Below are 112,592 nucleotides of genomic sequence, written 5' to 3'. Positions count from 1 at the left end.
GGCCGAACAGGTCGGCTATGCGTCCGCCGAGCAGCAGCAGGCTGCCGAAGGCCAGGGCGTAGGCCGTGACGACCCACTGCCGGTTGCCGTCGGAGAAGCCCAGGTCCTTCTGGGCGGAGGGCAGGGCGATGTTCACGATCGTCGCGTCGAGCACCACCATGAGCTGGGCCACGCCGATGACGGCGAGGATCAGCCAGCGATGGCGAGGGGATGCGGCAGCGGACGGCAGCCGGGACGCGCTGGCCGTGCTCGGTCCGTCGAGGGATGTCTGAGGCAAAACGAGGTCTCCAGGTCTCCGGACGAAGTGTCCAAGTAACGGGACGGTGCGGTGGGGGATGTGGACGGCTGCTTCGTCGGAGCTCGTCACGTGGTGCGGTCGGCGATCGGACGGCCGTCAGGCCGCCGGCGAACCTGAGCGTCGGACTCCCGAACGGTGCTGGAAGGCGACACCGAGGGGAAGTACCGCCGCGATCGGTTCTGTTGCGGGCTCCGGCTCCTCGGCGGCCTCTCGGCGCGCTTCCTGGGCCGATGCGGGGGAGAAGGTCTGCCAGCGCCGGGTCTCACGGTTCACCATGCTGATCAACGGCATGAGGTCCGTCACGGCCGGGACGTCGGGGATGCGCAGCCGATCTGCCGCGGAGTCCCCGAGGGCCTTTCGGAGTATGCAGTGGAGGAGAGCGCGCAGCTGCTCCTCGGACAGGGCGGCGCCCGGCGCCTGGGCCGTCGCGTGGGCCTGCGCGTCGATCACGGCAGCCACAGCGGTGCGTGAGGTGGCGTCGGGGCAGGGAGTCATGTCGTCCAGCAGCTGGTGCAGGCGGTGGGCGCCGGCGTGGTCGGTGACGTCCCTGTACAGGTTTCCGTCCAGCCCCAGGAGATGGGCCACGTACGCCCAGTACTGGTAGAGCCGCCGCTCCTCCTCTCCGGTGACGTCGATGCCGACGGCGGCCAGAGCCCGGTGGGCGAGGAGGGTGAAGCCGAGCCAGGTGCGTGCCATGTCGAGCTGGCCGATCGGCAGACCCGGGACGCCCATGCCCCAGTCCACGAGGGCCGTGGCCCGCAGACGGGCATGGCGCAGCCGGGCCTCCACGGTGGCCACGTACCCCGGCCCTCCGGGCAGCAGCCCACCCGGCCGGATGGCCTGCCGTGCCCACACTCCGGCGTCCGCGAGCTGATGCAGAGCGGTCTGGGTGGGCCTGCCGGTTCGCGTCAACAGTCGGGCGGCGGCAGGGGAGGCGTAGGTGTGGGCGAGCGCGGTGGTGACTGCGCACAGTCCGAACCACATGGGTGGGACGGACAGGCTCACGACATCGCCGCGGTGGAGCATCAGGGGGTCGACCCAGGAAGGGGGAGTTGCCACCTGCCTCAGCAGTGCGGCAACGGCTTGCGGGGGCTGCTCGCCAAGAGCTGCCGGCCCTTTCCTCAGACCGGCGTCGAGCGTCCGTCGTGCCGGGGTGCCGTGGAGGTCGAGTTCGGCGATGACGGCGTCGGCGAGCGGATCCCCGGCGGTGAGCAGCGCCGCGATGCGCTCCGCTTCGACGGCGGGCCGCCGGCCCGCCGCTTCCAGATCGCTCACTCGTGCGGAGGTGGTGTGAGGGGTGAGGTGCGCGGTCATGTGACTCTCATTTCCGAGAAAGCGCGACCGGGAGCGTCGGGCGGACGCGGCTTCCCGAGCGGGTCGGGAAGGTGGGGGAGTCCCGGGGAGCCCGGGGTGCACCCGGGGAGCCCTGGTGTACCGGGGAGTCCGGGGAAGTCCGCCACCGACGCTCTCTGACAGGTGTCAGATTAGCTGTAATCTGACACCTGTCAAGTAAGGTGTTCTCGTGGGAGGCTGTACGAACCGGCAAGGGTGGAGGCAGGGATGGAAGCACGAACCGAGTCCGTCAGGCGGCCGGGGCGTCCCGGCGCCGGCACTCCGGCTGTGCCGGGGGAGGAGAGCATCCTCCAGCGGGGCCTCGAGGCCTTCGCGGAGCTGGGCTACGACCGTGCCTCCGCACGGGAGCTGGCCCGCCGCCTGGGCGTCAGCCACAACTTCATCAACGACCGGTACGGGTCGAAGGCGGCCTTCTGGCGCGCGGTGATGGACCACGCGCTGGGCCCGCGACCGGAGGACCTGCCGGAGCGGGATCCCGCGGTCGACGACGCCGATCTGCTGCGGCAGACGATCGCCGGCTTCTATCGTGCCGCGGCGGACACTCCGTTGATCGGACGCATCCTCGTCGACGAGTCGTCCCGGGACACGGAACGGCTGGACTACCTGTACGAGCGGCACATCGTTCCGACGCTGCAACTCATGGCGCCCAGCATCGAGCGGCTCATCGCCTCCGGCCGTATGGCACCCGTCCCGATGGACGTGCTGTTCTTCGCCGTCGTCCCGCCCGTCGCGGGCATGATCGACGGCCCGCTGGCCCGGCGCCTGGGCAGGCCCGAACCCGCCTCACCGCGACAACTGGCGGACACGGCGGAGGCGCTGGCGACACTGGTGGTCAACGGGCTGCTTGCGACGGGCGGTCAGAAGGGGCGATGACGCGGGGCGCCGGGGTTCGTGCCCCGGAGCCGGGGATCGTGAAGTCGGGCTGCGCCCCGGAAAATGCGTGCCTCTGCTCGGGGCCTGCGGCCACCCGGCGCACCGGTCTCAGGGACCCGGCACCCGGGTGGTGCGCGCATGTCCCAAACAGGCAATCCGCCACGTCTCCCACGGGAAAGACGTGGACTCGGCTCCGGAGGTTCACTGTCGGCCACCTCGACGAAAAGGAGCCGCAACATGCCCGAGGAAGCCAGCTCGGAATTCTGGAAGGGCCTCAAGCCGATCGCCGACTCGATGAAGCCCGATGCCCAGCCGGAGGTGTATCTGTCGCAGGTGGCCACCGACGACGAGCGGTACTACGCGCCGCTCAGCGAGACCGTCGGATCGCGCCCGCTGTGGATCAACGTCAAGGACAACTCCTGGGCCGACATCCTCTGCGCCAGGCAGGCCGGACTCGTCAACCGGCACTACCACCCGCACGAGGTCTTCGCGTACACGATCTCCGGCAAGTGGGGCTACCTGGAACGGCCCTGGACCGCCCAGGCCGGTGACTTCGTCTACGAGGCACCGGGCGAGGGACACACGCTGGTGGCCTACGAGAGCGATGAGCCGATGAAGGCGTTCTTCATCGTGAAGGGGCCGCTGATCTGGCTGGACGAGGACGGCGGAACGGTCGGCTACTTCGATGTCCACGATTACATCGAGCTGTGCCGGAACCACTACGACAAGGTCGGCATCGGTGCCGACTACGTCAACTCCCTCTTCCGGTGATCCCGGGTCCCCCCGCTCGAACGAGGTTCCGATGCCACGTATCCGTACCCGGGTCCGGCCCGGCGCAGAAGCCGACGCAGAAACACCCACCGTCCTCGACGGAGACGCACACCGCTATGAGAACCGGTTGTTGCTGATCCTCTTCCTCGCCTTCGGATTCGTCTTCTTCGACCGCCAGGCACTGCCCTTCCTCGCCCCGTACATCGGCAAGGACTTCCACCTCTCCAACACCGAACTCGGCACGCTGTCCGGCGTGTTGGCCCTCACCTGGGCCCTGTCCGGGCTGGTCGCAGGCCGTCTGTCGGACAAGCTCGGCCGACGCAAACCCCTTCTGATCGCCGCCGTGGTCCTCTTCTCCTGTTTCTCCGCCGCGGGCGGCCTGATGACCGGCTTCCTCGGACTGCTCTTCGCCCGAGCCCTGATGGGGGTTGCGGAGGGAGCCGTGCTGCCGCTGGCCCAGTCACTGATGGTGGAGGCCTCCCGGGAGAGCCGCCGCGGTCTCAACATGGGCCTGCTGCAAGGCTCTTCGGCAGGTCTGATGGGCGGGATACTCGCCCCGCTGGTGGTGGTGTGGATCGCCGAGGCCCACGGCTGGCGGACGGCCCTGCTCGTGACGATCGTGCCAGGGCTGCTCATCGCGGCCTGGATCGCCAGGGCGGTCAGGGAAGTGCCGCCCGGCGGCCGTGTCCAGGCCACCACCGAGGTCGTGTCCGACACGGCGGCGGGTACCAAGCCGTCGGTGCGGGAGGTTCTGAGGCATCGCAACATCGTCCTGTGCATGGCGGTGGCCTGCTGCTTCCTCACCTGGTTCATCGTCATCGTCACCTTCACCCCCTCCTACCTGCTGACCGTCAAAGGCTTCTCACCGAGCACCATGAGCGGAGTCATGACCTGCCTGGGCGTCGGATGGGTGCTCTGGGGTTTCCTCACCCCCGCCGTCTCCGACCGCATCGGCCGCAAGCCGACCATGATCGCCTTCTCGGCCACGGCGGCTTTGTGCCCGCTGGCGATGGTCTACGTAGACGATCCGGTACTGCTGGGCCTGGCCGTCGTACTCACCTACACCGGGCTCGGCTGCTTCACCCTGTTCATGGCCACCATCCCCGCCGAGACGGTGCCCCGCGGCGCGCTGGCCACCGCCCTCGGACTGGTCATGGGAGTCGGCGAACTCGCCGGGGGCTTCCTCGCCCCGGTGATCGCCGGACGCGCGTCCGACGCCTGGGGGTTGCAGACGGCCATGTTCATGTCCGCCGGCGGCGCCGTCGTGGTCGCCCTGCTGTCCCTGGGCCTGCGGGAGACCGCGCCCCGGGTGCTGCGTCGGCGGGCCGAGCGGACCGCAGCCGCCCTCGGACCGGGTCCCGTGGTTGCGGGAGCGGCCGAATGAGCGCCGGCCCGCCGCAGCGTGGGCGCGCCTCCGGTACGCAGCGTATGCGCGCCGCTGTCTGGTACGGAGCCAAGGACGTCCGCACGGAGGAGGTGGACGTCCCCGCCCCCGGACCCGGCGAGGTGCTCATCGAGGTCGCGTACTGCGGTATCTGCGGCAGCGACCTGCACGAGTACGCCGACGGGCCGCACGCCATCCCCGTCGTCGAGCCGCATCCGGCCTCCGGTGCCACCGCTCCGCTCGTCCTCGGCCACGAGTTCTGCGGCACGGTGGTGGCGCTTGGGCCGTCGGTGACCGGTCTGAGGAGCGGTGACCGGGTGGCCGTGGAACCGAACTACCGGTGTGGGCGGTGCCCGCGGTGCCTGGCGGGTGAGTACAACATCTGCCGGCACTTCGGATTCGCGGGGCTGATGGGGAACGGCGGTATGGCCGAGTACGCCGCCGTCCCCGCTTACATGGCGCACCGCCTGCCGGAGAACGTGTCCCTCGAACAGGCCGCGCTCTTCGAACCGGCGTCGGTCGCCCTGCACGCGCTGCGGCGCGCCGGGACCACACCCGAGACCGTGATGGTGGTGGGCCTCGGCCCGGTCGGCCTGCTCACCGTGCGGCTCGCCGCGGAACGCGGGGTGCGGCGCATCGTCGCCGTCGACGTCTCACCGGCTCGGCTGCACCGCGCGGCCGGACTGGGCGCGACCGATCTGGTCGACGCCCGCCTGGAGGAGGGGGTGGGGGACCGGATCCGTGCACTGACCGACGGCGAGGGCGTGGATGTCGCCTTCGAGGTGGCCGGGTCCGAGAGCACCCTGCGTACCTGTCTGGACGCGACGCGGCGGGGCGGGCGGGTCGTCCTGGTCGGACTGGCCGAGGAGGTGTCCCTGGACTCGTTCGCGCTCGTCAACAACGAGCAGTCGATCGTCGCCAGCGTCGGCTACCGCGACACCTATCCAGAACTCATCCGGCTCGTCGCGGAACGAGGGCTCGACCTGACCCCGCTCGTCACCTCGACGATCGCCCTCGACAACCTGGTCCCCGACGGCTTCGAGGCGCTGCTGGACGGCCCGGGAGAGCAGATCAAGATCCTCGTCGACCCTGCCGCGAGAGGAGGGACTGCGGCAGTCGGCGCCGCATGACGGCCCACGGGTGAGCCGCACGGCGGGCCCCCGACCGCCCGCGCGGGACCGGAACGGGCGGGTGACGGGTTGCGCGAGCTGATCCCCGCGCTCGCCACAGCGTCGAAGCCTGGTGCGTCCTCCGTGCGCTCCCCGTGACGCGGCACCGCACCGCCGGGTAGCCTCGCCCCGAGGCAGTACCAGGCACCTCGACGGCCCCGCAGGTCGGAGCACGAGGGTCAGCCCCGGCCGCGACAGTCCCCCTGCCCCCACGTGGCAGTGCGGCCCTGCACCACCGTGGGCTGGGAAGGAGATTCAGGTGAACGCGACGCCTATCGTCTCCCGCGTGTCCACGCAGTCGGTCGATCCGGCGGATCGCATCGACTTCTGGGAGGAACACAACCGACAGGCTCTCGTGGGTCTGACCTGTTCGACGTACTCGCGGCACGGCCTGGTGGCCACCGAGACGAACCTGGAGCTGGGAGACCTGCGGCTGGCCGAGATCGCCGGCAACGAGCACGTCATCGAACGCAGCCCACGGACCTGTCGGGCGCTGCCGAAGGACTCGATCTTCGTGACACTGCTGACGGCGGGCAGCGGGGTCTTCTTCCACGAGGACGGCTGCGTCAGTCTCCAGCCGGGCGACGTGATCCTGTACGACACGCGACGGCCCTATCTGTTCGGGTTCCCGTCTCCCATGCGCCAGTTGTTGGTGGACATCCCCCGTGAGGTGTTCGCCGCGCAGTGTGTCACCGACGAGGTGTCCGTGCCGATCCTGCTGGGCAGGGGGTCGGCCGCCGAAGGAGCCCAGGCTTCCGCGCTGGAGGCCGTGCTGGCCGAGTGCGTCACCGGGCAGCGCGGCGCGAACCCGGTGAGCACCCAGGCCACCGTGCTGGACCTCGTCCGTACGCTCGCGGCGGCACAGCTGGGCGGCTCCACGTCGCCCGCCCTCGTCTCCCAGCTGGCGGTGGCCAGGGACTACATGACCCGGCACCTCGACGACCCCGGGCTGAGCGCGGGGCGGGTGGCCGAGGCGATCGGCGTGTCCGCCCGGCACCTCAGCCGTATCTTCCAGCCGACGGGCGTGAGCCCCTCCCGGTACATCCTCGAACAGCGGCTCGACAGGGCCCGGCAGGTGCTCGCCGATCCGGGTTCCCGCCGGCTGACGATCGCCGAGGTCGCCCACCGGTGGGGTTTCGCCAGCCAAGCTCACTTCACCCGCGTCTTCCGGGACCGTTTCGGCTGCACCCCGGGGGAGACGCGTCCGTTCGTCCTCTAAAGCAGCAGCTCCGTGGGGGTGCCGCCAGATCAGGCCGCGGGCGAGCGGAGTGATCACGCGTCTCCTCCGACCGGCGAGGACCGTATCGGCTACGGTGTTGCTGTTATGGTGCTGGTCGAGTGGAGAAAGTGAGCGTTCCGTGGCAGAACATGGTCGTGCCAAAGCGGGCACCGCGACGGCTCGGCGTTCTCCGGGGCGGCCGCCCGTTCCGTTGGAGCGCATCGTCGCGACCGCGTTGCAGATCGTGGACGAGGAGGGCGCCGACGCCCTCTCGATGCGGACGCTGGCCCAGCGTCTGGGATCGGGTACGGCGACGCTGTACCGGCACTTCGACAACCGGGCGGCTCTGGTCGCCCATGTCGTGGACCGCATGTTCGGCTCTGTGACGTTCGACGGCGAAGAAGCGTCCTCGGCGGGCTGGCAGCAGGCACTGCGCACGGGTGCGCAGGCCATGTTCGACGCCCTGGCCCGGCACGGGAACGCGGCTCGCCTGCTGGTCGAGCAGGTTCCGCTGGGGCCGAACGCCATGGCACTGCGGGAACGTTGCGTGGCACTGCTGCTCGACAGCGGGTTTCCGCCGCGGACAGCCGCGCAGGCGTATGCGACGCTGGCCCGCTACGTTCTCGGGTTCGCCGTACAGGTCAACAGGCACGAGGGAACGGGCCGGGCCGAGGACGCACAGGCGGCGGCCGCCTTCCGGAGCGTGGATCCTGACCTGTTCCCGGCAACCCTCGCCGTGGCCCCCGAGATGCCGGTTCCGATCGAGGAGGAGTTCTCCTTCGGCCTCGAACTTCTCCTCAGCGGACTCGATCGCCTGCGCGAGGTCTGACCGACCTCAACGCGGGGGTCAGCAGCCGGTCGGGCGTCTGGCTGCCAGTCCGTCGATGATCGACTCCAGTCCGAACGACACGTACGGGCGAGGGGTGGCCGCGAGCGCGGCGCCGATGGCGAACGTCACGATGCTGTGGACGGCTTGTTCGGCATCCCGAGGGGTGAGGCCGGACGTCTCGCAGACCGCGCGCAGGTGTTCCTCGTAGCGGTCCCTGGCCGGACCGTCGAGCGCCTGGATCGTCATGGCGGTCAGGAGCCAGGGGTGCCTCAGCAGCATCGAGCGCAGGTTCTCGGCCATCTCCAGGACGGTCCGACGCCATGGCAGGTCCTGGATCCCGGGCAGCGCCGTCCGCCCCCAGACGGTGTCGGCGGCCAGCACGAGCAGATCCTGTCTGCTGCTGACGTGCCAGTAGAGCGCCGCCGCGGTGATCCCGAGGCGGTCGCCGAGTCTGCGCATCGTCAGGTTCTCGATGCCGCCCTCGTCCAGAAGGGCGAGGGCGGCATCGACGATCTGCTCCTGGTGCAGGGACCGGCGGGGTGTCTCCGCGGTGGTCGACATGGGGACGGCTCACATCACCTTCTGCTGTGGGGGCGTACTGCGGTGCTGTTGCCGGCTGTCAGGCGGAGGAGGCCGCCGGTCGGACATGGCGCAGCAGGCGTTCGCCGGACTCGAGGAGCCGGTGCTTGAGGTCGTCGAGGCCGGTGGTGAGCAGGGCGTGATCGCGTTTGCGCCAGGTGCCGGCGACCATGACGGCCTCGATGTTGGCGATGTCGGCGTGCAGAGCCGTGGCGACGGGGTCGTGTGCCGGCCACAGGTTGAGTGCCCGGGCGTCGACGGCGACCAGGTCGGCCTGCATGCCCGCCTCGATACGGCCCACCCGGTCGGCCAGGCCCAGCGCCTTGGCCCCTTCGACCGTGGCCCAGGCCAGAGCCTGCTTGGCGGTGATCGAGGCGGTGTCGGCGTGCACACCGGTGCTCCGGCGGTGCTGGGCGTGGTCCAGGGCGCGTTGATGGGCCAGGGCGATGCGGGCGGCGGTGAGGACCGTGCCGGGGACCGCGGTGTCGATGTCCGTCCCGAGGGAGGGGGCGGCGCCCTGACGCAGCAGGGCGCCGGTGATGGGGGTGCCGTGTCCCTGGCCCAGTTCGTTCTCCGGGGTGGTGGTGAAGGTGACACCCGCCTCGGTGAGCGTCTTGATCCAGTCGTCGGGCAGATCGATCCCGTGGGCGACGTTGGTCAGGGGACCGAAGAGCCCGGCGTCGCGCACGGCCTCCCAGCCGGGTGAGGGCTCTCCGCCGCTCTGGTGCATCGAGACGACGAGACCGCGTTCCGCACCGGCCCGGAAATCGGCGACGGCGGTGTCGGGCGAGGAGTACTGGGGCCCTTGCAGAGCCATGCCCAGGGTGAGGAGGGCGTGCTCGCGTACGGGACCGTCGAGCAACCGGTCGATCTCGGCGAGGGGGTGGGGGGTGTCCGGCGAGCGGTAGGGCGTCCCGTGCAGGAAGACGGCCCGGACACCGGCCCGGGCCAGGCCGTCGACGGCTGCGTCGGCATGCTCGGGAGACAGGACGTTGTGACACCAGTCGCCGACCGTGGTCGTCCCGCAGTTGAGCTGGTTCAGCGCGCCCACGAGATTGCTGATGTGCATGTCGGCGGGGGTGTAATGGCCGACGCACTCGCCGTGGAGGTGGGTGAGGTACTGCACCAGGGTCCAGTCGGCACCCGCGGAGCGCAGTGCCGTCTGCCAGGTGTGCAGATGGGCGTTGACCAGGCCGGGGATGACGATACGGCCGGAGAGGTCGACGACCTCGGCGTCGGATGCCTCGATGCTCTCGCCGACAGCGGCGATGCGGTCGCCGTCGACGAGGATGTCGAGGTGTTCGGCGTCGGGTCGTTCGGGCACCATCGTGATGACCCGCGCTCCGCGCAGCAGTACACGGTTGCGGCTCATGCGGTGGCTCCCCGGGAGGGGGTGCTGCGGCTCGGCTGAGTCATGGTGCGGCTCCTTGGCTACGGCGTCATTGCGCGTGCTGCGGACTGAGTGGTGGCTAGGGCGTCATGGCGGGTGCGGCGGATCGCGTGGTGGCTAGGGCGTCATGGTGCGTGCGGCGGATTGCGTGGTGGTGAGGAAGTCCGAAGTGGCGATGTGCCCGATGTAGCCGTCCGGGCGGATCAGCAGCAGCGTGTTGCCGGTCAGGCCGTACGACCGCCGCAGCGTGTCCTTGACGTCGGAGAAGGCGGAGCCGTCCGCGGCTGCCGGTCCCACGGCGAGCCGCTTCAGCTGGGCGCCCGTCGTGGGCCACTCGATGCGTTCGAGGTCATGGGCGGCGCGGGGGCCGTGGGCGAGAGCGGTGAAGTGCGGTCCCTGGAAGACGTCGTAGAGCCGGACTCCCGCTCCGTCGGCGCCGCGCAGTTCGGCGTCCGGGGCGCGGTCGCCCACGCGCAGGGTCTCGGTGCGCATCCCGTCGGCCGGGGCGAGCGGGCCGCCGTAGTAGGTCAGGGAGAGTTGCTGCTCGTCCTTGCCGCGCTTCATGCTCGACGGGTCGAGCTTGGCGATGCCGCCCCACTTCTCCGTGGACAGCCCCAGGACCCCGGCGGCGATCGGCTGGCGTTCGGCCTCGTAGGTGGTGAGCAGGGCCGGGTCGGCTCCGGCGAGGACCTGGCCGAGCTTCCAGCCGAGGTTGTAGCCGTCCTGCATGCCGGTGTTCAGGCCCTGGGCGCCGGCCGGGGTGTGGACGTGCGCGGCGTCACCGGCGAGGAAGACACGTCCTCGGCCGTAGCTCTCCGCCAGGCGGATGTTGGGCCGGAACACCGACGTCCAGTGGATGTCGTGCAGGTGGATGCGCCGGTCGCGGGTGTGGTCGTGGATCCGCCGGAGGATGCGGTCCTTCTCCGACGGCGGGTCCTCGTCCGGCGCGAGACGGATCATCCACTGGAACACGTCGCTGTCGGGCAGCGGGCAGGCGCCGATGAACCTGCCGCCCCGACCGGGCCACATGTGCCAGCGGTTCCGGGCCAGACCGGTCACCGAGGCGTCGACGATGAGCATCCGGTCGCTCTCGTGCGTCGTCCCGACGAACCCGATGCCGAGCTGTTTGCGCACCGCACTGGAGCCACCGTCCGCGCCCACGAGATAGCGGGCGACGATCTCCTCGACCCCGTCCGCGCCCACCACCTTGGCGATCACCGTGTCCTCGTCCTGCGTCAGCTCGGTCAGTTCCCTGCCGAACTCGACCTTGAGGCCGAGTTCGCCGAGCCGTGCGTGCAGGGCGCGGTCCGTGCGGAACTGAGGGATCAGCCAGGTGTTCGGGTAGGGGACCTCCGAGGTCGCTTCCTTGTGGGGAAACATCTTCCACGGCACGGCGAGCGGTCCCGCGTGGATGCCGAGCCTGGGGTAGGTGCTGCCGCCGGCCAGCACGTCCTTCAAGGCACCCAGGTCCTCCAGGACTTCGAGGCTGCGGGGCTGGACGCCCTTGGCGCGGGAGCCGTCGAAGGCGTGCGGAGACCTGTCGACGATCCGTACGACGAGTCCTCGCCGTACCAGGTCGATCGCCAGGGCGGAGCCCGAGGGGCCCGCGCCGACGATCAGGACGTCGATGACCTGCGAGCCACTCACGAGTCGAGCCTTTCGGTGCGTGCGGCCACGAACGGGACGATCTGATCTGCTACTTCACGGGGGCGTTCGAACGGGGCCATGTGACCGCACTCGGGAATCACGTGATGGTGCCGTGCCCTCAGCAGCGTGCGGGCCGTGTCGAAGTGCGCCAGGGGCGTGACCGCGTCCTCGTCGCCCCACAGCAGCAGCGTCGGGATGCCCAGAGCCCCTGTCTGCCGGAAGAGGTCGTCCCGGCCGGAGACCGGCAGGTGCTGGAGCGTGTCGAAGACCGCGTACAGCGAGCCCTCGAAGCGGAACGCGTCGAGGACCATCTCGGTGAGCTCCGCGCCCAGTTCGGGGTCGCGGACATTGTGTCCGAGGTGTCCCTGGAGTATCTGACGACCGCGCCGCCGGGCGACGAAGCCGGCCAGCAGGTCGTTGCGCAGCAGTCGGTGCGGGGACGTCAGCCGGGATTCCGCGAGACCGGCAGGTCCGACGATGGTGAGCGTGGACACCGCCGCGGGGTCCTGGGCGGCGTAGGTCATGGCGACCAGCGCGCCCATGGACGTGCCGACCAGGTGCAGGGGGCGCCCCGTCAGACCGAGCCGCTCGGTCAGCTCGGCCAGTTGACGCGCGAACAGTGTCTCGTCGTAGCGCGCCTGTACCCGGTCCGAGTAACCACGGCCGTACGCGCTGCACGTCAGGGTCCGCAGCCCGCGGGCGTTGAGTTCAGTGGCGAGGCTGTCCCAGTAGAACAGCGGGATGGTAAGTCCGCCCGCCATCACGACCAGGTCGCCGTCCTCGGGGCCCCGCAGCTCGTAGTGGGTGACACCGTCGGAAAGGTCGATGAAGCTGCCGGGCAGCTCCTGCCGGGCATCGGCGGTGAGTCGGCGGTCCTCGCCGGCCGCGACGAAGTACTTCATGGGAACGGGCCTCCGGGCCTCAGTGCGTGGGGGTGTCGGTGAGGGGGGCGAGGAACGTCGTGATCGCGTCGGCGAACCACTGGGGTTCCTCCTCCGGCAGCAGGTGACCGCCGTGGGGATGCACCAGCTCCTGCGCGCCGGTGATGTCGCGGGCGAAGTGCTGGCCGTCGATGCCCGCGCTGCGCAGCACCAGCGTGGGCGCGCCGATGTTCGGGATCCGCGCGCTGCGGTCGGGCTGGTCGGTGTTGCAGAAGTCGACGAAGGCCGAGCGGTTCCCGGGCCGGCTCATGAGCTCGTGGGCCCGGTTCACCATGGCCTCGTCCACGATCGTCGAACGGTGACCGACGTTCGCGCGCAGGTTGCGCTCGATGGCGCCGCGCGGCATCACCCGGCGCAGTACGGGCCGCACCAGCGGGTTGCGGGTCAGGCGCATGCCCGCGGGCATCTCCTTCTCCGGGTATCCGGTGGCGTTGACCAGCACCAGGCCGGTCAGCCGCTCGGGATGGTCCAGCGCGAGGTTCCAGGCGATGTTGCCGCCCAGCGAATTGCCGGCCACCGCGTAGTGCTCCACGCCCAGTGCCGACACGAAGGCCGCCACCGTCGTGGCGTACGTGGGAATCCGGTAGTCGCGGTCCTCGCGGGGGCCGGTGAGGCCGAACGCCGGCAGGTCGGGGCGGATCACGTCGAACGACTCGGACAGCAGGTCCGTCGCACGGTCGAAGTGCTGGAGCGATGAACCACTGCCGTGCAGCAGCACCAGCGCCGGACCCTGCCCGGCGCGTTTGTAGTGGATGCGCAGACCGTCCACCGAGACGAACCGGGAATCGGGCTGCGGCTCAGACCAGGAACTCATAATGGCTACACTGTTACCGATAAGTGGTCGTGTCAAGTGCAGACCCCGAGCGTCGCGGGCGAACGGCCTTGTCCGGGGCGGCGAGCCGAACCCGTTCCCCACGAGTCCGCCCCGCTCCTCGCCGCCCGTGCCGTCGCGGGAGTCAGTCGGCCGTCGGCGGTGTCTTCGGTGCCCGCAGCAGGGCGCCGATCGCCGCCGCGGCCACGATCACGCTCACGGCGATCAGGGAAGCGGACAGGCCGTCCATGAAGGCGCTCTTGACGCCGTCGGCGAGGGCCGCGCCCCGCGCGCCGAGATGGTCGGCGACGTGGAGACCGGCGGCCGCCGAATGGCGTACGGACTCGGCCGCGTCGGCGGGGAGCCGGTCGACGGAGTCGGGCAGGGAGGAGCGGTAGTGGCTTCCGTAGATCGAGCCCATGAGGGCGATGCCGATCGCCGAACCGACCTCGCGGGTGGTGTCGTTCATCGCGGAGGCGACGCCCTGCTGCCCCCGGCCGAGGGAGCCGGTGATGGCCGCCGTGCCGACGGCGCCGCTCAGGCCGATGCCGAAGCCCGCGAGCACCAGTCCGCCGAGGAAGGGCAGGTAGCCGGAGTCGACGCCGAGGAAGGAGATGACGTACAGGCCGATGGCGAGCAGGAACAGGCCGGCGGACATGACGGCCTTCATGCCGACCCGGTTCACCAGGTGCGGGGTGAGCTGGGAGGTGGGCAGCACCGCCAGCGCGACCGGGACCAGGGCGAGGGCGGCCTTCAACGGGCTGTAGTCCAGGATGAGTTGCAGGTACTGCAGGCCCACGAAGAAGAAGCCGAAGACGGCCATGAACTGCACCAGGACGGTGACGGCGCCCGCCCGGAAGCCCCGGATGCCGAACAGGGCGGGGTCGAGCAGGGGGTGCTCGGTGCGCAGGCCGAGGACGGCGTAGGCGGCGAAGGACACGACCGTGACGACGAAGGCGCCGATCACCACGGGGTCGGTCCAGCCCTGTTCGTTGCCCTCGATGATGGCGTAGACCAGGGTGCCGATGGCCACAGCGGTGGTGACCGCTCCGGCCACGTCCGGGCGGTGCGGATGGGCGTCCTTGGTGTTGGGGGCCAGCAGCGCGGCGGCCAGTCCGGCGGCCAGGGCGGTGGCGGCACTGGTGACGAAGATCGAGCGCCAGGAGAACTGCTCCAGCAGGGCTCCGGCGACGAGCATGCCGATGATCGCGCCCGCGGCCGCGAAGCCGGACCAGGTGGCCACGCCCTTGGCGCGCTGCTCGGGAGGGAAGGCCGCGGTGATCGTCGACAGCGTTCCCGGCATGATCATCGCGGCGCCGAGACCCATGACCGCGCGCCAGGCGATCAGCGTGCTCGTGGAGTCGGTGAAGGAGGCGGCCAGGGAGGCGGCGCCGAACACGACCGTGCCGACGACGAGTACGTCACGGCGGCCCAGGCGGTCGCCGATCGCGCCGAGCGGCAGCACGAAGGCGGCCAGGGCGACGGTGTACGCGTCGGCGATCCAGGTCAGTGCGCTGTTGGAGGCCGACAGGTCGATGGCCAGGTCGGGCAGGGCCAGGTTGAGGGCGGAGACGGACGCGACGACCAGGACGAGTGACAGGCACATCGAGACGAGCACGCCGCGGGTTCCGGCGCGTCCGGTGGCGACGGGTGCAGCATCGTCCTGGTGGGAGGTGGTGATCATGGGGCCTCGGTGAGTGCAGGGGGGTGACGAGGGACTACCGCGAGAGAATATTGACGGAAGTATCAAGTCTGACCCAATCATGGTCAACCTCGTCTTGTCGCGCACTGTCCGGAGGCGTCATCGGCGTCCTCCGGATGGGACTGGCCTGCGCCGGCCCACCCGAGGCGTCCGGCCCCGCGGCTCGCTCAGGTGACGATCCGGCAGGGCAGCTTGCTCAGCCCGTGCAGGGTGTTGTTCACGATGAACTCGGGCTTGCCGATCTCGAACCGGCGCACCCGTGCCAGGAGTGCTGTGAGCAGCGCGTGCGCCTCCAGCTTGGCCAGGTTCTGCCCGACGCAGGCGTGGATGCCGACGCCGAAGGTCAGGTGATCGGAAGGCTTCCGGGTGATGTCGAAGCGCTCCGGGTCGCCCCACTTGCGTTCGTCGCGGTTGGCGGAGGCGTACATGACGGCGACACGATCACCCGCCGGGACGGTGATGCCGTCGCACTCCCAGTCCCGGGTGGTCACCCTGCTGAAAACGGTGACGGGAGACGCGATGCGCAGGACCTCCAGATAGGCGTTGGGCACCAGCGACGGGTCGGCCCGCAGCGCGTCCCACTGGTCGGGGTGCTGGGCGAACAGCCGGACGGCGGCCGCCAGGGAGAGGATCGTGGTGTCCATGCCCGTGGCGAGGAACGCCATCATGAGGGTGATCGCGGCGGCCTCGTCGATCTCGCCCGCGTCGACCGCCTCCCAGACGCGGGCGCCGAGACCGCCCTCGACGAGCCGGTCCCTGGCGGCGGTGGTGGTGACGTAGTCCAGCAGGGCCTTCTGCTGTCGCATCGCGGCAGGTGTCCGCTCTCCCACGGGACCCAGGCCCTCGAAGGTGGAGGCGCCGAACTCGAGGAGCTGGTCGCGGCCTTCCTGGGGGAGACCGATGAGATCGGCGACGAACCGCGGGGTGAATGCCTCCGCGAGGTCGGACACCGCGTCGAACTCCGCACCGTTCGCCAGGCGTTCGACGATGTCCTCCGCGGCGACGGTCACCGAGGGGCCGAGGTCCCGCAGCGCCCGGGGCATCAGCATCCGGGACAGGATGACGCGCAGGGTGGTGTGGTGCGGGGGGTCGGAGGCCAGAACGCCGCCGGCCATCAGCTCGTTCATCCCGGCACCGAAGCCCACGCCGGACGCGGAGCTGAACGTCTCGTGGTCACGCAAGGCGGCACCGACCTGCTCGTAGCGGGGCAGTGCCCACGCGTCGTAGCGGTCGAGCCGGACCACCGGTCCCGCATCCCGAAGGCGCGCGTACACCGGATAGGGATCGACGAGTGTGTCGGTGGCGAAAAGGTCGACGTCGCTTGAGGGCAGGGTCGTTGAAGGCATCATCGGCTCCGAGGTCGACGGCTGCCGTGTCAGCCGGTGCGGCTGTCACGGTGTGCATCCGCTGTGAGCGCCGTGCCTTGTGCCGGGTCCGTGTCGTCTTCGGCCCGGGCGGTCCACCAGCCGGTCATCGCCCGGCCTCTGTCACAGAGTCGGCGGCACGAGAACGCGGGCCGCTGCACACGGCGCTCACTGTTCCCTCGATCATGCGCAGCGCCATGCGCCGGGGTCCAACACCGAATCGCGCACGCAGTCATCGACGGTTTCGATGCATGGTCGATCGTCATCTTCGATGGCTGTGTACCAGCATCAGTGTTGGACTCGGCCGACTGCCGAGCAGCATCATCAGCGAGGGACAGCACAACGCACAGACGGTCGGCGGGATCCGTGGACAGCGGCTTTCGCCTCGCTCCGCACGGAGTCCGGGTCCGGCCGTCACAAGACGGACGACGGGCATCGACCGCTGCTGCGGCCCGGCCCGCAATCCCGCGCCGTCCACGACAGGTCATCCGCAGCCGCCCTCGTGGACCGTGCCCGCGCAGCCACCTTCCTGACAATGGAGCCGCCCCATGGTCATCACCCGTGAACTGCTGATCGACGGCAAGGAGAGGGGTGCGCAGTCCGGACGCACCACGCCCGTCATCAATCCCGCCACCGGACAGAGGTACGCCACCGTGGCCGCGGCCGGCGTCGAGGACGTCAGCAGCGCGGTCGACGCCGCCCACGCCGCGTTCGAGGACTGGGCCACGTCGGACCCGGCCACCCGTCGGGCGATCTTCGTCAAGGCCGCCGACCTGATGGAGCAGCGGCGCGAGCGCGTCGTGGACCTGATGGGCGGTGAGGTGGGCGCGACCCGGTTGTGGGCCTCGTTCAACGTGACCTTGGCCGCCGCGATGCTCCGCGAGACGGCGGCCCTGGTCACCGCCCCGCGGGGCGAGGTGCTCGCCACCCGGCACGACGGTTCCCTCAGCCTGGCGGTGCGCGAACCCCTGGGCGTGGTCGCCGCGTTCTCCCCCTGGAACGCCCCCGTCGTGCTCGGGACCCGCGCCGTCGCCGCCGCTCTCGCCGCCGGCAACACGGTCGTGCTGAAACCGAGCGAAGTGGCTCCCATGTCCGCGGGCCTTCTCATCGGGGACCTGCTGCGTGAAGCCGGACTGCCCGACGGCGTCCTCAACGTCGTCACCAACGACCCTGCCGACGCACCGCAGATCACCGAAGCCCTCATCGCCCACGCGGCGGTGCGGGCGGTGAACTTCACCGGCTCGACGCAGGTCGGCCGGATCATCGGCTCCCATGCCGCGCGCCATCTCAAGCCCGCCCTGCTGGAACTGGGCGGCAAGAACGCGGTCATCGTCCTGGACGACGCCGACGTGGACCACGCGGTCGACGCCGCCGCCTTCGCGGCGTTCATGAACTCCGGGCAGATCTGCATGTCCGCCGACCGGATCCTCGTCCACGAGTCGCTCGCCGAGGAGTTCATCGCCAAGTTCACGGCCAAGGTCGCCGCGCTGCCGTTCGGTGATCCCGCAGACCCGGCCACGGTGATCGGCCCGCTGGTCAACACCGACCCCGAGCAGCGGTGCGGGCTCTTCGCGGCTCGCCGGGTCGCCGCGCTGGTCGAGGACGCGGTCGCCAAGGGCGCCACCGTCCTCGTCGGCGGCGAGGTCAAGGACGCCTCGCACCCGGCGACCGTCCTCAAAGCGGTCCCGGCCCACGCCGATCTGTACGGCGCGGAGACGTTCGGGCCGCTCTGCGTCGTCGACACGTTCGCCACCGACCACGAGGCCGTCACGATGGCCAACGACACCGACCAGGGGCTGACCGTCGGGATCATCACCGAGAACGGCACGCACGGCCTGCGCGTGGCCCGCGGGCTACGGACCGGCATGGTCCACATCAACGACCAGTCCGTCGCCGACGATCCCCAGGCGCCGTTCGGTGGCGTCGGCTCCTCCGGTTACGGCCGTTTCGGAGGCCGTTGGGGCATCGAGGCCTTCAGCAACACACGGTGGATCACGCTGGCCACCCAGCACGCCACCTACCCCTTCTGAAGCCCCGCCGCCGACACGAAGGCCCGTCTCCGGACCGAAGACCCCCCGCCGGCACGAAGACCGTCGTCGGCACGCTGACCAGACAGCGGACAGGAACCAGGAATGCTCTCCACCACCACACCCGTCTCCGACGTGGACATCTTCGACGACGAGGTGCTCAACAACCCGTACCCCGTCTACGAAGAGCTGCGCGAACTCGGGCCCGCCGTCCACCTGTCCCGCCACAACTGCTGGGTGCTGCCCCGGTACGCGCAGGTGCGCGCGGCGTCCGGCGACCACGAACGGTTCTCCTCGGTCGACAGCGTCGGCCTCGACCCGGCCCTGAACGAGCGGCGCCGCGGCGGGGTCCTCGCGTCGGACCCACCCGAACACGACGTGCTGCGCGGTGTCCTGTCGGAGAGCCTGGCACCGCGCGCCCTCGCCGGACTGCGGGCGGACATCGGACGCCGGGCCGAGGAGCTCGTCGCCCCGCTCGTGGAGCGAGGGACCTTCGACGTGGTCCGGGACCTGGCCCGGGTGTTCCCCGTGAGCGTCGTCGCCGACCTGATCGGAATGCCCCTGGCGGCACGGGAGCAGGTCCTGCGGTTCGCCGACGCCTTCTTCAACACCTTCGGCCCGCTCAACGAGCGCACCAGACGGTCCCTGCCGGTCGCCGAGACGCTGTTCGACGAACTCGCCGCCCTGATGAGCCGGGACAACCTCGAACCGGGCGGCTGGGGCGAGGCCGTCCACCGCGCCGCCGACCGGGGTGTGATCGGCGAGCATCAGGTCGTACCGCTGCTGCGGGCCTACCTCGTGGCGAGCATGGACACCACCATCAACGCGATCGGCAGCGGTCTGTGGCTGCTCGCGCAGAGACCCGAGGCATGGCGGGCGCTGCGGGAGGACCGCGGTCTCGTGCCCCCGGTGTTCGAGGAGATCCTGCGCTGTGAATCGCCCGTGCAGGTCTTCTTCCGCAGAACGACATGCCCCGTGAGGTACGAGGACGTGGTGATCCCGGAGCAGGCACAGGTAGGTCTGCTGTTCGGCTCGGCGAACCGGGATCCCCGCGAGTGGACCGATCCCGACCGCTTCCAGGTCGACCGCGCGCCGACGGGCCACGTCGGCTTCGGATACGGCGTCCACGGCTGCGCGGGCCAGGGCCTGGCCCGCATCGAGGCGCAGGCGGTCCTCTCCGCCCTGCTCGACCGCGTCGAGCGCATCGAACTCGCCGGCCCGCCGCGCCGGCACCTGAACAACGTGATCCGCGGGCTGGACAGCCTGCCGGTCACCGTGACCACCGGAAAGGTGTGACCGTGAGCATCGAACTCATTCCCGGCCGCTGCGAGGGACACGGTGTGTGCGAGGCCATCGCACCGGAGGTGTTCCAGGTCGACGACGACGGGATGGTGCACCTGCTCCCCGGCGGCGACCACGAGGACGCGACGGCCCTCGCGGCGGCGCGTTCCTGCCCGGTCGCGGCCCTGCGGGCCACGTCGTGAGGCGCGTCGTCGTCGTGGGCGGCTCGATCGCGGCGGTCACCGCCGCGAGCTGGCTGCGCGTACGGGGCTTCGACGGGACGATCACCCTCCTGAGCGCCGAGAAGGAACAGCCCTACACCCGCGTCCCCCTGTCCAAGACCGTGCTGTCGGGCGAGGCGACGGACGCGTCCACCGCGCTTCCGCCCCTTGACGACAGCGTTGTCGTGCGGCTCGGGACCCGGGCCGTCTCTCTGGACACCACGGCACGCCGGGTGAACGTCGACAACGGCGACCCGGTGCCCTACGACGGCCTCGTGATCGCCACCGGAGGGCGGGCCCGGCGGCTGAGCCCTCCGGGCATGTCGGGAGAACGGGTGCTGCGCACGCTCGCCGACTGCGTGGCCCTTCGCGAGGACCTGACCCGCGCCCGCACCGTTCTGGTCGTCGGAGCGGGGCTGCTGGGCATGGAGATCGCATCGACGTGCCGCACCCTCGGCCTGGAGGTCACGGTGGTCGACCGTGAACCGCCGCTGCGCCGGGTGCTCGGACCGGTGCTCGCCGAGGTGGTCACGGATGCCGCGCGTAAGCACGGAGTGTCGCTCCGGACGGTTCCCGGGGGCGTCCGCCTGGTCGGATCCCGCACGCTGGAGGGCGTCGACGCCGACGGCGAGCTGCTCACGGCCGACGTCGTCGTGTCGGCCGTCGGGGACGTACCCGCCGTCGACTGGCTCACCGGTTCCGGCCTGTGCCTCGACCGCGGTGTGGTCACCGACTCCCGCGGCCGCGTCGCGGACCACATCGTCGCGGCGGGGGACGCGGCGGTCGTACGGGGATCAGGTCGCCGGCCGCACTGGACCAACGCGGTGGAGCAGGCACGGGTCGCGGCGGACGCACTGCTCGGGGAGGACACGAGCGGGGCGTCGCTCCCCTCGTACTTCTGGACCAACCAGTTCGGCGTCGAGGTGAAAGTCGCCGGGGAACCGGCCGGACTCGGTGAACCGGATCAGGCCGAGGCCGCTGCCGGCTCGATGCTCCTGCGCTGGTCGGGCGGCGCGGCGGCGACCGTGAACCACACGATGCCGGTCAGGAAGCTCCGGCAGCTCGCCTCCGCCCCGTAACCGGCCCGCAGTGCAGGGCGGTTCGGGTCGGAGCCGTCGTGAAGAGCAGTGAACAGCAGTGAACACCAGGTCGGTATCGTCGGCGTGAGGCGCCCGCGATACCGACCTGGACGTGCTGGTCAGCCGGCCGGCTGCCGTATCGGCTCCGCGACGGCCACCGTCCGACGCCGGGCGGCGAGGCCGAGGGCGACCGTGGCGACGGCCGCGGAGAGGGCGAGCACGCCCATGGCGTTCGCCAGAGTGCCGACCGCCGATGTGAGGGCGAGGGCCACCAGCGGGCACAGGAACTGGCCGAGGAAGAAGGACCCCGTCCACAGCCCCGTGCCACGGCCGCGGTCGGCGAAGTCGAGCTTGGACATGGCGAGGGTGAGCAGGCTGGGCAGCATGATGCCGCCACCGAGGCAGGTGATGACGGCGCCGAGGGTGGCCAGTACGGGGTCGGGGGCGAGCCAGACCACGGTGAAGCCGAGGGTGCACAGGCCGAAGGCGGCGGGCAGCCAGGCCTGCGGGCTGCGGCCGGTCCTCGCGAAGGTGGCCGAACCGACCACGATCGCGGCACTGGTGACGGCGGTGGCCAGTCCGATCACGCCGGAGTTGCTCACGCCCATGTCGTCCAGGAGGAACGCCAACTCCACCTGGAGGGTGTAGAAGAGGACGGCGCCGAAGACGGTCAGCGCGCACGTGCCGGCCAGCGGACGCCAGGGGAAGGGCCGCTTGGCCATGGGTGCCGTGGCGGCGGGGGAGAGCTCCGCGGTGAGGCCGCCCGGTCGGGGCCGGGGCAGGAACGCGGCCATGGCGGGGGCGAGCAGCAGGCTCACGGCGTAGGCCCAGAACGGCATGCGCCAGCCCGCCGATCCGGCCGCCCCGCCCACGGCGAAGAAGACCGTCGCGGAGATCGCTGCGCACATCGTCTGCATCGCCAGGTAGCGGTCGCGTTGGCGGCCGGAGTAGTAGTCGCCGAGCAGTGTGGTGGAGCAGGTCATGATGGCGGCTTCGGTGACGCCGACCAGGGCGCGGCTGGCGACGATGGCGACGAGGGAGTCCAGCCACAGGGGAGCGGTGCCGAGGAGCGCGTACACCACGGTCGCGACGACGAGCAGACGCTTGCGGCCGAGCCGGTCCACGAGGACGCCGGCGAAGGGGGCGAGCAGCGCCAGCGACAGGGCGGGGACGGTCAGCGCCATGGGGACGAGCACGTCGGCGCCGGGAACGTCGTCGAAGTGGTCCTGCATCTGCGGCAGGACGGGCGCGATGAGCACGGCGCCCAGGATGGGCAGACAGGCACCCGCCATCAGCAGCGTGAGACGAAGCCGGTGTCCGGGGCCGGACACGATCTGCTCGGCAGGGGCGTCCGCGTCCGCCGTGGACGGCGGAGACGGGAGCGGGGGCACGGGTGCAGGCATGCGAGATCTCCACGGGGCGTGTCGGGAGGGAAGGGGATGGTCCGGCGGCCGTGCGGGCCGGGCCGCCGGACACCCGTGAACAGGCTCGCGACGGCGGTACCGATGACAGCCCGCTGTCATGGTGGGACGGCTCGCCGCGACGCCCGGCGCGGTCCCGACAGCGGCCAGGCCCTGCGGTCCGCACGTCGGGCTGACATGACTATCGGGCACCGAGGAGGGTCTGCCTAGCCCTCGTCCGATCGAGATCGGTCATGCGGATCATCAAGGCTCTGGATGCCAGGGGCGCGGAAACGAGCTGCGCCGCCGGCGGCCCGCTACCGCTCGCCGGACCCGGTCGGAGCCGGCTCCTCCTCCAACTCGGGTGCTCCCGGCCCGGGCAGGCGGGTGAGCGCGAGACGCAGGAACGCCTGCGCGGCGGGAGACGCCGGAGCGGGATCGCGGTGGACCAGGGCCAGGGGCTGGAGCGCCTGTGGATCGTCGAGCCGCAGCACGCAGTCGGCGTGATCGGCCGGGACGATCGCGTCCGCCGCCGGACGGGGTACGACGGTCACCCCGATGTCCTCGAACGCCAGCGAGACGAGGTCGCCCGCGCTGCGCAGCGCGCAGACACCTCGGCGACGGGCCCGCGCCCGGTCGAACGCGGCATCCACCTGCGCGCGCAGGCCCGTGTCGGGAACACACTCGAGGAAGCGCTCGTCGGCCAGCTCGGCCAGGCCGATGACGCCGGCCCCCCGCAGCCGGTGCCGACGGCCCACGACGGCCACCAGCGGCACCACGCTCAGCAGGTGGTAGGCGATGCCCGGGGGCAACTGGTGCTCGTGCACGGCGACGACGGCGACCTCCAGTTCACCGGTGAGGAGCTGGGAGGTGGCGCGCACGCCGTCGGAGTCGAAGAGCGTGACCTCGACCGCGGGATAGACCTCCTGGAACTCCCGCAGCAGACCGAGCTGGTCGATGTTCCCCGCCGTGAGCGTCACCGAACCGATCCGCAGCCGCCCCCGCACGGGCCCGTCGAGCGAGGAGATCTCGGCGTGCATCTCCTGGACCGCCCTCAGCACCCGTCGCGCGCAGGCGACGTAGACCTGCCCGGCCTGGGTCACGCGGACGCTGCGACTGGTCCGCTCGAAGAGCAGTGCCCCGACCTCCCGCTCCAGCTGGGTGATCTGGTGGCTGAGCCCGGACTGCCCGATGCGGCAGCGTGCGGCGGCCCGGGTGAAGTTGAGCTCGTCGGCGATGGCCACCGCGTACTCCATCTGCCGCAGATCCATCGCATTCTCCGATCATTTCGTGCGTGTTTCAGTGTTGGACGCCGCAGGTGGCGCGTGGTCATGATGGCCAACACGAGGGCGTGGAATCGCTTTCAGCGGATTTCCTGATGCGGTCACCCAGGGAATCGATCACATTCTTCGCTTGATCCGACCTTGCCACAGGGGAGAGAGCCATGGCCACTGCAACGACGCAGTCCGACGGAACACCGGGAAAGGAGCCCGTGAGCACCCAGCCGCCTCCGGACACCATGCAGTTCCCGGACACGCGGCACTTCCAGGGGTTCTTCGCCCCCTCGCGGATCGAGGCGGACGTCTACGATCTGGAGGTCGAGGGCCGTATACCCCCCGAGCTGAACGGCGCGTTCTACCGCGCCGCCGCGGACACCCAGTACCCGCCGCGGTTCGCGAACGACGTGTACATCAACGGCGACGGCATGATCCACATGGTGCGGTTCGACAACGGCCACGCGGATCTGAAGACGCGCTACGTCCGCACCCAGCGCTTCCAGCTCGAACGCCAGGCGCGCAAGGCCCTGTTCGGCGCCTACCGCAATCCCTACACGGACGACCCCTCCGTCGCCGGCATCGACGACAGCAACGCCAACACCGCGATCATCTGGCACGCGGGCAAGCTGCTCGCGCTCAAGGAGGCCGCCCTCCCCTACGAGCTGGACCCGTTCACGCTGGAGACGAAGGGCATCTACGACTTCTCCGGCCAGATCCCGGGCCGCACCTTCACCGTGCACCCCAAGCACGATCCGCGCACCGGCCAGCTGATGGCCTTCGCCTACAACGCGAGCGGGCTGCCGGACAAGCAGATCCACATCCACGAGATCGCCGCGGACGGCAAGGTCACCCGGACCCAGACCTTCGAGGTGCCGTACTCGTCGATGGTGCACGACTGGCTGGTCACCCGGGACCACCTGGTCTTCACGATCTCGCCCATGGTCGCCGACCCGGAGCAGCTGAGGACGGAGGAGCAGTATTTCGTCTGGGATCCGAACCGGGAGACCTACGTCGCGATCATTCCGCGCGAGGAGGGCGTGAGCGGCATCAAGTGGTTCCGCAGCGAGCGGCTTCTGGAGACCCACACCCTGAACGCCTGGACGGACGGCGACACCCTCGTCGGCGACCACTTCACCACCAAGTCCGGCTGGTTCTCCCAGTTCCCGAAGACGACCGCGGGCTACCTGCCCGAACAGCCGCCGTTCCTGCACCGCTGGACCTTCGACCTCACCCAGGGCGCCGCCCACTGGGACGACGCCACCGACACCTACCGCAGCGAGAAGCTCCTGTCCTCGCCCGGTGACATGCCCCGGGTCGACCCCCGTGTGCTGATGGAGAAGAACCGGCACTCCTGGGTCGGCGGCATGCATCCCGATGTGCCGATGGCCCCGATCGGCCCCATGGGTCCGCCGTTCAACTCCCTCATCCACCGCGACGACAGCACGGGTGCGACGGCCATCTGGACCGCCGGCGAGCACTCCGCGCCCGAGGAGCCGGTGTTCGTGCCGAAGTCCGCGGACGCGGCCGAGGGCGAGGGGTATCTGCTGGCCCTGGTCGGCCGCCGTGACCAGATGCGGCACGACCTGGTCGTCCTCGACGCCCTCGACATCGCCGCGGGACCGATCGCCACCGTGAAGATCCCGTTCCGCCTCCGGTACGGCTTCCACGGCACCTGGGTGCCCGCCGACGAACTGGGAAAGTGAGCACGGCATGCGACTCACCAGGTGCGGCCACGCCTGCGTCCGGCTGGAGCAGGACGGTGTGGTCGTGGTCGTCGACCCCGGCAGTTACTCCGACTCGCACGCCCTCGACGGCGCCCATGCCGTGCTCGTGACCCACGAGCACGTGGACCACTTCGCCGAGCCGCTCCTGCGCGCGGCGGCCGAAGCCGACCCGGGCCTGCGGATCTGGGCCAACCGGTCCGTGGCCGGCCGGCTCGCGGGTCTCGGGAGCGGCCGGGTCACCGTGGTCGGCGACGGGGACACCTTCGCCGTCGAAGGCGTCGGCGTCGAGGTGCACGGAGAACTGCACGCCGTGGTCCATCCCGACCTGCCGCAGGTCACCAACGTCGGCTTCCTCGTGGGCGACGGCGACGCCACCGTCTTCCACCCCGGCGACGCCTTCACCGTGCCCGCCCGTCCCGTGGACACCCTCCTGCTGCCCGTGCACGGCCCGTGGTCCAAGACGGGCGAAGTCATCGACTACGCCCGCGAGGTCAAGGCCCGCAGGGCCGTGTCGATCCACGACGGCGGTCTCAGCGAGAGCGGGAACGGGCTGGCGGACCACATGCTCCAGGACTGCCTCCAGGACATCGGGACCGACTACCGGCGCGTGGCTCCCGCGGCCGGATTCGAGCCGGTGTGATGGCCGCCCCGACACCGAGTCCACCGCTCGGCTGGCTGGGCCTCGAAGGGCGTGGCGCGCTCGTCATGGGAGCCGGCGGACTGGGCACCGCCTGCGTCCGGGGCCTCGCGGAGGCCGGGGTCCGGGTGATGGTCGTCGACGCTGACGAGGCCCGCCTCAAGGCCCTGCGCGACGATCCGGTCTGCGCGACCGCGGTCGTACGGACCCTCTCCATGGACCTGACCTCGTCCGAGGCGTGCGAGCGGGCGGTCGCCACGGCGGCCGACGAGTTCGGCGGCCTGGACGTGCTGGTGCACGCCGTGGGCACGAACGACCGGCGTCCCGTGGTCGACACACCCGACGAGGTGTGGGACCGCATCCTGACCCTGAACCTGTCCACCGCGTTCTGGACGGGACGCGCCGCGGGCCGGCTGATGCGCGAGTCCGGACACGGCAGCATGGTGTTCTTCTCCTCCGTCTCCTCCCTGCTCGCCCACCGCCATCACGGCCCGTACGCCGCCTCGAAGGGCGGACTGGACCAGCTGGTGAAGGTCATGGCGCGGGAATGGGCCTCGGACGGCGTCACGGTGAACGCCGTCGCCCCGGGCTACACGGAGACCGAACTGACCCGCGCCTACCTGGCCAAGCCCGGTATGCGGGAGGAGATGACCGCCCTGGTCCCCGCCGGACGCCTGGGGCAGCCGCAGGACGTGGTCGGAGCCGTGCTGTTCCTGGCCTCCGCGCGCGCCTCGTACATCACCGGGCAAGTGCTCTACGTCGACGGCGGCCGCACGCTCGTCTGAAGCCCTCTCGACCACCTGAAGGGAGTGCGGATGCCCGCACGCATCGCCGGCCGCCTGCCCGGAGAACTGGACGAGCAGCAGGCGGAGGTGTACCGCGCCATCACGGGCGGTCCCCGGGCCGCAGGACCACAGGCGTTCCCGCTGACCGACGAGAAGGGCCGACTGCACGGCCCCTTCAACGCCATGCTGCTCAGCCCGCCGGTCGGCATGGCCGTACAGGAGGTGGGGGCGGCGGTGCGTTACGCGTCGCTCCTGACCGACCGGGTCCGCGAGATGGCGATCCTGGTCGTCGCCGCCCACTGGAACAGCACCTTCGAGCGAGAGGCCCACGAGGCGGTCGGCCGCTCCTGCGGCCTCACCGACGCCGAGCTCAACGCACTGCGCGCAGGCGAACTGCCGGCCCTCTCGGACCATGCCGAGCGCGCCGCGATCCGCGCGGCGCTCGCGCTGACCCGAACCGGTGTCCTCGACGACCGGGAGTACTACCACGCCGTGGCCGAGTGGGGAGAACGCGGACTGTTCGAACTCACGGCGCTGGTCGGCTACTACGCCCTGCTCGCCCTCCAGTTGCGGGTCTTCGCGGGAGAAGCACCCGCAGACCCCTGCGCCCCACCCCAGACCGAAAGCGGTACATCATGAAGCTGGTCACGTTCGACGACGGACGCGTAGGAAGGCTCGAACTCGAAGAGCGGCTGGTGCTTCCCCTGGAAGCGGCCAGTACGCGGGAGTACTTCGAGCGTGACGGCCGGGTGCCGGAGACGGGGGAGCGCCTGGACCTGGACGACGTGACGCTGCGCGCGCCGATCGTGCCGAAGAAGTTCTTCCACACCTCCGGCAACTTCCGTGAGCACGAGGACGAGTCGAAGAACGTCGACTGGTCGCACCCCATGCACAAGGGCATCGTCTTCTTCCAGAACGTCGACGCGATCGTCGGCCCCGACGAACCGGTGATCCACCCGGAGCACCTGACGAGCGAACTCGACTACGAGCTGGAGATCGCCGTCGTCATCGGTAAGCCAGGCAAGTTCTTCGGCGTGGACGACGCACCCGACCACATCGCCGGGTACGTCGTCTTCAACGACATCACCGCGCGCGACATCCAGCGCCGCGAAATGGAGTCCGGCGTCTTCTCCTTCTGCAAGGCCATCGACACCTTCTGCCCCGTCGGCCCGTACATCGTGACCGCCGACGAGATCCCCGACGCGCAGAACCTCGACATGGAGCTGCGAGTCAACGGCGTGGTGCGGCAGAAGTCGAACACCAACCGCATGTCGGTGTCCATCCCGCACCTGGTCGCCTACCACTCCCCGCAGGGCTACAGCGCGGGCGACCTGATCACCACCGGCACCGTGCAGGGCGTGGCCGGCTTCAGCGGCGATCCCGACCTGTACCTCAAGCCCGGTGACGTCGTCGAGGCCGAGGTCGAACGCCTCGGAGTGCTGCGCAACCCCATCGTCAGCTGGCAGCAGGGCCACGGCACGCCCGTACCGAAGAAGGTGGACTGGTGAGACTCGGCGTCATCGACGGGCGGGCCGTCGTGGTCCGCGGCGACCGGGCCGCGGACGTCCGATGGGCCTCGAAGGGTCGGCTGCCCGTCGACCCGATGCTCCTGCTGGCGAACTGGGCCCGACTCCGCGAGTGGGCGGCCGGACTGCCCGACGGTGCCTACGACATCCCCGTCGACCCCACCGCGCTCGGCGCCCCGGTACCGCGCCCACGGCAGGTGTTCGCCATCGCCCTCAACTACCCGCCGCACGCGGCCGAAGCCGGCTTCACCCCGCCCGACGAACCCCTCGTGTTCACCAAGTTCCCGGCCTGCGTCACCGGCCCGCACACCACCGTCGCCCTCCCGCACGGCAAGGTGGACTGGGAGGTCGAACTCGTCGCCGTCATCGGGCAGGACACCTACCGGGTGAGCGAGGACCGGGCCTGGGAGGCGGTCGCCGGTCTGACCGTCGGCCAGGACCTCTCCGAACGTGTCACCCAACTCCGGGGAAAACCAGCGCAGTTCAGCCTCGGCAAGTCCTTCCCCGGCTTCGGTCCCACCGGCCCGGTCGTGGTCACCCCGGACGAGTTCGACGACCCCGACGACCTGGAGATCACCGGACTGCTCAACGGCGAGGCCGTCCAGCACGACCGCACCAAGTCCATGATCTTCCCGGTGCCGGAACTCGTCGCCCGCCTCTCGTCGGTCGTGCCGCTCTTCCCGGGCGACCTCATCTTCACCGGAACCCCGGCCGGAGTCGGCAACCGGATGAACCCGCCCCGCTACCTCACCGCGGACGACGAACTCGTCAGCCGCATCGAGGGCATCGGCGAGATCCGCCAGCGCTTCACGGCCGTACACCCCTGAGCCGTACACCCCTGAAGGGACCTCCCATGGCAGAACAGAGCATTCCCCGCCGCTTCGAAGGCCGCTCGGTCCTGGTCACCGGTGCCGGCACCGGCTACGGCGCCGAGATCGCCGTCCGCGCCGCACAGGAGGGCGCCCGGGTCGCCGTCCACTACCGCAGCTCCGCCGCCGGAGCCGAGAAGACGGCCGCCCGCATCAGGGAGGTCGGCGGCGAGGCCTTCACGGTGCGGGCCGACATCGCCGTCCACGCCGATGTCGTGCGCATGGCCGCGGAGGTGTTCGACCGTTTCGGCGGCCTGGACGTGCTGGTCAACAACGTCGGTGACGTGGCGGGCGACCAGATGTCCTGGCGGGACGTGACCGAGGAGTCCATCGACCACGTCCTCGCCGTGGACATCAAGGGAACGATGCTGTGCGTCCACGAGTTCGGCTCCCGGATGCTGCAGCAGGGCCACGGCGCGATCGTCAACATCGGCTCCACCGTGATCGTGCGCGGCAGCGCCCGCGCCCCGCAGTACGCCGCCGCGAAGTACGGCATCCTCGGCATCACCAAGTCCTACGCCCAGGCGTTCGCCCCCACCGTGCGGGTCAACACCTTCGCCCCCGGCTTCATCGAGACCGAGATGCTCCTCAGCCGCGCGGACTGGAAGGCCGGCCGCCGCGAGGACATGATCGCCAAGACCCCGATGGGCCGCATCCCGGGTCCCGCCGAACTCGCGGGCACCGCCCTCTTCCTCGCCACTGACGACGCCGCCCACATGACCGGCGCCTACCTCAACGCCGACGGCGGCTTCAACATGATCGGCGCCTGAACCGGCTGACGCGTACCCACCCGAGCACCACAAGGAGACGACCTCGTGCCACCTGACCGTGACCTTCTCATCGGCGGCAAGGAGACCCCGGCCGTCTCCGGGCGGACCACCGCCGACATCGGTCCCTGGACCGGTAAGCCCTACGCCAGGGTCGCCGCAGCCGGACCCGAGGACGTACGAGCCGCGGTGTCCGCGGCGGACGCCGCCTTGGCCGAGTGGGCGGCACTGGAGCCCTTCGCCCGGCGGACCGTCTTCCTGCGCGCGGCGGACCTCATGGAGGAACGCGCGGAGCAGGTCGTGGAGTTGATGGCCGGAGAGGTGGGCGGGACCCGCGGCTGGGCCCTGTTCAACGTCGAGGTGGCCGCCGGCATCCTGCGCGAGGCCGCCGCCGCGATCACCGCCCCGCGCGGGGACGTGCTCACCACCCGGGAGCCGGGCGGACTCAGCCTCGCCGTCCGGGAACCCCTCGGTGTCGTGGCGGCGTTCGCGCCGTGGAACGCGCCGGTCATCCTCGGCACCCGAGCGGTGGCGGCCCCGCTCGCGGTGGGCAACACCGTCGTGGTCAAGGCGAGCGAGGACGCCCCGATCGCCTGCGGCCTGTTCGTCGCCGACGTGCTGCGCGACGCGGGCCTGCCCGACGGCGTCCTCAACGTCATCACCAACGACAAGGCGGACGCGGCGGTCATCGCGCGGGAGCTGATCGCCGATTCGAGGGTGCGTGCCGTCAACTTCACCGGCTCCACCGGCGTCGGACGCATCATCGGCACCCTCGCCGCCGAGCACCTCAAGCCGGCCGTGCTCGAACTCGGCGGCAAGAACTCCGTGATCGTGCTGGAGGACGCCGACCTCGACCACGCCGTGAACGCCGCCGTGTTCGCCGCGTTCATGAACTCCGGCCAGATCTGCATGTGCGCCGACCGCATCCTGGTGCACACCTCACTGGTCGACGAGTTCACCCGGCGCTTCACCGCCAAGGTCGCGGGACTCCCGAGCGGCGACCCGAACCTGCCCGCCACGGTCGTCGGCCCGCTGGTCGACGAAGCCGCCGCCGGGCGGGTCGGCGCCCTGGTCGCCGACGCCGTCGGCAAGGGCGCCCGAGTCCTGGTCGGCGGCAGCGCGCCGGAGGGCGCCCTGCATCCGGCAACCGTTCTGACCGACCTGCCCGAGACCGCGGAACTCCACCACATCGAGGCCTTCGGACCCGTCGTCGCCATCAGGGCCTTCGCGGACGACGACGAGGCCGTGTCCCTGGCCAACGACACCGAACACGGCCTCAGTTGCGGCATCCTCACCGAGAACGGCACCCACGGCCTGAAGGTGGCACGCCGTGTCCGCACCGGCATCGTGCACGTGAACGACCAGTCGGTCGGGGACGAACCGCAGGCCCCCTTCGGCGGCTTCGCGGCCTCCGGCTACGGCCGCTTCGGCGGACGCTGGGGCATCGAGGCCTTCTCCAACACCCGCTGGATCACCCTCTCCACCGAGCACTCCCGCTACCCCTTCTGAACCCGCCGCGTACGGCACTCGACCGCAACCGTCCATCACCATCAGGGAGTTGCCATGGCAACGTTCCGCTTCGACACCCGAGTCGCCCAGGATCCCGACCGCGTCTGGGCCGTACTGACCGACGTCAGCCTGATTCCGCAGTGGTTCCCGGCCGTGCAGGAGGCGCACTTCGACGGGACGCACCGCCACCTGACCACATCCGACGGCACCCTGAAATCCCTCGTGGTCACCAAGGACGACGCCCTGCGCCGCTTCCAGTACCGGTTCGTGGAGGGCATGCCCCAGCCCATCGACTTCCACCTGGGCACCATCGACGTGCTTCCCGATGAGAGCGGCTCACGCGTGGTCTACAGCCAGGAGATCCTCCCGGAGGCCCTCGCGCCGATCGTCGAGCGAGCCGTGGGCGAAGGAATCGCGGGCATCGCGCGGTACTTCGCCGCACACGTGTGACGGGGCCGGTCGGTCAGTCTCAGGCGGGCTGCGCGGGGGTGGGCGCGGGGAGCGGGCGCCGGGCGACCTCGTGGGCGTCGTCCGGTGGGACACCCAGCATGCGCAGCACCATTTCGGCGAGGTTCACCGCGGCCTTGTCACCGTCCAGGTCGGGGCGGGCGAACCGCATTTCCACCAGCGACAGCAGGGTTCCGCCCAGTGCGGTGAGGGCGACCACCGGATCGACGGGGCTGAACCGGCCGGAGGCGAGGCCGGCCTCGATGTCGCGCACGGCCCGCCGGACCAGGCCGTTGTCCGAGTGGATGTGGCCGAGGCCGCGGCGCCGCAGCACCTGCATCAGCTCGGGGTGCGAGTCGGCCATGAGGGCGCTGAGCCGGAAGCCCCCCGCGACGAGTTCCGCGGGGTCCTCGATGCCCGCCAGGCGCTCGTCGAAGTTCTGGCCGAACTCCTCCATGGCGTCCACCACCGCCGCGTCGAACAGATCCGCCTTGGAGTCGAAGTGGTTGTAGAAGGAGCCGAAGCCCACGTCGGCGCGTTCCGCGATCGCCTGGATGCTGGCACTGGTGTCCCCGGTTTCGGCGAGTATCTGCCGGGCCGCGCGGACGAGAGCCCTGCGGGTCTCGGCGCGGCGCCGCTCGAAGCGGTTGGTGGACGGGGCTGACGTAGACATGCGCCGATTGTAACCGCCGGGCGATGGGGATCGCAGTCCTGATGATTGCATCAGTTCTGTCGTGAGCGCCGTCATCAGAAGGTGAGGGACTGTACACACTGCGTCACCTCGCGACAGGAGGTGCCTATGGCGTTCGGGTCGTCGGCGAACACGGCACGGGTGCGCCGATCATCTCCAGTCGGCGAATGCACGGCCCGCGGCGGCCATCGCGGACTTCAAGGTCTGCATCTGCTCGGGCGTCACCTTGCCCAGCGGGTTGAAGGCGTGGCCGTACCGGACGATCCTGCGCACCATCGCCTCGTGCATGCCGGCGCCGCCGAAGCCGACCTGCGCCTTGAGGCAAACCGTCCGTCACTGCACAGCGCTGTCGGCACGCAGTCGTCTGCGTGCCGGGTCGTCATAGCCCAGCTCCTCGAGAACGGCCTCCGTGTGCTCGCCGAGCGCCGGGACCGGGTCCATCCGTGCCGTACGTCCATGCAGGCCGATGGCCGGACGTACGGCAGTGAACGGGCCTATAGGGGACCGGACTTCGGTGAAGCGGTCGCGTGCCAGGAGCTGTGGATGGGTGCTGAGCTCCGCGACACCGCGCTGCCTGGCATGGGCGATCCGCCCTTCGGCCAGGCGCTGTTCGAGCTGCTCGCCGGTCAGACCCGAGAGGACTTCGGCGATGTGTTCCTCCAACGCGCGGCGGTTCGCGACCCGTTGGCTGCCGTTGTGGAACCGCTCGTCGGTCGCGAGTTCGGGACGATCGAGCACGGTCCGGCAGAAGGACACCCACTCGCGTTCGTTCTGCACCGCGAGGACGATCTCGGTGCCGTCACCGGCCGTGAACGTGCCGTACGGGGCGATGGCGGCATGGCTGGTCCCCGCGCGCACCGGGGGAGTGCCGCCGTACTCGGTGTAGTAGAAGGGGTATCCCATCCACTCCACCAGCGAGTCGAGGAGGTTGATCTCCACCGCGCTGCCGCGGCCGGTGCGCTCTCGTTCGTACAGCGCGGCGAGAATTCCCGAGAAGGCGTACATGCCCGCACTGATGTCGGCAGAGGGGATGCCGGTCTTGGCCGGCGCGTCCTCGCTACCGGTCACCGACAGCAGGCCCGCCTCGGCCTGGATGAGCAGGTCGTAGGCCTTCGCATCGCGGTACGGCCCACTGCTCCCGTATCCCGACACGGAACAGGTGATCAGCCGGGGGTGGCGGGCACGAAGTTCCTCGGCGCCGAGGCCGAGGCGCTCCGCCGCGCCGGGCGCGAAGTTCTGGATGAACACGTCGGCCCGGCCGATCAGGCGCTCCATCACCTCCGCGGCTTCGGGCTGCTTCAGGTCGAGGGTGATGCTCTCCTTCGACCGGTTGAGCCACACGAAGTGGCTCGACATGCCGCGGACCGTCTCGTCGTAACCGCGCGCGAAGTCCCCGGTGCCCGGCCTCTCCACCTTGATGACCCGGGCCCCGAGATCGGCGAGCTGGCGGGTCGCCAGCGGCGCGGCCACGGCCTGTTCGCAGGCGACCACGGTGATCCCGTCAAGGGGCAGCGCGTTCATCGGGCTCCGATCGCAGGGGGCTCGGAAGCGGACATGATAGGTGGGCAATGCATCATTCAGGACGTGATGCATTATCGCGCTCCGCCTGTCGGGAGGCTGGGGCGGGAGGTCGGGAGCAGGAGAGGCGCGTGCTCATGCCAATCCTCGAAGGCTGATTCTGTCCGTCAGATGCTCGGCGATCGCGGCGAACCCCAGGTGGATGTACGTCTCGGTCACCGCCGCCACGGCGTCGGTGTCGCCCGCCTCAAGTGCCGAGATGATGTCGAGGTGTCCCTGAGCGGTCGCGGCGCGAGACCCTCAGCGTGGCCCGCTGCGTGGCGTGACTCTCGGCGATTATGCGCATCAATCACGTAATGCCCTTCTCAATAACGCAATGCCCTTCACCCGCTCCAGATCGACGCCCGCCACGCGGACGCCACCGTGGGGTTCGGCCAAGACCAGGCCCTCGGCATCGAGCAGCCGCAGAGCCCCCCGCAAGGGGAGTGATGCTCGCCCCGAACCGCCGCGCGAGTCCGTTCCGCGCCATCCGCTCTCCGCGCGCCGGCTCACCGGCGAGGATCGGGCGGCGAAGCTCGTCGACGATGTGGTCCCGCTTGGTCGCCGATGGTTCTCGCGCCCACCGAGGAGCAGGTCCGCTGGGCACGGGCCGTCCTCGCGGCCGGTGCGGAGGGATCCGGCGTGGCGCATGGGGGTCAGATGATCGACCGTCCCGTCTCTCGTCCTGCCCAGGCACAGGCGCTCCTCGACCGAGCCGCGGCGCCCCTGCCGGAGCCGACGAACAGCCTCACGCGCCACCTTGAGGAACCGAGCGGAGGGACGGGCGGGACAGACTGGCCGAGCAGCCACGTCATCCTCGGAGATAGTGTGCGGACGTGACAAGAAGCGAGCGGCTCGCGGAGCAGTTGGACTGGTACTGGCACAAGAACCTGAGGCCGCGGCTGGACGGTCTCACCGACGAGGAGTACTTCTGGGAGCCGGTGCGCGACTGCTGGAGCATCCGCCCACGTGACACGTCGGCAGGAGCGAAGCCGTCAGGTCCGGGGGAGTGGACGATGGACTCCGAGTCCCCCGCCCCGGTGCCGGCGCCGGTGACCACGATTGCGTGGCGGCTCGCGCACATCACCGTCTCGTGCCTGGGCTATCGGGTCGGATGGTACTTCGGCGGCCAGGACGTCGACGCCCGGACCTTCACCTACGCGGGGACGGCCGACGAGGCGCTGAAACAGCTCGACGAGATGTACGGCAGCTGGAACGCCGGGGTCCGCGCTCTCTCGGACGCCGCCCTGGACGCTCCGCCCACGGCGGGTCCCGAACGGTTTCCCATGGAGAACAGGATCCTGCACGTCAACAGGGAGCTGATCCATCACGGCGCGGAGATCTCCCTGCTGCGCGACCTCTACCTCCGGAAGAACTGAAGCGTCACGTCACTCGGCCGCGTGCTGCTTCTGAGCAAGGGCCACGAGATCGGCGTGCCGGACGACTGAGCCTCCCGCACCCCATGTGCCGTCGGGCTGTTCGTGCACCAGTACCCAGACACGCGGCGCATCGGCCTCGGTCAGCCCGGCTGCGGACAGCACGATTCCGGTGGCCTCCGCCACGAGGCGGCTCCTGCCCTCCTCGGAGAGGACGAACTGAGGGACCGTCACGTCGACGAGGAAACGCGGGACGTCGTCCGCGGCGGTGGTCTGGGCCCCGTCCGGAAGTTCGACGAGGTAACTCCACAACTGGGCCCGGAAGAAGGCCGCGTCGGGCGCTCCCTCGCAACGCAGCAGCGCGTCGGCCAGCTCGCGCTGGACGGTCTTGCGGCCCTCCGGAGTGAGGGAACCCGCCGGGACCGTGAGCCGGATCATCGACATGACGCAATCTCCTTGTCCGCCGCAGGCTTTGGGCGTACGGCAAGATCTACTACGGCCATTGTGACCCGGGTGTTCGGCAGGGCACAGGACACGCGTGGATCGTCGGATGAGCAGCGGCGGCCGTGGTGACCGCCCGGTCGCGTGCCACGCACTGGCCCTTCGCCGTCCCGTCGCGGTTGAGCACGTCGCCCACGGCGTCGCAGTAGGCGCCGGGCCCCCGGGACTTCGCGTACGACCAGCTGGTTGAGCGGCTCGCGGAGCCGCATTTCACCAGGCTGTTCCTGATGCGCGTCTCCGAGCCGGGCCAGGTCCAGCTTGACGACTGGGAGTAGAGGCACCGGGCGTAGAGGCACCAGCCTTGGAACCGCTCGAGCGGGTAGGGCAGCCTTCTGGCTGGCAGGGTCACGGAAAATCAATAGGTGAGGCTGGTGCACCTCGGCTATAGATCTCCCATGACCTGGCAGCTCGCCCCCGAAGCGTTCGACACAGTGGACGCGACCAGCCTCCGCCGCGACTACTACGACGAAGTCGCCAGCCGATACTGGAAACGGCCCGCGACCGGCGAGGAGATCGACCAGGGCCTGGCCAACGACGGCGTGGAGTTGCTCAGACCGCCCACGGGCCAGTTCCTCGTGGGTCGCTACGACGGCGAGGCTGCTGCCTGCGGCGGACTGCTGATGCTGGACTCCGAGCGCGCCGAACTCACCCGCGTCTACCTGCGTCCCGCCTTCCGGGGCAAGAAGGGCGCCAGCCTCCTGCTGGAACTCCTGGAGAGCGAGGCCCGCCTGCTCGGCGCCGCGCGGATGGTCCTCAACACTCGGCTCGACCTGGTCGAAGCCCGCTCGCTGTACGTCCGCCACGGCTACCAGGAGATCCCGGCGTACTGCACGGGCCTGTACATCGACATCTGCTACGGCAAGGATCTCGTCCGTCGGGACTGACGAGGTCGCGCATCGGCGGGAACCGAACGGAACACATGCCCACGGCGTCTGAGGTACATGAAGGTGTCTCGCCAAACGGCCGCCCTGTTCCTGTGTGCCGGCTTGTTGCTCTCCGGGTGCTCGTCATCGTCGGGCGAGCGGGCCGACAGCACTGGCCCCACTCTGCCCGCCCGTACGGTCGCCGAGGGCAAGTGGCAGCAGGGGCCACCAAAGCCCAAGCTGCACAGGCCGTATCCGTACGACATCTACACCCATTGCGGCGTCAAGTGGCTGCGCTTCGGCGGCCGTTGGTGGGTGCTGGACACGGTGTTCCCCGGCACCGCGCAGGTCAAAGGGGAGCCGCCCTCGCAATACAGCCAGCGGCTGGCCGGCTACATGACTCTGATCGACGCGAACACCGCCGATTTCGACGCAGCGGGGATGCCGACGATGCAATTCGTCCTGACCGGGAAGACACCGCCGGCCTGTGCGTAAAGGCTGTCCGGCAATGATCAGTTGAGTCGAGACGGTCAGCATCGGGGAGGGCCGCCTCGCGCCGGTCTAGCCGGCCAGAGCGCGCCGGTGATCTCCGTGACGTTGCCGACGACGGCCTCCGCCCCGGACAACTTCCATGCCCTGCAGTCAACCAGCCTCGATTGACCCCGCGGCAGGTCGGCACCCGGTTGCGACGCCGTCCTTCGTGATCATTAGCGGGACAAGGAATCACGCACGAGTTCGGAGAACCGTGGGACCGGATCTCCGGGGGACCGACAACGACCCCGGAAACCCGCTGTTGTGGGGAATCCCGGCAACGTGAGAGAGACAGACCAGCAGACCGCCAAAGTTTCGCCCGGTCCGATATGCCCACCCCAGGCCCAGCCGGTTTCAGGACCATGCGATCTCCCCATGGCGGGAGACGAAGCGCCCGGTGCCCGCGCCGGGCCCCTCAGTGGCGAGGGCGACGATCGCGTCCGTGCCCTCCGTGACGGTTTGCGGGCCGCTGTGACCGTTGAGGTCGGTGGCGGTGTAGCCGGGGTCGACGGCGTTGACGCGGATTCCCTTGAGCCCCTTGGCGTACTGCGTGGTCAGCATCGTCAGCGCGGCCTTCGAGGAGGTGTACAGCGGCGCGACGACGTGCGACTCGGGCCGGTCGGGGTCGTGGGTGAGGGCGAGGGAGCCCATGCCGCTGCTGACGTTGACGATCACGGGGTCGTCCGAACGGCGCAGCAGCGGCAGGAACGCGCTGGTGGTGCGGACGACGCCGATGACGTTGACTTCGAGGACGGCGAAGGCGTCGGCCGCGGTGAGGCCACCCAGATCGCCGACGGGCCCGTGCACCCCGGCATTGTTGATCAGGACGTCGATCCTGCCCTCGTGCTCGGCGACGTTCGCGGCCGCGGCGGCCACGGACGCGTCGTCGGTCACGTCTATGGGGACGTGGCGTGCGCCGAGCGCGGCGGCGGTCTCCTCGCCCTGCTCCCGGTTGCGTGCCCCGACGAGCACGGTGTGCCCGCACTCGATCAGACGGCGGGCGGTCTCGCGGCCGAGCCCCTTGTTGGCTCCGGTGATGAAAGTGATCGTCATGGCTTGGATGCTGGCCCCGACGAGGGCGCCGGGCCAGGGACGCCTCGACGGTAGGACGACCAGTACCACCCTCGTCCCTGCACGCACGAGCCGGCGTGCACGAGGATGGAGATCATGTCGACGACACCCGGAAGCGGACTGGGCGCGATGATCCGCACGTGGCGCGACCGGCTGCCCCCGTCGGCCGCCGGACTGCCGGTGGCCCGCGGGCGCCGGGCGACCGGACTGCGGCGCGAGGAACTGGCCGACCTCGCCGGCGTATCGGTCGACTACATCGTGCGACTGGAACAGGGACGGGCCACGACACCCTCCGCGTCGGTGGTGGCCTCCCTCGCGCGCGCCCTGCAACTGTCCGCCGCCGAGCGGGACCACCTGTACCGACTGGCCCAGCTCGTGGCGCCGGCGGACGGGACGATCTCCGACCATCTCCCGCCCGGCGTCCAACGGGTGCTCACCCGTCTCGCGGACGTCGCCGTAGCCGTCTTCGCGGCGGACTGGCACCTGGTGTGGTGGAACCGTCCGTGGGCTGCCCTGCTGGGCGACCCGGCGGCCGCGCCGCCCCGGCTGCGCAACTTCGCCTGCGACAGGTTCCCGGTGGACGCCGACCACCCCCACCTCGCGCAGTGGCCGGTGGCCGAGGCGGACCGCGACGCCACCGATGCCGCCGTCGTCTCCGACCTGCGCCGCGCCACCGGCCGGTTCCCGCAGGACAGGCGCCTGGCCGCGCTGATCCGTGAACTGAACGCGGGCAACGAGCGGTTCGCCCAGCTGTGGGCCACGGGAGAGGTGGCCGCGCACCGCGAGGACCGCAAGACGATCGACCACCCGTCGGTGGGCCCGGTCATGGTCGACTGCGATGTCCTGACCGACGGCGACTCCGAACTCAAGATCGTCATCATGACCGCCGAGCCCGGCAGCGAGGACGAGACCAAGCTCCACCTCACCACCGTCACCGGCCCACCGACCACGACGCGCAACTGATCGGCCCGGCCCACCGACCACCACGCGCAACTGAGCGGCCCGGTGCGCCGATCGACCGACCTCACGGCGTGCGGACGTCGTCTTCCGTAACCGGCGTGCGGCGGGTCAGACGGCGTGCCAACCCGCGCCCCCACTCCTGGCTCGGTGCCTCGATCCAGCGATGGGTCAGCAGACACACCGGCAGCAGGACGACGAAGAAGGCCACCTCCAGTACGGGAGTGTCGTGACCGCGTCGCCCGACCGTACTGTCGATGACGGTCAGCAGGACCGGATGGACAAGGTAGACCGAGTAGCTGATGGTTCCCAGCCCGGTCAGGACGCGCGGCAGGCACCGGTTGCGTACGGCCATTCCGGCGCCGAAAGTGATCAAGGCCAGCATGAAGGCCGTGATCCAGCCGCGCCGCGTGAAGTGGTCGCCGTCGCCCCACCAGTACGCACTCCCTACAGCACAGACGCTCACGACGACAGCGGTACCGACCGCGAAGACCCGGCTGCACTGACCGGCCTCGGCCCGGTGGACGGTTGTCCCCAGGAACATCACGGCGAGAATCACCAGGCCCTCCCACAGCGGGACCGTGCCGTTGAACGCGACGAGCACGAGCGCCAGCATTCCGCCCAGCACGCCCCCGAAGACCCGGAGCACGGCGTTTTCGGCACCGGCACAGGAGAGAGCTGTCCCCATGGCGATCGCGGCGAACGCGATCACTGGGCCGGTGCCGAATTCGGCGGAGAGGGCGGAGGGACGCAGCGTGACCCCGGCCGCCACGCTGCCGGCGGCGAGCACGGCCAGGAGGACGGCGAAGGCTGCGGACCGCCGTTGGAGACGGACCGTGAAGAGGCCGACGACCAGGAGGTAGAAGGACATCTCGTAAGAGAGAGTCCACAGCACGAGCAGAACACTGGGCGTGCCCAACAGCTCCTGAAGCATGGTGAGATGAGCGATCACCACGGTGGCGGTGCTGTGTGACCCGAGGTCGCGAAGCTCCGCGATGCCGAGGGCGTGCAGGGCCAGCAGCGCGCTGACGACCGCCGCCCACAACGGGTACACGCGGAAGATCCGCCCGACCCAGAAGCTGCGGACGCACCCTCGCCGCTCCAGCGAGTGGGGGACGATGTAGCCGCTCACCAGGAAGAACACCAGGATGCCGTAGCGACTGGTGTTGAAGTGCGGCATCAGGTCCTGCCGGAAGTCCGGCATGAAGGTGTACGACGAGTGGTCGAACACCACGACGAGCGCGGCCAGGCCACGCAACGCGTCCAGCCAGCCCAGCCGAGGCGGGCCGGTCACCGAAAGGGCTCCAACTGCGCTTGTGGCAAAGGGCGATGACGGATTCGGTGCAGCGGCGCCGGGAGTTGCGGGTTCCATGCGTGGGCAGAGTCCTCTTCGATCGGACGGGCCCCGGTTCGGGGTCGCGCTGATCACCGACTTCACCGGCTGGGGCATTGTTCGGCAGTACCGTTCTGGCGGCCTAACAATGAACGGGGTGCAGAGGTGGCGGGACGTCGTGAGATGCCGGTGGATCCGGCGGCGGGACCGGTGCAGCGGTTCGCGTACGAGTTACGCGCGCTGAGGGCGCAGACGGGCGGGATCACCTACCGCTCACTGGCCCGGAAGGCGGGCTACTCGGTGACCACGCTCTCGCAGGCGGCGGCCGGGGAGCAGTTGCCGACCCTGCCGGTGGCGCTCGCCTATGCGGGGGCGTGCGGCGGGGATCCGGCCGAATGGGAGGCTCGGTGGAAGGCGGCGGTCGAGGAGGCCGCCGCCGACGACTCCCGCGGTGAGGAGGAAACTCCGGCGCCGTACCGGGGGTTGGCCCGGTTCGAGACCGGGGACAGCGACCTGTTCTTCGGCCGGGAGCAGCTCACCGCCGACCTGGTCGACCTCCTGCGGCGTCGGCGGTTCGCCGCCCTCTTCGGCCCCTCCGGCAGCGGCAAGTCCTCCCTGCTGCGGGCCGGCCTGATTCCCGTCCTCCGGAACGTCGAGAAGCCGGACCACCGCCCGGCCACGATCCGCATCCTGACGCCCGGCGAACACCCGGCCCGCAGCCACGCAGCCCTCCTCACACCCGTGGCCGTCCGCGACGGCGGCAAAGGCGGCGACGAAGCGGACACGTTCGTGATCGTCGACCAGTTCGAGGAGGTCTTCACGCTCTGCCACGACCCGGCCGAGCGCGCCCGCTTCATCGATCTGCTGCTGACCTCCCGGCAACCCGGCAGCCGCCTACGGGTGTTGCTGGCCGTGCGCGGCGACTTCTACGGCCGCTGCGCCGAGCACCGTGGCCTGGCCGACGCCTTGCGCGACGCCAACCTCCTGGCCGGAGCGATGAGCCAGGCCGAGCTACGGCAAGCGGTGGTGAAACCGGCCGCGACCGCAGGCCTGACGGTGGAACGCGCCCTGACCGCACGGCTGGTCGAGGAAGTCGCCGACGCTCCAGGCGGTTTGCCACTGCTGTCCCACGCCCTGCTGGAAACCTGGCGACGGCGCCGCGGCAAGACCCTGACCATGGCGGGATACGAGGCGGCAGGAGGCCTGGACGGCGCGATAGCCAAGACCGCCGAAGAGGTCTACGGCCGCTTCACCGCACAGCAGACGGCCGCCGCACGCCGGGTGTTGCTGCGCCTGGTCGCCCCCGGAGACGGCACCCCCGACACCCGCCGCCCCGTGCAGCGCGCGGACCTGCCCGGCCGCGGCGGTGACGGCATCGCCCCGGTGGTGGAGGCACTCGCCGCCGCACGCCTTCTCACCCTGGACGGCGACACGGTCGAGATGGCCCATGAAGCGCTGATCACCGCCTGGCCCCGGCTGCGCGGCTGGATCGAGGAGGACCGCGAACGGCTGCGGGCGCACCGCGCCCTGACCGAAGCAGCCCACACCTGGCAGGAACTGGGGCGTGAGGAAGGCGCACTGTCCCGGGGGAGCCGGCTCGCCGCAGCCCAGGAGTACTTCGGCGGCGCGGCACGTGCGGAACTGACCGACTTGGAACAGGCGTTCCTCGACGCCAGCCGGAACCAGGAGCACAGGGGCCGCCGCCGGTCCCGGCTCGTGCTCTCCACGGTGGTCGCCGCACTGTGCCTAGCCCTTGTCGCCGCCGGCCTCGCTGTGGGGCAGTGGCACAGTGCGGTCGACGCGCAGCATGTGGCCGAGTCCCGGCAACTGGCGGCCCAGTCGGGCGCGTTGCTGGGTTCGGATCCCGACCTCGCAGCGCTGCTCGCCGTCCGCGCCTACCGCACCAGCCCCACCCGCGAAGCAACTGCCGCCCTGTACGCTGCGGCGGCGTTACCGCTGCGCAAACGCCTTACCAGCGGAACCAGACCGGTGGATTCCCTCGCCCTCAGCCCGGACGGGCACACTCTCGCCACCCACAGCACAGACGACAAGGTACGGATCTGGGAGTTGCCCGCGGGCCCGCTCCGGCACACGTTCGCCGGACGCGGGGTCGGTGAGGTCCTGGCATTCAGCCCCGACGGGCGTACCCTCGCCGTCACGACCAATGAGGGTGGCGGCGTGGCCCTGTGGGATCCGGACACCGGCAGAGAATCAATATCCTTCGCCGTCCCTGACGGTTATGTACGCGCGCTGGCCTTCAGCCCCGACGGCCGTCGCGTGGCCTTTGCCTCCTTGTCGGTGCGCATCTGGGACCTGGCCACGGGCCGGATGCGGCAGCGATTCCCCGGCCGTCGCGACCCGCAGGCGGTCGTCTTCGGCCCCGGCGGACGTACGGTCGCCGCGGCGGACTTCGACGGACGGGTATGGGTGTGGGACACGGTTACCGGCCGTGTCCGCTCCCCCCACGGCGGCCGTGTCCGCTCCCCCCACGGCGGCAGGACCGAGCCCGTCACGGTGAGGTTCAGCCCGGATCGGCGGACCTACGCCGTGGTGCTCACCGACGGTTCTGTACAGCTACGCGAGACAACGACTGGACATCTCCGGCACACCTTCAAGAACGCACAGGCCGTCCGGGACGAGGCGGTCTTCTCCCCGGACGGGCGGACGCTGGCCGTCCCAGGCTCCGATGGCACAGTGCGCATCTGGGACACGGCCTCCGGAGCGGCGCGGACTCCTGTGCCTGCCGGTCATCGCGGAGGAGGAGCCACGAGATTGGCCCTCGGCGCGGACGGCCGGACTCTTGTCACCAGCAGCATTCGGGACGCCGACGTCCGCGTCCAGCGCCTGCCCGACGATCTGCCCCGATCCACGCTGAGTGGTCCGTCCGACGCGTATATCGCAGGCATGGCGTTCAGCCCTGACGGGCGCGTGGTGGCTACGGTGCGGCAAGGTCCAGCCGCCCGCGGCTCGGCACAGCTCTGGGATGCCAGGACCGGCGAGCCCTCGGCCGCTCTGCCGCTCGACAGTGACCCGGCACTGCGGGCAGAGAAGGTGTCCATTCCGATCAATAGACTTGGTGCCGTAGCTTTCAGCTCAAGTGGCAGCGCGCTGGCCGCCACCACGGGAAGAGACAGGGCCATCGGGGTTCGTGACCTCGCGACCGGCCGCCTTCGCCAGACACGTTCCCTGGGCATTTCCGACACGGCACTCTTCGGCCGCGACGGCACACGACTTGCCGTCGTCAGCAGGGACGGCACAGTGCGCATCTGGGACCTCGTAACTGGGGCCCTGCATACGGCTCGTACCGGTATCAGCGGGCCCGTCAGATCGGCGGCGTTCACCGCGGACGGGCGCACGCTCGCCGTAGTGATGGTCCGGGCCGACGACGAACAGGTCACACTGATCGACGCCAAGACAGGCAACGCGAAGCGCACGATCAGACCAGGCGACGGGATTCTGCTGTCCCTCACCTTCAGCCCAGACGGACGCACATTGGTCACCATCGGCAACAGAACCGTCAAAGCGTGGGACACGCGCACCGGACAGCTCCGCAACACCTTCACCACCGGGACCCGGGTGGGGTCGCCGTCCTTCAGCCCTGATGGACGCACCCTTGCTGTGACCGACGAAGTAGGGGTCCAACTCTGGGATCTCGCCACCGGCCAGGTCAGGACCACCGTGCCGGCCCGTTCCCCGGCGACAGTGGCCTTCAGCCCGGACGGACGAACCTTGGCCGTCGGCACGTACGGCTCCGTCGAACTGTGGACGGTCGACCTGCCCGACCCGACCCACGCGATCCGCGCCATCTGCGCGGCCGTCGACTCCCCTCTCAGCCCTGCGCAACAGTCCCGCTACCTGCACGAACAGTCGGCCCAGAACGACTGCCGACCAGCCCCGAGTCAGAAGTAGGTGGCGACGAGATCGCGGTCGACGGTGACGGTGTCGCGATCCAGCGCGGGCAGCCCCAGGTGGTCAGAGATCAGCTGGGGCAACTGCTCCTCGTAGGTCGCGTGCTGATGGTCGAGTCCCGCCGCCGTGATGACAGGGGCCAACTTGTTCGGCCAGTATTCGCCGACGTACTCCGCGGTTTCGTAGTTGACGCAGCTCGATGTCCGGCCGCCTTTGTAGTGGTAGGCATGGGGTCCGTGAGCCTTGGCAATGCACGGGTTGGGTACGAACACCACCAGTTCGGCGCCCTGTGAGCACAGCTCGCGGTAGTTGACCCCGTCGTAGTCGTCGCTAGAGGGGTCGAACATGTGGTGCACGATGACGCCCCACTCGTCGGGTGCTGTGTCGAGGCCTTGGGCAAGCGGCGGGCGGCGGTGTGCGGAAAGGCCTTCGGCCATGGTGGCCAGGCTGGTCCCCTTGAAGTAGACCAGGACGGTTTCATCCTCCCGGTACCGTCCTTCTTCCAACCAGGCTATGACCCCGCAGCGGATCCAACTTGTCATGCCGGGCAACTTATAAGACGCCACTGACATCAACGAGAACTCCGGTACAGGTACGGCGTGGGCGTATGACCAAGCATGGCCTGGTGGACCCCTCGCCCTTGAGAGGAGTCGGGTGCCGGGACAGCTGCCGACTCGGCGAGCAGGCGAGGACTCAGCCCATGACGGGCGCGCCGAGGTGATCCGCCTGTACGTGGCCGCCTACGCCGAACGCGTGGCCCCACTGTTCGTGGGCCTACGCGCGGGAGTACATGGGCGGGCAGCCGACCTGGACTTCTATGCGGCCTCCATGCGCGACCTTTGGTATGTCGATCGGCCGCGCGTCGACGCCGTCGAACGTGTAGGCCTTTTGGAGCGGTTCCCCGAACTTCAGCCGCACGAAGACGTCGGCCCACGGCTCGGGAAGTGCTGCTGACGCCGTCTCCTGCGGCCATGTCGCACTCACCGCGATGGGGATGCTGGATCAGAACATCGCGAGCGTCGCGTCTGGGCGGGAGCCGTTTCGTGCCGTGCTGGGCCGCCTGTCCCGCCCATAGTGGTCATACGTCCCGTCGCGCCAGATACACCGTCGCCGTCATCGGTGCCGTCACCGACCCCGTACCGAGACGTTCCGTCATCCCCTCAGTGACGGCGGCCTGGATGGCCTGTGCGTCCTCGCGGCCCTGCAACGCCGCGCTCACCGGTGTGCCCGTGAGCAAGCCGTTCGCGACGGATGCGGCCGACTCCGCGGTGCCCGTCAGCGTCACCTCCTCGGTCGCGGTCAGCGTCAGCCCCGCCGTTGCCAGGTCGGCGGCGACTGCGGCAGGGTCGGTGTAGCCGTGGGGCACGTTCCTGAGGAACGGGGGAGCCGAACCCGGCATGGACTCTTCCAGGGCGGCCTGGAAGGCGGCCGCGAACCCGTGCGAGGCCACTGGACCCCAGCTGTTGAACAGGAAACTCCCCTGCGGGGCCATGACCCTGCGCACCTCGGCGTAGGCGGCGGGCCTGTCGGGGAAGAACATCACCCCGAACTGGCACAGCACGAGGTCGAATCCGCCGTCCTCGAACGGCAGTTCCTGGGCGTCCGCCTGCCGCCATTCCGCTCGGGGTTCGCGCGCCGATCCCGCGGTGACCATCGATTCGTTGAGGTCGGTCGCCACGACGGAAGCCGTGGGTACGGCGCCGAGCAGGGCCGAGGTCAGCGCGCCGGTCCCGGCGGCGAGCTCGAGCACCGTGCGTGGCCGTAGCGCCGCCGCCCTGGTGGCCAGGTCGACGGCGAAGGGGCGAAAGAAGACCGGCACGAGGTGACGCTCGTAGGCATCGGGCATGGACCGTGTCCATCGCCGGTTCGCTTCGTCTGTGGTCATTTGACCGACATTAGACCCGAGAGGGGTCCACGGGGAGGCTCGGTCCCCGGTCCGTGTCCTGGACCGGGGACCGCACAGGGTGTCGCCGGCGACGCCGATCAGAGAGCGGCGGTCGTCGTCTCGCCGGAGCCGCTGCCCGCGAGCCACTGGGGCCAGTCCAGGTTGAAGTCGGCGTAGCCGTTGTCGGCCGGGGCCTTGCCGCGCGGCGAACCGGTGATGGTGATGGGGTCGCCCTGCTTGACCTGGCCGTAGAACCACTTCGCGTCCGCCAGGGAGAGGTGGACGCAGCCGTGCGAGCCGCGCGCGCTGCCGCTGCCCGGGTTGGGGTCGCCGGTCGAGTAGTGGACGTAGGTGCCGGACTGGGTGAGGTGGATGTCCCAGGGCAGGGTCAGGTCGTAGTAGTTAGGGCTGCCCTTGTCGCAGCTGATGCCGACGCTGCAGGAGGTCATGTGGACCTTCTCCTGCTTGTCGATGACGGCCATGGTGCCGTCCCAGGTCGGGAACTCCGCGCTGCCCGCGTTGATCGACAGGGTGCGCACCGGCGCGCCGTTCCGGGTGACCTTCATGGTGTGGCCGGTCACCGAGACGTCCGCGCGTACGTCGTCACCGATCTTGAAGGTGTGCGTGTAGCTGTGGACGCCGTAGCGTCCGTTGCCGTTGCTGACGCCCGTCATGTCCGCGTCGATCTTCACCGTCGTACCGGAGGGCCAGTACGTCTTCGGGCGCCAGTCGGCGCGCTGGTCGCCCATCCAGTGCCAGGCGCCGACCACCGGCTGCGAGGCGCTCACCTTCATGTGCTTCTCGACGGTGGCCCGTGCCTTGGCGGCCACGGGGTTCGTGAAGATCACCGAGATGGGCATGGCCACGCCGACCGTGGTCCCCGTCTGCGGAGTGATCGTCTCCAGCAGCATCGGCGGGCCCGCGGGTTTGGTCGGGGACGGAGAGGCGCTGGCGCTCGGCTGCGTCGACGGCTTCGCGTCGTCCCCGCTCGCCTTGTCGCTGCCGCCCCCGCCGCAGGCGCTCGCGCCCATCAGCGTCACCCCTGTGACGAATGCGATCCATATGCTGGTCTTGCGCCGTCCCACGAACTGCCCCGGTCTGCTCGCTCCTCGGCCCTGAAGGGCCCATCTCCCTATCAGACAGCGATCACGTCGGTGGCAGTTGCATGCTTCGCGTAAAACGTGTCCCAAGGCTTGGTGCCGGGTGGGGCGGGAGCCGGTGCCACCTTGCGGAGCCGATGCCATCTCGCGGAGCCGATGCCCTGCTCGCCGGCCAGCCGATGCCCTGCTCGCCGGCCAGCCGATGCCCTGCTCGCCGGCCGGCTGATGCCCTGCTCGCGGGCCAGCCGATGCCTGGTCGCCGGCCGCCGCCCCGACACGCGGGGCAGCGGCCTTCCCGCCCCGCGACCGTCACGCGTACGGGTCGAACGGGATCTCGCTCGGCTTGGCCTTGTTGAGCGTGTCGTTGAACTTCGAGTCCTGGAGCGGCAGGTTCGCGCTGCCCCAGTCGGAGCCGTTCAAGGTGTTGCGGAGGTTGGGCGCGAGGTTGTCCCAGGTGAGGAGGTTCTCCTGGTGCCACGCGCCCGTGTCGTTCTCGGCCGTCTCGCCCCACTTGGCGAAGCGGAAGGCGTGGGTGCTCGCGCCGTCCTTGTGGTAGACGGCCATGACCCGCTGGCCGCTCATCGGAACGTCGGCGATCGGGTGGGTGCTGAAGCCGCCGTGCCGGGAAGCCGACAGGTACGACGGCGTGGCCGCCCCCTGCTGGACCCACACGACCATGCACTCCCAGTCGTGGCGGTGGCCGATGCTCGGGGAGGCCTCGTCCTTCTCGAAGTAGCTGGCGTAGATGATGCCGCACCAGCCGTTGTTGCACTTGGCCCGTGAGTACGTGTTGGCGTTGCCGAGGTGGCCGCCGCGGCACTCGCCGGTGATGGGGCCGGTCGGCTTCAGACCGCCGTTGAGGTTCCCGTTGGCGTCGATGGCGGCGGCCGGGTAGCAGGAGTCCGTGTCGTAGTCGTAGACCGGCTCGAAGTTCTTCTGGAACGCGGTGGCGTTCTCGGGCAGGTTCTGCAGCACGCCCGCGGAAGCGCTGCCTGTCAGGGATACGGCGAGAGCGGCGCCGCTTCCCGTGACGGCTACGGCTCTGGCGAGCCGGAGGGTTCTGCTGGTCGTTCGAGGCATGGCGTCTCCGTGGCGATGTGGCGATGTGGCGATGTGGCGATGTGGCGATGTGGCGATGTGGCGATGTGGCGATGTCCGCGATGCGCGAAGCGACGATCGCGGACATGACATGCGCCTGTGCAGACAGAGACTGGCAAGCCGGGAGACCGAAGGAAGGGCTTTCTATCAAACTCGTGGGGGCAATTTGCCGAACTGATCGAGGGGCGCCTCGTGGTGGTCGTCCCTTGCTGCGGACCACGAGCGTGGTCCGCAGCGTCTCGAGGTCGTCGTCCGATCGGTGACGATGCGGCTCAACGACCCGCTGTCACGGGAACTGCGTGATCTTGGACGGGATGGTGTCGGTGCCGGAGGTGGGCGCACCGGTGTCGTTGACGACATGGGCGTACTGGCCCTTGCCGCCGAGAGAGATCACCTGGATGCTGTGCAGCTTGACGCCGGGCTTGACGGGCACCTGGAAGCCGTGGCGCTGCACGATGGAGGGGTCCGAGGTGTAGTTGCAGTAGCTGCCCAGACCCCAGGCCTCATGGACGGCGACCGTGTCGGCGACCTTGTACGCGGCGTACCCGACGATGCCGTCGTGGGTGATGGCGGCGGCGTTCGGGGCGTCGTAGGCCTTCTCGTTCTGGAAGAAGATCGTGCGGCCGCGTTCACCGTTCCAGAGCACGTCGTACTTGTTGAAGTGTTCGACGAACAGACCGGTGGTGAGCACGTCGTCGCCGTTCACCACGAGTCCGTAGTCGGCCCGGTTGGTCTCCCAGCCGACGCCTTCGCCGTGGTCGGCGCGCCAGATCCAGGTGTGGTCGACGACGACGTCGTCGCTGTTGACCACGACGGAGTTGGTCGCGAGGCCGGGGCCCGCGCCGCCTATGCGGATGAACACGTCCTGCATGGTGGTCGGGTTCGCGGAATGGTCCGCTGCCGCGCCGGTCGGCCCGATCCGGAGCAGGGTGTCGGACCGCGTCGCGCCGGCGTCGATGAGGAATCCGGCGAGCCGGACGCCGTCGACGTCCGCGACGTGCATCGCGTCGACGCCGCCGTCGGGCACGAGCGTGGCGAGGCCCAGCCCGAGCACCACGGTGTCCGGCCGGGTGACGTCGATCGTCTGGTCGAGGTGGTAGACGCCGGGGGTGAAGAGCAGGTTGAGGCCCTGGGCCAGTGCGGTGTTGATGGTGGCCGCGGTCGCTCCCGGCTTGACCACGTAGAACTGGTCGAGCGGCAGCGAGGTCCCGGCGTTCGCGGGCCAGGAGACCCCGCGGGCGTTGGTGCGCTTTGCCGGGACGAAGACCTTGTAGGCGTTGCCGTCGAGGTAGAGGAACGGCTTCTCGCGGGAGATCGGCGTCGTGTCGAGGGTGGTGTACGGGCCGGTGTCGAAGTTGGTCGCGGGCGCGCCCTGGACCCCGGTGAACGTCATGTTCCACACGCCGTTGGTCCAGCCGCCGACCGAACTGTCACGGGTGTACCACTGCTGCTGCGAGTACGGCCCCACGGTGCCGTCGATCTTGGAGTCGGCGATGTAGCCGCCGGAGGCCCAACCGTAGCCGTTGGGTGCCAGGTTGAGGCCGCCCTTGACGTGGATACGGCGGAAGGGCGCGGCCTGGGCGACGGCCCAGCGGTCGGTGCCGTTGGACGGGGTGATGGCGAGGTTCTCCGCCGAACGCCAGAAGTTCTGCGTCGCGTTGCCGTTGAACCAGCCCGCGTCCACGGTGATGTCGCCGTTGATCTGGGTGTCGTCGGGGTTCAGTCCGAGCCCTGAGATCGAGGTGTAGAAGCCGAGTTGGGCGTTGATGCCGTTGTAGGTGCCCGGCTTGAGGAGGAACTGGTAGCGACCGGAGCCGAACTGCGCGGACTCCTGCTGGGCGAAGACCTGGTCGAACTTCTGCTGGAGATTGGGCGTGGAGGGGTCGACGACGATCACGTTCGGTCCCAGGTCACCGCCGCCCTGGACCGGGCCACCGGTGCCGCCGGACGTGGTGTGGACGGCGACCTCCCACAGGGAGTAGCCCCAGGCGGTCGCGCGGGCCGTGCCGAGTACGCGTACGTAGCGCCCCGTACCGCTCACGTCGTAGGAGGCGCGTCCTCCGGTCGCCCCGGTCACGGTCTTGAGGGTGTTCCAGGTCTGGCCGTCCGCGGACGCCTGAAGCTGGAAGTCCCTGCCGTACGCGGCCTCCCAGTTCAGGTCGATCTTGCAGATGTCCTGGGACGAGCCCAGGTCGACGCGCAGCCACTGCGGGTCCGCGGCCTGGCTGGACCAGCGGGTGCCGTCGTTGCCGTCGAACGCCGCGGACGCCGGAGTGCCGGCGTTCTCGGTCGAGGACGCCGAAGCGGCCTTGCCCTGCGCCGAGTTGGCGGTGGAGCAGGTGGCGGGCTGGGTGGTGCCGGGGGTTCCGAAGACCTGGAACTCCCAGAGCGAGTAACCCCACGGGGTGGCCCGGTGGATGCCCTGCATGCGGACGTAGCGGCCCTGACCGGAGACGGCGAGGGTGTCGGTGCCGCCGTCCCCGCCGTTCACGGTCCGAAGATCGCTCCAGGTGCGGGCGTCCGACGACACCTGGATCTTGTAGTCGGCGGCGTAGGCCGCTTCCCAGTTCAGGACGACCTGGCTGATCGAGGCCGTGGCCCCGAGGTCGACCTGGAGCCACTGGTCGTCGGTCGCGGCCGAGGACCAGCGGGTGGCCGTGTCGCCGTCCACCGCGGCGGTGGCCGGAGTTGCCGCGTTCTCCGTCGAGGACGATGTGGCTGTCCTGCCCTGGGACAGGTTGGCGTCGGCCGCGAGGGCCGGTGGTGGTGCGACGGCTGGAAGGGTGATCAGCGCCGCCGTACTGGCGAGCGCGACACCGAGAGATCTGAGGCCCATGCCATGTTCCTCTGGGGGTGAATGAAGGATGGTCACGAAAGGCCGTGCGGGAACTGCCGTGCGGTGCGGGGGGTTTGCGGTACGAGCAGGCGAAGCCGGCCAAGCGGTGAAGCCTGCCCACCACTTAGTTCATGACTTGATTTAAATGTTGACCCCAGTGGTCCGGCAAGCCCTCGGACATCAGATTCTGTGCAACTTGTGGACGCGGCAGGCGCCTTGACTTGCGGGCGGTATTCAGTAGGTGATGCGTGGGGGGTGGAGAGAGCCAACGGCGAGCTCACGCCATTCAGAGCCGTCGCTACCGATATGACAAGCGGAGGTACGTCTACCGTTCGGCAGGCAGGAGCGCGGCGATGTCACCCAGAACCCGGGCCGCCGGTGCCGGGTCGACCAGCCACTTCACGTGGCTGCTGGTGAGCGTACGGACGTCGTAGGGGTTCTCCGGCGTCAACGCGTCGCCCTCGCGGATCATCCGGTCCTGCATGGCGAGCGGCACGCTGGTGTCCTCAGTGAGCCGGACGTACGTCTTGGGGATCCGCCCCCAACTGTCGGGTTGCGCCCGGTCGTCGGGTGTGCCGACGTCGAGGTTCTCGTCGGGCTGGAGGGTGTTGAGGAAGACCATGAACTCCTCGTCCGTCCCGTCGGCGAGGAAAGCCGCCTTGAAGGCCGCGAGGACGCCGGGGTCGGCGGTGCGGAAGTTGGAGCGCAGCAGCCCGAGTTCGGCAGGGTTTCCGACCATGGCCGACGCCAGCCCTGCGACATCGACCGTGGCCATCTCGGGCTCGGCGTAGTACGCGCTGACGTCGAGCTCGACGGGGCACCAGGCGGAGACATAGACGATGCGGTTGATCAGGTCGGGCCGCTGGTTGGCCGCGACGGTGGCCGTCATGCCCCCGCGGCTGTGCGAGACGAGGACGACGGGGCCGTTCCGCTTGCCCCGCTCCAGTATCCCGATGAGGTGCGCGGCGTTGTCGGCGAGCGTGACGCCCTTGATGGCCCCGGGCGCGGTAGCGAGCCCTGCGACGTCCTGCGGCGCCTGATAGGCCGGCGGATACGTCGCGGCGAACCCGTGTCCCGGAAGATCGACGGCGACCGAACGGTGTCCGAGGAGGCCGAGTTCGGCCTGGAGCGGTGCGAAGGAGAAGGAGTTCGCGAAAGCTCCGTGAACCAGTACGAACGTCGGTGGCATCTGTCTGCACTCACTTTCTGGCCCTGTGCGGCGACGGGGCATGCGCGTCGCTCTTCCCGACGCCGCGAACCACCTCGCGTCCGGAGTCATGAGGGCGGCGCGCGAACGGCCGCCCTCTTTCCGGTAGTTCACCCTACGCAGGGAAGGATCATCCGCACCACCCGGACCAGCCGTTCCTCGCGGTGATCGGGAAGCGCGACAGCCCCTCGGGCTGCCTCTCCGCCGAAGGGCGAAGAGACGCCCCCTGGTGGGGACTCCCGCATTACCCTGGCGACTGCCTGACACCGTTGTCCGCAGACCGCACCTTCCCGGGGGACCGCGTGCCCGTTCACCAACAGCGCATCGACACACCGGACTTGGACGAGTTGCGGCGGCGGGCCGTGGCTGCCGCCGCCCCGCAGCGTGAGGCCGGGTTGGTCGTGTGCGAGAACCTGGTGCGGATCTACCAGAGCGAGGGTGTCGAGGTGCAGGCACTCCAGGGACTCGACCTGACGGTGGCCGAGGGCGAGATGATCGCCGTGGTCGGTGCCTCCGGTTCGGGCAAGTCGACGCTGCTGGGCATCCTCTCCGGCCAGGACGTGCCCACCGCGGGCAGCGCCGAGGTCGCCGGGTACGACCTGCTGGCGATGAATCGCCGCGAACGGCTCGGTTACCGGCGCAGCACAGTGGGCTTCGTCCTTCAGCAGACCTCCCGCAACCTCCTGCCGTACCTCACGGCCGCCGAGAACGTGATGCTTCCGATGACGTACGCCGGGATCAAGCGCTCCCGGCGCCGGGCCCGGGCGGAGGAACTGCTCGACCTGCTGTCCGTCGGCCACTGCCGGGACCGTACCCCCGACACACTCTCCGGCGGCGAGCAGCAGCGGGTCGCCATCGCCGTCGCCAACGCCAACGAGCCCCGGGTGCTGTTCGCCGACGAACCCACCGGCCAACTCGACACCGCCACCAGCGACGAGGTCTTCGCGGCGCTGCGCCGGGCCAACGAGGAACTGGGCGTCACCGTGGTCGTGGTGACCCACGACGCGTTGGTGTCCGAGCAGGTGCAGCGCACCGTACGGATCCGCGACGGGCGCACGTCCACCGAGGTGCTCCGCCGGGTCGCCACCGGTGAGGACGGCGTGGAGGTGCACACCGCGGAGGAGTACGCGGTGCTGGACGGCAGTGGTCGGCTGCAACTGCCGGGCGAGTTCACCGAGCGGCTCCACCTGCGCAAGCGGGTACGGCTCGTGCTGGAGAGCGACCACGTGGGCGTATGGCCCGACGAGACCGCGCGGCGGGCGCGCGCCGATGCGCAGGACGCGCACAACGCGCACAACGCGCAGGACACTGAGGACACCCAGAACACCCAGGACGCGGCAGGCGGTGGCCCCGAACACTGACCGCGCGAGGGCAGGCGCGACGCAGGTGCTGTCGATCCGCGGGCGTCACGCCAGACGCGAGCAGCCTCACGCCAAGCGCAGCAGCCTCACGCCAGCCGCAGCACCGCCCCCAGCCCCCGCCGACGGGCCAGCACCGCTTCGGTGACCGCGGCGGCCAGGATCAGCGCGGTCACGCCGGCCACGAGCGCGACGGTCAGGGAGAAGTCAGTGTGCAGGGCCGGTTGGGCGGGACCGCCGGTGAACTGCCGCAGGTCCAACGTCTGTGCCATGAGCCGGGGTTCGAGCAGTCCGACCAGGATGCCGCCCACCGCCGACGCGAGCGCCAGGGGCAGCAGTTGGAGGAAGTGCAGGGCCCCGGCCGCTGTCCCCCCGAGCCCGAGCGTCCGCAGGAACGAGGTCGTGCGGCTGCGCTCGTGCGAGGTCAGCGTCAGTTCGAGGACGAGGGCGAGCAGACCCGACAAGGCGGCCAGGATCGAGGTGGTGGCGTAGAGCGTGCCAAGGCCCCGCGTCAGACCGTCGGTTTGCAGCGCACTCGACGTTTCGGAGCGGACGCGGATCCTGGCCTGTGGCCCCAGCACCCTGGACGCCTCCGCCCGCAGTGCGGCGGGTTCCCCGGCGGCGGGCGTCTCGGCCTTGAGGAGCAGGACGGTGCTTCCTGAGGACTGCGGCGGCATCAGGCGCGCCGCGTCGGCGGTGGTGATCAGCAGCGGCGTTCCGGCGGCGATCTGCGCCGTGACCGGCCCCAGGAGCGGGTCGCGGAGTTCGGCGGCGGACAGGGTGCCAACTGGCCTGAAGACCAGGTCCCTTGGGCGCTGACCGGCGCGCACGACCCTGCTGGTGAAGCCGCCGGTGCGTTCTCTGGCCCGCAGGTCGGGGGAGAGGAGGGAGGGCAGGCCGGAGTGCGCGCCTGCTCGGGCATTCGTCGGCCCGGTCAGCCGAGCCAGCACAGTGGCGGCCAGCGGTGACTTCGGTGCTATGGCGGCGAGTTGACCCGGGTCCACGGCGATCACGGCGACCGGCGAGATCTCCGCGCCGTCGGCCTGTCCTGTCAGGTCGACGGTGTACCGGTGCTGGAGGGCTGTCCGGGTTCCGGTGGCGCGGCTGTCCGCTGCGGGCGTGACGGTCCCTGCCGCGGTGGCGCTCGCGTCGGCGCCGGTGCTCCAGGCCGCGCCCGTCGCGAGGCCGTCGTCGATCGTACGGTTCACGAGTCCGCCGAACACGGCCGTTCCCAGGGTCAAGACCAGGACGAAGAGGGCCAGCCCGGTCGCCGGTGCGTCGTGCGCGGCCCGGGCCGCCCCGATGAATCCCACCGTGCCCCGGCCGCGCCGGGCCGGCCGCAGCACCAGGCGCAGCACGAACGGGTAGCAGCGCAGCAGGACGAGTACCACACTCAGCGCCACCAGCACCGGCACGGCGCCGAGAATGCCGTCGGGGCCCTGCGAGCGGAGCGCGACCACGCCGGCCGTTGTCGCTGTCAGTACCGTCAGCTCCAGGACCACACGTCGGCCGAGGGCGATGTTCCGGCGGGAGCGCCGCAGTCGGCCGGGCCTGCGTGGTTCGCGCACCGCGAGCCAGGTCATCACGGGCAGCGTCAGCGCCACCGAAGAGGTGACGAGGGCCGCGGTCATCGGTTGGGGAGATCCGGACGTGCCGGTGGGGGCGAGGGCAAGTCCGGCCGCCCAGCCGAGCAGACCGGCGATCACCACCACCGGCCAGGCGACGGCACAGCGCAGCAGCACCAACCGCACGGTGGACGCGCCCCGCGCGCGCTGCAACCGCAGTTGCGCCTGCCTCCGGCGCAGCAGCAGCCGTATCGCGACGGTGACGGTGGCCAGAGCGACGGCGGCCAGCGCGTCGACGGCGAACGTCGCCAGCCGCCTGGCCTGTTGGTCCTGAGCGGTGAAGGCGGTGAGCAGCGGAGTCAGGGAGTCGATCACCAGCAGGGGACCGGTGGGCTGGCCGCCGACATGGCAGCTGAGGTCGCTGGTGATCGGGTCGACCCCCTGACACAGGGCCTCGTCGAGGGCCGCGCCGTACTGGGACAGCGGCCCGGTCAGTGCGCGCGCCTGGTCGAGCGCCGCCCCGGACAGATCGGCGCGCAGCTGCCACGTGAACCGGGGACCGCCGACGCCGGCACCGGCCAGCAGGTCCGCCGCGTCGAGGCCGACCAGGCCGCGGACGGCGAGCACGGTGCCCGCGGAGCGCTCGGCCGGGTAGCGCGACGGCTGGTCCAGAGTCTCCCGGCCCGACCAGAAGTCGTCCCTCGTCGCAGTGATGCGGTAGACGCCGCTCACGAGGAGCGTCGCGTGGGGTGGCGCGCTCTGCACCCCGAGCGTCTTGGTGAACTGGACGGTCAGCCGGCTGCCGGCCCGTACACCGAGCGCCCGCGCGGTGGCCTGCGACAACGCGACCTGGGGCGGTGTGCCCAACGGCGTTCTATCGGCAGGGGGTTGGCCGCTGACGTAGTGCAAGTGGACCCGCGCGGACGGCAGATGGCTGAGCGACAGCTGGGTGGCGGCGTACGCCGGACCGGGGGGTCGTGGTGAGATCAGGGACGCCTGCTCGTAGTCGTAGCTGCCGCCGGTGACGGTCACCCGCCGTGCGGCGGGGCCGGTGAGCTGCTCGGTGAGGGTGGGGCCGGCGTCGAGCAGGGCGGCCGTGTCCAGCGCGGGCGGCACGGTGGTGAAGACCTGGGGCGTGGTGCTCAGGCTGATCAGGGGTGCTTGCGCCTGCGAGGCCTCCACGCGCTGCCGCAGGGCACGGTCCTCCTGTCCGCCCGCGAACGCGGGGGCCCACGCGCAGAGCGCCGTGAGCACCAGGACGACGGCCGCGAGGCAGGCCAGCAACGGCAGATCGCCCCGGGACTCTCTGCGTATCAGGCGCCGGGTCACCGCCGCGCCCAGGGGTCGCCTCACGGTCCGTCCTTTCCGGTCGTGTCCGGGGCGGTCGTCGGCCGCCGTACCGGGCCGCGTGCTCAACGGTCCTCACCCGCGCGCAGCACCCGTACCAGGTCGACCCGTGACAGCAGCCGGGCCAGCGCCAGCACGACCCCGCTGATGAGGATCGCGGTGACCACGGTGAACAGCGCCACGGTCGCCCAGGGCATGACCAGCGGCAGCGGGGGACAAGGGTTCTGTCCGCTGTCGTCCACGGTGACCAGCGGCAGCACCGCCGCCGCGAGCGCCATGCCCATCAGCGCCCCGGGGACCACCGCGAACAGGGTGAGCCCCAGCTGCTCGGTGCCCAGCAGCGCGGACAGGTTTCCGGTGCGGACGCCGATGGCCCGCAGCAGGGCGAACTCCTTGCGGCGCTGCCGGGTGGAGACCACGGCGTGCACGGTGAAGGCGATGACCGCGAAGGCCGGGGCGAGGTAGCGGACCAGTTCCAGCGCCCGACGCAGGCCGCTGCGGAACGGGTCCGCCTGGAGGGAGGCGGCCGTACGGGCCGTGGTGGTGACACGGCCCAGCGCGGGCTGCGCCTCGGCGGCGACGGCCGTACGGGCGCTGTCCGTGCTGCCGAGCCACCAGAACGCGGGATCCTGCTGGTCGGCACCCGCCCGCGTCATCGCGGCGGCGAGTTGACGCTGATCGGCGATCAGATGCCCTTGTCCGCGGCCCAGTCCGGGCAGCGAGTCGACCCGGCCCACCACCTTGGCCGTGATCCGGCCGCTCCCCACATCCAGGGTCGTGGTGGCGCCCATGCGCAGCCGCGCGGCGCTCAGCGTCACGTCGTCGGCGCGCACCGGCAGTGGCGCGGCGCGGCCTGCCGGGCCCGCGACGAGTCGCACCTGGCCGGCGGGCCGGGTGGCGTAGTCGTCTTCGGACAGACCCCCGCCGAGGGCGTCATCGACGTCCTGAGCAGGCCGGATGCCGGTACTGACAGTGGTCCGGAGCACTCCGGAACCGCCGACGGCGATGGAGCACACCCCTGGCGTGCCGGGCTCGTAGCCGCCGGTGGGCTTCCCCTCGCACGCGCCCGCGGTGGAGTCGGAGGCGTGTTCGGTGCCGTCGGCCCAGGCCTGCCCGGGCGGCAGCCTGCTCTCCCAGGTGTCCGCGGTGCCGCGCGCGCCCACCCGGATCAGTTCCAGTCCCAGCCGCGCGGGACGGGTGCCCGGCTGGGGGAGAAGGGTGACGGCGGTCAGCGTCAGCGGGTACTGCCTCGGACGGCCGCCGCTCAGCGGCACGTCGAGGGGTACGACGACGGTGTGCCGAGCCCCGTCCGCAGCGGGCAGGCGGGCGGTCACCGTGCTGACGAGCCCGTCGGCGTCCTGCACGGTCAGCTCCAGGCCCGGTGCCGCCCGGCTGCCGTCACTGCTGAGCCGTTCGTCGAGGAGCAGTGCGGTCGGACGTCCGGGCAGCCGTATCCCGTGGACGTCCGCCGAGGAGGTGCGGGGAGCGGGGCCGCCGATCGTGCCGACCAGGTCCTCGGTGGCGCCACCGGGCAGATTCACCGTCGCCCGCGTCACCGGCCTCACGGAGGTCACCGCGGGCAGCGCGCGATAGGCGGAGCCCAGAACGGAGGAGGGGTAACTGCCTTCTGCGGACGGCGAGATGCGTACGTCCGCACCGACCGTGAACGCGGCTTCCTCGGAGGCCAGGGCGCCGAGGCAGGCCAGCGCGGTCGTCGCGAAGGCGCTCACCGACACGGCCAGGCACATCAGCACCACCGGCCCGGCGTTGCGCGCGGCCCGTCGCCCCAGATGCCAGCCGGCCAGCGTGAGGACCACACCCCGGCTGCGACGGCCGAACGCGTCCAGCGCGAGCGAGGCCAGCGGCAGGAGTCGTAACAGAAGAAGTGCCGCGGCTCCCGCCACCAGGGTCGGCACCAGGACCAGTACGGGGTCGGCGGCCGCGCCGCCGCTCCCCGGACCGGCCAGCAACGAGTGGTGCCGCCGCAGTTCCAGATAGCCCAGGACGGCGACGACCGCCAGGGCCAGGTCGGCACCCAGCCGCTGTGCGGCGGCGGCCCGCGTGCCCCGCGCCGAGCGCGTCCGCGTCGACGGCAGTACGGGCAGCAGCACCGCAGCGGCGTGCACCAGCAGGGTCACCCCCACCGCCGCCCACACCCCGGTGCCCCGGGCGCCGGGGTGCAGCAGCCCGGCCAGGAAGGGCGCGGCGAGGGCGGCCGGGATGCCGGTGAGCGCCCATTCCGCCGCGGCGCCCCCCAGCAACCGCGGGGTGCCGGCGCCCCGGGCCCGTTGGAGCGCCAGCTCGTCACGCCGACGCACCGTCAACTGCCGTGCGGCCAGGACCAAAGTCGCGAGGGCGAGGGCCGCCAGCATCACGCTCGGCAGGTACAGCGACGACCGGGCCGCCACCATGGGCACCGTCAGATCGTCGACAGCTCCCGGGAGACCGGAGACCACGTTCAGGTCGTCCAGCGACGGCTGCCGCCCGCCGAACACCGACACGTCGGTGCGGCTGCCGGAGAAGGCGCGCAGCCGGTCACGCAGCCCGGCGAGGTCGGCCGCCTCGATCCGGGAGAAGTCGGGCTGCGCACTCCAGTGCGCCGTCAGGTGCCCGTTCAGGGCGGCACTGCCGTTGAGAGCCGACGCCGACACCACGAGCAGCCGCTGGTCGGCGGTCTGCCCCGGGGCCAGGTCCCCAGCCATGGCCGGCCAGAACCCGACGCCGCCGCGCGCCCGGAAGACACCGGTGATCCGCACCGTCACGGCCCGACCGAAGGCGTCCTCCACCCGCAGGGCGGTGCCGGGTCCGACCCCCAGACGCCGGGCCAGCGCGTCGGGCACCGCCGCGTCCACCGGTTCGGCGGATCCGGCGCCGACCCGGACCTCGGGAAGGGAGGTGAACGCGGCGGCAGGAGCGTCGGCCGTACCGGCGGGCCACCGCCCGGAGACCAACTTCCCGAACCGAGCCGCCTCTTGGACGGCGACCGGGTGCAGTCCGCCGGCTCCGGGAACGCGCGGCGGCCCACCCTCCGCTCCGATCCGCGTCACGGAGACCGGCGACACACCCAGCAGACCGACGTACGTCTGCTGCGGTACCCCGGCGAACACCCGCTCGACCGCAGCCCGCACATCGCGATCGGCCGCGGCCATTCCGCCGGCCCGGAAGGACGCGCTGACGCTCGCCTGCGCGTCGATATGGTCGCCGAGTCGCCGTACGGCGCCGTCCTGCACGGAACTCCCGGCCAGCGCAGCGAGTGCGGCCAGCGCCGTCGCACACAGCAGCACGGTCACCGCGACGGCGAGGAGTGCCGGGCCGTGCTGTGCGGCTCGCCTTACGGCGGTGGGGAGCCGGTGCCGAGGAGGATGCGGTGTGTGCGGGGCACGCGGGCGCGGCTGAGGTGAAGAAGTCAAGGCCGTGGCGGCCACATGCAACCCCCCGCAGAATCGAACATGTGACGGTGACGGCGTGGCACAGTCCTACCAGGGGTCACCAAGACCGCACAAGGATCGGGGGTTTGGGCGGGGGATGGCGTTCCCTGCGGCACCGTCCCCGCGGCAGGCGGCAGGCGGCAGGCGGCACCGTCCCCGTGGCAGTGGACTCCCGTCGGCGCTGCCGTAACGAACCTTGTGACACCAGTGACAGGACCGCGACAAGGAACCCTACAACTGACCACACCCCTGCCCGGTCTCACTCTGCGTGGGCGGCGACGACCGACCGCCCCGTCGAAAGACCAACAGGGGGAACATCATGAAGTCGATCCGCCACAAGGCAGTCACCGCAGGCGCCCTTGCCGTGCTGGCCATCGGAGGGACGCTCGCCGCGACCGCACCTGCCTCGGCCGCCACGACCGGGGCGTACAACGGAGCGTGCGGGAAGGGGTACGAGGTCTTCACGTCGACGCCGATCAAGTCCTCGCAGACGACCGTGGCCGCGACCACGTACGTGGCCTACAGCTCGGCGGACAAGCAGTGGTGCGCTGTGACGGTGCGCAGCAAGCCCGGCGCCCGTGTGTTCATGGAGGTCACCTTGGACACCTGGACGACCAGCAGCACGCCGGCCAGGGACGCCGGCTCCTACACGACCTACGCCGGCCCGGTGTACAAGGACCTCCCCGCGCCCGGCCAGTGCATGACCTGGAGCGGCTCGATCGACATCAGCTACAACTCCGACATCGGCCTGTGCCCCTGATATGAAGGCCGTCGGCGTGGTCGACCTGTGGGTCGGCTGCCCGTCGGAGTCGTGCAACCGGGTCACCAGCAGGCCTGTTGGTGGCCCCGGAGGCCGTCGTCGGACAGGCCGAACATGGGGAGGCAGGGGGACAGCCCGGTGATCGAGACCGGGACCTTTCGGTGCGTGTCCCAGCGGGCGCGCGTCAGCCTCAGCCGCCGCATCATCGCCGGCCGGCCGCGCACCACATGCCGTTCGACACCGTCGAGTTCATAGCCGAGCTTCATGGAGACGGTGAACGAGGACGGGTTGTCCTCAAGAGCGCCCGACAGCGCATCGAGGGCGTTCAGCCCGGCGAAAGCCAGGTGAAGCACGGCGGCACGCATCTCGGTACCGATTCCCTGCCGTTGGAATCGTGTTCCGAGCCAGGAGGCGGTGCTCACCTGGCGCAGCACGGCGAAGTCCTGGGCGGTGATGGTCTGGAGGCCGACGACCTGGCCGGTTTCGAAGACGACGAGGTTAAGGGCCCAGTTCTCAGGTGACCAGTTACCCCGGCGCAACCAGTGGTGCTGCACCACCGAGCGCGCCCGGGCGGCTGGAGGCAGATCGGTCCACGGCACGAGAAAGGGCATGCGGTCCGGCTCGTGGACGCCACCTGCCGCAAGCTCAGCCAACTCGGCGAGCTCACCCTCGCCGGGCAGTCGCAACTCCAGACGAGGGGTGCTCAGACGAAGTCCCAACAGGGGCCAGTGGTCAATCAGCATGCGTCATTGTCGAAGACGGGAGCAGGTACGGGCATCTTGGTTTTCACGCCCGGTGCCCATGCTTTGTGCAGGCTTGGACCGGATGCCTTTGATTGGGCCGCTTCTGGGTCGGTACAAGTGACGGGTGACAGAACCTTTTGCTCCTCGCCCGGGCGACCGCCTCGGGTCGAAGCCGGGACAGTGGACCCGGCAGTCGGCGGGTGCGTTTTTCGCCGCCTTGGCGGCGTTTCTCCTCACGCGGGACGCCACGTTCGGATACTTCTGGCGGACCCTGCCAGACCATGCGTACACCGTCACGTTTCTTGTGGGACTTGCCGTGTCGGCCGTGGTCTACGGTCTCGCCGGATGGTGGCTCAGGCAATTGCCCTAGCGGGAGTCCCGCAAGCTGAGGCGTTGAAGTAGAGCCTTGGGGTGGTGACGAACCGTCAACGCAATTGGTGGTGGCGAGGGAAGTTGGCAGGAAGGCTTTCGAGTTCATGCACGTAGCTGTCCTCAAGACTCGTCCAGTCCGACTCCCCTTCCTTCTCGCCTTCCTTGTCCATCGATCGGATCCCACTACTTGATCCAGGCTGAACTGCCTAGGCTGGCCCGGTGACTGATGAGCAGGAGCGGGTGCAGCCGTCGGGAGTGTGGGCCACGGCGGTCGGGGTGGCCCGGGTGCGGGCGCTCGAGACCGAGCGGGAGAACGCGCTGTTCCGCGACCCGCTCGCACAGGCCTTCGCCGCCGCCGGCGACCTGTGGCCCTCCTCTCCGCCGCAGCCCGACGACGAGGCCGCCCGACGCCGTCGGCTGGCGGTGTCGTTCTCCATCGTCATCAGGACGAAGTTCCTCGACGACCTGTTGCAGGAGGCCTCCACGGCCGGCGTCCGGCAGGTCGTGCTGCTCGGCGCCGGGATGGACAGCCGGGCCTTCCGCATGGACTGGCCCACCGGCACCCGGCTGTTCGAGGTCGACACCGCCGCGCCACTGGACTTCAAGGCCGCGGTGCTGCGCCAGGAACAGGCTGTCGCACGCTGCGAGCGGATCACCGTCGCCGTGGATCTGCGGGACGACTGGCCCGAAGCGCTGGCCGCAGCAGGGCACGACCCGGCGTTGCCGACCGTGTGGATCGCCGAGGGACTGCTGATCTATCTGCCCGAGGATGCGGTGGACCTGCTGCTGTCCCGGATCGGAGCGCGGTCCGCGGCAGGCAGTCGGATGGGGCTGACTTTGGGTTCGCGCGGCGTGATCGAACGTTTCGGCGCGGACGCCGTACCAGGATCGGCGGCTTCCATGTGGGTCTCAGAAATGCCTGACGACCCGGTCGGCTGGCTGGCCGGGCACGGTTGGGACGCCCGGACCAGCACGCTGCGCGAGTGTGCTGCCGCCTACGGCCGTCCCATCAGCACTCCACCCCAACGCGAGGAGCGGCCCGGCGGACTGATCTCGGCGATCCGCCGATAGCGCGCCTCCGGGTACTCGATACCTGGAGTCCTGGTAGGAGGGACCGTCACCACCCCGGCCCCCTGCCCCGCCCGTCAGCCCCTCTCCTTGACGATGCAAAAGGGATGCCCGACCGGATCGGTGAGCACGCGCGCTTTGTCGCCGTGCGGTTGATGTTCCGGTCTGCCCGCACCGAGTTCGAGCAACCGGGCTTCGACCTGGTCCAGTGGCTGCTTGACCTTGAAGCACATGTGCAGTTGCTGAGGCACGGTCTGTTCGGGCCACTGCGGTGCCCGGTAGCCGTCGACCCGTTGAAAGCCGATGAAGACGTCGTCCTCACAGTCCAGACCGGCGAAGTCGGCGTTCGACTTGGGGTGGAGGGGCAGACCGGTGGCCTGTTGATAGAACGCTGCCAGAGCCATCGGATCCGGGCAGTCGAGGGTGATCGCGCTCAACTTCAACTGCAAGGGCATGAAGCCTCCTTGGCCGGTCGGTGGACTACCTTGGGCACACCCTAGAGACGTTCGTCCACGGCTGGTGGGTGGCCGGAGACTGGGTGCTGCGGGCTCCTCAGGGGCGGAAGGTGCGGCGGTAGGTGTCTGGTGGGACGCCGACACTGCGGTGGAAGTGGCGGCGCAGCGTCGTCGCCGTGCCCATGCCGGTGGCGGCGGCGATGGTGTCCACCGTGGCGTCGGTCGTCTCCAGCAGTTCCTGGGCGTGACGGATGCGCTGGGCGTGGAGCCATTGCAGGGGCGTGGTGCCGGTGACGTGCCTGAAGTGGCGGCCGAGGTGACGTGTGCTCATGCGAGCCTGACGGGCCAGGTCTTCCACGGTCAGCGGTTCGTTGAGCCGTTCCAGGGCCCAGGGGAAGAGTTCGTTCAGCGGATGGTTGCCAGGGGCCGGGAGCGGGGTGGCGATGAACTGCGCCTGGCCGCCCTCGCGATGGGGCGGGATGACCAGGCGCCGGGCGATCCTGTTCGCGTTGGCCGAGCCGTGGTCCAGGCGGACCAGATGCAGGCACAGGTCCATCGCGGCGGCCTTGCCCGCGGAGGTGAGGACGTCACCGTTGTCGACGTAGAGGACGTCCGGGTCGACGGTGACTTTCGGGTGGCGTCGGGCCAGCTCCCGCGTGTGCGCCCAGTGCGTCGTGGCACGCCTGCCGTCGAGCAGTCCCGCCGCACCCAGGACGAAGGCGCCGGTGCACAGTGAGGCCACGCGGGCACCGGCCGCGTGAGCCGCGCGCACCGCTTCGACCAGTTCGGTGGGCGGGGCGACGTCGGTGTCGGCCCAGCCGGGGACGATCACCGTGTCGGCGTGCGCGAGGTGGTCGAGTCCGTGGTCGGGCTCCAGGTGGAAGCGGCCGATGCGTACCGCGGCGTTCCCGCAGAGGGTGAAGTCGTACCAGGGGTCGACGACGTGGGTCAGGTCGGATCCGAAGACCTCGACGGCCACGGACAGTTCGTAGTGGAGCATGCCGTCGGTGACGGCCAGCGCGACAGCGGGCATGTCCGAAACTGTACGCGTCGTGTCGTTTCCGACACTGCCGCGGGACATTGGCCGAGCGACAGGATGTGGGGGTCAGACCGCGGCGGACCGACTCCGCCGCGGGCGGCTGCGTACAGGGGAGCGGTTCATGGGGTCAGGTCAGCTGGTGACGGTGTTCGGCGCGTACGGGCACACCGGGCGGTTCGTGGTCGCGGAGCTGGCCGCGCGCGGTTTCGTCCCGGTACTGTCCGGGCGCAACGGGCAGGCCCTGGACGAGTTGGCCCGCGAGCACGGCTTCGAGGCCAGGGCTGCGTCGGTCGACGACGCGACGTCGCTGGACCGGGCCCTGGCGGGAGCCGTGGCGGTCGTCAACTGCGCAGGCCCCTTCGCGTCGACCACCGGCCCGGTGATCGAGGCCGCCCTACGCGCGAAGATCCCCTACCTGGATGTGGCCGCCGAACTCGAGGCCAACCTCGACACCTTCGCCCACTACGGCGAACGGGCCCGGGAGGCGGCAGCGGTGATCGTGCCGGCCATGGCCTTCTTCGGCGGTCTGGGAGACCTGCTGGTCACCGCGGCGATGGGCGACTGGACCGAGGCAGACGAGGCGCACATCGCCTACGCGCTCAGCAGCTGGCACCCCACCGCCGGCACCCGACGCTCCGGCGCGGTCTCCCGCGAGCGACGCGGTGCGCGGCGCCTGCGCTACCGCGGCGGACAGTGGGAGCACCGCATCGACGCCGCGCCCACCGCGCAGTGGAACTTCCCGGAACCGGTGGGATCGCGGCCGGTGATCGCGGAGTTCACGATGGCGGACGTCGTCACCGTGGCCCAGCACCTCGCCGTCCCCGACGTGACCACCTACATGACCACCCAGGCCGTCCAGGACATCGCCGACCCCGACACACCGGCCCCGACCGCCACGGACGAGAACGGGCGTTCCGACCAGACCTTCCTCATCGACGTCGTCGTTCGCTCCGCCGGAGCCGAACGCCGGGCCACAGCCCGCGGCCAGGACATCTACGCCGTCACCGCACCCCTCGTCGCCGAGGCCCTCGAACGCGTCCTGACCGGCCGCACCAAGACCGTCGGCGTCGTCTCCGCAGGCGAGATCTTCGACGCCGCCGACTTCCTGGACGCCCTTGCTCCGCACGTCACCTTCGACATGTACGTGCAGAAGCAGTACGCCTGATCTAGGGCGATGCCGTGCGTCGCCGACTGGGGGGCCGGCCACCGACCCTCTCTGTCAGCGTGGCCATGACCTCGACGGCCGTGTCGTTCGTGAGCCCCTGTTCCCGGCACAGCGAACGCCAGGTCGAGAAGGCTGCCGCATGGCCGATCACCGCCCGCAGGACCGGGTCGTCGGCTCGCGGCCAGACTTGGACCAGGACCTCGACGTACTGCCTGGTCATGCCCTCCCAGGCGGTACGGATCGGCTCGGGTACGGCGTGCTGGTCGCGGATGCTCAGTGTCAGCATCTGCTCGCCCTCGCCGTAGAAGCGGTAGATGTCGGCGAGCCCGGCCGTGAGCCTTTCAAGGGGGTTCTCGATCGCGCCCCACTCCATGGGCTGCGGCGGCTGGTGCATCGACAGCCAGTGCCCCGTGCATGCCTCGAACAGCGCCGTCTCATCCGGGAAATGCCGGTAGACGGTCAGCCGGGTGACGCCGGCGCGCTCGGCGATCGCCGAGATGCTCGTCGATGCCGGGCCCGCGGTGCCGTGAAGATGCACGGTGGCTTCGACGATGCGCTGCCGTGTCCGCTCCACGTCCTCGGCACGTTTACGCATCTCGTAACCGCGCGATTTCGACGAACGCTGCTGTTCACTCAAATCTTGACGCCTTGAGGTCCGCGATGGAGACTTTTTAAGAGAACACCAGTGTATCTCCAAAATGCACGAGGAGTGATCACCATGACAGAGCCCTCGGCCCCGCCACTCACCATCGTCCGCCCAGGCGAGGGGGCCGAGGGCTTCCTCGGTTCCATCGGAGTCGTCTTCAAGCTGTGGGGCGACGACACCGACGGAGCGCTCTCGGTCGTTGAACACCCTTTCCCGGTAGGGGCGTTGGTGCCTCCGCATCTGCACACCCGGGAGGACGAGTACTCGATCGTGACCGAGGGCGAGATCGGATTCCGCTCCGGCGACCGTGAAACCGTCCTGGGGCCCGGCGGCTACATCACCAAACCGCGCGGGGAGCTGCACACGATGTGGAACGCGGGCCCCGCTCCGGCGCGGATGATCGAGATCATCAGCCCGGCCGGCTTCGAGCACTGCTTCCGCGAGATGGTCGACATGCTGAGCGACGGGCCGCCGTCGACGGAAGACGCGGTGGAGGTCCTCGCGGCGAAGTACGGCCTGGAGTTCGGACGGCCCGCCTGGCTGCCGGACATCATCGCGCGGTACGGCCTGACACCGCCGCCCGGGTTCTGAACGAACCGTTGGGTGGCGCGCGCTCCCGGCCACGGCCGTCCGCCGAGGGGGAGTCCGACTCGGCTCGTGCGGAGTACCTTCGTGTGACCGAGCTCCGCACATGTGTGCTACGTCACTATCGACGCTGCTGAGCAACCCTTGCGATGAGGAATTCTTCTCCTTCGTGTGAAGATCCTCAGAAAACGGCCTCGGATGCTCATATTCCTGACGCTGGCCGTGGTGGCAGCCGTGACGGCGACCATCGCCATAGCCATCCGGGCGAACAGGATGGAGACGGTGTCCCCGCGCGATGCCCGCGACCGGGTGGCAGTCGGCACGGCCGTACCGCCGGGGCAGGTGGACTGCCGGAAGGCCAAGTGCATCGCGCTCACCTTCGACGGCAACCCGGGCGAACCCACCGACCGGCTCATGGACCTCCTCAAGCAGTACCAGGCGCCGTCGACGTTCTTCCTCGAGGGCCGACGCATCCACAAGTTCCCCGAGGTGGTGCGGCGGATGGCCCGGGACGGTCACGAGATCGGCGACCACACCTGGACGCACGCGGTGCTGACCGATGTCTCCGACGCCCAGATCCGCGACGAACTGCGCCGCACCGCACGGGCCATCTCCGGCATCACCGGCAGCGAGCCGACCCTGATGCGCCCGCCCCAGGGCCGCACCGACGACCGCGTCTCCAAGGTCGCCGCTGGGCTGGGGATGGCGCAGGTGCTGTGGACGGTGACCGCCAAGGACTACGAGACGGACGACAGCGCCCTGATCACCGAGCGGGTCCTCGACGGCGCCGACCGCGACGGCATCATCCTGCTCCACCCACTCCACAAGGGCACGGTCCCGGCCATGCCCTCCATCCTCAAGGCGCTCAACAAGCAGGGCTACACCTTCGTGACCGTCTCCCAACTGCTCGCACCGTCCGAGGCCGAACCGGGCAAGATCTACAAGTGACTGACTGACCAACTCACTGCGATGCGTCCCCTTCTTGAGCGCGGAGCAACTCAATTCGCTGAGCGGACGCCGCCATCGACGAGACAAGATCCTTGCCGGCGCCCGGGACTCATCCGTAGACCCGCTCCACAGCCCCTCGCCGTCGCCGTCCGGGGGACGAATCCGAGAAAGTCTGTCCGGCAGGGCAGTCGTTCGCGTGTCCGCACCCGTCTATACGGGGGAACGAGGGAGGGCGCATTGAACGCCGACGAGGAACGCCAGTTCCGCGAGTTCGTGGCAGCGCGGTCGAGATCGCTGCTGCACACGGCCTACCTGCTGACCGGGGACTGGGAACAGGGCCGGGACCTGCTCCAGACCGCGCTTGCCTCCACGGCTCGACGCTGGTCCAAGCTCCGTGATCGGGAACAGCCGGAGATCTACGTCCGCCGCGCGCTCTACCACGCCCAGGTGGACCGCTTCCGGCTGCTCAGTTGGGGACGTGAGACGGTCACGGACGCCGTCCCGGACCGGCCGGCCGCACAGGGCGCGAACCTGGCCGACAGCGTCGTCCAGCGGCAGGACATCATGAGCGCGTTGCGGCGGCTGCCCAAGCGTCAGCGGGCGGTGATCGTGCTGCGCTACTTCGAGGACCGGCCCGACGGCGAGATCGCCGCGATCCTGGGCGTCGCCCCGGGCACCGTCCGCAGCCAGACCCACAAGGCCCTCACCACTCTCCGGACCGCCCTGGCCGAGACCGGGCCGTCCGCCTCCTCCAGTGCCTCCGGAAGGGGCGTCACCGCATGAACGACTCGACCGGGGACCTGCTGCACGAAACGTTGCTGCACGACACCCTGCACACCCATGTCCGTGAGCGTGACGGTGACGCCGGCGCCCATCTCGTCGGCCTGGCCGACGGCGCGCTGCGGGTCGCCCGGCGGAGGCAGCGGCTGACGCGCGCCGGCGCCGGAGTCGCCCTCGCCGCGGCGGTGGCCACCGCCTGGGTGGCTGTCGCGGACGACGGGTCGCCGCGCGCGCATGTGGTGCAACCCGCCCACCGGGGTGACGCCGCGAAGGCGACCACGGTCTCCCTGCTGCCGGTCACCTCCGCGACGGAGGGGCCCTGCACCCAGGGCGACGGCGGTTACAGCGTGAAGGCCACCGCGGCCGTGCGGGCGATGTGCTTCCACACCGACTCCGCGAAAGGCATGAGGGACATCCGTGTCGCCTCCGCGAAGGCCGAGAAGAGCACTGTCGACGGCGAATGGCAGGTGGAGGCGACCCTCTCGTCCGCCGACCGGACGCGCTTCGCGACGCTCACCGGCTCCCTCGCGTCGGCTCCGCTCCCGCGCAATCAGTTCGCCATCGTCATCGACGGCAAACTCTGGGGCTACCCCCACACGGTGACCGGTTCGATCACCGGCGGTCGTTTCGTGGTCGTCGGTGCCTACGGGCAGGACCCCACCGGCGCCACGGCCCACAACCTCGCCCAGCGACTGGATCCGGGCAGGTGAGACGAGAGACGCCTCCAGGCAGGCCCCATGACTCATCCACCTCCCGCCCCACTACTGTGACTTCGCATGACCGACACCGACACCGAGATCATCCCTGACCTGGTCCGAGCCCTGTTGCAGGAGCAGCATCCAGATCTGGCAGGGCTCGCCATCCGTGAGGTGGCGGGCGGCTGGGGCAATCAAATGTGGCGTCTCGGGGATGAGTTGGCCGTGCGCATGCAGCGCATGGACCCCACCCCGGAACTCCAACTGAAGGAGCGGCGCTGGCTACCGGTACTGGCCCCGCGCCTTCCCCTGCCGGTGCCGACTCCGGTGCGATACGGCGAACCGTCCAAGCGCTTCCCGAAGCACTGGACCGTCATGACCTGGGTCCCCGGCGAACCACTGGACCAGGGCTCGATCAGCCACGGCATCCACGCGGCCGACACACTGGCGGACTTTCTCCGGGCACTCCACGTCGAGGCACCCGCCGAGGCGCCGACCAGCTCGGACTTCGGCGCTCACCCCAGGCAGTGCGTCGGCGGCTTCGAGCACTTCTTCCAGGCCGTCGCCCCCGACGACATCGCAGCCGCCACGCGGGCCGTCTGGGACGAGGCCGTCGCAGCCCCCGAGTGGGGCGGCCCGCCCCTCTGGGTGCACGGTGACCTGCATCCGGCGAACGTCGTGGTCTCGGACGGCACCCTGTCGGGCGTCGTCGACTTCGGTGCCCTGGTCGCCGGCGATCCCGCCTGGGACCTCGCCGCCGCATGGCTGCTGCTGCCGGCCGGCCTGGCCTCACGATTCTTCGACAGGTACGCGCGTGCGGACGAGGCGACCGTCCGTCGTGCCCGCGGACTGGCTGCGATGAGGAGCCTCTTCCTCATGCTCATGGGGCAGAACGGAGACCGGGGCCTCCCGGGCGGCAAGCCGAACTGGGGTCCCATAGGCCGTGCGGCACTCGAGCGGGTGCTGAAGGGTGTTTGACGCACACTGGTTGCGACTTCACCGTCAGGCGGCCTATTCGGAACTCGCACCGCTGTCCGCAGAAGGCTCTGCCGGGTCGGGAGCCGTATAGAACACGGATGAGCCCTGCTTGCTGCGCTGCGCGTGGTTCTTGGCCACGAGTCCTTCGAGGGTGGTGCGTACGACGGTCTTCTTGATGCCGCGGTCGGGGTGCTCCTGGGCCAGGGCCTCGGCGATCTCCGCGGCGGAACGGGGTTCGGTCTGGCTCGTCAGGAAGTCGCGGGCCAGGGTGACCAGGGAGGGCTGCCGAGGCTCGGCGGGCTTCGCGGCTGCCGTCTTGGTCTTGCGTGCCCTCTGAACCGGCACCGCGGCGGGCTTCTTGGCCCGCGCCTTCTTGGCCGGGGCCGCGGTGTCCTTCGTGTCGACGACGGTGGCGGCGGGAGCAGACTCGGGTTCCGGCGCTGCGGGAGCAGGGGTTGCGGGAGTGGAGCTTGCGCCGAGCGCTTCCTGAAGGCTCACCAGTACCGCACGGTCCGCTTCAAGCTCCGCCAACTGGCTTTGCAGTACGGCGATTTCGGTGCCGAGACGCTCCTGCTCCTTCAGGTTCTGTTCCAGGTCGTCGGCCACCCGAGCCAGGTACTGGGTGGTAACCCCGTTTTTTGCGGCCACAGTGTCAGACATGATGGTCATGCTCCTTCACAGGTTCGTAGGTTCAAGACTGCATCTCGCGACAGGAATCAGGCGCGCCCTCATCCGACTGCCGCGAACGTGCGCCACTGCACAAGTGATACTACGGACGTGCAGGGCAATGCGAAGGGGAATGTGTCGCACTCGCAAGAGGGCATCCATGAGCGCGCTTCCGAGACGGGGGTTGTCAGGCGTGGGAGAGAGCGAAGGAAAGCAGGAAACCGCACACCGTGATCAGGCCGATCGCCAGGTGGGCATCCTCGAACGCCTCGGGAATCATCGTGTCGGCAATCATGGCGAGGATCGCGCCCGCGGCCACCGCGGTGACCGCTGCCACCACGGCGGGGGAGAACGCTCCGACGACGGTGTAACCAAGGACAGCAGAGACAGTGCTCGCTGCTGTGATCGCCGTCCACACACCGAAGACGTACGCCTTGCCACGCCCGGCCTTCTTCATGCCCGCCGAACTCGACAGGCCCTCGGGGACGTTGCTGAGAAACACCGCCGCCACGGTCACCAGGCTGACCGTGCCGCCGTCGAGCAGACTGACTCCGATGACGGCCGACTCCGGGACGCCGTCCAGCAGTGCGCCCAGCGCCAGAGCCGTACCGGACCCGCCCTGTTCGGCTTCCGAGGGCTGGGAATGGGCGGGTTGGGCACCGGAACGCTTGCGGTGCCGGGCACCCCGGCCGGCCAGCCACACGTTGCCGGCCGTGTAGGCGAGCGCGCCCAGAAGCGTGCCGATCGCCGCCGGTACTATCCCCGCCTCGTCGTAGGCCTCACCGACCAGTTCGAAGGAGACCGCCGACAGCAGCACCCCGGCCCCGAAGGCCATCACCGTGGCGATCACCTTCTGCGGCACGCGCAACCCGTACCCGATCGCCGCGCCCACGAGCAGCGCCGAACCCGCCAGCAATCCCCACAGTCCCGCTTGTACCGCCTCAGTCATGCCGCTACCGGTACCCCGGAGCATGCGGTGCTTGCACCACACCACCAGGAGGACCGGTGTCGTACCCGCAGACGCTCACCCCGGAGCAGAAACTCGCGGAGGCGAAGCAGCACCTGAGCATCCCGCACATCGTCGTGATCTGCGGCTCCACCCGCTTCATGGCCGAGATGGCCCAGGCGGATCTGCGGGAGACCGTGGCGGGAAGGATCGTGGTCAAGCCGGGCTTCGACATGAAGTCCCCGCACGGACTCAGCACCGACCCTGCGGATGCCGAGGTCGAGGCCGACGCCCAGACCCAGACCCAGGTCCAGGTGCTGAAGGCTCGCCTTGGCGAGCTGCACCGAGCGAAGATCCGGCTCGCCGATGAGGTGCTCATAGTCGGTGACTACATCGGAGACAGCACGCGAGCCGAAATCGCCTACGCCCGGTCGCTGGGCAAGCCAGTGCGCTTCACACACCCCGAAGTCGCCCATGACTCATGACCCCCGACTCATGGCGCATGACGCATGGTGCCTGACGCCGAAACGGCCGTCTAGCGAACGAAGGTGATCGGGTACGGCGACGCACCGCCGTCCAGGAGATGGTCGTCGCGGCCCTTCAGGAACCGGTTGAAGAACGAGGTCACCAGTGCCCGATTCGCCGCCACCGCCAGGCGCGGGTCGACCTTGCCGACCGCCGCGTCGAGCGTTTCGACCGGTACCCGGCCCGCCAGCTGCGGCAGGAGTGCCTTTGCGTCCGTGAAGGACGCGTGCACGGAGTCGTTCAGGGTGACGTCGGCCTTCCATCCGCGCTGGTTCCGCCAGAACGACGCCCAGGACGGTTCTTGGTGCACGTCGCTCCCGTCGGCCGCGGAGCTGTTGCCCATCAGCAGGAACGGCCGGTCCAGCCCGTGCAGAGCGACCTCGCTCAGGTGGGTGCCGTCGGGTTCGCTGGTGTACTCCAGGGTGCCGTCCATGTTGACTCCGGCCCTGATCCGCGGATCGCCGTACATCGCCTGCGCGGCAGTGAAGCCGCCACCGGACTGCCCGAACATGCCGATCCGGTGCGCGTCCATGATGCGGGTCAGCCGGTTCGGCAGGCTTTTCAGCCGGTCCAGTACGAGTTTCGTGTCGGCTGTTCGCGCTGCCATCACCTTCGTGAGGAGGGCTGGTGTGGTGCCGTTCTCGATGGCCGCGGCCCAGGCCGTCATGAGCGGCTCGTTCCCGACCACATGGCCGTCCGGGAACTGCACCGCCGGTGTCTCCCCGGTGTGGTCGACGGTGATCACGACGAAGCCGCGTGACGCCAGGTCCTCGGCCAGTGACACGTTCCAGTCCCGCGGATCCCCGGCGCCGGGGGAGTAGAGGACGACGGGGAAGCGGCCGGGGGCCGGCACGGCGTCCCTCACGGAGTGTGTGGTGGTCGCGGCCCAGTTCACCAGGCCGGCGGGCAGTTCGGCGCTCTGCTCGACGGCCGTACCGAACGCCGTGGCCACCGCCGGCGGAAACTGGTGCGTGACGGGCCGGCCGCCGGTGTGCACCGACGGGTAGAAGACACTGATCATCAGCTCGCGGTACGGCTGACCGGGCACCCACGGGTCCGTGCGCTCGTCGTCGACCAGCCGGAAGGACGACTCGCCGGTGGCGTAACGGCCGCTCGGCGCGGGAAGCGTGAGCCTCACACCCTTCGCAGGGCTGGAGCGTGCAGAGAGCGCCTGGGCGGTATGCGAGGTGGTGGCCCTGGCTGAGGCCGCGACCGCGCTCGGGACGGCCAGACCGCAGACGACGACCCCGACCAGAGAAGCGGCAACGATACGAGTGCTGCGCATGAGACTTCCTCTGAGGTGTGTCACAGGGGGTACGGACACATCGATCCTCGCAACACGCCCCTTCAGGAGCCATCGTGCTGACAGGTGTCTGAGTCCTCGGGAAAGCCCTACCCCCGCAGACATGAGGAGGGTGATCTGAGGGGGCCACGTCCGGGGCGTTAGGGTCCCTTCATGTCCGTCAACGCCGTCGTCTTCGACTTCTTCGGAACGCTCACCCCCAGCACTCCGGCCCACGTCTGGGACGAACACGCGGCCCGGAGCGCGGCACCTATCGGCCTGCCCGTCCGAACCTGGCGTACGGCCCTGGACGCCTCGTTCCCCGAACGAGCCACCGGGTCCCTGGGCGACCTGACGGCGACCTTCCGGACGCTGGCACGGCGCTGCGGTGTCGAGCCGACCGACGAAGCACTTGCCGCCGCGTGCGCCGCACGGCTGACGGCGCAACGCGAACTCTTCGTGCTGCGCGACGACGCCGTTCCTACGCTGCGCGCCCTGCGTGCCCGCGGACTGCGCGTGGGTGTGCTGAGCGACTGCACCGTCGAACTGGCGCAGACCTGGCCGCAGTTGCCGGTGGCCGATCTTGTCGACGCGCGCGTGCTGTCCTGCGAGGAGGGCAGGCGCAAACCCGACCCGGAACTCTTCCGTCTGATCGCACACCATCTCGATGCCGCCCCGGAGGAGTGCCTCTACATCGGCGACGGAGGAGGAGACGAACTCGCCGGTGCGTCCCGCTGCGGTATGCGGGCGTTCATGCTCCGGACCAGCGACTGGGCCGACAACGACGCCCATGCGCGCGACGACGACTGGTCCGGACCGTCCGTGTCCGCGCTGACCGAAGTACTGACACTCGTGACATCGCCCGCTGCGGGTGCCGATCCGGCATAAGAGGCCACGGCGGGCCGGTGGGAACTCACCGGGTGGGCGCCTCGGCAAGGGACAGGCTGTTCCCGTCGGGGTCCAGTACGACGCCGTGGCGCACGCCGCTGCGGTAGGTCTCGACCGGTTCGTAGTCAATCCCGTGTGCGGCGAGTCGGGCCAGAATCTCGTCGAGGTCGTTCACGCCGAGCGTGGGCGGGCGTCGCTGGAGAGCGAGCGTACCCACGGGCACGGTCGGTTCCTCAGACGAGCCGCTTGCGACCCCAGATGAAGAGGAACGCCACGATGCCGGCCGTCAGGGCGAACAGGATCGATGCTCCCAACCACTGCATGCTGCTCATCTGCGAGATGGGGATGTAGTCGATCGACGCGCCGACGATGTCCGCCTTCTTCATGCAGGACGTGGTCGCCGCCTCCGACAGCGTGTCCGTGCACGTGGTCAAGTCGAAGTGTTTCCCGCTGCCGCTGACGTACGAGGTGTCGAGCACGTGCGCGGTACGGGGCACCGACGAGGGGAAGGTGATCGGAGTGCCGGGACTGACGGGCTTGGTGGTGGCTGTGACGATGTCGCCGAGCGACAGCTTGAAGTAACCCCAGACGGTCTGGACAGCGACGGCGAATCCGAGGGTCACGACCATGGCCACCAGCGTGCGGCGCAGGATCACACCGATCAGCACCCCGCCGAACACGCAGAGGAGGGAGAGGGCGACGGGCACCGGGCCCGTGGTGTTGAAGAACTCCCTGGAACTCCAGTCGATGTCCACGTAATCGAGCTTGATGGGGTTCCACCACCACGCGAACACAGCCGACAGCGTGACCGTGCTCACCACGACCACCAGCCCGGTCAGCGCCAGCTTCGTGGCGAGCCAGCGGTTGCGGCTCACGGACTGGGCGGCGATCAGCTTGGCCGTTCCGTTCTCCAAATCGCCCGCGAGGAGCGGGGCGCCGAGGAGGACACCGAGTATGACGGGTATCGCCGTGAGACCGGTGGTGACGGAGGAGAACGCACCGATGTAGGGGTCGAACCGCTTGCCCGCGTCGTCGAGGTTCTTGGCGGGGAAGCCGTAGGAGTCGAGGAAGTCCATCAACTGGCCACGCTGGTAGACCATCCAGGCCACGCAGAGCACGGTGGCGGCCAGGATGGTCCAGAACGCGGCCCGGTGCTGACGCCAGACCAGCCAGGTCATACCGCTGAGGCGGGGACGCCGGGCGGCCTCCGTGGTGCGCGTGTTCCCGGACCCGTGCCTGGCCCGGTTCTTCGTTCCGTTCTTCGTTCCGTTCATCGTGCGGTTCGTCGTCCCGTTCTTGCCGTTGGCCGAGGGGCTGGTGAAGGTGCTCATGCCGCCACCGTCCGGGTGCCGAACGCCTGGCCCTGGACGTGGGCGGTGGGGGTGATCAGCGGTGGTGCGTCGGGGGAGCGGAGATAAGCGAGCAGGAGTTCCTCCATGCTCGGGACGGTCACCCCCCAGGGGCCGGTGACCGGGCCCTCCGGCCGGATGAGCGCGGTGAACTGCCGTCCGCTGGTCCGGGTCTCCACGAGGGTGTGATAGCCGAGGCCGGCGGGCAGGTCCTCGCCCTCCCTGGCCCCGGTGACCACGGTGTGCACGGACATCAGCTCGTCCACGTCACCGGCCAGGCGCACGCCACCGCCGGAGACGACGATGAGGAAGTCGCATACGTTCTCCAGTTCGGCCAGGACGTGGGTGGACATCATCACGGTGGTGCCGCGCTCGCCGGCCACGGAAAGGAGGGTTCCCATGAGTTCGTGGCGCACGACCGGGTCCAGGTCCGACATCGGCTCGTCGAGCAGCAGCAGGTCGGGGCGCTTGCCGAAAGCGAGGGCGACGGCGACGCGAGTGCGCTGGCCACCCGAGAGAGTGCCTATCTTCGCGTCGAAGGGCACATTGCCCGCGCGGACGATGTCCTCGGCGGCGCGCTGGTCCCAGCCGGGGTTCAGCTCCCGCCCCAGCCGCAGCGTCTCCGCCACGGTGAAACGGCGGAACAACGGCTTCTCCTGCGCGAGGAAGGCCGTACGCCGACCGGACTCCACCGAGCCCGGAGCCTCGCCGAACAGACTGAGCGAGCCCTGCGTCGGCTTCAGGACATGGGCCGCGATGTTCAGCAGCGTGGTCTTGCCCGCCCCGTTGGGGCCGACCAGCCCGCAGATCCTGCCCGCCGGAAGCCGGAACGTGCAGTCCTGAAGTGCCCAGCCGCGCCGGTAGCGCATCCCCAGTCCGTGCGCCTCGAGCGCCGGCTCCCCCGCGTAGTTGAAGTCACTCACCTGTGCTCCTCGTTGTCGTGGCCCCCATGACCGCTGTGGTCCCGGTGGCGAACTGCTTCTCCAGCGCCGACGCGACCAGCGCGGCCACGTCCTCCTGCTCCAGACCGGCCTCGGCCGCCTTCGACATCCACGCCACCAGCTCCTCGTACAGCGGCGAGTCGGTACCCGTCTCGACCCGGCCCAGCGTTCGGCGTACGAAGGTGCCCTGGCCCGGTCGCGGTTCGACCAGGCCTTCGCGCTCCAGCTCGCGGTACGCCTTGAGGGTGGTGTTCGGGTTGACCGCGCTGGTCTCAGCGACGTCCTTGGCGGTGGGCAACCGGTCGCCCGGCACCAGTACGCCCAGCCGCAGGGCCTGTTTGGTCTGCTGCACGATCTGCTGGAAGGCGGGGACCCCGCTCCGCCTGTCGATGCGGTACTCCACGGCCGCCACTCACCTCCATCATCATTCCACTATGTGATTAGTGGAATGATGATGGAGGTGAGTGGCGACAGTTGTCAACGGGGTTCGGGAACGGTCGAGAAGCAGAAAGGTGCCGTTGATGTTTGCTGGGCGCGATCTAAGGTCCATCGCTCCGCACACCTGCCACCCCCCGAGCGGCACATCGGAAGCGGCGAAAACCACCATGATCTGGTGGTAGGACGGATGGTCCGGCAGCTTCGGGACGTCGCTGCGGGCGGCTGCGGATCGGGCAGCGACGGCGGCGTCTTGCAGGTGACCCGGATCGCTTCGTCGTCCCGGCGGAGCCTCTCCGGCCGCGCGGTCAGCCGCGGGCTCCGCTCCCTCGCCGTCCCGACCATCACCGACGGCCAGGATGTCGCGCCCGCGGTCTCGCTGATGTCGGCAACCGCAACAGGCGCCCAACTGCTGCCGCCGCTGGACAAGATCCCGGCAGCGCCGAAACCATAGGCCGACCAGCCGCACGGCCCGCCATGCTCTTCGCCGACCGCCGGGGGAGGGGCTTGCACCAACCCAAGGGCCGACGATCATGAAGGTGACGCCCGCCCGCGCACGAGCCCGGTCGCTCACTGTCGATGCGCCCCCGAGGCCTCGTCGAAGGCGTGGGGCCCCGGCCTCGACCGGGACCCCACTCGAAGTTACGGCAGCGTCCGAGCCCTCGCGGTCAGCGCCCTCGCCAGCACCATCTCCCGGTACGGGTTCGCCGGACTGAGAGCCTGCGCCACCTCCACGGCCTCGTCGAGCAGAGCCAGCCTCCGCTCAGGCAACTCCCGCACCAGCGGCGAACCACTCTCCTCCACCAGGACGTACGCCAGCTTCGATCCGTACACCTCCGGCTCGACCTGCGTCAGCAGACGGTAGATCCACAGCCCCTCGACGCCCCGCACGACCCGACGGTTGGCACTGAGCAGCCTGACCCTCGCCAGCACGACCATGTCCTGATCCATCGATCCCCTTCATCCCCACCCCTCCCCGGCCGGCGCATGTCACACGGCGAGACAGCACGGCGAACGCGCCGACACCCGATGGCGGATGCCGGCCCGTTGACCGGAGAGTGGATGACGACGAGTCTGCGGTCACGCCACCACCTGCAACAAGGCCGGACGGACGTGCGCTTCGTCCTACCGAAAGCGGCTACGACCAGGCATGATGGACCTGACACTCACTCAAACCCCCTCGTGCGTCGGCTCTGTGTCCGGACGGCTGCGCGGGCGGACCTTGACGGCGTGGGCTACTGCGTTCGATCCGCCGCCGGTGCGAAGTCCGTCGTACGTCCCGGCGTGTGGCCGAAGGCGCGGCGGAAGACGTCGATGAACGCACTCGCCGAGGACCAGCCGCACCGGTGCGCCACCACGGTCACCGGAGTGTTCTCGGCGAGCAGCACCAAGGCGTGGGAGAGCCGCAGTTGAGTGCGCCACTGCGGGAACGTCATACCGAGGTCGGCCTTGAACAGACGTGACAGGGTCCGGTCGCTGGCGCCGACCTCGCTGCCCAGCTCCGCCAGGGTGCGGTTGTCGGCCGGGTCGGCATGGAGCATGTCGCAGAGAGCTCTGAGCTGCGGCGCTCTCGGCGCAGGCACGTGCAGCGGTTGCTGGGGCGAGGTCCGCAGCTGGTCGCACAGGACGGCACGCAGGCGTCGCTGTTCCGGACTGTCATCTGTCGGCTGGCGGGTGGAGACGAGGATCAGCTCCCGCAGCAGCGGGCTGACCCTCAGCACGGTGGGCTCGTCGAGGTCGAGCAGGTTGGTGTCCGCCGGAAGCCCGATCAGATGCAGTTCGAGCTCGCCGTGCGCTTGGTGGGAGTGCACGATGCCGGCCGGGATCCAGATCGGCCGGGTCGCCGGGGCCATCCATGACCCCGCGCCCGTGGTGACGGCGACAACGCCCCGGCCCGCGTAGACGATCTGGTGGTCGTCGTGCCGGTGGGCGTCGATGCCGGTGCCTGGCGCCAGTTGGCGGGCAGTCGTCGGTGCCACCGGCAGATGGCGGATATCCCTCATTGGTTGGCAGATTATCGGAAGTGCGCCAGGGTGGTCGCGGAGAACCATGGCGTCATGCCACCGAACAAGTCGATCGGCCTTCTGTCACTGGGACATGCTTGCGTGGACGTCTATCAGGGCGCCGTAGCGGCCTTGCTCCCCTTCTTCGTCGTCGAGCGGGGCTACACCTATGCCGAGGCGTCGGGCATCGTGCTCGCCGCCAGTCTGCTGTCCTCCCTGGCGCAACCCCTCTTCGGCGCACTCACCGACCGCCGCCCCATACCCTGGCTGCTGCCGGTCAGTACCGCACTCGGCGGTCTCGGTGTGGCCCTGAGCGGAGTCAGCAGCTCATATCCGCTCACCTTGCTGTTCATTGCGGTGTCCGGCGTCGGCATAGCCGCTTACCATCCCGAGTCGGCCCGCGTCGCGCGCTTGGCCGGCAGGGGCAGTCACCGCTCCATGGGGTGGTTCTCCCTGGGCGGCAACATCGGGTTCGCGATGGCCCCCCTCCTGGTCACGGTAGTGATCACCGCGGGCGGGCTGCGACTGTCCCCGCTGCTGATCCTTCCCGCCTTGGTCGGTGGCGCACTGACGCTGCCGGTGTTGCGGAGACTGGAAGAGTCCCTGGCCGCCGATGGCGGCAAGGGGCCCGGGGCAGGGCGAGACGATTGGCCATCGTTCGTGCGGCTGTCGGCGGCGGTGATATGCCGGTCCATCGCCTTCGTCGGACTGAGCACCTTTGTCGCCTTCCAGGTCCGGGAGGCGACACACGGCGGAACGACAGCGGGGACGGCCGCACTGCTGGTGCTCTACCTGGGTGGAGCCGTCGGCACCGTGGTCGGCAGCAATCTGGCCCACCGCTGGGACCGGGTCACTGTGGTGAGGACGTCGTACCTGATCGCCGTGGCGGCCGTCGCCGGAGTGGTGTTCGTGCCCGGACCAGCGATCTTCCTCTTCGTGGCCCTGACGTCGATCGGCCTGTACGTGCCGTTCTCCTTGCAGGTCACGCTCGCCCAGGACTATCTGCCGACACGTGTTGGAACGGCCAGTGGAATCACCCTCGGCCTCATGGTCAGCGTCGGCGGCCTGACCAGCCCCGTCATCGGCGTCATCGCCGACGCCACCTCTTTGCGTACGGCCTTGACACCCTTGATCCTGATGCCCGCCCTGAGCTGGGTGCTGGTCCGCGCCTTGCCCGAACCGGCGGTGTCGAAGCCGCAGTTGCAGGAGATGGCCGGCCCTGCCGCGGATTCCCCGCAGGTAGCCCCCGAATGAGACGACTTCGCTGTGCCTTCAGGTGCTCGGGCGGTTCCGTTGGCAGTGCGACGGATGAACGAGCAGCACTCGATCTTCAAGGTACTCCGCGGATGCGGGACAGCTCTCAGGTGTCCGCGAACCGCATTCGGCCCACGACGGACCGGACTCGGTCCGCTCCGAAAGCATCTGATCCGGCTGTCATCAACTACCGCTCATTCTCCGCTCATGGCAGCGCGGACCGAGCTGCCATCTCGATAACGTGGCCCCGGAGCAAAGGCGTTGTCGTTCTCAGAAACACCCCTGGCGCTGCCGCCGAGACCTGTCTCCCCGCTCGCCCCGGCGTCGGGCTGCAAGGCCGAGGAAGGGCAGGTTTCAAGGAGCCCCAGATGATCCACAGCTTGCACGGCATCGCGGGAGACGTGCAGTATCCGCTCGATCTGGTGGGGGTGTTCGCCTTCGCCGTCTGCGGGGCCTTGATAGCCACACGCGAGGACTTCGATTTCTTCGGCACCCTGCTGCTGGCCGAGGCCGCCGGTCTGGGCGGCGGCCTCTTCCGGGATCTGGTGCTCCGCATCCAGCCGGTCGCCTTCACCGACCTCGGATACGCGACGGCCCCGTTCCTGGCGACTCTGCTGGTTTTCTTCAATTCCCGGGCACATTCGTGGGACACGGCCTGGGACGTGGCCGACGCGGGCGCGCTGGGCATGTTCTGCGTCACCGGCACCGTCAAGGCCCTCCAGCACGGCCTCAACGCCCCGGCCTCCGCGGCGCTGGGGGTGACCACGGCGGTCGGCGGCGGAGTCGTCTGTTCCGTGCTGGCCCGGGAGATCCCCTCGTCGCTGATATGGGACCGCGATCTGTACGTCGTCCCCGCCGTCTGCGGCGCCGGCCTGGTCACCGTCCTGCACGCCACGTCCACCCTGCGGGTGGCCACCGCGGTCGCGGTCGGACTGCTGGCGTTCGCGCTTCGCCTGACCGCCCTGCGCCTGAAGTGGCGAACGCCCAGGTCCGCGCTGTGGCGTCGGACGGCGGCAAGAACAGGATCCAGGCACCGCAGACGCGACGACCCGGCACGTGACCGGCTGATCCCCACGTCGAAAACGTGAGCGGCCCGAGCGGCTGGGAAAGCCTGCCGCCCGGGCCGAACTCCGTGATCAGACAGGGAGGCTCAGTAAGACCCGGTCCGGTCCTCGTAGATGCGGGCGCCGCTGTCCCACATTCCCTTCGCATACGACGTGACGTTCGCGTCGTTGACCATGCGGGTGTAGCAGTCGGTGTCGCCGTTGGGCACCGAACAGGAGTACTCACGCCCGTCGCTGTTGCGGTGCACGGTGGCGTACGGGGTGAACTGGTCCCGAGTGTCGTAGCCCGCGTTGGAGATGCGGGCCCAGGCGGCCCGGCAGCTGGGGCTGTAGCGGAGTTCGAGCAGGGCCTGCCCGAGTCTGAGGCTCTGCACGGTCCGCGCGTCGCCCTGGCAGTAGACGGAGGGGTCCTTGCCGTCGCAGGCCGACCCCGAGCACGCGGCGGCGGCCGCGTGAGCCGGGGTTCCTGCGAGCAGTCCGCCGCCGGCCAGCAGAATCGCGGCCGCAGTGCGCATCAAGGTCGTGCGGTGTTTCATCTGTTCTCCCGTATCCGTAGCGCGTGGTTGAGCAAGTGACGGGCTGTCTTCGCCCCCCTCATGAGTGGGGGTCAAGGCACCGACGGCGTCACGGTGGCGGGTCCCGTCGGGCCAGACAAGCGGAAGGGGCCCGTCTGGGACGCTGACACTCCTGCGCACCCTCTGAGCTGCGTGTTCCTGGCGCGGCTGGGAGGCGCATGGGATACCGACAGAGCACTCTTCGGCATCCGGAAGCCCCAACTCCCCGCTCGGCCGGGCAACTTCTGGCACATTGGGCCGCCGGGATCGTGACCACGTCCCGGACCGACGGAGCATCGGACCGTCGACAGGCGCCGACACGCAGCCAGGACGGGCGAGCGTGTGCGAACAAGAGGGGGGTTCTTCATGAACCAGTACATGGAGGTCGAGCGACTCGCCGCTCAACTGCGCGCGCTGAAAAGGAGATCCGGGCTCAGCTACGACGCTCTCGCCCAGCGAGCCGGCATCAGCCGTTCCAGCCTGCACCGGTACTGCGCGGCCTCGTCGGTCCCGCAGGACTACGGCGCCGTGCACCGCATCGCCACCGCATGCGGAGCCGCCTCCGCCGAACTGCGCGAACTGCACCGGTTGTGGGCTCTCGCCGACGCGGAGCGCGAGAGACGGGTGCCGCAGGAGGACACCGCGCAGAGCGATGTCGTTGATAAGCAGGCCGAGGCTGAGGAGGCAGAGGCCGTCACCGTCGAGGAAGCCGCCTCCGCGCACCCCGTATCGACCGCGGCCGAGCAGGAACCCGTGCCCGCCATAAGGGAGTCGCCTGCATCGGAGCCTGCTTCCGCTCCTGGCCTCCAGGAGCCGAGCCCCAAGCGCCTCCCGGCGAATCGACGGACCCTCGCCCTGACCGCCGCGGCCGCCGTCACCGTTCTCGGAACCGTCGGATGGGCCGTGTCCCTGGCCTCCACGCCGGATGACCGGGCCGACAAGCCGGATCCGCGGACCCTGTTCTCCTCCGTCTGTTCGCCCGTCGTGAGCATGGGGCAGCACGACGAGTGCGTGCGCGAAGTACAGACGCTGCTCGAGCGGCGTGGCGCCGTCATAGGCGTGGACGGCGACTTCGGCCCGCAGACCCTGCGCAGGGTGACGGCTTTCCAGGTGATCGCCGGACTCCCGCCGAACGGCGTCGTCACGGCGGACACCAAGAAGGCGCTCTACGACTCGAAGGCGCGCATGGACACTTGGGCGCCGGAAAAAGTCCGCAAGCGCATACGTGTGGTCTTCGACGAGGCACCGGACGACGCCGTCGCCATCGCCGACTGCCAGTCCTTCCTGGACCCGCTGCACATCCTGCCGAACACCAACGGCAGCAGGAACTGGGGCCTGTTCCAGATCTCCGACACCCGGTTGCGTGAACTGGGTGGCACTCCGCTCAAGGCGCTGGACCCCGAATGGAACATCCAGGCCGCCAAACGCCTTTGGGCCCGCAACCACGACTTCCACGACTGGCCGCACTGCGAACGCGCCCTGCGGACCAAGGCATCGGCGGTCCCGACTTCGGCCTCGGCGAGCAACTGAACACCGACCGCGTCCCGTCCCGGCGAGGGCGGAAACGCGGGGGAACACGTCGGCTCAAGGCCTCACCGCAAGCGGCCGTCCGCGAGGCCCTGAGTCCCAACACCGCTGAAATCAGGCAGGCTTGACCGCTGACACGGGGGTGACGGTCACGGTGTCGTCGCACTCGGCGAACTGACCGTCGTCCAGGCCCACCTGGTGCGCTCCGGAGCCCGGCAGCCCGACCACCATCGTGGGGTACAGCACGGGCGCCGAACCGGACTCGCAGTACCCGTCGCCTTCTCCCTGGACCTGCACGTACGTGAGCTTCACCCACGCCTTGCCGCCGGGGGCCACCTTCACGGCCGTCGCCGTTCCGGTCGGCTTGACGGTGAGCGGGACGTTCAGCTCGGGGGAGCCGTTCGCGGCGCCGGCCACCGTGGGGTGCCCGTTGAGGGAACACGTGTGTGCGGACACGTTGGTGAACTCGACGACGGCCGCACCGGTGCCCGTCCCGTCAGGCCGCACGGTGGCCTGACGGGCGGTCGCCTTGAGGCTGCTCGCGGAGCAGGTCGCGGCCGAGCCACCGGCGGCCGGTGCGGACGGCGCGGGTGCGGAGGCGGTGGGCGTGGGCAGGGAGGCGGACGGCGTCGAGGGGCCGGAAGGGGTGGAGGAACTGGAGACGGATCCCGCGGGCTTCGACCCGTCGGGCGTGGAGGAGGCCGCCGAGCTGCCGGACCCGGATGCGGTGGGGCCGCCGTCCGCGGTGTCCGCGCCGCTTCCGCCGGGCTGGCACCCCGCCACCGCCAGGGCCACCGAGGCCACGACGACCGCCATCGCCGAACCGCGCATTCCGTTCACGTACCGCATGCTGTCCCCCGGGTTCCGGTTGTCCGAAGAGCGGCTCCGTGCCGCCCTCGTCGATCCAGACAGAAGCACCGACCCGGCAGTTCTCCGGCACTTCGACCTGTGACGCACCGGTGACGAAATCCAGCCACGATCATCACGGAACGCCTGGGAGAGGCCGGCAACCGCCCTGCCCAGAGCCCCGACCGAGGTGGGATGCCACCGCCGTCACCCAAGCCCCTGGCACACAATCACGCCACCCACGTCGTGGCCGGCAGGCCGACACGCTCGAATCGGAGCGGTCGGCCAGGAGGCGACCGTAGCCATGCCGGCAGTCGTCCAGCCGACGTGAGCTGTACTGCCCTCGTAGCTCCCACCCCCCGCCCAGCACGGCAGCAGCTCCTCTACCCACCCCGCTCCCAGCACCCACCGCCCAGCCGACGACCAGGTACGACGCACGCGCACCCCCCGTAGTACCCCGGTACCACGCGCCCCGCCCACGAACAGCCCCCCAGTACCACCGGATCGCACAAAACCGCTCCTAACGTGGCCCGTGAGGCGTCGGAGAGGACGGACGCCGCGGACCGACAGGAAGAGCGCGCATGATCGACGCACGGCAGCTGACCAAGAAATACGGTGAGAAGACAGCCGTCGACGGGCTGGACTTCGCGGTGCGGCCGGGTACGGTGACCGGCTTTCTGGGGCCCAACGGCGCGGGCAAGTCCACCACGATGCGCATGATCGTCGGCCTCGACGCCCCGACGAGCGGCTCCGTCACCGTGAACGGTCAGCACTACGCCCTCCACCGGGCACCGCTCCAGGAGGTCGGCGCGCTCCTGGAGGCGAAGTCGATCCATCCCGGCCGCTCGGCGTACAACCACCTCAGGGCCCTGGCGCTGACCCACGGCATTCCGGCGCGCCGGGTCGACGAGGTGATCGACCTCGCCGGGCTCGGCAGCGTGGCGAAGAAGCGAGCCGGGGCCTTCTCCCTCGGCATGGGCCAGCGGCTGGGCATCGCGGCGGCGCTGCTGGGCGATCCGCAGACGGTGATGCTGGACGAGCCGGTCAACGGGCTGGACCCCGAGGGCGTGCTGTGGATCCGCAACCTGCTCAAGGGGCTCGCCGACGAGGGCCGGACGGTGTTCGTGTCCTCCCACCTGATGAGCGAGATGGCCCTGGTGGCGGACCATCTGATCATCGTGGGGCGCGGCCGGCTGCTGGCCGACACGACCGTGGCGGAGCTCATCCGCGAGGCCGGCGGGGACACGGTGAAGGTCGCGACTCAGGACCCGGCGCGGTTGCGGGACGCCCTGGCCGGGCCGGGCGTCGACATCACCGGCACGATCGGCTCCGAGGAGTTGCAGGTGACGGGGCTCAGCGCCCGCGAGATCGGGCTGAAGGCCGCCGAGCACGGCATCGCCCTGTTCGAGCTGAGCGCGCGCAGCGTGTCGCTGGAGGAGGCGTTCATGGACCTGACCAGGGATGCCGTCGAGTACCACGGCACCACGACCGGCACCACGCCCGGGACTGCCTCCGGCACCACGCCCGGGAGTGCCTCCGGCACCACGAACGCCATCGAGACCCTCGGGAGGCCCGCATGAGCACCCTCACCGCGACCGCGGAGGAACCCAGGACCGCTCCCGCCCGCCCCGCCTACCGGGTGACCGGACGGCGCGTCCTCGCCTCCGAGTGGGCCAAGCTGTGGTCCCTGCGCTCGACCTGGATCACCCTGGGCCTCGGCCTGCTGTTCCTGGTGGCCTTCGGCGTGATCTCCGCGAGCCGCTACAAGTCGGGCATCGACTCCGGCCACATCGACCGGGACTTCGCCGACTCCACGGCCGTCAGCCTGTCCCTCTTCGGTACGAACTTCGCCCAGCTGGCCCTCGGCGTGCTCGGCGTGCTGGTCACGGCGGGCGAGTACTCGACCGGCATGATCCGTTCCACGCTCGCCGCGGTGCCCCGCCGCCTGCCCGTGCTGTGGTCCAAGGCGACGGTGTTCGGGCTGGTCGCCCTGGTCGTGGGCACGGTGGGCGGGTTCGTCGCCTTCCTGATCGGCAGTGGAATCGTCTCCGGCACGCCCGCGGCCATGAGCCTCTCGCACGCCGGTGTCCTGCGGAGCCTGCTGGGCGCCGGACTCTACCTCGGCCTGGTCGGGGTGATCGGGGCCGCGCTGGGTGCGCTGCTGCGGTCCGTGGCAGGAGGGATCTCGGTGCTGGTCGCCTCCCTCATGCTGATCCCCGGGCTGATGTCCTTGCTGCCGAGTTCCTGGCAGGACGACATCAGCCCCTACCTCCCGTCCAACGCGGGCCAGTCGATGTTCGCGCTGACCCACGACGCGACGTCCCTGTCGCCCGGTGCCGGACTGCTGGTCTTCCTGTGCTGGACGGCACTCACCCTGGGCGGCGCGGCGTACCGGCTCGTGCGCAGCGACGTCTGACGCCCCGCACCATGGACAGGTGACGTCGTTGACCACCTATGACATCAGCGGGATGGGACCGCTGGTCGCCAGGCTCTCCCGGTGCGGCCAGCGGTTGCGGCAGGCCGACCGGGCCCGTCCCTGGGTGCTGGACACGCTGGTCGTGGCGGTGGTCTTCCTGATGTTCTGTCTGCCCGACCTGCTGCGCGGCGGCGCGGACGACGGCGACGGACCGCCCCGCTTCCTGCTCGCCTTCACCGAGCTGCCCGTGGCGGGAATGCTGGCGCTCCAGGCAGGACTCGTACTGCCCCTGCTGTGGCGGCGACGCAGGCCCATGGTGGCCTTCGGCGTCATCGCGGCGGTGTTCGCCCTCCAGTGGTCCCTGGGCGTGGCACTGCGCGCGGACGTCGCCCTCTTCGTGGCCCTGTACAGCATGGCCCTGCACGGGCGGCTGCGGCAGCTGCCGTGGGCCGGCGCGGTGATGGCGGGAGCCGTGCTGCTGGTCGCGCTCCGCGTGTCCTCGGCCGTGTCCGTCTGGGACGCGCTGTTCTTCCTGTCGAGTACGGCGACGGCGGCCTTGACGCTCGGACTGATGATCCGGATCCGCCGGGCCCAGCTGGCCGGGCTGCGGGAGCGGGCGGCCCGGCTGGAGATCGAGCGCGACCAGCGCAGCAGGCTGGCCACGGCCACCGAACGCACCCGGGTCGCCCGCGAGATGCACGACATCGTCGGCCACAACCTCGCCGTCATCATCACGCTCGCCGACGCCGGCGCCTACGCCACGGACATCGCACCCGAGCGGGGCAAGGAGGCCCTGCGGCTCATCGGTGACACCGGCCGGCAGGCCCTCGGCGAACTGCGGCGCGTGCTCGGCGTCCTGCGTGAGACCGGGGACCGTGCGGCCGACGGGCCCGAGCTCAGCCCGCAGCCCGGCATCGCGGACATCGGCGCCCTGTGCGCCACGGTGCGCGCCGCGGGACTGGAGGTCGTCTACCGGACCTCCGGCGACGTCGAGACCCTGGACGACGGGGTCCAGCTGACGGTGTACCGGATCGTCCAGGAAGCCCTCACCAACACCATGAAGCACGCCGCCGACGACGCCCGGGTGCACCTGGCGGTCGTCCTGACGGGCACCCGGCTGAGCATCCGGGTCAAGGACACCGGCCCGGCGGTCACACCGTCCGGCGCCCCGAACGAGGAAGGACACGGCCTGGTGGGCATGCGGGAGAGAGCGGCGCTGTACGGCGGAACCGTCACCGCGGGGCCGACGGCCGGCGGAGGCTGGTGCGTCGAAGCCGTCCTGGACCTCACGCCCCGGGACGGTGACCGATGACCACCGTGCTCATCGTGGACGACCAGCCGCTGCAACGCTACGGCTTCCACCTGCTCCTGGACTCCGTCCCCGAGACCGATGTCGTAGGAGAGGCCGCGCACGGCGCCGAAGCCGTCCGCAAGGCCGCCGAACTGCGCCCCGACGTCGTCCTGATGGACGTCCGCATGCCCGGCATGGACGGCATCGAGGCGACCCGACGCATCGCCGCCGCCGGTGGCCGCTCACGCGTCCTCGTGCTCACGACGTTCGACCTCGACGAGTACGTCCACGCCGCGATCCGGGCCGGCGCCAGCGGCTTCCTGCTGAAGGACGCGCGCCCCGAGGAACTCCTCGCCGGAATTCGCGCCGTGGCCTCCGGCGACGCGGTGATCGCCCCCGCTCTCACCCGCCGCCTCCTGGACGAGTTCGCCCCGTACATCCCCGCCCACCGGGGCGACGGCGCCGAGGACCCGAGGCTGGGCTCGCTCACCGACCGTGAACGCGAGATCCTCGTGGCCGTCGGCAAGGGCTGGACCAACGGCGAGATCGCCGCCCGGTTCGTCCTGTCCGAGTCCACCGTCAAGACCCACGTCGGCCGCGTCCTGGCCAAGATCGGCGCACGCGACCGCATCCAGGCCGTGATCTTCGCCTACGACCACGGCCTGGCCCGGCCCAGCACGGACTGAACGGGAACAGCCGGGTGCGGGGTGGTCAGGCGCTCAGGGCGTCTTCGATGGTGGGGAGGCACGGGATGAGGGCGTCGATGCCGACGATCTGAAGGACGCGCAGGACCGATTGCTGGGCGCCGGCGATGCGCAGCCACCCGTGATCTGCGCTGACCTGCTGATAGACGGTGACGAACGCGTTGACGCCGCTGGAGTCCATGAAGGTCACATCGCTCAGGTCGGCCACGATCCGCTGCGGTGTCGGCGTGCCGTCCGCGGACAGCAGCGCCTGGACGAGGATGTCCTTGCCGTCGTGGTCGATCTCGCCGTGCACGGTCACGACACGAACGCCGTCGACCACCGTCCGGACGGCGCGAAGGCGGTCGTGTAAGCCGGCTCTGTGGTTGTCGCTCACCGTCTCCTCAAGGCGTTCGGACGTGCCCGCCTCTTGCGGGCGGGGATGATTCTGCCCCAGCCGGACGTCCAGATGCACCCCACGAGTGCCCCCCCAGCCTTGCAGGACGGGCTCAGCCGCAGGCCGGGGACCGCGGGTTCACCTGGCCGCGTCGTCAACCGTCGGCTGCACCGTGAGGACGGTGTCGGCTCCGGTCATCTCCAGCACGCGTCGCAGTTGCGGCGCCGGCGCCACGATGCGCAGATCCGTCTGCTGGTTGATGTGCAGCAGCAGGTTCAGAAAGGTCGAGTCCGCGAAGGTGATGCCGGAGACGTCCACGACGACCCTGGCGTGCTCGATCACCGCGGCCTGAAGCGCCTCGGCGAACGGCGCGATCGTGTCCATGTCGAAAGCGCCGTGGGCGACGATCACCCAGGCTTTGTCCCGTTCGTACTGAACCAGCCCGTTCTCCTCCGGAACATGCCCGTTGACCTGGCCAAATGGGTTCTGGCTGTCGTCGGCGGTACTCATGAGGCCAGTATGCCCAAGGATCAGTAACGTGTGGGTTTCACCTACGCCATAGATGGTGCTCGCATGACGGCGCAGCAGGAGCCCCCACCGCAGAACCGGTGCACATTTCGTATGCGTTCGATAACGGTGAGTGACTTTTCCCGGATCGCCCGCTTGCGATGTCTGAAGTCGGGCTCGCGGGGCATCCGAGGGGAGTTGGCTGAAGATGCTTGAGGCAAAAGGCGGGCTGCATGGTGCGAACGGCAATGGGCGAGGGACAGGACTCCCTGCTCGGCGGACCGGTGACTGTATCGGCCGCGTTCGAAGGCAGTGCGGAGATCGCTGAAGCCCGTCAGCTGGCTCGTTCGTTCCTGACGGATGTGCAGGCCGTCCACGGGCTGCCGGTGTCGGAGCGTGCGATGGGCATGGTCCAGCTGGTGGTGAGCGAGCTGGTGACCAACGCCCGCAAGTACGCTCCGGGCCCCTGCCTGCTGACCCTGGAGGTCATCGACGGGGCGGTCGAGGTGACCGTGTGGGACAGCGAACCGATCCTGCCGATCGCCAAGGCGGCGAACCCCGGGCGGGTGGGCCAGCACGGCCTCGAGATCGTGATGGCCGTCTGCCGGAGCATCGAGATGCATCGGGAACCGGTGGGCAAGCGGATCAAGGCCACAGTGGTGCTGGCCGACGACCCGGGCGGCCACGTCGCGGGCCGCATGGGGTGAAGGGGCGGGCTCAAAGAAGGCCTGATCCCGGACACCCGGCTATGTAGAAGATCATCGCGACGGGCGCGGCCGGTCTCGCCCTGGCTGCCCCTGCCGACGACGGCGAACGACGACAGCGACTTCGCCTTTCTTGCTGTCCTCGGCCACTCACGCTGACCAACGCACCGCAGCCCCCGCGCACCAAGTCGTGCGAGGGGGCTGCGGACGTGCGAGACCTCATCGAGACGCCGTGCCGGCAGACAGGCGTCCTCGTCCGCCGGTCCAGGGCAGGAGAGGGATCAGATCGCGTGGACCTGCTGTGCCTGCGGGCCCTTCTGGCCCTGGCCGATCTCGAACTCGACACGCTGGCCCTCGTCCAGGCTCCGGTAGCCGTTGCCCTGGATCTCCGAGTAGTGCACGAACACGTCCGGACCGCCGCCGTCCTGCTCGATGAACCCGAAGCCCTTCTCCGCGTTGAACCACTTCACACTGCCCTGCGCCATAACGGTGTTCCCTCACTTCACGGTCGCGACCTGATCGTCACGATCCCGAAGCGATTCTCCCCCGGGCGTCGCAGCAGAAACACCGGTCGCTGCAGTCCCGTGGGAAATCGCTCCCCGTGTCCGGGCTCGGGTGGACCGGATGTCCGCAGCCGCGACGGCTGAGGTCACTCGAGCGGGTCGGCCCGTGTGCGAAGTCGCTGCCAGCAGAGATGGACGTGCTGTTCGGCCTCTTGGACGGCCCGTTCGGGGTCGTCAGGAACCGTGCCTGCCGGAGGGGCTGGGGCAGGGGCAGCGGGGCCGGGTGTTCGGTGGTGGCCTGTCGAATGGGTGACGTGTTTACGGCCGCTCGGGTGAGCGATGGCTGACCGAGCGGAAAGGATCATGGCGATGACGGCTGCTGCGGTTATCGCCGCAGCAGCGTGCTGATCGGACACGAGTGGTGGCCTTCGTGCGGGTGCGGGTGCGGGTGCGGGTGCGTCGGTGCGTGCGGTGCGGATGGGGGGCGTAGGTCTGGGGCGGCGTCCGGTACGGCCTGCGTGTTCGACCTGAGCCGCATCATGGCCAGGCACCTCCGACCCGTTACCGCCCCCCTCGCCCGCAAACCGATCACCGTCACGCACCCCCGCCAGAAGCCTCATGGGAGGCAGGTATCCCGAGGTCACAGGCCTACGCCCCCGTAATGGCCGCAGGGGACGTCATGTGTCGCCCAGGCGGCGCCGGTCCTCCTCGTCCCACGTGCGGGTGTCGCGAGGCTGGGTGTACGGCTCGACCCCGGCGGGATGGCCGCCTGCGATGGCCCGCTGGCGGGCGATCTCGGCGTCGAACTCCAGACCCAGCAAGATGGCGAGGTTGGTGATCCACAGCCACAGGAGGAAGACGATGACGCCCGCCATGGTGCCGTAGGTCTTGTTGTAGGAGGCGAAGTTCGCGACGTAGAGCGCGAAGCCGGCGGAGGCGATCATCCAGATCAGCAGGGCCAGGAAGCTCCCCGGAGTGATCCACCTGAATCCCTTCACCTTCGCGTTCGGGGTGGCCCAGTACAGGATCGCGATCATGACCGTGACCAGGATGACGAGTACGGGCCACTTGGCGATCGACCACACCGTCAATGCGGTGTCCCCGACGCCGAGGGCCTGTCCGGCCTTCTGAGCGAGGCTGCCGGTGAAGACCACGATCAGTGCGCTGATCACGGCCAGTACCAGCAGCACCACGGTCACCGCGAACCGCACGGGAAGGATCTTCCACACCGGGCGGCCCTCGGGCATGTCGTAGACGGCGTTCGCGGCACGGATGAAGGCGGCGACGTAGCCGGAGGCCGACCAGATGGCCAGCACCAGGCCGACGATGGCCATGATGGAGCCGGTGCCGCTGTTGCCCTGCAACTGCTGGACGGCGCTGGTGATGATGTCGCGGGCGGAGCCGGGCGCGAACTGCTGGAGGTTGTTCAGGACCTTGTCCGTGGTCGACCTGCCGGTGAGGCCCAGTACGGAGACGAGCACGAGCAGCGCCGGGAACAGTGCCAGTACGCCGTAGTACGTCAGCGCGGCCGCGCGGTCGGTCAGCTCATCGTCCTTGAACTCGCGCAGGCTGCCTTTGAGAGCCGCTCCCCAGGCGCCCTTCGGCAGTTTCGTCGGCGTCGTCGGCGCGTTGCGCTCCACCTCCGGCCCGGGCCCGGCCTCGGCGGTCGCGGGGACCTCATCGTGAGTTTGATGTTCTTTTCGTCCTCTAATGTGCAACTTTGTCATGGCGGCCGGGTACCCCACTCCCTGCGCCCAACCGCAGCGGCTGCCAGGAGGCAGCGGTCCACTCCGTCGGTCGGCAGGGCGGTACCCGCCGACCGGCGGGGGAGGGCCCGAAGACTGCCGGATGGTTCGCGCCGGGGCACCTGCGCGAAGTTCTCCTCATGACACAGGCACAACAACCGCAGGCGACACCGGCACCGCAGGCGACACCGGCACCGCAGGAGAACTCGCCTCCACCTACCCGGACCTCCACCGAGCCCGCCGGCCTCGCCTCGACCGATCCCTCGATGGGACGCCTCGTCGGAGTGGACCTGGCCCGCGCACTGGCCGTGTTCGGCATGTACGTCGTGCACATCGGTCCCCCGCTGTCCGCGACACACGGCGTCGCCAGCTGGATCCGGTACATGGCCGACGGCCACTCGTCGGTGCTGTTCGCCACGCTCGCCGGGTTCTCGCTGATGCTGCTCGCCGGCCGCCGCGAACCCAGGACCGGCCTGGCCGGCCGGCAGGCGAGAGCCCGTATCGCGATCCGGGCCGTGATCCTGCTGGCCCTGGGCACCGTGATGGCGATCGAGTACGGGGGAGTGATCATCCTCGGCTTCTACGGGGTCTACTTCCTCCTCGCCCTGCCCCTGGTGCGCCTGCGGGCCAGGACCCTCGCGATCATCGCCGCCGCGTTCGCCCTCGTCGCGCCGCAGCTGGCGTACGTCCTCTCCTCACTGCTGACTCCCTCGGTCCAGCAGAGCATCAACAGCTACGACCCGCTCCGCCACCTCAGCGAGGTCGGCGTCCTCGATCTCCTGCTCACCGGCTTCTACCCGGCGCTCACCTGGATGTCCTTCGTGATCGCGGGCATGGCACTGGGCCGCCTCGACCTCTCCTCCGGCACGGTCCAGAAGCGCCTCGCCGCACTCGGCGCCGCCCTCACCGCGGCCGCCTACGGCATGTCCCTGCTGCTCGCCGGCAAGGGCGCGTTGCGGAGTCTCGCGGAGGACGGGCCCTCGTCCGGCAGCTCCGGGCCGATGCCCACCGGCGGCGGATCGATGCCCGCGGACGGTGGATCGTTCCCCGACCTGTCCGCGTCGTCTCTCCTGCAGGCCGGGCCGCACAGTGGCACCACGTTCGACATCATCGGCAGCGTCGGCATCGCGATCCTCGTGATCGTGGGCGCGACGGTGGCGATGGACCGCCTGCCGCGACTGCGCCGCCTGGCCAAGCCGGTCATCGCCGTGGGCACCATGTCCCTGACCGCCTACGTCGGCCACTTCCTCGCACAGTCCGTGTTCTCCACGCCGGCCGGAACCGGTACCCAGCAGTCCTGGCTCCCCCTGATCATGTACGTCCTCGGAGCTGTACTCTTCGCCGCGATCTGGTCCCGCTTCTTCCGCCGCGGCCCACTGGAGTACCTCCTCAACGCCGCCACCAGGTCGGCGAACCGCATCCGCTGAGACCGGCCGGGGCGTGAACCGGCACATGCGGACGGTGGGGAGTGCGCGCCTGGGCCTGCACAAATTGAGGTGCCGGTACCGGGCGCGCAACTCTACTCTCGGCCCATGCGCCACGAACCCGCCCTGCTGAACGTCATTGACGTGGAAGCCACCTGCTGGGACGGGCAGCCGCCGCCCGGCTCCGTGAACGAGATCATCGAGATCGGTCTCACCGTCGTGGATGTGTCAGCAGGACGCCGGCTGTCCCGGCACCGCCTCCTGGTCCGCCCCGTCCGCTCGACGGTGAGCGTCTTCTGCACGGAACTGACCGGACTGACGCAAGCCGAGGTGGAGCGGGGTGTCTCCTTCGCCGAGGCATGCCGGATCCTCGTCGAGGAGTACGGCGCCGCCGAGCGCCTCTGGGCGAGTTGGGGCGAGTACGACCGCCGCCAGTTCGCTCGGCAGAGTCAGGCGGATTCAGTGGCCTACCCGTTCGGCTACCCGACAGAGCGCAACCACACCAACGCCAAGGCCGTATTCACCAAGGCCTACGGACTGCACAGGAAACCCGGCATGGCCCAGGCCCTGCAGATAGCCGGACTGCCGCTGGAGGGCCGCCATCACCGCGGAGAGGACGACGCGTGGAACATCGCCGCACTCGTCCTCGATCTGGTGGGGCGCGGAGCGTGGCCGGGCACGGAGCCCGACGTCGTTTAGCCGGTGCGGACGGGATGTTGGTGACGGCTTACTGATCGTTTCAGAATGAGTTGAACCGCAGGTCTTGTGCTTAACGATCTTGGTCAGCAAGGTGTCCGTGTGCGTTCTGATCTTGTTCCGGATGACCTGTGGGAGCGCGTGGCTCCGCTCCTGCCGCCCGCTCCTGAATGCCGCCGCCATCCCGGTCGACTGCGCGTTCCCGACCGGGCGGCACTCGCCGGGGTGATGTACGTACTGCGGACCGGCGTCGCCTGGCGCGATGTCCCAGCCGAAAAGGTCGGCCAGCTCGCCGTCACGCTCACCGGCGGCAACCGCCACGATGTCACCAGCGGCTGCCGCTGCTCGACGCGGTCCCGCCGATCCGGGGTCTGCGGGGACGGCCTCGCCGCAAGCCGCGGTACCTGTATGCCGACTGGGGCTACGACTTCGACAAGTACCGCCGCCTGCTGTGGAAGCGCGGCGTCAAGCCGCTGATAGCCCGCTGCCGCGTGGCCCAAGGCTCAGGGCTCGGCAAGGTCCGTTGGGTGGTGGAACGGAGCTTCGCCTGGCTGCACCAGTTCAAACGGCTCCGGATCCGCTACGAACGACGCGCCGACCTCCATCAGGGCCTGCTCGAACTGGCCTGCAGCCTCATCTGCCTCCGCCGCCTCCGCACCTCACGCTGAAACGAACGGTCAGCCGAGGATGATCGGATTGGTGAGTGCGGCGACGTGACCGTTGGGATGGCGGACCTCGATGCGGACGAACGCCGACTGCTCCGCTGTCGTGTCCCACTGCACCGCTCCCGCCCCGTCACCGGGGAGAGGTGCCCGATAAACCATCCCTCGATCGGTGTGGAAGCTGACGGTCCCCGCTGGCGCACCTCGTACTGCCGCGTGAACTTCCACCTGCCCACCATGAGTCGCGAGCCGCTCTCCCACCCCGGCAACGCGACCGTCGGCATAGGCGGAGAACGACACGTCCACATCCGCCGACTCGGCGATCCAGCTGCGGCCCGCGCGGATCCCGGCCAGGACCGCCTCCGTTGTCAGTTCCTCGGCGAAGACCACGGTGTGAGGGATTCCGATCTGCCCTTCCAAATGGGTGTCGCTGTTGCCCATCGCCGGCCGCCACGAGCCCGTCTGCAGGTCCGCCCCGAGGCTGTGCCCCCACTCCGCCAGCGCCGCCTCGTTGTCAGCATTCCAGGGCCGATCCGAAGTCCACAGTCCGTTCCACACCTCCACCACGTCGAAGCCGAGGAAGGGGAACATGAAGCCCCCCGAGGGGAAGGGCGCATGCGGGTGCGCGGCAACACACAGGCCCCCTGCCCGGTGGACCTGGGCCAGGCACTTATCAATCAATCCGTCCCTGACCTGATGGTTCCAGTCGACGACCTCGCCGGGACTGATACCGAGCGCGAGCCAGTGCCCGGTCTTCGTGGTCACCTCTTCGCCGAGAAGGATCAAGAAGTCATCGGCGGCCAGATACCCCCAGGCACCCGGGGGCGCAGCTGAGTTGTGCTCCGTCGTCGCGATGAAGTCGAGCTTGGCCGCGCGTCCCCGGACTACCAACTCTTCGGGGGTGAGTTCCCCGTCCGAGTGGACGGAGTGGACGTGGCAGTCCCCGCGGTACCAGGCCGCCCCACGTCCGACCGCCCGTGCCGGCGGGAAGCTCAAACTCGACAAGGTTCTCCCCTCCAAAGTCCCGTCGAGTCAACGCGTGGGCAGGACAACCCGTTCCATCCCGCTACTGAGCACCATCTCAGCTGAGGCATCAGACCAAGATCTCATTCTGAAATGATCAGTTATGTTGGTGTGCAGATCGTTGGCGAGGTCGCGGTGGGCAGCCCTGACCCCGGAGGCGGTACATCCGTGGCACCTGGGCGCAGTCGGCGACGAGGTACCAGGGCCCGGACTTGGCGAACAGCCTTTATCAACCGGGCAGTTGGGTCGGACGCCCCAGGGCGTACACCGTGACCGGGCGGTCGTGCAGGTGGTCCTCTCGGCGCGGGGTGAATCCCAGTCGCTCGGCCACCTTCACTGAAGCCTCATTGCCAGGCCGTACGAGAGCCGTGAAGTAGTCGGCGTCAAGGTTGGCGAACCCCCAGTCCAGGCAGGCTTGAGCAGCCTCAGTCGCGTAGCCGTGCCCCCAGCTATCCGCACGAAGAGTCCATCCCAGTTCCACCTCGTCGAACTGTTCCCAGTACTGAAGACCGCTTCGGCCGATGAACTCCCCGTTCGACTTCAGCTCGATCGCGCACAGGCCGTGACCTCGCTCGGTCCACTGGCTTTCGATCGCGGTGAGGCGTTCCAGTGCTTGTTTGATGGGAGTAGGTCCCGACGAAACGGTTGACCTGCGGGTCGGCATGAAGGTCGACGAAGGCATCGACGTCGGACACACGAAGAGGCCGCAGGAGCAGTCGTTCGGTTTCGATCATGTGTCCGAGCATAGGTCTGGGGCCCAGTCGGTCAGAGACGCTTGGCGTGAACAAAACCACCCCGCGCGACGGGACGAAACGAGAGTGGAGGAGCATCTGCTCAGCCATCGTCTGTCTGTGAGGAACCGTCATGCGTCCTGTCCGCCGTGCTGTGCCGTCCGTCCTGTTTGCCTGTCTGTTGCTTGCGGGCTGTTCCTCCGTCCAGCTCGGTACGTCGACGTCGTCCGGAGGGAGCAGCGTCGCGGCGGGGGCGCCCGGCCAGGGTGAGGGGAAGTCGATCGCGGTGGGCGCGGGCCCACAGAAGCACTACACCGTGCAGAAGCAACCCCCCGCGGGGAGCTGCAAGTACCGTTACGAGCACGGCGAGCCGCTGGAGGACCCGGCCTGCACGCCCGGAGCGATATCGCCGGCGGTGACGCAGGCGAACCTGGCCTCGACGATATGCCGCAAGGGCGGCTACACCTCCGGGGTGCGCCCCTCCGCGTATGTGACGGGCAAGGAGAAGAAGCTGAACGCCGCGTCCTACGGGTTCACGGGGAGGATGGCGGACGCGGAGTACGACCACCTGATCAGTCTTCAGCTCGGCGGCGACCCCAACGACCCCAGAAACCTGTGGGTGGAGCCTGCCGACCCGGGCCACCGCAAGGGAGCCGGGGTGAACAACAAGAAGGACCCGGTGGAGACCAAGCTGCACACCGCGGTGTGCAAGGGCCAGGTCACCCTCGCCGCCGCGCAGAAGGCCATAGTCACCGACTGGACCACCGCCCTGAGCAGCCTTCACCTCGGCTGAACCGGCGTCCGCCGGTGGGGATCACTCCCCCCGACACCGGCCGCTACTTGCCGAAGCCCGCCGTGAGGCCGCCGATCAACTGGCGGCGGCCGAGGACGTACAGGGCGAGAGTGGGGAGGGTGGACAGGATGACCGCGGCGAGGATCGCGGGGACGTTGATGGTGAACTCGCCCTGGAAACTCCACACGAACAGGGGCAGGACGCGTTTGTCGGGGCTCTGGGTCAGGATCAGCGGGAACAGGAAGCCGTTCCAGACGTTGAGCGCGTCGTAGATCGTGACCGTGATCAGGGCGGGGCGGGAGAGCGGCAGGGCCAGATTCCACAGCATGCGCCAGTGGCCCGCGCCGTCCGCGCGCATCGACTCGTACAGCTCGTCCGGGATGTCCCGGAGGAAGTTGACGAGGATGATCACGGTGAGCGGGATGGCGAACGCCGCCGAGGGGAGCACGACCGCGCCGAGGGTGTCGTACATCTGCGCCTTGGCGATCAGGTAGTACACCGGGATGATCGTGGCCTGGAGCGGGATGGCGAGCCCCAGCAGGAAGACGCTGAACGTCCAGCGCAGGGCCCGGCTGGTGCCGCGCACGATGGCGTAGGCGGCCAGGAAGGACACCACGAGGGTCAGCAGCGTGGCGCCCGCGGTCACCACGACACTGTTCCACAGGAAGTGGGCGAATCCGTTGTCCAGGACGAGGCGGTAGTTCTCCAGCGTCGGGCGGGTCGGGACCGCGAGGGGGTTGGCGTCGAAGAAGCCCTCGCGGGTGCGGAGGCTGGTGACGAGGACCCAGTACACCGGTACGAGGACGATCAGCAGCCAGACCAGGCCGCCGAGGGCGCCCGGCGCGTTGGTGCGGCGCAGGCGGGCGAGGACACCCGGCGGCGTGGACGGTGCTGCGGACGACCGGGGCGCACGGGTCCCGGAGTCGGTCTGCGGGGCGTGGGAGAGCGCGGACATCACACACCTGCCTGCTGGCTGCGCATCCGGGAGAAGCCGGAGAAGCGGACGACGATCAGGGAGAGAAGGAGGCCTGCGGCGACCAGGACGACGGAGATCGCGCTGGCGAGGCCCATCTCGTTGCTCTGGAAGCCGGTGATGTACATGTCGAGAGGGAGGAGGCGGGTGGCGTAGCCGGGGCCACCGCCGGTGAGGACGAAGACGAGGTCGAAGTAGGTGAGGGAGCCGACCAGCATCAGCATCGAGGAGGTGACGAGGGTGTAGCGCAGTTGCGGCAGGGTGATGTGCCAGAACTGGGCGAGCCGGCCGGCCCCGTCGATGGACGCCGCCTCGTACAGCGAGCCCGGGATCTGCCGGGTGCCCGCCTGGTAGAGCAGGGTGTGGAACGGTACGAACTGCCAGGCGATGACGAACACGACGGCGTAGAAGGCGAGTTCGGGATCGCCCAGCCAGTTCTTGTTCAGCAGGGGCAGGTTCAGGCTCGCGCCCAGGCCGAAGTTGGGGTCGAGCAGGTTCTTGAAGATGATGGCGATGGCCGCCGTGGAGATCAGCAGCGGGACGAAGTAGATGACCGCCAGGAGGGCCCGGTAGCGCTGCTGTCCGGCGACGAAGGCACCGAGAAGCAGGCTGATCGGGGTCTGGACCAGCCAGGAGACCACCATGAACTTGAGGGTGAGCCACAGGGCGTGCCGGGTGACGTCACTGGTCAGCACCTCGTGCCAGTTGCCGGTCCCGGCCCACGCCGGGCTGCCCAGTCCGTCCCAGCGGGTGAAGCTGAGGTAGACGACGATTCCCATGGGGACCAGCGCGAAGACGGCGAAGAGCAGCAGGGCGGGCAGGGCCATGAGGAAGGGCGGACCGCCCTGCTGCCTGGGTGTCGGGGAGATCTTGGCGGTGCTCACTTCGCGGCCGCCTCGTCCATCTGCGCGCAGAACTGCTCCGGGCTGATCTGGCCCAGGAAGAGCTGGTCGAGGTGGGTGAGCAGCTCGTTGCCGAGCTCGGGGCTGAGGGCCTGGTCCCAGGAGAGCTGGAAGTTCTTGGCGTCGCGGGCGAGTTGGTAGACGTACGACGACCAGTCCGCGTTGGCCGACGCCTTGATCTTGGCGTCGAGGTCCTTCACGGGCGGGACGTCGCCGTTCTTGAGCAGGTTGTCGACATAGGTGTCGTTGTAGACGCCGTCCTTGAGGTACGCCACGGCGGCCTTCTTCTCCTTGGCGCTCGCCTGTGCGGACAGGGAGAAGAAGTTGGCGGTGTTGCCGACGATGTCGGTCGCGTCGCCCTTGCCCCCGGTGACCGCCGGGAAGCCGGTCCAGCCGAGCTTGCCCCCGGCGACGAACTCGGGCGCGCCGGTGGCGATGGATCCGTATCCCCAGCTGCCCTGGAGGAGCATCGCCGCCTTGCCCGTGTAGAGCTGGGCCTCCGCCTGGCCGGTGTCGGCGGAGACGGAGGTGAAGCCCTTGGCGAAGCCGCCCGCGTCGACGAGCTGCTTGATCATCTGTGCGGCCTTGAGGACGGCCGGGTCGGACCAGGCGCCCTTCTTGCCGTCGGCTATGGCGGCGAAGGTGTCGGGGCCGCCGACGCGGTCGACGAGGTACTCCAGCCACATCAGGTCCGGCCACTTGGACGCGCCGCCCATGGAGATCGGCGCTATGCCCTCTGCCTTGAACCTCTTCACCAGGGCGAGCAGGTCGTCCCAGGTCTTCGGCGGCTCGGCGCCGGCCTTCTTGAAGAGTTCCTGGTTGAGGTACAGGACCACGGGCTGCACGCCGTTGACGGGGACTCCGTAGGTCTTGCCGTCGAAGGTGGCCGACTTCAGGACCGAGGGGAAGATGCGGTTCTTCCAGGCGGGGCTGGCGTCGAGGTCGGCGGTGAGATCGGCGACCTTTCCCGCGTCCACATAGCTCTTGAGTCCGCCGCCGCCCCAGTTCTCGAAGAGGACCGGGCCGTTGCCGGCACCGACGGCGGTGCGCAGCTTCTGCTTGTAGGGATCGTTCTGGAAGTACTGGTAGGTGACCTTGCTGTCCGGGTGCTGCTTGTTCCACTCGGTGGCGGAGGCTCGGAAGGTCGCCTCGGACCCCTGGGTCAGTGCCCAGACCAGCGCGCCGTCACCGGAGCCGGCTCCGGTGCTGCGCCCACTGCTTCCGCAGGCGGTCAGGGTGAGGGCGAGTGCCGTCGCCGAGGCGGTGACCATGACGCGGATCGGGGTTCTCAGGGCCATCGGGAGCTCCTTTGCTCTACAGAGGATCCGGTTCGAAAATTTTCGAAACCTCTGCGATTTCTGGCCGATAAATTAGGTCCGCAGTGTGAGGGGGTCAAGACGCTGAGCGCACTATTCTTCGAGCAAATCTGCTCTGGACCGGTGCGAAAGCTTGCGCTACCGTCCCCGTAAACGTTCGAAAGGATCAGGCATGGGGAAGAGAGCCGTTACGCGGAGCCGGACCACCTTGACCGGTGTCGCCGAAGCGGCCGGGGTGTCCGTGGCCACCGTGTCGAAGGTGGTCAACGGTCGCAGCGACGTCTCTCCCGAGACCCGGGCGCGCGTCGAGCAGCTGCTCGTCGAGCACGACTACGTGGCCCGCGGCCCGGGCGGCGCACAGTCGCCGGTGCGCACGATCGACCTGACCTTCGACGCCCTGGTCAACCCGAACAACCTGGTCATCGCACAGGGGGTGACCCAGGCCGCGGCCGAGGCGGGCGTAGACGTCGTCCTCGGTACGGCGCCCGACGACCCGTTGGGTGCCGCCTGGGCCCGGAAGATCACGAACGCCGGGCGGGAGGGCCTCATTCTGGTGACCTCCGTGCTGACGGCCCCCCAGCGCGCCCAGTTCGCACAGGCCGGCATCCCGGTGGTGCTGATCGACCCGACCAATGTGCCCGACGAGAGCGTGCCGAGCATCGGCGCGACGAACTTCACCGGCGGTATGACCGCGACCCAGCATCTGCTCGAACTCGGACACCGCCGGATCGCGATGATCGAGGGCCCGCACGACGCCGTCTGCAACACCGCCCGTCTGCACGGCTATCAGGCCGCGCTCACCGCCGCCGGCGTCACCCCCGACCCCCGGCTCATCAAGCGGGGCGACTTCCGCTTCGAGCCCGCCCACCGGGCCGCCCTGGAACTCTTCGCCCTCGAGGACCCGCCGACCGCGGTCTTCGCGGGCAACGACCAGTCGGCGTTCGGCGTCATCGAGGCCGCCCGCCGGCACGGCCTGCGGGTGCCCGAGGACCTGAGCATCGTCGGCTTCGACGACACCGGCGCGGCCAGCACCTCCGCCCCGCCCCTGACCACCGTCCGCCAGCCCCTCGTCGAGATCGGCCGTGCCGCGCTGCGCACCCTGCTCCGGCTCATCGCGGGCGAGCCCCTGGACAGCCACCGGGTGGAGCTGGCCACCCAGCTCGTCGTCCGCTCGTCCACCGCCCCGCCGCCCGCCGCTTCCTGACCGGCCCACCCCCCTTTTCCTGGCCGGCCCACCTCCCCCTTTTCCTGAACAGCCTCCCCGCGCCTAGCACCCCGAGGACATGCCATGACCACGCCTTGGGCCGATCCGGCCTGCCCCCGTGACGACAGAGTCGAGGCCCTGCTCGCCCAGATGACCCTGGAAGAGAAGCTCGCCCAACTCGGCAGCGCCTGGCCCGGCGTGGAACACGTCAGCGGCAACGTGGCCCCCATGCAGGACGTCTTCGCCCGGCACACCGAGTACGAGCAGGCCAGCAAGGACGGACTGGGCCATCTCACCCGCCCGTTCGGCACCAAGCCCGTCGACCCCTCGACGGGAGCGACCCAACTGGCGAACCTGCAACGCGACTTGATGGACAACACCCGGCTCGGCATCCCCGCCATCGCCCACGAGGAGTGCCTGACCGGGTTCACCACGCACCACGCGACGGTCTTCCCCGCCGCGCTGGCCTGGGCCGCCGCCTTCCACCCCGAACTCGTCGAACGCATGGCGGGCGCCATCGGTACGAGCATGCGCCGGGTCGGCGTCCACCAGGGGCTCTCACCGGTCCTGGACGTCGTACGCGACTACCGCTGGGGCCGTGTCGAGGAGACCCTCGGCGAGGACCCGTACCTCGTCGCGACCTGCGGCGCCGCCTACGTCCGCGGCCTGGAGAGCGCCGGGATCATCGCCACCCTCAAGCACTTCGCCGGGTACTCCGCCTCCAAGGGCGCCCGGAACCACGCACCCGTCTCCATGGGCCCGCGGGAGCTCGCCGACGTGATCCTGCCCCCGTTCGAGGCGGCCATCCGGGACGGCGGCGCCCGCTCGGTCATGAACTCCTACGCCGACGTGGACGGAGTACCGGCGGGCGCGGACCCCACGCTGCTCACCCGGCTCCTGCGCGACGAGTGGGGCTTCGAGGGCACGGTCGTCTCCGACTACTGGTCCATCGCCTTCCTCCGTACGATGCACCGCATCGGCGAGACCTACGGCGAGGCCGGCGCCCGCGCCCTCGAAGCCGGCATCGACGTCGAACTCCCCGACACCCTCTGCTACGGCGAACCCCTCGCCGAACTCGTCCGCGACGGCACCGTTCCGGAGGACCTGGTCGACCGCGCCGTTCGCCGCGTCCTGCGTCAGAAGGTCGAACTGGGCCTCCTGGACGCCGACTTCGACCCGGACACCACCACGTCCACAGAGCCCGTCGACCTCGACCCGCCCGAGCACCGCGCACTGGCCCGCGCCCTCGCCGAGCAGAGCGTCGTCCTGCTCGACAACTGCGCCGGCGTCCTCCCGCTGGCCGCCGACACCGCGTCCATCGCTCTCGTCGGCCCCTGCGCCGACGACCCGAACGCCTTCTTCGGCTGCTACTCCTTCCCCAACCACGTCCTGCCCCACCACCCCGGCCACGACAACGGCATCGAGGCCCACTCCCTGCTGGCAGCCCTGGCCACGGAGCTTCCCGGGACCCTGATCGCCTACGAGCAGGGCTGCCCCGTCAAGGACACGAACCGCGACGGCATCGACGCTGCCGTGGCGGCGGCCCGGGACGCGGACGTCTGCGTCGCCGTCGTCGGCGACCGGGCGGGCCTCTTCGGCCTCGGCACCTCCGGCGAGGGCTGCGACGCCGAAGACCTCTCCCTGCCCGGCGTCCAGGGCGAGCTGGTCGAGGCACTGCTCGCCACCGGCACCCCGGTCGTCCTGCTCGTCGTCTCCGGACGCCCCTACGCCCTCGGCGCGTACACCGACCGGGCGGCCGCGGTCGTCCAGGCGTTCTTCCCCGGCGAGGAGGGCGGGCCCGCCCTGGCCGGCATCCTCTCCGGACGCGTCGTGCCCTCGGGCAAGCTGCCCGTCCAGGTCCCGCGCACACCGGGAGGCCAGCCCGGCACCTATCTACATGCCCCGCTGGGCGGCAACACCGAGGGCGTCAGCAACCTCGACCCCACGCCCGCCTACCCCTTCGGCCACGGGCTCTCGTACACGACCTTCGCGTACGACGCCCTCACCCTGAGCGCCGACACCGTCCCCACGGACGGCGAGGTCGACATCAGCTGCCTCGTCCGCAACACCGGCGACCGCGCCGGCACAGAGGTCGTCCAGCTCTACACCGCCGATCCGATCGCACAACTGCCGCGCCCGGTGACCCAGTTGACCGGATTCACCAGGGTCCGTCTCGAACCCGGCGAGCAGCGCAGGGTCACCTTCCGCGTGCACACCGACCGGCTCGCCTACACCGGCCCCGACCTGCACCGCATCGTCGAACCCGGTGCCATCACCGTCATGCTCGGCTCCTCCAGCACCGACATCCGCCTCACCGGCACCCTCCGCCTCACAGGCCCGGTTCGCGGGGCAGACCACGACAGGATCCTGCACACGCCGGCACACGTCGACTGAGGGGCAGAGGCAGAGGCGAAGGGTGGGGCCGGCACGGTCCGTCCCAGCCAGGTGAACGTCCGCGCTACGACCGCTTCGTCCGGAGCAGCAGGTCGACCTCCTGCTCCTGGTCTCCCGACACCGCGCCCTGCTCCTCCACGGTGAACGCGGCACCCAGGGCTTCACGGAGTTGATCCACGGCCGCGTAGCCGCCCTGCAGTGTGGCGGAGACCGGGCCCTCCAGGGGGATGGGATCGGTCGGGATCCACTCCTGCGTCGGCTCGAACTCCGCTGTCCACACGAGGTCCTGGCCGCCCGGCTGTTCCTGGGGCAGGTCGTCAGCAGGGCGGTCGGTGGGGAACGCCGTCCGCAGCACGCTGAAGACGGTGGCGGCGTCCTCCTTGGACGCTCCGGTGAGCGACACGGTGGCCATCAGACTCATTCTCCTTGCATACGAGGACGGGGACATCCAGGAGTACCCACTCAGGGGAGCGGCACACGGCCCGAGCCCCTGTCACCGGTAAAGCTCGCCGCTACGGAGTTGAACCAGCTGCGTTCATGCCGCAAGGGTGTTCAGGACGTCGGCGACGGAGGAGGGATCGAGCGGGCCCACGTGCGACGCCTCGGGATAGTCGTGCACGCGGAAGCGGTTGCCGGGTGTGAGGGCGTCGGCCTCCTCGACCATCCTGTCCTGGAGCGCGGTGGCGATGGTCCGGTCCTTGCCGAAGCGCAGGTAGGTGCGGGGGATGCGGCCCCAGCTGTCAGCCCGGCCGACCGCCCGGCCCGCGTAAGCCGTGACGGGCTCGTCGGTCTGCATGCCGGCCAGGATCCGGCGGAAGTCCGCGTCGGGGTAGTCCGCGCAGATCATCTCCTTCAGAAGGGCCAGTGCACGGCGGTCACCTGTCCGGAAGTTCAGCCGCAGCACCCCGAGACGCTCCGGGTCACCCACTGTCAGCTCGACGGGACTGACGGCGTCGGCGTTCTCGGGTGCCGCCGTGCAGGCGTCCGCAGTGGGCAGGGAACGGCTGGGGCAGAAGGCGGCCATGTAGCAGATGTGGTGCAGCAGATGCGGGACGGCGTTGCCGACCCGGCTTACCGAGACGCCACCCAAGCTGTGCCCGACCAGCACCACCGGGCCGTTGCGTGCCGCGCGCCGCACGACGCCGGTGACGCGCGCCTCGTAGTCGTCCAGCCCGAGCCCCTTGAGCGGGGACGGCTCGACCGCCATCGCGGCGAGGTCCTGCCGCTGGTACGACTCCGGGACGAAGGCCTGCGTACCATGCCGCGGCTGGTCCACCATGACGACACGGTGACCGCGCAGCGTCAGCTCCCGGGCTATCGGCATCCAGAACGCGCCGGCGCTGTGAGTGCCGTGCACCAGCACGTAGGTGGTGCCCCCTTGGCGCGGCTCTGCGGCTGCTCGTGAGGCCCCGAGTGAGCCGCCCAGGGCCGCGCCCCCTAACGCGAGCCCCAGACCTCGCAGCGCCGCCCGCCTGGAGGTGCCTGTTCCTTGTTCGTTCGTGGCATCCGTCATGCTCCGACGCTATGAGCGGCCCGAGGAGCCCACCAGCGGCCCAGCACCCCGGTGGGGGTGGGCCTGGCATCACCTCTGCCCGTTGGTCAGCGCAGCACGGCCTTGTCGCTCGTGCCGTATCCGAGCGGGGTGATGACGCGGATCTCGGGCTCGGCGGTGAGCAGTTCTCCCACTCGGCTCATCGCTTCGGCGAGAAAGGGAGCCTGGCTGTGTTCGTCGATGGCCTGCTGCGAGGCCCACTTCTCGACGAGCACCATGGTGAGCGGATCGGCGGCGTCCTCGTGTGCCGCGTAGGTGAGGCAGCCCGTGTCCTCGTGGGTCTGCGAGACCACCGACGCGATGACCTTCCGGGCCTCGTCCGCCCGCTCGGCGCGCAGCCGCAGGGTGCTGATCACGATTACAGATTCCACCGCTGGTCCTCCTCGCTGTGCGCACCGGAAGATCCGGCGCGCAGTCACTGAAGCACGCAGGCGGCTGTGGGTGGAACCCGCGTTATCGCAGGGTGGAAGGCGTCCGACCGGCCGGCAAGGCCGCATCTATGCTGACGTCGTGCAGGTACTGGGCAAGAGCGGCGAGGACGAGATGGTCGCCTGCTTCCTGAGTGGCGAGCTTTCCAGCCAGAGGTTCGGCCAGAGGCTGCGTTCCCATCTGGCGCCGGCCGGGCAGTCCGAGCAGTTGCTGACGCATCCGGACCTCTCCGACGCCGTAGCGAACACCGCACGTCGCGCTCTGCTCGCGGCAACGCGTGGGTACGGCGAGAACCGCGACCTGTTCGAGAACTTCCCCGATCAGGTCACGTGGATCAGGGCATTCCTGTCCGCCGGCGAGGCGGCCGACGTTCGCTACATCGACTACTCCTACTGGGTCGAACTGTCGGGTGGCAGCCGCCGGCCGACCGATGCTGCCGCACGGATCAAGGCAGGGCTGCGGGCGTTGGACGTGCCCAACGAACCGTTCGTCGACGCGGCCCGGGCTCTCATGAGAGGTGAGCGGTTCCCGCCACTCATCCTCGTCGGGGAGAACCAGGACAACCTGGTCTGCCTTGAAGGTCACCTCCGTCTGACCGCCTACGCCCTCGCCGACTTCCCGACCGGCATCGAGTGCCTCATCGGCACCGCGCCGGCCATGGGGCGCTGGGCGCGATAGACCAGGCTTCGGTAAGACCCGTCGGCGGCGAACTCCTGGAGCAGTGGCCGTCGTTGTGCCCGGCGTGTTGTTGTGCGTCTACAGCCCGGCTGCTTGGACGAAGGACGCTCTGTCCTCGTCGCCCAGGTAAGGGTCGGCGCGCAGCTCGTCGTCGGCCAGCAGGCGTTGCACCCAGGCCGCGTCGGCCACGAATGCCGCTCGGCACTGGGCCCGTTCAGGGTGGTCCTTCTCCGGGCCGCTGACCGCGAGGTCCCACGCGTTGTCCGGGTCCGTCGGTGCGGACAGGACGGCGGCGACGAGCAGGAGCCCGACCAATTCGTCCCGGCGGGGGAGCGATGGATCGGCAGCGAGCCGCAGCAGGTAGGGCACGACAGCGGGCATCACGGTACTGATGGACATCGGCCCTGACATCACCAGCCAGTCGAGTGCCCGCTCCGCCATCTCGGCCGCCTCGGGATCGAGCAGTCCGCGCAGGACGACAGGGACGTCGACCTGGCAGCCAGGAACGGAGGACCACTCCACGTCCTCGCAGCCTTGCAGTGCCGGATGGGCGGAAGGGCCCTGCCTCAGGTGCGGGTGGGCCGCCGTGAGAGCTGCTGTTGCGGTCACCGCTGCGGCCTCATGATCCACCCTGCACACCAGCCTGCCTCCGATCCCCAACTCGGGCCGTCCCGGCGGACATCGACCATCAGGGCCGCGAGTCTACCGATGCCACTCCCCTCGTAACCCAGCGGCCTTTCCTGGACGATTGCGGCACGTGGGCCCCGTGGCGGCGCACACCGCCACGGGGCCCATATGCCCTCTGCCGCCCAGCAGTTCGCAGCTGGCCCAACCAACCGCGGCCCGCCATGTCCCTGTCCCGTGGGCGGCGTTGCCGGGCCCTGTGCTAGAAGGTCAGGTTCCAGGCGTCGATCTTGCCCGTGTCGGAGGCGGCGTTGTCGTTCACGCGCAGCTTCCAGGTGCCGTTCGCGACCTCCGAGGAGGCGTCCACGGTGTAGGTCTGGGCGATGTTGTCGGCGCTGCCGCCCGCGCGGTTGTGCAGCGTGTAGACGGTGCCGTCCGGCGCCACCAGGTCGACCTTCAGGTCACCGATGTAGGTGTGCTTGATGTCCACACCCACCTTCAGGGTGGCCGGGGCGTTGCCGGTCACACCGGTGACGGCGATCGGGCTCTCCACGGTCGCGTTGTCGTTGATGGTGAAGTCCGTGAGGTTCTCGAAGTACTTGCCGGGCGGCGGGGTGGCCCCGACGGCCTTGAGGGCGTCGACCTGTCCTTCACCGAAGAAGGAGTTGTTGGCCGTCGTACCCGTGCAGCGGCTGTCCGAGGGGCAGGCGATATCGTTGGCCTGCTCGGCCAGCTTGGTGCGCAGCTGAGCCGGGGTGATGCCCGGGTTGGCGCTCGCGATGAGTGCCGCGACGCCGACCACGTGCGGGGTGGCCATCGAGGTGCCGCTCTTGCTGCCGTAACCGCCGCCGGGGACCGTGGAGTACACGTTGCTGCCCGGCGCCGCGACGTCGATGACGCCCTGACCGTAGTTGGAGAACGATGCCTTGGTGACGCCCGTGCCGTTGGCCGCGACGGTGACCACGCCCGGAAGTTCGGTCGGGATGTCGAGGCAGGCGTTGGTGATGGTGCGGGTGACCGGTGTGGAGTCGTTCGGGCTCGCGGAGTCGGTCGTCTTGTGGGCGAGGTCGTAGTTCTCGTTGCCCGCGGCGGCGATCTGGAGGGAGCCCTTGCTCTCGGCGTACTCCTGGGCGCGCTTGACGCCCTCGATGATGGCGGCCTGGTCGATGTTGTCCGGGCAGTTGAACTGCCACGGGTCCGTGTAATAGCTGTTGTTGGTGACCTTGAATCCGTGGTCACCGGCCCAGACGAAGCCGCAGATGGTGTTCTCGGCGAAGAAGAAGGAGTTGCCCGGCTCGGCGACCCGGACCGCGGCTATCTTCACTCCGGGGGCCACGCCTACGACGCCCTTGCCGTTCTTGGCCGCGGCGACGGTGCCGGCCACGTGGGTGCCGTGCGTGTCGACGTCCCGCCAGGCGCCGGTACGGGTGTCGGGCTTGCCGTAGGCGCAGGAGACCGAGTCGGCCGCGTCGAAGTTGGGTGCCAGGTCCTGGTGCTGGTCGTCCACACCGGTGTCCAGGATGCCCACCTTGACGGAGGCGGAGCCCGGGTTCACGGCCCAGGCCTGGTCGGCCTTGATCTGGCTCATGTCGGCCCGGACCGGTTCGCCGGCCGGGGTGGAGGCCTGGGCCGGATTGGGCGGGAGCGCCGGGTCGTAGGCGGCGGCCGGGACGTCCGAGGTACGCGTGGCACCGACCTGCTGAACACCGGCGACGCCGCGCATGGTGGCGGCGAAGGTGCTGGACGCCGAGTGGGCGACGATCACGCCGATGGCGTCGAAGTTCGAGAAGACCGTGCCGCCGTTGGCCGTGATCGCCGAACGGACCGCCGAACTGTCACCAGGGGCGGTGATCACGAGGTAAGCGCGCGTCCCGGCCACCCAGGCCGCAGTCCGGGAAGCCGGCTTGGCGGCCGGAGCGGGGGCGGGGGCCTTCGCGGCCGGCGCGGGGGAGGGAACGACGGGGAGCGTGCCCGCGAGGGCGCCCGGGGCGCCGAAGGTGAGCGCCGTGCCGAGAGCGGCCGCCAGCACCAGGGTGCGTCTGGAGCGGCTTGATGTGTGGGGTATCAATGCATCCTCCGGAGACGGCCCGGCCGTGTCGAGGACACGGCCGGGCCGTACGAAACGAGTGGTGGATGCAAGATGTCAGGTGCATGATCCTGTACGGAAGTACCTTTCCGTGCAGGGACGCTGTGGGGGTGTGGCTGAAAACAGACGTACTCCGAGCGGCAGGTGTGCCGACAAGGCGGCATCGTCTGTGTGCACCACGGTGTCGGCGGTCACCCGCGCCTCACGGGTGACCGCGACGACCTGCGGGATCACCGGTCCCGCGCGCTCCGGCACCGCCCGCCCGTCGCCAGGGGCAGCGCGGCGAACACTACGAACGCGGGTGGAACTGGGGGCCGTACGTGCTCCGGCTCCCCGGGATCTCGGTCTCCATGAGCCGTAGCGCGGTCTCCTCCAGGCCGCGCATGGCGTGGACGGCCGCGCCCAGGGTGCGGCGGTCGCCGTCGGCCCAAGCGGCGTCGAGCGAGGTCAGCACGGTGGTGTAGGTGTTGTCGAACCTGTCCAGGAGCTGTTGCACCGACGCCGACGGCCGGGACCAGCCGCCCGCCGGAACCCGGGCCATGGGGCGTGCGTCCGGGAAGGGGACGGGCGCTCCGGTGAACGTCCAGCCCTCGGCGGTCTCCCGCAGTTGCCGCCCGTGGTAGATCTCGCCGAAGGCGTAGTAGTGCGCCGGGTGGTCGTCGGTGAAGGAGTCGGCCGGGGAACTGCTCGTGCCCTCGCCCTGCTCCCTGATGATGTCGATGGCGCGCTCGACGTCGAGGAGGGTCTCGACGGGGTGCAGATCGTCGGAGCCGATGCGTGCGGTCAGCTGTCCGCCGGCCGACAACTCCGGGGCCAGGACCTGGAAACCGTCGAGCATGGCGCCGTAGAAGTCGCCGACGGTGTGCGTGGCGGTGGCGCTGAGGGCGAGCGGTTCCTCGGGAGCCTCGATGGACATCATCATCTGCACGAACGACTTGTTGAGACCCGACAGGTACACGGTCAGGCCGTCGCGCACGCCGCCGGGCAGCGGGCCGGGGTAGGTGGGTGCCGCCGCCCTGATCCGGGGCTGCCCGCCCACGGCCACGAGCAGATTGCACACCACGCCCAGGTGGTACATCTCGTCGTCGATGATGCGCCGGATCAGCCGCGCGGCCTGCGAGTTGCGGTCCCCGATGGACCACCAGCCGCACAGGTACGGCGGGATCGTGGACAGTTCCAGCTCCACGGCGACCTGAAGCGCCGAGCGGAGCCAGTCGACGCCGCGGCCGGCCTCCGGGACGGCCAGCAGACGCGCGACCCGACCGACCGGCGGCGGCTCCGGTGGGCCGCCGTGCGAGCTCGCAGCGGCCGAGGCCGGTGCTGCTGCCGCGATGGCCGGCGCCCCGGCCGCCACGGCTGTAGTGGCCAGGAAACTCCGGCGCCCGATCGCAGCCCCGGCCGGCCTCTCCACGTCGTCCCTCACGCCATCACCCTTGCCTCGCGGTCACGGCCCCGCCCTGCCGAAGGCATACGGGTCCTCGGATCAGCTCGCGAAGCTAGCAGGCGTCATCCCCGGATGAGGGCGTTGACGTGCGAGGACGCACCACCGCCACCCTGTCAGGCCAACCCGGCGGAGTTCGGGGGTGCGGGAATGATGCGAGGGTCGACCGCGTTGATACCACTGCATGACATGACCGAGTCAAAGTGCTCGGTGGTGGTGGAAGGAGTCCTCATGGCACGCAGCACCACGCGTCCCGTCGTCACGCTCAGGTCGACGGCGGGCACCGGCTTCACCTACGTGACGCGGAAGAACCGTCTGGCCGACCCCGACCGGCTGGTCGTGCGCAAGTACGACCCGGTCGCCGGCCGGCACGTTCTGTTCCGCGAGGCACGCTGACACCGGCCCCGGCCCA

108 protein-coding genes and 1 pseudogene (1 of these 109 only partly in view) are annotated in these 112,592 nt (G+C 69.9%); 53 read left to right on the top strand and 56 right to left on the bottom strand.

What is annotated here, in order from left to right; translation table 11 throughout:
* Together AQJ54_RS20645 and AQJ54_RS20640 are read right to left on the bottom strand one after the other, a co-directional pair.
* Positions 1 to 277: the start of an MFS transporter gene (locus AQJ54_RS20645; protein WP_062239461.1), read on the bottom strand. It extends 1,232 nt beyond the left edge of the window; the window shows 277 of its 1,509 coding nt (coding positions 1-277); it begins with the start codon at positions 275 to 277; its stop codon lies beyond the left edge, outside the window.
* 117 nt (positions 278 to 394) lie between these two features.
* Positions 395 to 1,612, bottom strand: coding sequence for an oxygenase MpaB family protein (locus tag AQJ54_RS20640; RefSeq protein ID WP_062239458.1), 1,218 nt, complete (start codon positions 1,610 to 1,612; stop codon positions 395 to 397).
* 246 nt (positions 1,613 to 1,858) lie between these two features.
* Between AQJ54_RS20640 and AQJ54_RS20635 the strand changes: the two genes are divergently transcribed.
* The 6 genes from AQJ54_RS20635 to AQJ54_RS20610 all read left to right on the top strand — a co-directional run bounded on the left by AQJ54_RS20635 (position 1,859) and on the right by AQJ54_RS20610 (position 7,896).
* Positions 1,859 to 2,524, top strand: a complete 666-nt coding sequence (locus AQJ54_RS20635; protein WP_062019917.1) for a TetR/AcrR family transcriptional regulator — start codon at positions 1,859 to 1,861, stop codon at positions 2,522 to 2,524.
* A gap of 237 nt (positions 2,525 to 2,761) precedes the next feature.
* Positions 2,762 to 3,295, top strand: a complete 534-nt coding sequence (locus AQJ54_RS20630; protein ID WP_062239455.1) for a 2,4'-dihydroxyacetophenone dioxygenase family protein — start codon at positions 2,762 to 2,764, stop codon at positions 3,293 to 3,295.
* Between the two features lie 31 nt (positions 3,296 to 3,326).
* Positions 3,327 to 4,679: an MFS transporter gene (locus tag AQJ54_RS20625; protein WP_211278566.1), complete on the top strand. Its 1,353-nt coding sequence runs from the start codon at positions 3,327 to 3,329 to the stop codon at positions 4,677 to 4,679.
* A 44-nt stretch (positions 4,680 to 4,723) separates the two neighbouring features.
* The gene (locus tag AQJ54_RS20620) at positions 4,724 to 5,809 is read left to right on the top strand and encodes a 2,3-butanediol dehydrogenase (RefSeq protein ID WP_062239448.1); all 1,086 of its coding nucleotides are present in this window, start codon (positions 4,724 to 4,726) and stop codon (positions 5,807 to 5,809) included.
* Positions 5,810 to 6,107: 298 nt separating this feature from the next.
* Positions 6,108 to 7,067: a helix-turn-helix domain-containing protein gene (locus AQJ54_RS20615; protein ID WP_063802907.1), complete on the top strand. Its 960-nt coding sequence runs from the start codon at positions 6,108 to 6,110 to the stop codon at positions 7,065 to 7,067.
* A gap of 211 nt (positions 7,068 to 7,278) precedes the next feature.
* A complete protein-coding gene (locus AQJ54_RS20610; protein WP_079069952.1) occupies positions 7,279 to 7,896 on the top strand; it encodes a TetR/AcrR family transcriptional regulator C-terminal domain-containing protein in 618 nt (205 codons plus the stop codon).
* An 18-nt stretch (positions 7,897 to 7,914) separates the two neighbouring features.
* On the opposite strand, the gene AQJ54_RS20605 is transcribed toward AQJ54_RS20610, so the two are convergent.
* The 7 genes from AQJ54_RS20605 to AQJ54_RS20575 all read right to left on the bottom strand — a co-directional run bounded on the left by AQJ54_RS20605 (position 7,915) and on the right by AQJ54_RS20575 (position 16,312).
* Entirely contained in the window at positions 7,915 to 8,457 is a 543-nt protein-coding gene (locus AQJ54_RS20605; RefSeq protein ID WP_062239443.1) for a TetR family transcriptional regulator, read from the bottom strand.
* 58 nt (positions 8,458 to 8,515) lie between these two features.
* A complete protein-coding gene (locus AQJ54_RS20600; RefSeq protein ID WP_062239439.1) occupies positions 8,516 to 9,847 on the bottom strand; it encodes an amidohydrolase family protein in 1,332 nt (443 codons plus the stop codon).
* A 135-nt stretch (positions 9,848 to 9,982) separates the two neighbouring features.
* A complete protein-coding gene (locus AQJ54_RS20595) occupies positions 9,983 to 11,512 on the bottom strand; it encodes an FAD-dependent oxidoreductase (RefSeq protein WP_062239436.1) in 1,530 nt (509 codons plus the stop codon).
* Complete coding sequence (locus tag AQJ54_RS20590) at positions 11,509 to 12,414, bottom strand: alpha/beta fold hydrolase (protein ID WP_062239434.1); 906 nt, start codon at positions 12,412 to 12,414, stop codon at positions 11,509 to 11,511. Before AQJ54_RS20590 ends, AQJ54_RS20595 begins: the two co-directional genes overlap by 4 nt.
* 19 nt (positions 12,415 to 12,433) lie before the next feature.
* Complete coding sequence (locus AQJ54_RS20585; RefSeq protein WP_062239431.1) at positions 12,434 to 13,267, bottom strand: alpha/beta fold hydrolase; 834 nt, start codon at positions 13,265 to 13,267, stop codon at positions 12,434 to 12,436.
* Positions 13,268 to 13,409: 142 nt separating this feature from the next.
* Positions 13,410 to 14,948, bottom strand: a complete 1,539-nt coding sequence (locus AQJ54_RS20580) for an MFS transporter (RefSeq protein WP_062239428.1) — start codon at positions 14,946 to 14,948, stop codon at positions 13,410 to 13,412.
* A 185-nt stretch (positions 14,949 to 15,133) separates the two neighbouring features.
* Positions 15,134 to 16,312, bottom strand: a complete 1,179-nt coding sequence (locus AQJ54_RS20575; protein WP_062240454.1) for a cytochrome P450 — start codon at positions 16,310 to 16,312, stop codon at positions 15,134 to 15,136.
* A 566-nt stretch (positions 16,313 to 16,878) separates the two neighbouring features.
* On the opposite strand from AQJ54_RS20575, the gene AQJ54_RS20570 reads away from it, so the two are divergent.
* The 4 genes from AQJ54_RS20570 (at position 16,879) to AQJ54_RS20555 (ending at position 20,938) form a co-directional block, all read left to right on the top strand.
* A complete protein-coding gene (locus AQJ54_RS20570; protein ID WP_062239426.1) occupies positions 16,879 to 18,360 on the top strand; it encodes an aldehyde dehydrogenase family protein in 1,482 nt (493 codons plus the stop codon).
* 102 nt (positions 18,361 to 18,462) lie between these two features.
* Entirely contained in the window at positions 18,463 to 19,653 is a 1,191-nt protein-coding gene (locus AQJ54_RS20565; RefSeq protein ID WP_062239423.1) for a cytochrome P450, read from the top strand.
* 2 nt (positions 19,654 to 19,655) lie between these two features.
* Positions 19,656 to 19,841: a ferredoxin gene (locus tag AQJ54_RS20560; protein ID WP_062020798.1), complete on the top strand. Its 186-nt coding sequence runs from the start codon at positions 19,656 to 19,658 to the stop codon at positions 19,839 to 19,841.
* On the top strand, positions 19,838 to 20,938 hold the full coding sequence (locus AQJ54_RS20555) for an NAD(P)/FAD-dependent oxidoreductase (protein ID WP_062239421.1): 1,101 nt from the start codon (positions 19,838 to 19,840) through the stop codon (positions 20,936 to 20,938). Before AQJ54_RS20560 ends, AQJ54_RS20555 begins: the two co-directional genes overlap by 4 nt.
* A gap of 119 nt (positions 20,939 to 21,057) precedes the next feature.
* Here the strand turns inward: AQJ54_RS20555 and AQJ54_RS20550 are convergent, their stop codons facing one another.
* A complete protein-coding gene (locus AQJ54_RS20550; RefSeq protein ID WP_062019888.1) occupies positions 21,058 to 22,341 on the bottom strand; it encodes an MFS transporter in 1,284 nt (427 codons plus the stop codon).
* 314 nt (positions 22,342 to 22,655) lie between these two features.
* Positions 22,656 to 23,609 carry a LysR family transcriptional regulator gene (locus AQJ54_RS20545; protein ID WP_062019886.1) on the bottom strand — a complete coding sequence of 318 codons (954 nt, stop codon included), beginning with the start codon at positions 23,607 to 23,609 and terminating at the stop codon, positions 22,656 to 22,658.
* 221 nt (positions 23,610 to 23,830) lie between these two features.
* On the opposite strand from AQJ54_RS20545, the gene AQJ54_RS20540 reads away from it, so the two are divergent.
* The 9 genes from AQJ54_RS20540 to AQJ54_RS20500 are packed head-to-tail and all read left to right on the top strand — an operon-like array spanning position 23,831 to position 31,882.
* Complete coding sequence (locus tag AQJ54_RS20540) at positions 23,831 to 25,318, top strand: carotenoid oxygenase family protein (RefSeq protein WP_248844819.1); 1,488 nt, start codon at positions 23,831 to 23,833, stop codon at positions 25,316 to 25,318.
* Between the two features lie 7 nt (positions 25,319 to 25,325).
* Positions 25,326 to 25,979 carry an MBL fold metallo-hydrolase gene (locus tag AQJ54_RS20535; protein WP_062239417.1) on the top strand — a complete coding sequence of 218 codons (654 nt, stop codon included), beginning with the start codon at positions 25,326 to 25,328 and terminating at the stop codon, positions 25,977 to 25,979.
* Positions 25,979 to 26,761: an SDR family NAD(P)-dependent oxidoreductase gene (locus AQJ54_RS20530; protein WP_062239415.1), complete on the top strand. Its 783-nt coding sequence runs from the start codon at positions 25,979 to 25,981 to the stop codon at positions 26,759 to 26,761. The genes AQJ54_RS20535 and AQJ54_RS20530 overlap by 1 nt, the downstream gene beginning before the upstream one ends.
* 30 nt (positions 26,762 to 26,791) lie before the next feature.
* On the top strand, positions 26,792 to 27,400 hold the full coding sequence (locus AQJ54_RS20525; protein WP_062239413.1) for a carboxymuconolactone decarboxylase family protein: 609 nt from the start codon (positions 26,792 to 26,794) through the stop codon (positions 27,398 to 27,400).
* Complete coding sequence (locus tag AQJ54_RS20520; RefSeq protein WP_062239410.1) at positions 27,397 to 28,269, top strand: fumarylacetoacetate hydrolase family protein; 873 nt, start codon at positions 27,397 to 27,399, stop codon at positions 28,267 to 28,269. The genes AQJ54_RS20525 and AQJ54_RS20520 overlap by 4 nt, the downstream gene beginning before the upstream one ends.
* The gene (locus AQJ54_RS20515; RefSeq protein WP_062239407.1) at positions 28,266 to 29,114 is read left to right on the top strand and encodes a fumarylacetoacetate hydrolase family protein; all 849 of its coding nucleotides are present in this window, start codon (positions 28,266 to 28,268) and stop codon (positions 29,112 to 29,114) included. Before AQJ54_RS20520 ends, AQJ54_RS20515 begins: the two co-directional genes overlap by 4 nt.
* Before the next feature lie 26 nt (positions 29,115 to 29,140).
* Entirely contained in the window at positions 29,141 to 29,926 is a 786-nt protein-coding gene (locus AQJ54_RS20510) for an SDR family NAD(P)-dependent oxidoreductase (protein WP_062239404.1), read from the top strand.
* A 45-nt stretch (positions 29,927 to 29,971) separates the two neighbouring features.
* Complete coding sequence (locus tag AQJ54_RS20505; RefSeq protein ID WP_062239401.1) at positions 29,972 to 31,432, top strand: aldehyde dehydrogenase family protein; 1,461 nt, start codon at positions 29,972 to 29,974, stop codon at positions 31,430 to 31,432.
* A gap of 54 nt (positions 31,433 to 31,486) precedes the next feature.
* Positions 31,487 to 31,882 carry an SRPBCC family protein gene (locus tag AQJ54_RS20500; protein ID WP_062239398.1) on the top strand — a complete coding sequence of 132 codons (396 nt, stop codon included), beginning with the start codon at positions 31,487 to 31,489 and terminating at the stop codon, positions 31,880 to 31,882.
* Between the two features lie 19 nt (positions 31,883 to 31,901).
* Here the strand turns inward: AQJ54_RS20500 and AQJ54_RS20495 are convergent, their stop codons facing one another.
* The 3 genes from AQJ54_RS20495 to AQJ54_RS20490 form a co-directional block, all read right to left on the bottom strand.
* A complete protein-coding gene (locus AQJ54_RS20495; RefSeq protein WP_062019868.1) occupies positions 31,902 to 32,552 on the bottom strand; it encodes a TetR/AcrR family transcriptional regulator in 651 nt (216 codons plus the stop codon).
* Positions 32,553 to 32,720: 168 nt separating this feature from the next.
* The gene (locus tag AQJ54_RS45710; RefSeq protein ID WP_159055541.1) at positions 32,721 to 32,858 is read right to left on the bottom strand and encodes a hypothetical protein; all 138 of its coding nucleotides are present in this window, start codon (positions 32,856 to 32,858) and stop codon (positions 32,721 to 32,723) included.
* Positions 32,859 to 32,903: 45 nt separating this feature from the next.
* Complete coding sequence (locus tag AQJ54_RS20490; protein WP_062239395.1) at positions 32,904 to 34,091, bottom strand: CaiB/BaiF CoA transferase family protein; 1,188 nt, start codon at positions 34,089 to 34,091, stop codon at positions 32,904 to 32,906.
* A gap of 872 nt (positions 34,092 to 34,963) precedes the next feature.
* Here AQJ54_RS20490 and AQJ54_RS20480 point away from each other — a divergent pair.
* On the top strand, positions 34,964 to 35,506 hold the full coding sequence (locus AQJ54_RS20480; protein ID WP_062239389.1) for a DinB family protein: 543 nt from the start codon (positions 34,964 to 34,966) through the stop codon (positions 35,504 to 35,506).
* A gap of 9 nt (positions 35,507 to 35,515) precedes the next feature.
* On the opposite strand, the gene AQJ54_RS20475 is transcribed toward AQJ54_RS20480, so the two are convergent.
* Positions 35,516 to 35,947: a tautomerase family protein gene (locus AQJ54_RS20475; RefSeq protein WP_062239386.1), complete on the bottom strand. Its 432-nt coding sequence runs from the start codon at positions 35,945 to 35,947 to the stop codon at positions 35,516 to 35,518.
* 452 nt (positions 35,948 to 36,399) lie between these two features.
* Between AQJ54_RS20475 and AQJ54_RS20470 the strand changes: the two genes are divergently transcribed.
* Together AQJ54_RS20470 and AQJ54_RS20465 are read left to right on the top strand one after the other, a co-directional pair.
* A complete protein-coding gene (locus tag AQJ54_RS20470) occupies positions 36,400 to 36,888 on the top strand; it encodes a GNAT family N-acetyltransferase (RefSeq protein ID WP_062239383.1) in 489 nt (162 codons plus the stop codon).
* Positions 36,889 to 36,945: 57 nt separating this feature from the next.
* Positions 36,946 to 37,362 carry a hypothetical protein gene (locus tag AQJ54_RS20465; protein ID WP_062239380.1) on the top strand — a complete coding sequence of 139 codons (417 nt, stop codon included), beginning with the start codon at positions 36,946 to 36,948 and terminating at the stop codon, positions 37,360 to 37,362.
* A 390-nt stretch (positions 37,363 to 37,752) separates the two neighbouring features.
* On the opposite strand, the gene AQJ54_RS20460 is transcribed toward AQJ54_RS20465, so the two are convergent.
* Positions 37,753 to 38,451 carry an SDR family NAD(P)-dependent oxidoreductase gene (locus tag AQJ54_RS20460; protein WP_062239376.1) on the bottom strand — a complete coding sequence of 233 codons (699 nt, stop codon included), beginning with the start codon at positions 38,449 to 38,451 and terminating at the stop codon, positions 37,753 to 37,755.
* A gap of 114 nt (positions 38,452 to 38,565) precedes the next feature.
* On the opposite strand from AQJ54_RS20460, the gene AQJ54_RS20455 reads away from it, so the two are divergent.
* Positions 38,566 to 39,432, top strand: coding sequence for a helix-turn-helix transcriptional regulator (locus AQJ54_RS20455; RefSeq protein ID WP_211278565.1), 867 nt, complete (start codon positions 38,566 to 38,568; stop codon positions 39,430 to 39,432).
* 61 nt (positions 39,433 to 39,493) lie between these two features.
* Here the strand turns inward: AQJ54_RS20455 and AQJ54_RS20450 are convergent, their stop codons facing one another.
* A complete protein-coding gene (locus tag AQJ54_RS20450; RefSeq protein ID WP_079069950.1) occupies positions 39,494 to 40,720 on the bottom strand; it encodes an acyltransferase family protein in 1,227 nt (408 codons plus the stop codon).
* Between the two features lie 204 nt (positions 40,721 to 40,924).
* On the opposite strand from AQJ54_RS20450, the gene AQJ54_RS20445 reads away from it, so the two are divergent.
* Entirely contained in the window at positions 40,925 to 44,668 is a 3,744-nt protein-coding gene (locus tag AQJ54_RS20445; RefSeq protein WP_435002364.1) for an nSTAND1 domain-containing NTPase, read from the top strand.
* Here the strand turns inward: AQJ54_RS20445 and AQJ54_RS20440 are convergent.
* The 7 genes from AQJ54_RS20440 to AQJ54_RS20410 all read right to left on the bottom strand — a co-directional run bounded on the left by AQJ54_RS20440 (position 44,659) and on the right by AQJ54_RS20410 (position 52,776).
* The gene (locus AQJ54_RS20440) at positions 44,659 to 45,210 is read right to left on the bottom strand and encodes a hypothetical protein (RefSeq protein WP_248845401.1); all 552 of its coding nucleotides are present in this window, start codon (positions 45,208 to 45,210) and stop codon (positions 44,659 to 44,661) included. The two genes, AQJ54_RS20445 and AQJ54_RS20440, sit on opposite strands and share 10 nt — an antisense overlap.
* A 232-nt stretch (positions 45,211 to 45,442) precedes the next feature.
* Positions 45,443 to 45,652: a hypothetical protein gene (locus AQJ54_RS45705; protein ID WP_159055540.1), complete on the bottom strand. Its 210-nt coding sequence runs from the start codon at positions 45,650 to 45,652 to the stop codon at positions 45,443 to 45,445.
* A 94-nt stretch (positions 45,653 to 45,746) separates the two neighbouring features.
* Entirely contained in the window at positions 45,747 to 46,514 is a 768-nt protein-coding gene (locus AQJ54_RS20430; protein WP_062239366.1) for a class I SAM-dependent methyltransferase, read from the bottom strand.
* A 137-nt stretch (positions 46,515 to 46,651) separates the two neighbouring features.
* Positions 46,652 to 47,584 carry a L,D-transpeptidase gene (locus AQJ54_RS20425; protein WP_243659420.1) on the bottom strand — a complete coding sequence of 311 codons (933 nt, stop codon included), beginning with the start codon at positions 47,582 to 47,584 and terminating at the stop codon, positions 46,652 to 46,654.
* A 378-nt stretch (positions 47,585 to 47,962) separates the two neighbouring features.
* Complete coding sequence (locus AQJ54_RS20420; RefSeq protein WP_062239363.1) at positions 47,963 to 48,733, bottom strand: NPP1 family protein; 771 nt, start codon at positions 48,731 to 48,733, stop codon at positions 47,963 to 47,965.
* Positions 48,734 to 49,037: 304 nt separating this feature from the next.
* On the bottom strand, positions 49,038 to 51,587 hold the full coding sequence (locus AQJ54_RS20415; RefSeq protein ID WP_062239360.1) for a discoidin domain-containing protein: 2,550 nt from the start codon (positions 51,585 to 51,587) through the stop codon (positions 49,038 to 49,040).
* Between the two features lie 325 nt (positions 51,588 to 51,912).
* Positions 51,913 to 52,776, bottom strand: a complete 864-nt coding sequence (locus AQJ54_RS20410; RefSeq protein WP_062239357.1) for an alpha/beta fold hydrolase — start codon at positions 52,774 to 52,776, stop codon at positions 51,913 to 51,915.
* 320 nt (positions 52,777 to 53,096) lie between these two features.
* Here AQJ54_RS20410 and AQJ54_RS20405 point away from each other — a divergent pair, with 320 nt between their 5' ends.
* Positions 53,097 to 54,155 carry an ABC transporter ATP-binding protein gene (locus AQJ54_RS20405; protein ID WP_428843800.1) on the top strand — a complete coding sequence of 353 codons (1,059 nt, stop codon included), beginning with the start codon at positions 53,097 to 53,099 and terminating at the stop codon, positions 54,153 to 54,155.
* A gap of 86 nt (positions 54,156 to 54,241) precedes the next feature.
* On the opposite strand, the gene AQJ54_RS20400 is transcribed toward AQJ54_RS20405, so the two are convergent.
* Together AQJ54_RS20400 and AQJ54_RS20395 are read right to left on the bottom strand one after the other, a co-directional pair.
* Positions 54,242 to 57,070 (bottom strand): hypothetical protein, encoded by a 2,829-nt coding sequence (locus tag AQJ54_RS20400; protein ID WP_248845400.1) that lies wholly within the window; start codon positions 57,068 to 57,070, stop codon positions 54,242 to 54,244.
* 59 nt (positions 57,071 to 57,129) lie between these two features.
* Positions 57,130 to 60,354, bottom strand: a complete 3,225-nt coding sequence (locus AQJ54_RS20395; protein ID WP_062239351.1) for an FtsX-like permease family protein — start codon at positions 60,352 to 60,354, stop codon at positions 57,130 to 57,132.
* Positions 60,355 to 60,811: 457 nt separating this feature from the next.
* Here AQJ54_RS20395 and AQJ54_RS20390 point away from each other — a divergent pair, with 457 nt between their 5' ends.
* Positions 60,812 to 61,252, top strand: coding sequence for a hypothetical protein (locus AQJ54_RS20390; RefSeq protein ID WP_062239348.1), 441 nt, complete (start codon positions 60,812 to 60,814; stop codon positions 61,250 to 61,252).
* A gap of 62 nt (positions 61,253 to 61,314) precedes the next feature.
* On the opposite strand, the gene AQJ54_RS20385 is transcribed toward AQJ54_RS20390, so the two are convergent.
* Positions 61,315 to 61,938: a GNAT family N-acetyltransferase gene (locus tag AQJ54_RS20385; protein WP_346265465.1), complete on the bottom strand. Its 624-nt coding sequence runs from the start codon at positions 61,936 to 61,938 to the stop codon at positions 61,315 to 61,317.
* A gap of 684 nt (positions 61,939 to 62,622) precedes the next feature.
* On the opposite strand from AQJ54_RS20385, the gene AQJ54_RS20380 reads away from it, so the two are divergent.
* A complete protein-coding gene (locus AQJ54_RS20380; protein ID WP_062019818.1) occupies positions 62,623 to 63,438 on the top strand; it encodes a class I SAM-dependent methyltransferase in 816 nt (271 codons plus the stop codon).
* 74 nt (positions 63,439 to 63,512) lie between these two features.
* On the opposite strand, the gene AQJ54_RS20375 is transcribed toward AQJ54_RS20380, so the two are convergent.
* Together AQJ54_RS20375 and AQJ54_RS20370 are read right to left on the bottom strand one after the other, a co-directional pair.
* Positions 63,513 to 63,890: a VOC family protein gene (locus AQJ54_RS20375; RefSeq protein ID WP_062019816.1), complete on the bottom strand. Its 378-nt coding sequence runs from the start codon at positions 63,888 to 63,890 to the stop codon at positions 63,513 to 63,515.
* Positions 63,891 to 63,987: 97 nt separating this feature from the next.
* The gene (locus AQJ54_RS20370) at positions 63,988 to 64,923 is read right to left on the bottom strand and encodes a helix-turn-helix domain-containing protein (RefSeq protein WP_062019814.1); all 936 of its coding nucleotides are present in this window, start codon (positions 64,921 to 64,923) and stop codon (positions 63,988 to 63,990) included.
* A 127-nt stretch (positions 64,924 to 65,050) separates the two neighbouring features.
* Here AQJ54_RS20370 and AQJ54_RS20365 point away from each other — a divergent pair, with 127 nt between their 5' ends.
* A complete protein-coding gene (locus tag AQJ54_RS20365; protein WP_211278564.1) occupies positions 65,051 to 66,094 on the top strand; it encodes a saccharopine dehydrogenase family protein in 1,044 nt (347 codons plus the stop codon).
* Position 66,095: 1 nt separating this feature from the next.
* Here AQJ54_RS20365 and AQJ54_RS20360 read toward each other — a convergent pair whose 3' ends face one another.
* A complete protein-coding gene (locus tag AQJ54_RS20360) occupies positions 66,096 to 66,689 on the bottom strand; it encodes a TetR/AcrR family transcriptional regulator (RefSeq protein ID WP_062019812.1) in 594 nt (197 codons plus the stop codon).
* 123 nt (positions 66,690 to 66,812) lie between these two features.
* On the opposite strand from AQJ54_RS20360, the gene AQJ54_RS20355 reads away from it, so the two are divergent.
* From AQJ54_RS20355 to AQJ54_RS20335, 5 genes are all read left to right on the top strand, one after another.
* Entirely contained in the window at positions 66,813 to 67,331 is a 519-nt protein-coding gene (locus AQJ54_RS20355; RefSeq protein ID WP_062019810.1) for a cupin domain-containing protein, read from the top strand.
* 192 nt (positions 67,332 to 67,523) lie between these two features.
* The gene (locus tag AQJ54_RS20350) at positions 67,524 to 68,273 is read left to right on the top strand and encodes a polysaccharide deacetylase family protein (protein ID WP_248844817.1); all 750 of its coding nucleotides are present in this window, start codon (positions 67,524 to 67,526) and stop codon (positions 68,271 to 68,273) included.
* Positions 68,274 to 68,510: 237 nt separating this feature from the next.
* Positions 68,511 to 69,056, top strand: coding sequence for a SigE family RNA polymerase sigma factor (locus tag AQJ54_RS20345; protein ID WP_062239342.1), 546 nt, complete (start codon positions 68,511 to 68,513; stop codon positions 69,054 to 69,056).
* Positions 69,053 to 69,763 carry a SecDF P1 head subdomain-containing protein gene (locus AQJ54_RS20340; protein ID WP_062019804.1) on the top strand — a complete coding sequence of 237 codons (711 nt, stop codon included), beginning with the start codon at positions 69,053 to 69,055 and terminating at the stop codon, positions 69,761 to 69,763. Before AQJ54_RS20345 ends, AQJ54_RS20340 begins: the two co-directional genes overlap by 4 nt.
* A gap of 66 nt (positions 69,764 to 69,829) precedes the next feature.
* Positions 69,830 to 70,726: an aminoglycoside phosphotransferase family protein gene (locus AQJ54_RS20335; RefSeq protein WP_062239340.1), complete on the top strand. Its 897-nt coding sequence runs from the start codon at positions 69,830 to 69,832 to the stop codon at positions 70,724 to 70,726.
* Positions 70,727 to 70,759: 33 nt separating this feature from the next.
* On the opposite strand, the gene AQJ54_RS20330 is transcribed toward AQJ54_RS20335, so the two are convergent.
* Positions 70,760 to 71,386, bottom strand: coding sequence for a hypothetical protein (locus AQJ54_RS20330; protein ID WP_062020779.1), 627 nt, complete (start codon positions 71,384 to 71,386; stop codon positions 70,760 to 70,762).
* Between the two features lie 193 nt (positions 71,387 to 71,579).
* Positions 71,580 to 72,341, bottom strand: coding sequence for a ZIP family metal transporter (locus tag AQJ54_RS20325; RefSeq protein ID WP_062019800.1), 762 nt, complete (start codon positions 72,339 to 72,341; stop codon positions 71,580 to 71,582).
* Between the two features lie 56 nt (positions 72,342 to 72,397).
* Between AQJ54_RS20325 and AQJ54_RS20320 the strand changes: the two genes are divergently transcribed.
* On the top strand, positions 72,398 to 72,823 hold the full coding sequence (locus tag AQJ54_RS20320; protein WP_062019798.1) for a hypothetical protein: 426 nt from the start codon (positions 72,398 to 72,400) through the stop codon (positions 72,821 to 72,823).
* Positions 72,824 to 72,873: 50 nt separating this feature from the next.
* On the opposite strand, the gene AQJ54_RS20315 is transcribed toward AQJ54_RS20320, so the two are convergent.
* Positions 72,874 to 74,148 (bottom strand): alpha/beta hydrolase family protein, encoded by a 1,275-nt coding sequence (locus AQJ54_RS20315; RefSeq protein WP_062239337.1) that lies wholly within the window; start codon positions 74,146 to 74,148, stop codon positions 72,874 to 72,876.
* A gap of 171 nt (positions 74,149 to 74,319) precedes the next feature.
* On the opposite strand from AQJ54_RS20315, the gene AQJ54_RS20310 reads away from it, so the two are divergent.
* Positions 74,320 to 75,033 (top strand): HAD family hydrolase, encoded by a 714-nt coding sequence (locus AQJ54_RS20310; protein WP_062239334.1) that lies wholly within the window; start codon positions 74,320 to 74,322, stop codon positions 75,031 to 75,033.
* A 25-nt stretch (positions 75,034 to 75,058) separates the two neighbouring features.
* Here AQJ54_RS20310 and AQJ54_RS20305 read toward each other — a convergent pair whose 3' ends face one another.
* The 4 genes from AQJ54_RS20305 to AQJ54_RS20290 are packed head-to-tail and all read right to left on the bottom strand — an operon-like array spanning position 75,059 to position 77,735.
* Positions 75,059 to 75,256, bottom strand: coding sequence for a VOC family protein (locus AQJ54_RS20305; protein WP_211278563.1), 198 nt, complete (start codon positions 75,254 to 75,256; stop codon positions 75,059 to 75,061).
* Positions 75,257 to 75,266: 10 nt separating this feature from the next.
* A complete protein-coding gene (locus tag AQJ54_RS20300) occupies positions 75,267 to 76,364 on the bottom strand; it encodes an ABC-2 transporter permease (RefSeq protein WP_062239328.1) in 1,098 nt (365 codons plus the stop codon).
* The gene (locus AQJ54_RS20295; protein ID WP_062239325.1) at positions 76,361 to 77,305 is read right to left on the bottom strand and encodes an ABC transporter ATP-binding protein; all 945 of its coding nucleotides are present in this window, start codon (positions 77,303 to 77,305) and stop codon (positions 76,361 to 76,363) included. Before AQJ54_RS20295 ends, AQJ54_RS20300 begins: the two co-directional genes overlap by 4 nt.
* A complete protein-coding gene (locus AQJ54_RS20290) occupies positions 77,298 to 77,735 on the bottom strand; it encodes a GntR family transcriptional regulator (protein WP_079069949.1) in 438 nt (145 codons plus the stop codon). The genes AQJ54_RS20295 and AQJ54_RS20290 overlap by 8 nt, the downstream gene beginning before the upstream one ends.
* A gap of 36 nt (positions 77,736 to 77,771) precedes the next feature.
* On the opposite strand from AQJ54_RS20290, the gene AQJ54_RS45700 reads away from it, so the two are divergent.
* A complete protein-coding gene (locus tag AQJ54_RS45700) occupies positions 77,772 to 78,212 on the top strand; it encodes a hypothetical protein (protein WP_159055539.1) in 441 nt (146 codons plus the stop codon).
* A gap of 188 nt (positions 78,213 to 78,400) precedes the next feature.
* Here the strand turns inward: AQJ54_RS45700 and AQJ54_RS20280 are convergent, their stop codons facing one another.
* Both AQJ54_RS20280 and AQJ54_RS20275 read right to left on the bottom strand, forming a co-directional pair.
* Positions 78,401 to 78,709, bottom strand: coding sequence for a hypothetical protein (locus AQJ54_RS20280; protein WP_062019786.1), 309 nt, complete (start codon positions 78,707 to 78,709; stop codon positions 78,401 to 78,403).
* Positions 78,710 to 78,993: 284 nt separating this feature from the next.
* A complete protein-coding gene (locus tag AQJ54_RS20275) occupies positions 78,994 to 79,761 on the bottom strand; it encodes an AraC family transcriptional regulator (protein ID WP_062239319.1) in 768 nt (255 codons plus the stop codon).
* A 54-nt stretch (positions 79,762 to 79,815) separates the two neighbouring features.
* Here AQJ54_RS20275 and AQJ54_RS20270 point away from each other — a divergent pair, with 54 nt between their 5' ends.
* Positions 79,816 to 81,015: an MFS transporter gene (locus AQJ54_RS20270; RefSeq protein WP_062240447.1), complete on the top strand. Its 1,200-nt coding sequence runs from the start codon at positions 79,816 to 79,818 to the stop codon at positions 81,013 to 81,015.
* Positions 81,016 to 81,383: 368 nt separating this feature from the next.
* Entirely contained in the window at positions 81,384 to 82,103 is a 720-nt protein-coding gene (locus tag AQJ54_RS20265) for a trimeric intracellular cation channel family protein (RefSeq protein ID WP_062019782.1), read from the top strand.
* A gap of 62 nt (positions 82,104 to 82,165) precedes the next feature.
* On the opposite strand, the gene AQJ54_RS20260 is transcribed toward AQJ54_RS20265, so the two are convergent.
* On the bottom strand, positions 82,166 to 82,615 hold the full coding sequence (locus AQJ54_RS20260; protein ID WP_062019780.1) for a DUF2690 domain-containing protein: 450 nt from the start codon (positions 82,613 to 82,615) through the stop codon (positions 82,166 to 82,168).
* A gap of 384 nt (positions 82,616 to 82,999) precedes the next feature.
* On the opposite strand from AQJ54_RS20260, the gene AQJ54_RS20255 reads away from it, so the two are divergent.
* Positions 83,000 to 84,163: a helix-turn-helix domain-containing protein gene (locus tag AQJ54_RS20255; RefSeq protein WP_062239317.1), complete on the top strand. Its 1,164-nt coding sequence runs from the start codon at positions 83,000 to 83,002 to the stop codon at positions 84,161 to 84,163.
* Positions 84,164 to 84,274: 111 nt separating this feature from the next.
* On the opposite strand, the gene AQJ54_RS47800 is transcribed toward AQJ54_RS20255, so the two are convergent.
* Complete coding sequence (locus AQJ54_RS47800) at positions 84,275 to 84,667, bottom strand: DUF4232 domain-containing protein (RefSeq protein WP_388423132.1); 393 nt, start codon at positions 84,665 to 84,667, stop codon at positions 84,275 to 84,277.
* 22 nt (positions 84,668 to 84,689) lie between these two features.
* Here AQJ54_RS47800 and AQJ54_RS47795 point away from each other — a divergent pair, with 22 nt between their 5' ends.
* From AQJ54_RS47795 to AQJ54_RS20230, 5 genes are all read left to right on the top strand, one after another.
* Complete coding sequence (locus AQJ54_RS47795; protein ID WP_428843799.1) at positions 84,690 to 85,112, top strand: hypothetical protein; 423 nt, start codon at positions 84,690 to 84,692, stop codon at positions 85,110 to 85,112.
* A gap of 475 nt (positions 85,113 to 85,587) precedes the next feature.
* On the top strand, positions 85,588 to 86,586 hold the full coding sequence (locus tag AQJ54_RS20245; protein WP_062239311.1) for an ABC transporter ATP-binding protein: 999 nt from the start codon (positions 85,588 to 85,590) through the stop codon (positions 86,584 to 86,586).
* Positions 86,583 to 87,422, top strand: a complete 840-nt coding sequence (locus AQJ54_RS20240; protein WP_062239308.1) for an ABC transporter permease — start codon at positions 86,583 to 86,585, stop codon at positions 87,420 to 87,422. The genes AQJ54_RS20245 and AQJ54_RS20240 overlap by 4 nt, the downstream gene beginning before the upstream one ends.
* Positions 87,423 to 87,474: 52 nt before the next feature.
* Positions 87,475 to 88,734 (top strand): sensor histidine kinase, encoded by a 1,260-nt coding sequence (locus AQJ54_RS20235; protein WP_169808245.1) that lies wholly within the window; start codon positions 87,475 to 87,477, stop codon positions 88,732 to 88,734.
* Complete coding sequence (locus tag AQJ54_RS20230) at positions 88,731 to 89,399, top strand: response regulator (RefSeq protein ID WP_062019770.1); 669 nt, start codon at positions 88,731 to 88,733, stop codon at positions 89,397 to 89,399. The genes AQJ54_RS20235 and AQJ54_RS20230 overlap by 4 nt, the downstream gene beginning before the upstream one ends.
* A 25-nt stretch (positions 89,400 to 89,424) precedes the next feature.
* On the opposite strand, the gene AQJ54_RS20225 is transcribed toward AQJ54_RS20230, so the two are convergent.
* On the bottom strand, positions 89,425 to 89,793 hold the full coding sequence (locus tag AQJ54_RS20225; protein ID WP_062240445.1) for an STAS domain-containing protein: 369 nt from the start codon (positions 89,791 to 89,793) through the stop codon (positions 89,425 to 89,427).
* 138 nt (positions 89,794 to 89,931) lie between these two features.
* Complete coding sequence (locus AQJ54_RS20220) at positions 89,932 to 90,303, bottom strand: STAS domain-containing protein (protein WP_062239302.1); 372 nt, start codon at positions 90,301 to 90,303, stop codon at positions 89,932 to 89,934.
* A gap of 230 nt (positions 90,304 to 90,533) precedes the next feature.
* Here AQJ54_RS20220 and AQJ54_RS20215 point away from each other — a divergent pair, with 230 nt between their 5' ends.
* Entirely contained in the window at positions 90,534 to 91,007 is a 474-nt protein-coding gene (locus AQJ54_RS20215; RefSeq protein WP_062239300.1) for an ATP-binding protein, read from the top strand.
* Positions 91,008 to 91,285: 278 nt separating this feature from the next.
* Here AQJ54_RS20215 and AQJ54_RS20210 read toward each other — a convergent pair whose 3' ends face one another.
* Positions 91,286 to 91,489, bottom strand: a complete 204-nt coding sequence (locus AQJ54_RS20210; RefSeq protein WP_020140946.1) for a cold-shock protein — start codon at positions 91,487 to 91,489, stop codon at positions 91,286 to 91,288.
* 695 nt (positions 91,490 to 92,184) lie between these two features.
* Positions 92,185 to 93,234 (bottom strand): YihY/virulence factor BrkB family protein, encoded by a 1,050-nt coding sequence (locus AQJ54_RS20205; protein ID WP_079069948.1) that lies wholly within the window; start codon positions 93,232 to 93,234, stop codon positions 92,185 to 92,187.
* 284 nt (positions 93,235 to 93,518) lie between these two features.
* On the opposite strand from AQJ54_RS20205, the gene AQJ54_RS20200 reads away from it, so the two are divergent.
* From AQJ54_RS20200 to AQJ54_RS43730, 3 genes and pseudogenes are all read left to right on the top strand, one after another.
* On the top strand, positions 93,519 to 94,679 hold the full coding sequence (locus AQJ54_RS20200; protein WP_062239297.1) for a DUF418 domain-containing protein: 1,161 nt from the start codon (positions 93,519 to 93,521) through the stop codon (positions 94,677 to 94,679).
* A gap of 105 nt (positions 94,680 to 94,784) precedes the next feature.
* On the top strand, positions 94,785 to 95,375 hold the full coding sequence (locus AQJ54_RS20195; RefSeq protein ID WP_062239294.1) for a 3'-5' exonuclease: 591 nt from the start codon (positions 94,785 to 94,787) through the stop codon (positions 95,373 to 95,375).
* 99 nt (positions 95,376 to 95,474) lie between these two features.
* Positions 95,475 to 96,040 (top strand): annotated as a pseudogene (locus tag AQJ54_RS43730) (transposase).
* 9 nt (positions 96,041 to 96,049) lie between these two features.
* On the opposite strand, the gene AQJ54_RS20185 reads toward AQJ54_RS43730, so the two are convergent.
* Complete coding sequence (locus AQJ54_RS20185) at positions 96,050 to 97,039, bottom strand: CehA/McbA family metallohydrolase (protein ID WP_248845399.1); 990 nt, start codon at positions 97,037 to 97,039, stop codon at positions 96,050 to 96,052.
* Between the two features lie 247 nt (positions 97,040 to 97,286).
* Positions 97,287 to 97,739: a GNAT family N-acetyltransferase gene (locus AQJ54_RS20180; protein WP_248845398.1), complete on the bottom strand. Its 453-nt coding sequence runs from the start codon at positions 97,737 to 97,739 to the stop codon at positions 97,287 to 97,289.
* A gap of 182 nt (positions 97,740 to 97,921) precedes the next feature.
* Here AQJ54_RS20180 and AQJ54_RS20175 point away from each other — a divergent pair, with 182 nt between their 5' ends.
* A complete protein-coding gene (locus AQJ54_RS20175) occupies positions 97,922 to 98,581 on the top strand; it encodes a hypothetical protein (protein ID WP_062239291.1) in 660 nt (219 codons plus the stop codon).
* Between the two features lie 43 nt (positions 98,582 to 98,624).
* Here the strand turns inward: AQJ54_RS20175 and AQJ54_RS20170 are convergent, their stop codons facing one another.
* The 3 genes from AQJ54_RS20170 to AQJ54_RS20160 are packed head-to-tail and all read right to left on the bottom strand — an operon-like array spanning position 98,625 to position 101,754.
* Entirely contained in the window at positions 98,625 to 99,536 is a 912-nt protein-coding gene (locus AQJ54_RS20170; RefSeq protein WP_169808241.1) for a carbohydrate ABC transporter permease, read from the bottom strand.
* The gene (locus AQJ54_RS20165) at positions 99,536 to 100,438 is read right to left on the bottom strand and encodes a carbohydrate ABC transporter permease (RefSeq protein WP_062239288.1); all 903 of its coding nucleotides are present in this window, start codon (positions 100,436 to 100,438) and stop codon (positions 99,536 to 99,538) included. The genes AQJ54_RS20170 and AQJ54_RS20165 overlap by 1 nt, the downstream gene beginning before the upstream one ends.
* A complete protein-coding gene (locus AQJ54_RS20160; RefSeq protein WP_062239285.1) occupies positions 100,435 to 101,754 on the bottom strand; it encodes an extracellular solute-binding protein in 1,320 nt (439 codons plus the stop codon). Before AQJ54_RS20160 ends, AQJ54_RS20165 begins: the two co-directional genes overlap by 4 nt.
* A 190-nt stretch (positions 101,755 to 101,944) precedes the next feature.
* On the opposite strand from AQJ54_RS20160, the gene AQJ54_RS20155 reads away from it, so the two are divergent.
* Together AQJ54_RS20155 and AQJ54_RS20150 are read left to right on the top strand one after the other, a co-directional pair.
* Entirely contained in the window at positions 101,945 to 102,976 is a 1,032-nt protein-coding gene (locus AQJ54_RS20155; protein ID WP_062239282.1) for a LacI family DNA-binding transcriptional regulator, read from the top strand.
* 84 nt (positions 102,977 to 103,060) lie between these two features.
* Positions 103,061 to 105,370, top strand: coding sequence for a beta-xylosidase/alpha-l-arabinosidase (locus AQJ54_RS20150; protein ID WP_062239279.1), 2,310 nt, complete (start codon positions 103,061 to 103,063; stop codon positions 105,368 to 105,370).
* A 64-nt stretch (positions 105,371 to 105,434) separates the two neighbouring features.
* Here the strand turns inward: AQJ54_RS20150 and AQJ54_RS20145 are convergent, their stop codons facing one another.
* From AQJ54_RS20145 to AQJ54_RS20135, 3 genes are all read right to left on the bottom strand, one after another.
* The gene (locus AQJ54_RS20145; RefSeq protein WP_062239276.1) at positions 105,435 to 105,782 is read right to left on the bottom strand and encodes a hypothetical protein; all 348 of its coding nucleotides are present in this window, start codon (positions 105,780 to 105,782) and stop codon (positions 105,435 to 105,437) included.
* A gap of 123 nt (positions 105,783 to 105,905) precedes the next feature.
* Positions 105,906 to 106,733, bottom strand: a complete 828-nt coding sequence (locus AQJ54_RS20140; RefSeq protein WP_062239273.1) for an alpha/beta hydrolase — start codon at positions 106,731 to 106,733, stop codon at positions 105,906 to 105,908.
* 236 nt (positions 106,734 to 106,969) lie between these two features.
* The gene (locus AQJ54_RS20135; RefSeq protein ID WP_159055538.1) at positions 106,970 to 107,293 is read right to left on the bottom strand and encodes a putative quinol monooxygenase; all 324 of its coding nucleotides are present in this window, start codon (positions 107,291 to 107,293) and stop codon (positions 106,970 to 106,972) included.
* 139 nt (positions 107,294 to 107,432) lie between these two features.
* On the opposite strand from AQJ54_RS20135, the gene AQJ54_RS20130 reads away from it, so the two are divergent.
* Positions 107,433 to 108,029, top strand: coding sequence for a hypothetical protein (locus tag AQJ54_RS20130; protein WP_246090884.1), 597 nt, complete (start codon positions 107,433 to 107,435; stop codon positions 108,027 to 108,029).
* A gap of 78 nt (positions 108,030 to 108,107) precedes the next feature.
* Here AQJ54_RS20130 and AQJ54_RS20125 read toward each other — a convergent pair whose 3' ends face one another.
* The 3 genes from AQJ54_RS20125 to AQJ54_RS20115 form a co-directional block, all read right to left on the bottom strand.
* The gene (locus tag AQJ54_RS20125; protein WP_246090882.1) at positions 108,108 to 108,638 is read right to left on the bottom strand and encodes a hypothetical protein; all 531 of its coding nucleotides are present in this window, start codon (positions 108,636 to 108,638) and stop codon (positions 108,108 to 108,110) included.
* A 277-nt stretch (positions 108,639 to 108,915) separates the two neighbouring features.
* Positions 108,916 to 110,682, bottom strand: coding sequence for a S8 family peptidase (locus AQJ54_RS20120; RefSeq protein ID WP_062239267.1), 1,767 nt, complete (start codon positions 110,680 to 110,682; stop codon positions 108,916 to 108,918).
* A gap of 346 nt (positions 110,683 to 111,028) precedes the next feature.
* On the bottom strand, positions 111,029 to 112,162 hold the full coding sequence (locus AQJ54_RS20115; RefSeq protein WP_062239264.1) for a ferritin-like domain-containing protein: 1,134 nt from the start codon (positions 112,160 to 112,162) through the stop codon (positions 111,029 to 111,031).
* Positions 112,163 to 112,411: 249 nt separating this feature from the next.
* On the opposite strand from AQJ54_RS20115, the gene rpmG reads away from it, so the two are divergent.
* Positions 112,412 to 112,576: a 50S ribosomal protein L33 gene (gene rpmG / locus AQJ54_RS20110; protein ID WP_062239261.1), complete on the top strand. Its 165-nt coding sequence runs from the start codon at positions 112,412 to 112,414 to the stop codon at positions 112,574 to 112,576.
* Positions 112,577 to 112,592: the final 16 nt, after the last annotated feature.

The sequence above is a fragment of the Streptomyces griseorubiginosus genome (genome assembly GCF_001514195.1).
Lineage (GTDB): Bacteria > Actinomycetota > Actinomycetes > Streptomycetales > Streptomycetaceae > Streptomyces > Streptomyces griseorubiginosus.
The sequence above is the reverse complement of the archived record's forward strand: the minus strand, read 5'-3'. Positions and strand labels throughout refer to the sequence as shown.

Bases quoted from the DNA above. Each gene is read 5' to 3' on its own strand.
- AQJ54_RS20640 (WP_062239458.1), bottom strand. From the start codon at position 1,612: ATGACCGCGCACCTCACCCCTCACACCACCTCCGCACGAGTGAGCGAT.
- AQJ54_RS20635 (WP_062019917.1), top strand. From the start codon at position 1,859: ATGGAAGCACGAACCGAGTCCGTCAGGCGGCCGGGGCGTCCCGGCGCC.
- AQJ54_RS20630 (WP_062239455.1), top strand. From the start codon at position 2,762: ATGCCCGAGGAAGCCAGCTCGGAATTCTGGAAGGGCCTCAAGCCGATC.
- AQJ54_RS20625 (WP_211278566.1), top strand. From the start codon at position 3,327: ATGCCACGTATCCGTACCCGGGTCCGGCCCGGCGCAGAAGCCGACGCA.
- AQJ54_RS20620 (WP_062239448.1), top strand. From the start codon at position 4,724: ATGCGCGCCGCTGTCTGGTACGGAGCCAAGGACGTCCGCACGGAGGAG.
- AQJ54_RS20605 (WP_062239443.1), bottom strand. From the start codon at position 8,457: ATGTCGACCACCGCGGAGACACCCCGCCGGTCCCTGCACCAGGAGCAG.
- AQJ54_RS20600 (WP_062239439.1), bottom strand. From the start codon at position 9,847: ATGAGCCGCAACCGTGTACTGCTGCGCGGAGCGCGGGTCATCACGATG.
- AQJ54_RS20590 (WP_062239434.1), bottom strand. From the start codon at position 12,414: ATGAAGTACTTCGTCGCGGCCGGCGAGGACCGCCGACTCACCGCCGAT.
- AQJ54_RS20585 (WP_062239431.1), bottom strand. From the start codon at position 13,267: ATGAGTTCCTGGTCTGAGCCGCAGCCCGATTCCCGGTTCGTCTCGGTG.
- AQJ54_RS20580 (WP_062239428.1), bottom strand. From the start codon at position 14,948: ATGATCACCACCTCCCACCAGGACGATGCTGCACCCGTCGCCACCGGA.
- AQJ54_RS20575 (WP_062240454.1), bottom strand. From the start codon at position 16,312: ATGCCTTCAACGACCCTGCCCTCAAGCGACGTCGACCTTTTCGCCACC.
- AQJ54_RS20570 (WP_062239426.1), top strand. From the start codon at position 16,879: ATGGTCATCACCCGTGAACTGCTGATCGACGGCAAGGAGAGGGGTGCG.
- AQJ54_RS20565 (WP_062239423.1), top strand. From the start codon at position 18,463: ATGCTCTCCACCACCACACCCGTCTCCGACGTGGACATCTTCGACGAC.
- AQJ54_RS20550 (WP_062019888.1), bottom strand. From the start codon at position 22,341: ATGCCTGCACCCGTGCCCCCGCTCCCGTCTCCGCCGTCCACGGCGGAC.
- AQJ54_RS20545 (WP_062019886.1), bottom strand. From the start codon at position 23,609: ATGGATCTGCGGCAGATGGAGTACGCGGTGGCCATCGCCGACGAGCTC.
- AQJ54_RS20535 (WP_062239417.1), top strand. From the start codon at position 25,326: ATGCGACTCACCAGGTGCGGCCACGCCTGCGTCCGGCTGGAGCAGGAC.
- AQJ54_RS20530 (WP_062239415.1), top strand. From the start codon at position 25,979: ATGGCCGCCCCGACACCGAGTCCACCGCTCGGCTGGCTGGGCCTCGAA.
- AQJ54_RS20525 (WP_062239413.1), top strand. From the start codon at position 26,792: ATGCCCGCACGCATCGCCGGCCGCCTGCCCGGAGAACTGGACGAGCAG.
- AQJ54_RS20520 (WP_062239410.1), top strand. From the start codon at position 27,397: ATGAAGCTGGTCACGTTCGACGACGGACGCGTAGGAAGGCTCGAACTC.
- AQJ54_RS20510 (WP_062239404.1), top strand. From the start codon at position 29,141: ATGGCAGAACAGAGCATTCCCCGCCGCTTCGAAGGCCGCTCGGTCCTG.
- AQJ54_RS20500 (WP_062239398.1), top strand. From the start codon at position 31,487: ATGGCAACGTTCCGCTTCGACACCCGAGTCGCCCAGGATCCCGACCGC.
- AQJ54_RS20495 (WP_062019868.1), bottom strand. From the start codon at position 32,552: ATGTCTACGTCAGCCCCGTCCACCAACCGCTTCGAGCGGCGCCGCGCC.
- AQJ54_RS45710 (WP_159055541.1), bottom strand. From the start codon at position 32,858: ATGCACGAGGCGATGGTGCGCAGGATCGTCCGGTACGGCCACGCCTTC.
- AQJ54_RS20490 (WP_062239395.1), bottom strand. From the start codon at position 34,091: ATGAACGCGCTGCCCCTTGACGGGATCACCGTGGTCGCCTGCGAACAG.
- AQJ54_RS20475 (WP_062239386.1), bottom strand. From the start codon at position 35,947: ATGTCGATGATCCGGCTCACGGTCCCGGCGGGTTCCCTCACTCCGGAG.
- AQJ54_RS20470 (WP_062239383.1), top strand. From the start codon at position 36,400: ATGACCTGGCAGCTCGCCCCCGAAGCGTTCGACACAGTGGACGCGACC.
- AQJ54_RS20465 (WP_062239380.1), top strand. From the start codon at position 36,946: ATGAAGGTGTCTCGCCAAACGGCCGCCCTGTTCCTGTGTGCCGGCTTG.
- AQJ54_RS20460 (WP_062239376.1), bottom strand. From the start codon at position 38,451: ATGACGATCACTTTCATCACCGGAGCCAACAAGGGGCTCGGCCGCGAG.
- AQJ54_RS20455 (WP_211278565.1), top strand. From the start codon at position 38,566: ATGTCGACGACACCCGGAAGCGGACTGGGCGCGATGATCCGCACGTGG.
- AQJ54_RS20440 (WP_248845401.1), bottom strand. From the start codon at position 45,210: ATGACAAGTTGGATCCGCTGCGGGGTCATAGCCTGGTTGGAAGAAGGA.
- AQJ54_RS20430 (WP_062239366.1), bottom strand. From the start codon at position 46,514: ATGCCCGATGCCTACGAGCGTCACCTCGTGCCGGTCTTCTTTCGCCCC.
- AQJ54_RS20425 (WP_243659420.1), bottom strand. From the start codon at position 47,584: ATGGGCGCGAGCGCCTGCGGCGGGGGCGGCAGCGACAAGGCGAGCGGG.
- AQJ54_RS20420 (WP_062239363.1), bottom strand. From the start codon at position 48,733: ATGCCTCGAACGACCAGCAGAACCCTCCGGCTCGCCAGAGCCGTAGCC.
- AQJ54_RS20415 (WP_062239360.1), bottom strand. From the start codon at position 51,587: ATGGGCCTCAGATCTCTCGGTGTCGCGCTCGCCAGTACGGCGGCGCTG.
- AQJ54_RS20410 (WP_062239357.1), bottom strand. From the start codon at position 52,776: ATGCCACCGACGTTCGTACTGGTTCACGGAGCTTTCGCGAACTCCTTC.
- AQJ54_RS20390 (WP_062239348.1), top strand. From the start codon at position 60,812: ATGAAGTCGATCCGCCACAAGGCAGTCACCGCAGGCGCCCTTGCCGTG.
- AQJ54_RS20375 (WP_062019816.1), bottom strand. From the start codon at position 63,890: ATGCCCTTGCAGTTGAAGTTGAGCGCGATCACCCTCGACTGCCCGGAT.
- AQJ54_RS20370 (WP_062019814.1), bottom strand. From the start codon at position 64,923: ATGCCCGCTGTCGCGCTGGCCGTCACCGACGGCATGCTCCACTACGAA.
- AQJ54_RS20365 (WP_211278564.1), top strand. From the start codon at position 65,051: ATGGGGTCAGGTCAGCTGGTGACGGTGTTCGGCGCGTACGGGCACACC.
- AQJ54_RS20360 (WP_062019812.1), bottom strand. From the start codon at position 66,689: ATGCGTAAACGTGCCGAGGACGTGGAGCGGACACGGCAGCGCATCGTC.
- AQJ54_RS20355 (WP_062019810.1), top strand. From the start codon at position 66,813: ATGACAGAGCCCTCGGCCCCGCCACTCACCATCGTCCGCCCAGGCGAG.
- AQJ54_RS20350 (WP_248844817.1), top strand. From the start codon at position 67,524: ATGCTCATATTCCTGACGCTGGCCGTGGTGGCAGCCGTGACGGCGACC.
- AQJ54_RS20340 (WP_062019804.1), top strand. From the start codon at position 69,053: ATGAACGACTCGACCGGGGACCTGCTGCACGAAACGTTGCTGCACGAC.
- AQJ54_RS20335 (WP_062239340.1), top strand. From the start codon at position 69,830: ATGACCGACACCGACACCGAGATCATCCCTGACCTGGTCCGAGCCCTG.
- AQJ54_RS20330 (WP_062020779.1), bottom strand. From the start codon at position 71,386: ATGTCTGACACTGTGGCCGCAAAAAACGGGGTTACCACCCAGTACCTG.
- AQJ54_RS20325 (WP_062019800.1), bottom strand. From the start codon at position 72,341: ATGACTGAGGCGGTACAAGCGGGACTGTGGGGATTGCTGGCGGGTTCG.
- AQJ54_RS20315 (WP_062239337.1), bottom strand. From the start codon at position 74,148: ATGCGCAGCACTCGTATCGTTGCCGCTTCTCTGGTCGGGGTCGTCGTC.
- AQJ54_RS20310 (WP_062239334.1), top strand. From the start codon at position 74,320: ATGTCCGTCAACGCCGTCGTCTTCGACTTCTTCGGAACGCTCACCCCC.
- AQJ54_RS20300 (WP_062239328.1), bottom strand. From the start codon at position 76,364: ATGAGCACCTTCACCAGCCCCTCGGCCAACGGCAAGAACGGGACGACG.
- AQJ54_RS45700 (WP_159055539.1), top strand. From the start codon at position 77,772: ATGATGATGGAGGTGAGTGGCGACAGTTGTCAACGGGGTTCGGGAACG.
- AQJ54_RS20280 (WP_062019786.1), bottom strand. From the start codon at position 78,709: ATGGATCAGGACATGGTCGTGCTGGCGAGGGTCAGGCTGCTCAGTGCC.
- AQJ54_RS20275 (WP_062239319.1), bottom strand. From the start codon at position 79,761: ATGAGGGATATCCGCCATCTGCCGGTGGCACCGACGACTGCCCGCCAA.
- AQJ54_RS20270 (WP_062240447.1), top strand. From the start codon at position 79,816: ATGCCACCGAACAAGTCGATCGGCCTTCTGTCACTGGGACATGCTTGC.
- AQJ54_RS20265 (WP_062019782.1), top strand. From the start codon at position 81,384: ATGATCCACAGCTTGCACGGCATCGCGGGAGACGTGCAGTATCCGCTC.
- AQJ54_RS20260 (WP_062019780.1), bottom strand. From the start codon at position 82,615: ATGAAACACCGCACGACCTTGATGCGCACTGCGGCCGCGATTCTGCTG.
- AQJ54_RS20255 (WP_062239317.1), top strand. From the start codon at position 83,000: ATGAACCAGTACATGGAGGTCGAGCGACTCGCCGCTCAACTGCGCGCG.
- AQJ54_RS20245 (WP_062239311.1), top strand. From the start codon at position 85,588: ATGATCGACGCACGGCAGCTGACCAAGAAATACGGTGAGAAGACAGCC.
- AQJ54_RS20240 (WP_062239308.1), top strand. From the start codon at position 86,583: ATGAGCACCCTCACCGCGACCGCGGAGGAACCCAGGACCGCTCCCGCC.
- AQJ54_RS20235 (WP_169808245.1), top strand. From the start codon at position 87,475: ATGGGACCGCTGGTCGCCAGGCTCTCCCGGTGCGGCCAGCGGTTGCGG.
- AQJ54_RS20230 (WP_062019770.1), top strand. From the start codon at position 88,731: ATGACCACCGTGCTCATCGTGGACGACCAGCCGCTGCAACGCTACGGC.
- AQJ54_RS20220 (WP_062239302.1), bottom strand. From the start codon at position 90,303: ATGAGTACCGCCGACGACAGCCAGAACCCATTTGGCCAGGTCAACGGG.
- AQJ54_RS20215 (WP_062239300.1), top strand. From the start codon at position 90,534: ATGGTGCGAACGGCAATGGGCGAGGGACAGGACTCCCTGCTCGGCGGA.
- AQJ54_RS20210 (WP_020140946.1), bottom strand. From the start codon at position 91,489: ATGGCGCAGGGCAGTGTGAAGTGGTTCAACGCGGAGAAGGGCTTCGGG.
- AQJ54_RS20205 (WP_079069948.1), bottom strand. From the start codon at position 93,234: ATGACAAAGTTGCACATTAGAGGACGAAAAGAACATCAAACTCACGAT.
- AQJ54_RS20200 (WP_062239297.1), top strand. From the start codon at position 93,519: ATGGGACGCCTCGTCGGAGTGGACCTGGCCCGCGCACTGGCCGTGTTC.
- AQJ54_RS20195 (WP_062239294.1), top strand. From the start codon at position 94,785: ATGCGCCACGAACCCGCCCTGCTGAACGTCATTGACGTGGAAGCCACC.
- AQJ54_RS20180 (WP_248845398.1), bottom strand. From the start codon at position 97,739: ATGCCTTCGTCGACCTTCATGCCGACCCGCAGGTCAACCGTTTCGTCG.
- AQJ54_RS20175 (WP_062239291.1), top strand. From the start codon at position 97,922: ATGCGTCCTGTCCGCCGTGCTGTGCCGTCCGTCCTGTTTGCCTGTCTG.
- AQJ54_RS20170 (WP_169808241.1), bottom strand. From the start codon at position 99,536: ATGTCCGCGCTCTCCCACGCCCCGCAGACCGACTCCGGGACCCGTGCG.
- AQJ54_RS20160 (WP_062239285.1), bottom strand. From the start codon at position 101,754: ATGGCCCTGAGAACCCCGATCCGCGTCATGGTCACCGCCTCGGCGACG.
- AQJ54_RS20155 (WP_062239282.1), top strand. From the start codon at position 101,945: ATGGGGAAGAGAGCCGTTACGCGGAGCCGGACCACCTTGACCGGTGTC.
- AQJ54_RS20150 (WP_062239279.1), top strand. From the start codon at position 103,061: ATGACCACGCCTTGGGCCGATCCGGCCTGCCCCCGTGACGACAGAGTC.
- AQJ54_RS20145 (WP_062239276.1), bottom strand. From the start codon at position 105,782: ATGGCCACCGTGTCGCTCACCGGAGCGTCCAAGGAGGACGCCGCCACC.
- rpmG (WP_062239261.1), top strand. From the start codon at position 112,412: ATGGCACGCAGCACCACGCGTCCCGTCGTCACGCTCAGGTCGACGGCG.